Below are 115,343 nucleotides of genomic sequence, written 5' to 3' on the forward strand. Positions count from 1 at the left end.
CCTCTAGCGCCGATGGTACTTGGACCGCAGGGTCCTGGGAGAGTAGGACGCCGCCAAGCGAACTCTTTCATCATACATAGAAAACAGGCTCTGCATGTGGACGTTGTACGATGAATTGCATTTGCCCTGCAAATGCATATTATTCCCTGATAGCTCAGTTGGTAGAGCACTCGACTGTTAATCGAGTTGTCACAGGTTCGAGCCCTGTTCGGGGAGCCATTTGCTCTCATAGCTCAGTAGGTAGAGTGCATCCATGGTAAGGATGAGGTCACCGGTTCGATCCCGGTTGAGAGCTTTGGAAATGGGGCCCGTTGGTCAAGGGGTTAAGACACCTCCCTTTCACGGAGGTAACAGGGGTTCGAATCCCCTACGGGTCATATAGTTGGAGGCTTAGCTCAGCTGGGAGAGCATCTGCCTTACAAGCAGAGGGTCGGGGGTTCGATCCCCTCAGCCTCCACCATATTTTTTATTGGGGATTAGCCAAGCGGTAAGGCAACGGACTTTGACTCCGTCATGCATAGGTTCAAATCCTATATCCCCAGCCATTTTAGTATGAGTCATTAGCTCAGTTGGTAGAGCACCTGACTTTTAATCAGGGTGTCGAAGGTTCGAGCCCTTCATGACTCACCATCATATGCGCGTGTGGCGGAATTGGCAGACGCACTAGACTTAGGATCTAGCGTCTTTGACGTGGGGGTTCAAGTCCCTCCACGCGCATCCCTTATTTGCGGAAGTGGCTCAGCGGTAGAGCATCGCCTTGCCAAGGCGAGGGTCGCGGGTTCGATTCCCGTCTTCCGCTCCAATATTTTGCGCCCTTAGCTCAGCTGGATAGAGCGTTTGACTACGAATCAAAAGGCCGGGAGTTCGAATCTCTCAGGGCGCGCCATTATTTTTTTAGTATCGGGATGTAGCTCAGCTTGGTAGAGCACCTGGTTTGGGACCAGGGGGTCGCATGTTCAAATCGTGTCATCCCGATTTTTGCTTATGCGGGTGTAGTTCAATGGTAGAACTTTAGCCTTCCAAGCTAATAGCGTGGGTTCGATTCCCATCACCCGCTTACAGGATACAATGAAAGAGCCTTTGCAGATGCAGAGGCTCTTTCATTTTTATTAACGTAAGAATTAGCAGTTATTTTATATAATATTTTATGTAAGAAACAGTACAGGTTTGTTTAAAAAAGGAGCCAAGACCTCCCTATTTCAATGTTGAAGGGGTCTTGGCTCTTCTGTTTATCTCTGTGGATGAGCTGCTTCTAAGACATAGCAGCTATTGTATAGTGACGTGAGTACAATTTAACGTTCGTTGTGATCCGTCACTCTTTTACGCATGCCCGCTAATCCAAGCAACCCTAGCAAACCAAGCCAGCCCCAATCCATGCCGTTGTCACGGTTGGTTGTTGTGGCGTTAGCACGAACACTGTTGGTACGATAGTAACCATTGTTGCGGTAGTTTCCATCCATGTTCATATTCATGTTGGAATTAGTGTTTGTGCGATCCATGTAGTTGGTGTCCTGATATGACCGGACACGTGATCCATTAGTGTTGGTATCCATTCCTTTGGACATTTGACCATCAGCAGCAGCAGGGCCGGCCATCGCGGCCACCAGAAGCACGGAAGCAATAATTGTTGTACCTTTTTTCATCATTTGGATTCCTCCTTTTTAGTAAGAGCTACAGATTAATCTGCCCAAAAAGCTAAGAACATTATGTAGAAATGGTCTGTTAAGATATCCCTAAGTTTACAGTAGGTAGGTACATACATAAGAACCTCCCCTAATAAGCAGACTTGTCGTGGGAGGAAATTTATAATTACATCTTTAATTTATTGCGTCACTGTGGTAAAGTATACAAAAGCTTGCTTTGCCGGTCATGTTTCTTTGTATATCATCTGTTCTCAAATAATGAAATTATGCAGTTTAACCTTAATATCAGGTACATGGGATCATATCTAAAAGAACTGTATATTTATGAGTTTTTAAGAATAGGTATGAGACTTTTGATTTATCTAAAGTACGTGAAAAAGGTATCATGCGACAGTATATGACCATTAATTGAAGCAGAACAAGAAAATGAATAAAAAAGCGTGTTTTTGTGCTGTAAATCGGGGATAATCCCCATTTTTTCTAATAGAAAAATAAAGATTTTCGTACCATTTTATTGTATGATGTTATGAAGGTGTCAAATTTACGTGTACGAATGGAACGATCAGATGGGAGGATAAGCATGACTGAAACTATGGTAACCGCCAGCAAAAGCCAATCCAACAACCTGCTTCGGCGAGACGTGCGGTTCCTGGGCAATATACTCGGAGAAGTTCTTGTCCATCAAGGCGGCACGGAGCTTCTAGATATCGTTGAGAAGATTCGGGAAACGAGCAAATCGTTGCGTGCAGAATTTCTGCCAGAACTCTATGCAGAGTTCAAAACGATGATCCAGGAATTAGACTCGGACAATCGTCACCAGGTTATTCGGGCTTTCGCTATTTATTTTCAATTAGTTAATATTGCTGAACAAAACCATCGGATCCGGCGTAAACGGGATTATGAACGTTCTGCTGGGGACGCTGTGCAGCCAGGATCGATTGAGAAAGCAGTACAGGATCTTAAGGAACGTGGACTGTCTCATACAGAGGTGGAAGAGATTCTCGACGATTTGTCGTTGGAACTCGTTATGACAGCTCACCCAACTGAAGCCATGCGCCGGGTTATTCTGGACATCCATAAACGGATATCCGAAGATGTCATGCTACTTGATAATCCTACGCTGACGTTGCGTGAACGTGAACAGTTGCGTGAGAAACTGCTGAATGAGGTTATTACACTTTGGCAGACAGATGAACTCCGCGACCGCAAACCGACTGTACTCGATGAAGTGCGGAACGGGATGTATTACTTTCATGAAACGTTGTTCCATGTACTTCCGGATGTATATCAGGAGCTGGAACGCTGCCTGAACAAATTTTATCCTGACCATGACTGGCATGTGCCGACGTATTTGCGGTTCGGTTCCTGGATCGGTGGAGACCGGGATGGAAATCCTTCGGTAACTTCAGATGTAACATGGCAGACGTTGTTGATGCAACGCAAGCTCGCTTTGCGTGAATACCAACGGATTATGATTGAACTTATGGGCCATCTCAGCTTCAGCACGAACATCATCCACGTATCGGATGAGCTGGTGCAGTCTATTGAGCAGGACCGTAGTTGTGTAACGTTGAAAAAAGTGGATATGTGGCGAAATGAAAAAGAGCCATATCGCATCAAATTGGCCTATATGATTGCTAAGTTGAACAATGTACTGGATGAGAACAAATTAGGTCAGGCTGACCGTTATCATAGTGCTCAGGATTTGATTGATGATCTGATGATTATTGATCGAAGTCTGCGCCATCATTTTGCCGATTACGTAGCGGATACAACTATTCGCAAAATGATTCGTCAAGTCGAGTTGTTTGGTTTCCATACCGCAGCATTGGATGTGCGTCAGCACAGTCAGGAACATGAAAATGCGATGTCGGAGATTTTGGCGAAAATGAACATTGTAGAAGATTATGCGCGTCTAACTGAAGACGGTAAAATCGATCTGCTTGCTCGTTTGCTGGATGATCCGCGTCCTCTTACTTCTCCTTATCACCAATACACGGAGGGAACCAAAGAGTGTCTGGATGTCTTCCGTACCATTAAGCGTGCCCAGAACGAATTTGGGACCGGCTGTATCACAAGTTACCTGATCAGTATGACGCAGGGCGCAAGTGACTTGCTGGAGGTTATGGTATTTGCCAAGGAAGTGGGCTTATTCACCAAAGGTCACAACGGTGACGTTGTATCTACACTTCAAGCGGTACCACTGTTTGAAACGATTGATGATCTACATGCGGCTTCGGACATTATGCAGAAGCTGTTCAACCTTCCTGTATACCGCGCAAGCGTAAAAGGACGGAATGAACTTCATGAAATCATGCTTGGTTATTCAGACAGTAACAAGGATGGCGGCGTGGTTACTGCCAACTGGGAACTGCGTGTAGCGATGAATGCTATTACGGCTGTAGGGAATGAACACGGCGTTAAGCTGAAGTTCTTCCATGGACGTGGTGGGGCTCTTGGACGTGGCGGCATGCCGCTTAACCGCAGTATTCTTGCTCAACCACCGCATACCATTGGTGGGGGCATCAAGATTACGGAGCAGGGAGAGGTTATTTCTTCCCGTTATTCTCTACAGGGGATTGCATACCGCAGTCTGGAGCAGGCAACTTCGGCTCTAATCACAGCAGCACTGAATGGGCTTGAGCCGCAAGAGTCAGCATCCGAACGTCATTGGGACAGCATCATCAAAGAGATTTCGGAAGTATCCCTGACGAAATATCAGGATCTGATTTTCCGTGATCCGGACTTCTTTACCTTCTTCAAGGAATCCACACCGCTTCCAGAGGTGGGTGAACTGAATATTGGTTCACGTCCGTCCAAGCGGAAAGGTAGCGACAAGTTCGAAGATCTGAGAGCAATTCCTTGGGTATTTGCATGGACGCAAAGCCGTTATCTGCTTCCGGCATGGTATGCGGCAGGAACAGGATTGCAAAGTTACTATCAGGATAAAGAGGAAAATCTGGTTGTCCTGAAAGAAATGTATGCAAGCTTCCCATTCTTCCGTACATTAATTGATACGGTACAGATGGCCGTAGCCAAGGCAGATCTGGTGATTGCTAAAGAATATTCAGCCATGACTTCGAACAAAGAAGCCCGTGATCGCATCTACGGTCAGATCGAAGCCGAATTCAAGCTCACAAAAGAGCTGATTCTTAAAATTACCGGAGAAGCTGAAATTCTGGATGATGTACCGGTTATTCAAGAATCCATTCGTCTTCGTAACCCTTATGTAGATCCGTTGTCCTACATGCAGGTTCAACTTCTGAGCGAGCTCAGAGATATGCGTGAACGTGGTGAGGATGATACGGAACTGCTCAGAGAAGTGTTGCTGACAATCAATGGCATTGCTGCAGGACTCCGTAACACAGGTTGATGATTGAACTGCTGCATTTTGAATAATTATATATAACAAAGTACCCATTACTTTGTTGAATAAAAGCTCCATTCTCTGCTCTACGGAGTGAGAGATGAAACGGGACTCCTGCGGGAGTTCCCGTTTTTACTGTTTTTGGCGGATATTTGTCATACAGTCTTGATTTTTGACCAAAGTTGATTTACGATTTGATTGGTGAATTACAAGTGTGGACGGGTATCAGAAGACGGAAGACCCATCAGCATGTCTGGGGGAATAAGGGTGGACAATTTGGAGAACAGGCTTGTGAAACTGGTGCTCAAGGGCGACCAGAGAGCCTTCGCAGAAATCGTTGAACTATATAAGGACAAGCTATTTCATTTGGCATACCGGATGCTGAACAATCGTCATGAAGCTGAAGACGTTGTGCAGGAGACGTTTTTGCGTGTGTTTCGTAATATGGAGAAGTACGATCCGAACCAGAAGTTCTCAACCTGGATCTACCGGATCGCAACGAATCTGTGTATTGACCGACTGCGCAGAAAGAAACCTTCATACTCTTTGGATGCTGAACTGAATGACCAGGAAGGATCTGATGGTTATGCGATGCTCCCGAGTGATGATCGTACACCGGAGAGTGAAGCACTCCTGTCAGAAACGCAGACACTCATTCGTGAGGCCATTGACAGTTTGCCAGCCAAGTATAAGTCCGTTATGATTCTGAGATATTTACAGGACTTGTCGCTACAGGAAATCAGTGACGTGACAGGTATGCCCGTAACAACGATCAAGACACGCGTTCATCGGGGCCGTGATTTTCTACGTAAAAAATTGGAGTATAAGTTATAAATATTAAACGCCTTTAAATATGGGCGAAATTATTTGAAACATATCCGAAACGGATGCGTATGTAATGTATGCAAGTCTTATGCGTGCTTTTTAATGGCACATGGACTAAGTGATTTAAGAAAGGATTGGCTCTCATATGGATTGCAACTCGGCCGTCTCTTTAATGCATGAATGTTTGGATGAGTCGTTGTCCCCGGCCCAGAAGGTTGAATTGAAAAGTCACCTTGTGATCTGTCCGGATTGTCGCATGCGCTTTAAAGAGTTGGAACAGACGGAAATGTTACTCTTTGCCATGAAACACTATTCACCGTCTGCCTCTGATGAGCTGACCAATCGAATTATGAATGCTCTGCCCCAGCCCAAGAGACAGCAAGCATGGCTCAAATGGGTCAAAGGACATCCCGCGCTGACGGCGGCAGCCTTCTTTTTGGTCGTGATGCTCTTTAGCGCCTTGAATTTCTGGAATCAGAATAACGAAATGGTTGTTAAGGGAAATAATCTGGACCAGATCGTGATTCAGGGTAACACGGTTATTGTTCCTGAAGGTAAGTCAATTGCTGGCGATCTTACGATAGAAAATGGAACCGCACAAGTATATGGTGATGTGAACGGCAATCTGACGGTTATCGACGGACAACTGTTTCAGGCTTCAACGGCGCATATTTCAGGTCAGGTGAAAAGTATTGATCAGGCGCTGGACTGGTTCTGGTACAAAATAACCAATATGGTAAATGAAGTGGCTTATCGCTAGAACAGGGTAAAATCTTCAATGGTATATACCAAGCAGGGTACCTCCAGATTGCATGGGGTACTCTTTTTTTATACGCAAACTTTGTAATTCATGGTAAATGTGATGTTTATGTGCAGTTTGAGACTGCCGTAACTTGCAACCTGAACGTTAACGTTATAACCTAGATACTAAAGAGAACATACTACTACATATAGATAAGCATTTTGCACAAATCAAATGATGCAAAAATGCGGAGACAAAGGATTATATAAAATCCTAATGGGTTAATATGAGATCAGGGTTTACTCATCAATGGGGATAGCGGGGGCTGGCTTATGAATTATTTTGCTGACTTAACGTGGACAGAGTCCATTAAGGACGTTATCGATATATTGATCGTTACCTATATTATGTACAAACTGATTTTGCTTGTGCGGGGGACACGTGCGGTTCAGCTCCTAAAAGGGATTCTGTTCCTTGTATTGATCTGGGCATTAAGTACGTGGTTAAACCTGTATACGCTCAAATGGTTAATGAACCAGATGTTTACGTTTGGTGTTGTTGCGGTATTCATTATCTTTCAGCCTGAACTGCGTCGTGGTCTGGAGCAATTGGGACGAGGTAAGCTGTTTGGACGTTCAGCGGCAGCGAGTGATGAAGAATTAACGGTGTTAATTGGTGAGATTATCAAGTCAGTTAATTATTTGTCACGGCGTAAAATTGGCGCTTTGGTCGTATTTGAACGTGAAACGGGTCTGAACGATTACACGGAATCGGGCATTAAGATGCACTCTCTGGTCAGCTCGGAGCTGATGATTAACATCTTTATTCCAAATACACCGCTCCATGATGGAGCCGTTATTATACAGGGAAAACAGATTTCGGCGGCAGCTTGTTATTTGCCATTATCAGAGAATCCTTTTATCAGTAAGGAATTGGGAACACGTCACCGTGCAGCAATCGGGATTACCGAAGTTGCAGATGCGATCTGTCTGGTTGTCTCCGAGGAGACAGGACAAGTGTCACTGGCAATGAATGGACAGGTCGTTCGTGATATTAAGGAAGAATCGCTGATTGCCAAACTGTATGAGGAGTTGCGCCCTACATCCAATCTGAAAAAGAATGGCTGGACAACCTTCTGGAAACGGAAGGGAGGACGTAACAATGGATAAGTGGTTTAACAATAATAACTTTGCCAAAATACTTGCGCTTGCGGTGAGCCTGCTGCTCTGGTTCATGATTCATCTGGATGAAGTACCAACCACCCCTACGATTACAACAGGGACGACCAACAAGGTTGTGGAACGTACGGTGCCTGTTCAACCTTATGGATTAGACAGTAACAGCTATGTGCTTACTTCATTAAGTACGGATGAGGTCCGACTGGAGATCAAAGGACAGCGCTCGATGCTAACATCGATTTTTACAAATGACGATTACAAGGTACTGGTTGATCTGAGTCAGGTGAAAGATGGGTCCAATACACTGCCACTTGTACCTGATTTGCCTTCCGGAGTAGAAGTAGTCAGCATGGAACCTTCCATGGTTACGGTGAATGTAGAAAAATTGGGCACCAAATCCTTCAATGTGAATATTGTACCCGAAGGGCAACCATCGGCCGGATACAGTGCTGGAACGCCCGTAACTGAACCTTCGACGCCGGTTAAGGTAACTCTGCCCGAAGGGCAACTCGAGGCTGTAGCGAAGGTCCAGGGCAGTGTGAGCGTGAAAGATGCCAAGGAAGATGTCATACAGAAAAAAGTGAAACTTCAAGCATACGATGCTGAGGGCAAGGTCCTTGAAAATGCGATTATAACGCCTCAAACAGTTGAAGTACGAGTTCCGGTCAATCAGCCCTATACATCTGTACCCTTAAGAATCAAATATTCGGGACAGCTTCCGGAAGGCCTGGTACTCTCCACGGTAGAGCCAAGCGTGAAAGAAGTCTCGGTTTATGGATCAGAGGATGCGCTTGCGGGTATACAGTCCTACGACCAAGTAACCCTTGATCTTACACAGTTTGATCAGTCGGGTACATCGACAGTTAACGTGGACTTGACGCCGCCTTCCGGTTTTGAGAAAATCGAGCCTAGTTCGATTCAGATCAAGGTAACCATATCACCATTTGACGAGGCAGAGGAGACAACCAAAGTCTTTCCGAACGTCCCCATCACACTTACCGGTGCGGGGAATGGACTGGAAGGGACGCTGGTTACGCCTCGAAGCGGGGGTCTGAACCTCACACTTACAGGCTCAGCAAGTATGCTTGAGGGTCTGAGTAGTGATGATCTCACGTTAACCGGGGATCTTGCTGGACTTGCGGTCGGAACGCATGAGATCAAGCTTGAAGCCGACCTGCCCCGTTATGCCAAACTGGATGAATCATCCACTGCATTGAGTGCGACGGTCAAAATTAGCGAAAAGGCTGAAGAGACTACGACCACTCCTGGCGAAGAACCGACAGACGAGGGAACGGTAGCACCTGACCCAACACCAGCCGAGGTTGAAAATGGGGAAACAGAGCCTGTTCCTGATGAAGAAGAAACGGAATCGAATACGGATACTCAGGATCAGGGCCAACAGGGGAGCACAAGCAGTCGAGGTAATTTAAATAATAATAATAACAGCGGTACTGGCAGTAAAAGTGGCGCTAATCCGTAAACGTTCTAATTTTAAAATTCTCAAAAAATAATAATAGTGCTCGTATATGATGCGAATAGAAGGAGTTAAATCATGGGGAAATATTTTGGTACAGACGGTGTAAGAGGGGTTGCCAATAAAGAGTTAACGGCAGAGCTGGCTTACAGCATTGGACGTTGTGGTGGTTACGTGCTTGCAGGTGGTGTGGAAAGACCAAAAGTGGTTATCGGCATGGATACTCGTATCTCGGGATTGATGTTGGAATCCGCACTGGTTGCAGGTCTGTTGTCCATTGGCGCTGATGTGATCCGTCTGGGCGTGGTATCCACTCCGGGAGTGGCGTATATTGCACGTTTGTTGAAAGCTGACGCCGGCGTGATGATCTCGGCTTCCCACAATCCGGTTGAGGATAACGGAATCAAGTTCTTTGGTGGAGATGGCTTCAAGCTGTCTGATGAAACAGAGAACCGGATTGAAGAACTGATGGATGCGAAGACAGATCAATTGCCACGGCCAGTTGGTGGCGGGCTGGGTACTGTAACGACAGATGAAGAATCCCGTTATCGTTACCTTGATTTCCTGAAAACGACTGTAAATGAATCGTTCTCTGGACTTAAAATTGTTTTGGACTGTGCAAACGGAGCAGCTTATGAACTGGCACCGAAATTGTTCAGTGAACTAGGTGCAGAAGTCATTGCCATTGGCGCTGAGCCTAACGGCCTGAATATTAATGAGCAATGCGGATCAACTCATCCAGAGAACCTGAAACAAGAAGTGCTCAAACATAAAGCGGATCTGGGCCTTGCTTTTGACGGGGATGCAGATCGACTGATTGCTATTGATGAGACAGGCGCTGAGGTGGATGGAGACTTCATTCTGTGTATCTGTGGAGATGCGATGAATCGTGCAGGCAAGTTGAAGGACAGTACCGTTGTATCAACGGTTATGAGTAACATCGGATTCTACAAAGCAACGGAGAAACTTGCACTGAAAACAGCTAAAACGGCAGTAGGTGATCGTTATGTGATGGAGGAAATGCGTCGCGGCGGTTACAACTTGGGTGGAGAACAATCTGGCCATGTTATTTTCCTGGATTACAATACAACTGGAGACGGTATGCTGACTGCGATTCAACTCGTGGATACGCTCAAGGCTTCCGGTAAAAAACTGAGTGAACTAAAAGCGCTCATGACCCAGTACCCACAAGTATTGGTGAATGTGCGTGTTGAAGATAAGAGCAAATACGAGGGTAATGCTGCAATCGAGCAAGCTATCGCTACAGTTGAACAACAACTCGGCGATAATGGACGTGTACTCGTTCGTGCTTCAGGTACTGAATCTCTGATCCGTGTTATGGCGGAAGGACCAGACAAAGACGAACTTGAACATTTTGTGTCTCAAATCGCAGATGTAGTGCAAAAAGAGCTGGTATAGGACTGGAAGATGTAAGAGATACCTTCTGCATACGGTTTTCTTAAGGGGATTGTTGTGTAGAACGAGGCTTAATATAACATGATTTAGGACTTATGCATGGATATTCCTGCTTCCCGGCCTGATGAGACCATAGGTCCGTTTATCCGGTCGGGATTGTAGGTAAATATGCTAAAATTGTCACAGGTACTTTGCTCCATTGCAAAATGGACCTGACGTGCATATAATGAGTGGAGTCGTCATTCAGACACAGAAAGTGAGGAACGTAAGGTTAAAGTTATACAAGCGCCAGAGCTTGGAGTTGCGCGGGATGATGTTGATCAGGATTTCTTCTAGGTTGAAGAACGGCTGATTAAGATCAACGGCAATCAAGCTGACGAGGTGGAGGTGTTCGGATTGTTCGGCGGGGACCTCCCGGTGAAGCACCAGAGCCGTAAACCGGATTGCGGAAAATGGATAGGTGACTGTCCACACAACGCGCCGGTGCAGGTGCAAGAGTTAAACTAAAATTCAAATGAATGTGCGTGAAGAGCGTAAACAGTACGCGGACGGGAAAATGATGTACATTCATGATTGCATTCATAACAGCTTATGATGACAGCGGGGCGACAAGAGGTCGCTCTGATCATTGATAATTGAATAAGTACCAAGTATTCATGAAACGCTAGGCAATCACTCATTTTTCCGATATGCCGCCTCTGCCTGTTTCTCTTCGTGACACAGTATTCATATACAAACGGAGGAAATAAATTATGTGCGGTATTGTTGGATATATTGGTAATAAGAACACTCAATCGGTATTGGTCGAAGGATTGAAGAAACTTGAGTATCGTGGTTATGATTCTGCAGGTATCGCGGTATTCACACCGGAAGGTCTGCAAATCACAAAAGCTCTCGGTCGTCTTGCGAACCTTGAAGCCAAGCTGGATGGTGCACCACTGGTAGGTAATGCCGGAATCGGACATACACGTTGGGCAACTCATGGTAAACCATCGGATGAGAACTCTCATCCACACACGGATGGAAGCCAGAAGTTCTCTGTTGTGCATAATGGTATTATTGAGAACTATCTGGATCTGAAGGACGAATTGATGGCTCAAGGTCACACGTTCACTTCCGAGACAGATACTGAGGTTATCTCTCACCTGATCGCACGTGAATATAATGGTGATATCGTCAAAACAGTACAAAAAGTGATCACGTTGTTGCGTGGCGCATTTGCACTGGGTGTATTGACAGAGCATGAGCCTGAGAAACTCGTAGCTGTGCGTCAAGCAAGCCCATTGATTATTGGTATTGGTGAAGGCGAGAACTTCATTGGTTCCGACATCCCTGCAATTCTGGAACATACACGTAACGTGTACATTCTGAATGATGGTGAAATGGCTGTGTTGACACATGATGCTGTCGAATTGATGACGATTGAAGGCAACTTTATTTCTCGGGAAATGATTCGTGTCGATTGGGATGCTGTAACCGCAGAAAAAGGCGGATTTGAGCACTTCATGCTGAAAGAAATTCATGAGCAACCAAAAGCATATCGTGATACAATGCTGGGTCGCATCGATAATGAAGGCAAAAAAGTTCAACTTCCTGAGTTGAAAATGACTGAAGAACAAATTAAAAATATCCGTAACGTTCAAATCATTGCATGTGGTACAGCGTACCATGCAGGTCTGGTTGGACGTACAGTGATTGAGCAATTGGTACGTATTCCGGTTGAAACAGATGTGGCTTCCGAGTACCGTTACCGTTCCCCAATCGTGCACAAAGATACACTTGTAATCGTAGTGAGCCAATCCGGTGAAACTGCCGATACACTTGCTGCTTTGCGTGAAGCACAATCCAATGGTGCACATGTACTGGCAATCACAAACGTAGTGGGCAGCTCCATTGCACGTGATGCAGATGATGTTATCGCAACATTGGCAGGTCCTGAAATTGCAGTAGCTTCTACCAAAGCGTATACTTCGCAGTTGATTGCTTTCAACTTGCTTGGTCTGTACCTTGCACAAGTTCGTGGTACTCAATCTGCAGAAGAGATTGCACACACGCTGGCAGCGATGCAAGCATTGCCTGAACAAGTGGAATCCATGTTGGAGCAAGCGGAAGCAATCAAAGGATATGCAGAGCAAATCTCCAAACATGAACATCTCTTTTTCATCGGTCGTGGTCTTGACTATGCAGTAGCTCAAGAAGGATCGTTGAAACTGAAAGAAATCTCTTATATTCACTCTGAGGCGTATGCTGCGGGTGAGTTGAAACATGGTACGCTTGCATTGATCGAAGATGGTATCCCTGTTATTGCCCTGGCAACGCAGGAGAACGTACTTGAGAAAACAGTGAGCAACATTAAGGAAGTAAAAGCACGTGGCGCAGATGTATTGGCAATTACGTACGAAGAGCACGTAGCACCATTGCTGAAATCCGTAGACCAAGCGTTTGCGATTCCTAAGACACTACCACTGCTTAGCCCTGCTTTGTCTGTAGTTGCGCTGCAATTGCTGGCATACTATGCTTCCCTTGCACTGGGTCATGATGTGGATAAACCACGTAACCTGGCGAAAAGTGTAACGGTTGAGTAAGGTAAGGGATTCTGTATTAATTACTTTATTGTCTAGTGATAAATAAGTGTAGAACCACTAACAAAAGTATGGAACTACACGAACTATTGCCAAATGACATGGATAACGGGTTGATCAATAGATTCAGTAAACTAATACAGTATGAACAAAATAATGGTCCTGATGACTCTAAGTCATCAGGACTTTTTTGATGTTTCAGGAGGGTGGTTCTGAATATTAGAACCATCTTTTTTGTGTTTGTGCATTGTAAATTGCGGTCATTCATTGAACGAAAATCCACCACTAAAAGATCATCTGAACAATAAAGAAAGATGACTGCACATGACTAAACATGACTGGTACATCTTTCAACAACTCACAAAATGGTATGCCAAGAAGCAACAATTCGCTCGATGAAGGTGCTTATTACGCGAAGCGAAATCATTGTCCGTTCGCGTTTGTAATCTGTATGTAAATGAGTGAAGGATATCGGAAAGCGTATAAGGGAAAACCTCACAAACGGTTTGATGAGGAGGAGCAGAATATAATTACCTAACAGAGGCGCAGAGCAGAAGGCGTGATACAAAACTATGTCGGCTGCCATCCGTGCGGACGCTGCGTCCAGTTTCCAGCCAGGCTTTCAGAAATTGGTCAGGTAATCATGTTAAGTTATTACAAAGTGCAAGGAATCGGAACACCGGCAAAGAATATTTAAAGGTAGTATATACCAAATTTACCTTTAAAATGGATGGATGTCAACACTCGTCGAATTCCTAGATTGATATCAAATCATTCACAATGTTTCTTTTACATTCACTTTTTTAAACGAAAAATGTTAACACATTATGTTTTATGAACCAAATTTAACAATATAATGACTATATTTAACAAAAATATCACTATACATTCTTGTAAATTTTGATATAATTCAACCTAGGTCTTATTCCCTATTATTCTAATAAATGGAATTGTAGGGTTTTTTATACCCATCCAAGTTGTGTGCGAGAGACCAGTATACTGGCTAACCAACAAGCCGGCATGCGGGGACCAACAATTGTGAAAATGACAGCCTAGAATATGTTGCTCCATGACGTCAGAAGGTTCAGAAAGGAAGGTTCAGAAAGATGGGCCAACCTTATCCCAATTCCGATGGAGGATGAAGTGAGTGAGCATTTTTGAAAAGCTGGAATCCAACGTAAGATCTTACTGCAGAAGCTTTCCGGTGGTATTCGACCGGGCCAAGGGAGACCTTTTATATTCTGAGGACGGAAGAGCATATATTGATTTCTTTGCAGGTGCCGGGGCACTGAATTACGGCCATAACAACGATTATATTAAAGACCGGGTTCTCGATTACTTGACCTCCGACCGGATTATGCACGGTCTGGATATGTATACAATGGCCAAGCGTGAATTCATCCAGAGCTTCTCGGAGCGGATCCTGGAGCCGAAGAAGCTGAATTACAAGCTTCAATTCTGCGGCCCAACAGGGACGAATGCGGTGGAAGCGGCCCTGAAGCTCGCACGCAAGGCGAAGAAGAGAAGTGGAATATTCGCATTCATGGGTGGCTTCCACGGCATGTCGCTCGGCAGTCTGTCGGCGACAAGCTCCAAGTCCATGAGAGCAGGGGCGGGGCTTCCTCTGGACGGAGTTACGTTCATGCCGCATCCGAGCGGGGCTTTCGCAGAAATGGATACGCTCGGCTATATCGAGAATATCCTGACTGATTCGCACTCCGGAATCGAGAAGCCGGCCGCAATCCTGCTTGAAACGGTACAAGCCGAAGGCGGAATTCACGTTGTCGACGCGCAGTGGCTACGCGAGCTGCAGCAGCTTTGCCGCAGGCACGATATTCTGCTCATTACAGACGAGATTCAAGTAGGGTGCGGCCGGACAGGCGAATTCTTCTCCTTCGAACGTGCGGGGATCGAGCCGGATCTCATTACCCTATCGAAGTCGATCAGCGGGTACGGCCTGCCAATGTCCCTGCTGCTGCTGAAGCCTGAACTGGATATCTGGACGCCGGGCGAGCACAACGGCACCTTCCGCGGCAACCAGCTGGCTTTTGTGGCCGCAAAGGCTGCTCTCGAGTTCCGGGACAGAACCGAACTGGAAGCTCAGGTGAAGCAGAAGGAAGAGTATGTGCGCTCGTTCCTTGATCAAGAAATCAAGCCTCTGCATCCATCCATCGCCATCCGCGGACTCGGCCTGATCTGGGGCATTGACGTCTCGGGGTTCATGGATGAAGCCGGGGCGAAGCGGGTGACGGATATCAGCTTCGAGAACGGGCTCATCATTGAAAGAGCCGGCAGAGGAGACTGTGTACTGAAGATCATGCCTCCGCTGACCGTCTCGATGGAGCATCTGACCGCCGGCTGCGCCATTATCAAGTCCAGTATGCAGCAGGTGATCTCTCAGGAGACCAAGGATATGTTAGTAACGACCTAAGCTTGGCCAAGCCGATGGGCCGCCCCCGGCAAGAGGCATGAAAGTGCATTCCGGAGGGCGTGCGGACTTGATGTTAAGGTAGCGCTTTCTCCTCATGCTACCTGCGGTAACGTCAATCAGCATGGAATTCTCCGGCAATCCAAGGGCAGTACCGTTCGTGCCATACGGAGCATTCCTTGAGTCTCATGCAGTACCCTCGTTAAATTTAATCGTCAGGAAAAGCTCACTACCCCGCAGTCGAATCTTTACTTATCCACACCAGGGCTGTGGGGGAATAAGCAAATCGTACATAGAGTGTATCAATACCCCTTAAACATAGGCTTCGTCAAAGGCAGCTCAGTTGCCAAATCAGGAGGTACGGTCGACTTCCTGCTGGCCGGCTGGAGAACCCTGCGGCAAGCCTTACATCGACAGGAGGAACATTCCTTGTCGTCTATCCCCAAATCCAATTCCGAATCCCATGTTAAACCAAATCCCGTCTTCGGGTGGCTCGTCCGCAGCAATCTTATTGAAACAGAGGAGACCGAAGTAACCGCATCTCTTGTGTAGAACGATGCTTGTTGTCCTTTACGCATTGGAGCCGAGCGGGACAGCTGGTAGGTAGAGGATTGCCACATGCGATCAACCGGGCAATTGAAGCGGTGACATTGCGCAAGCCATTGATGTTGTTGTCAGATGTTTGAGAAGGAGGGGAGCGTTGCTTCGGCATATGCTCTGCCGTATTGCTTTTACCGATGAAGAGAGGGGAACGATCCAGATGGCTTTTGAAAAAGAAACGTTGTTTTGGAACGAAAAATTCGGTAGTGACGATTATACCTTGACGCGGCTGCCTTACAGCAAAGCTCCAAACTCCCTGGTGCCCAATGTGAAAACCGTTGGCGGTTCGCTTTCGGAGGAAGCGGCGCAGCGCGTCTTTCAAATGAGCAAGGGTGCTCCGCTGGCTGCTTTTATGATTTTGCTCGCCGGTGTTCAGGCACTCTTGCATAAATATACTGGAGCTTCAGACATTCTGGTCGGCATGCCGGTTGTGCCGAAAAAGGGGGAGACGCGTCGATCCGTTAATCATACGGTCATTTTGAAAAACTCCCTTTCGGTGGGAGCAACTTTTAAAACGCTTCTGAGCGAACTGAGGACTTCCTTGCCGGAAGCCATTCAGCATCAACATATTCCGTTCTTGAAAATGACGGAGAAGCTGGATCTGCAATATGCAGAAGGGATACCCTTTGTCCATACGCTAGTATCCCTTAAGGAGCTGCATCTGGACGAAATTGGGCAAAACGTGGTCACGGACTGTTCGTTTGAATTCAGTTTAGCCGGCGGGACGATACAGCTAGCGCTGTCATATAACGAGCACTTATATGACTCCGAGTTCATGACTCGGGTCGTCGGCCATCTGAATCGCCTGCTGTCCGTGGGGCTTCATGAGCTGGAGCTGAACATCGTGCGAGCGGACATGCTGTCGGAGGACGAAAAATTTAAATTACTGCAAAGCTTTAACGATACCGAGAAGGACTATCCTCGTGATCGGACGATTCATCAGCTTGTGGAGGAGCAAGCGAAGCGTGTGCCCGAGGCGACGGCGGTGTTCTTTGAGGGGCAGCGTCTTTCATACGCAGAGTTGAACGAACGGGCGAACCAGCTGGCGCGTACGCTACGATCGGTCGGCGTGCTGCCTAATCAGTTGGTAGGCTTGATGGTCAGGAGATCGCTGGAGACGGTCATTGGCATTCTGGCGGTTCTGAAAGCTGGCGGTGCCTACGTGCCGATCGACCCGGAGTACCCGGAAGAACGTATCCGCTACATTCTGGAGAACTCGAACGCGCAGCTGCTGCTGACTCAAAAAGAGCTCTTACAGCAAGTCCCGTTCGAAGGGACCGTATTGGCGCTAGATGATAAACAAGCCTATAGCGACGATGGCTCGAACCTGGAGGCGGCCAGTGGTCCAAACGATCTTGCTTATGTCATTTATACGTCAGGTACAACGGGGAAACCCAAAGGGGTTATGCTGGAGCATCGTGGTTTGGTCAGCTTGAAGCTGATGTTCGCAGACAGGCTGGGCATCACGGAGCAAGACCGGATCGTTCAATTTGCGAGCTTGTCCTTCGACGCATCCTGCTGGGAAGTGTTCAAAGCACTCTATTTTGGCGCGGCTTTGTACATCCCGACGGCCGAGACAATTCTCGACACTCGTCTGTTCGAGAGTTATATGAACGAGCATGCGATTACGGCGGCGATTCTGCCTCCGACGTATAGCGCTCATTTGAACCCGGATCGTCTTCCCAGCTTAACAAAGCTTGTAACGGGAGGTTCAGCGGTATCGGCCGAATTCGTGCAGCAGTGGAAAGCGAAGGTCCATTATTTCAATGCTTACGGCCCTACCGAAGCTTCGATTGTTACGACGCTTTGGGATGCGGATGAGCAACAGCCGGAACGCAGAGTCATTCCGATTGGGCGCCCGCTGGCTAATCATCAAATTTTTATTTTGGATGCCCACCTGCAACTTGTGCCTCCGGGAGTGGACGGCGAGCTGTGCGTGGCAGGCGTGGGGCTTGCGAGAGGTTACCTGAACCAACCGGAGCTGACGGCAGAGAAGTTTGTGGAACATCCGTTTGTGCCGGGAGAACGCCTTTACCGGACAGGAGATCTCGCCCGCTGGCTGCCGGACGGAAATATGGAGTACTTGGGCCGGATCGACCATCAGGTGAAAATCCGTGGATTCCGAATCGAGGTCGGTGAGATTGAAGAGCAACTTCTGAAGATCGACTCCGTGCAGGAGACGATTGTAATCGCGCGGGAAGGCAAAAGCGGGCAAGAACTGTGCGCTTACCTGGTCGCGAGTCTCCCTCTTACGCTCGGCGAGCTGAGAAGCGCGCTGGCGCAAAAATTGCCGAATTACATGATTCCGGCGCATTTTGTTCAGCTTCCGCGGATGCCGCTCACGCCGAACGACAAAATCGATCGTAAGGCTTTGCCTGCCCCGGAAGGAAACGCACTGACCGGCGGCGCGTACGTAGCTCCCCGCAATGAAACTGAGCGAACGCTTGCTGATGTGTGGCAGGCGGTATTGAACGCCGATCGTGTTGGGGTAACGGATCATTTCTTTGAGTTGGGCGGAGACTCGATCAAGTCCATTCAAGTATCTTCGCGGCTTCATCAAGCCGGGTACAAGCTGGAAATCCGGGATTTGTTCAAATATCCGACGATTTCACAGCTCAGCCTGTATGTGAAACCGATCAGACGTACCATCGATCAAGGCGAAATAACGGGTGAAACGGCGTTGACGCCGATTCAGCATTGGTTTTTCGAGAGTTCATTTGCGGACCCGCATCATTTCAACCAGTCGGTGATGTTTTACCGGAAGGAACGCTTCAACGAAGAGACAGTGTATAAGGTGCTTCAAAAGCTGGTCGATCATCATGACGCCTTGCGCATGGTGTTCTGTAAGACGGAACAAGGGTTTAGTGCGTTAACCCGAGCGATTCAGGATGGTGGGCTGTTCACGCTGGACGTGTTCGACTTTAAGGATGCGGAGAATCCCACGCAGGCTGTGGAAGCGAAGGCAACGGACATTCAAGCAGGCATCGATCTGGAGAACGGGCCCCTCATGAAGGCGGGACTGTTCCAGTGCCAGGATGGAAATCATTTGCTGCTCGCGGTTCATCATGCCGTGGTAGACGGCGTGTCTTGGCGCATTTTGATGGAGGATTTCGCTCTAGGTTACGAGCAGACTGGCAAAAGCGAGGAAATTCGTTTCCCGGCGAAAACAGATGCGTACCGCACTTGGTCCGAGCAGCTGGCTGCTTACGCGCAAAGCCCGGAGATGGCAAAGGAACGGGCCTATTGGCAGGCCGTGGAACAAATGGAGGTTCTGGCCGTGCCAAAGGATATGGAGGCGGACGTTACGACGCAGCAGGACAGCGAATCGCTGTTTGTCCGTTTGACTCCCGATGAAACGGAACTGCTACTGAAGCGGGTTCACCGTGCCTACAACACCGAAATGAATGATATTTTCGTAACGGCGCTCGGAATAGCCTTACGCAAATGGGCGGGGCAGGAACGGTTGCGGATCAATCTTGAAGGACACGGACGTGAATCGATCGGAACGGATATCGACATCACGCGTACAGTTGGCTGGTTTACGACCAAGTTTCCGGTCGTCCTGGAGCCGGAAACCGACCGAAATTTGGCATATCAGATTAAACAGGTCAAGGAAAACTTGCGCCGTATTCCGAACAAGGGGCTAGGGTACGGCATATGTCGCTATCTCTCGAAATCGGAGGATGGCTTAGTTTGGGGCGCAGAGCCGGAAATAAATTTTAACTACCTCGGCCAGTTCGACGATGATGTCAACCAGGACGAGATCGGCATATCTTCTTATTCCAGCGGCAGCCCGGCTAGCGACCGGCAGGCCCGCAGCTTTGTGCTGGATATCAACGGTATGGTGCTGGACGGCGCTTTATCGCTCGATCTCAGCTACAGCCGGAAGCAGTATCGCAAGGAAACGATGGAAGCCCTCGCTCAGCGGCTTGAGCAAAGTCTCCGAGACCTCATTATCCACTGTGCAGGCAAAGAAACCACTGAATTGACGCCGAGCGACGTGCAATTCAAAGGCTTGACCATTGCAGAATTGGAGAAAATCGCCCAGCGCTCGGGCCATCTCGGGGAAATCGAAAATATTTACTCACTTACGCCGATGCAGAAGGGTATGTGGTTCCACAGCGCGCTTGACCGGCAAACGGCAGCTTATTTTGAACAGACGCGGTTTACGATGCGGGGAGCACTCGACGTCCAGCTTTTTGAGAGGAGTTGGATGGAACTTGCGAAACGTCATCTGGTGCTGCGGGCGAATTTTGTGAAAGGACCGGCGGGCGAGCCGCTGCAAATCATATACCGCGACAAGCCAGTCGGTTTTGAATATGAAGAGCTGCTTCATTTGCAGGTGGACGAAAAACAAGCTTACTTGGATAAAAAGGCCGAGGAGGACAAGCTTCGCGGCTTCGATATGGAACATGACGCGCTCGTTCGGTTCACGATCCTGCACACCGAAGAGCAAAGCTATCATGTACTGTGGAGTTTCCAACATATTTTGATGGATGGCTGGTGCCTGGCTCAGCTGACGCAGGAGCTGTTTGAGGCATACTCGGCCTTGGCATCCGGCGAGCAGTCAGCGGGAGATAAAGGATCGGATTATGGCGCCTATATCGAATGGTTGGAGAGACAGGACGATCAGGCGGCATCAGCCTATTGGATGGCATTCCTGGCAGGTTATGAAGGGCAAACTGTAATCCCGGGACAAAAGGAACTGGCACCCAACGGCAGATTTACGGCTGATCACGTCACCGCCGAGCTGGGAAAGGACTTGAGCGAGCGGATGGACCGGGTGGCGAAACAGCGCCTGGTTACGGTCAATACACTGCTGCAAGCTATTTGGGGCGTGATGCTGCAAAAATATAACGGAACAAACGATGCCGTATTCGGCAGCGTCGTAGCCGGAAGACCGGCGGAAATTCCGGGCATTGAGTCCATGATCGGGCTGTTCATCAATACGGTGCCGGTCCGGGTAACGAGCGAAGCGGACACCGTGTTCGCCGACCTGATGGCGAAGCTTCAAGAGCGGGCGCTGGAGTCCGGGCGTTATGATTACTATCCGCTGTATGAAATTCAGGCCCGCAGCGTGCAAAAGCAGAACCTGATCAACCATATCATCGCTTTTGAGAACTATCCGGTGGATGAGCAGATGGAGCAGGCGGGGGACCAGCAGCACGGCGACCTGACGATTGCTGATGTTCAGATGGAGGAGCAGACAAACTATAACTTCAACGTCACCGTGGTGCCGGGAGACGAGATTGAAATTCGGTTCGACTTTAACGCCGAAGTGTTTGATAAAGATAGTATTGAGCGGCTCAAGGGGCATCTCGTTCATTTGCTGGAGCAGGTGGCGGATAACCCGGAAATTACCGTGGGCGAGCTGGAACTTGTGACGGAGGCGGAAAAGGCTGACCTTCTCGGACGTTTTAACGACACCACAACGGAATTTCCGCGCGGGAAAACGCTCATTCAATTGTTCGAAGAGCAGGCGGAGCGCATCCCGAATGCAGCTGCCATCTCCTTGAATGGGCAAGAGCTGACCTACCGCGAGCTGAACGAACGCGTTAACCGCCTTGCTCGTACCTTGCGTAGCCACGGGATATCCAAAGACCGTCTGGTCGCCATTATGGCTGAGCGTTCCATCGAAATGGTGGTGGGAATGCTGGCGGCACACAAAGCCGGTTCGGCTTACGTACCGATTGACCCGGAATATCCCGAGGAGCGTATCCGTTTCTTGATCGAGGATTCGGGTGCGCAGGTCATGCTGACGCAAAGTCGATTGCGCGAGCGCCTGGCGGGTTCTTACTCCGTGATTTTACTGGATGACGAGTCCTTCTATCACGAGGACCGCACAAATCTAAATCCGGGCAACGAAGCGACAGATCTGGCTTGCATCATCTATACGTCAGGCACGACGGGCAAGCCCAAAGGCAACCTTGTTTCGCACCGCAATATCGTGCGGATCGTGCGAAATACGAATTATATCGACATCACTGAGCGGGATCATGTCCTCCAGCTTTCGAGCTATTCGTTCGACGGAGCGATTTTTGATATTTTCGGCGCTTTGACCAACGGGGCACGGCTGGTGCTGGTTCCCCACGAGACTTTGCTGGAGATCGGCCAGCTGGCGGATCACATCCAGCGCGAGCGAATTTCGGTCATGCTGATTACGACAGCTTTCTTCAACGTCCTTGTGGATGTGAACGTCGACTGCCTGCGGGATGTCCGGGCGATTTTGTTCGGAGGAGAGCGCGTGTCGGTCGGCCATGTGCGTAAAGCGCTCGCTCATATCGGACCGGGCAGGCTCAACCACCTGTACGGCCCATCGGAAAGCACGGTTTATACCACGTACCTTCCAGTCGACTTTGTCGATGAGTCCGCGGTTACCGTACCCATCGGACGGCCGATCAGCAATACGACGGTGTATATCGTCGACAGCCAGAATAAACTTCTGCCGATCGGCGTGGCCGGGGAGCTTTGCGTCGGTGGAGAAGGGTTGGTACGGGGCTACAATAACCGACCGGAGCTGACGGCGGATAAATTTGTGGACCATCCGTTTGTGCCAGGAGAGCGCATGTACCGGACAGGGGATTTGGCGAAATGGCTACCGGACGGCACGATTGAATACGTGGGGCGTACGGATGACCAAGTGAAAATCCGCGGCTTCCGTATTGAGTTGGGCGAGATCGAAGCTCAGCTTCAGAAAGTGGAGGGAATTCGGAAAACGACGGTATTCGCACGGGAAAACGCCTCCAGCGAGAAGCAACTTTGCGCCTATTATGAAGCGGACCGCGAGCTTCCGGCGGCCGAGCTGAAGAGCGTTCTTTCCCGGGAACTTCCTGCCTATATGATCCCGGCGTACCTGATCCAGTTGGAACGGCTTCCACTGACAACGAACGGCAAGGTTGACCGCCGCTCCCTCCCGGCACCTGAGGAGAGCTTGCAACCGGGCGAAGGACATACTCTGCCTCGGACTCCGTTGGAAGCCAGCTTGGCTGAAATATGGAAAAGCGTGCTTGGATTGGAGCACATCGGGGTTCATGACAACTTTTTTGACTTGGGTGGCCATTCCTTGCGCGCAACGACACTGGTGAGCAAGGTGCATCAGGAGTTGAACGTCGAACTGCCTCTGCGCGACGTATTCCGCTACTCAACGATCGAAGAGATGGCTCTCGCACTCTCCCGGACTGAAGAGCAGTTGTTCTCGTCGATTCCGCTGGCAGATGAAAGAGCGTATTATCCACTTTCCTCAGCTCAGAAGCGGCTGTTTATCCTGAATCAGCTGGAAGGAGCCGATCAGAGCTACAACATGCCGGGTGTGCTGTTGCTCGAAGGATCGATTGACCATAGCTTGTTGGAGAAAGCTTTCTGCGGACTGATCGAACGTCATGAAACGTTGCGAACCGGATTTGAGATCGTGCAAGGCGAAGCGGTACAGCGTATTTACGAGGGCGTTGATTTTGCCGTCGTGTGTCGACATGCGAACGAGGAAGAAGCGTCTGCAGTCGTGCAGGCATTTATCCGGCCTTTCGACTTGGCGAAGCCACCATTGCTGCGTGCCGAACTCGTAGAGCTGGCAACCGAACGTTATTTACTGATGTTTGACATGCACCATATCATCTCTGACGGGGTTTCGATGGACGTATTCGTTGAGGAACTCGTTCGTTTGTACGGAGGTGAGTCATTAGAGCCTTTGCACATTCAGTACAAGGACTATGCGGTATGGCAGCAATCGTACGAGCAAAAAGTGCAATTGAAACGCGAGGAAGCTTACTGGCTGGACCGTTACCGGGGCGAGTTGCCGGTTCTGGAAATGCCGACGGACTATCCGCGTCCTGCTGTACAGAGCTATGAGGGACATACGCTGACATCCTTCGTGGACGAGGCAACGAACGAAGGCTTGAAACAGCTGGCCGCTCAAAGAGGAACGACGCTATATATGGTGTTGCTTGCCGCATATACCGTGCTTTTGCATAAATACACAGGTCAGGATGATTTGATCGTTGGAACGTCGATTGCAGGCAGAACGCACGGCGACATGCAGCCTTTGATCGGAATGTTCGTCAACACGCTGGCGATCCGCAATTATCCGGCTTCGGAGAAGGCCTTCCTGTCGTATTTGGAAGAAGTGAAAGAAACGACATTAGGCGCTTACGAGCATCAGAATTATCCGTTCGAAGAACTCGTCGATAAAGTGCAGGTTAGCCGGGATTTGAGTCGCAACCCGCTGTTTGACACGATGTTCTCCCTGCAAAACCTGGAGGAGTCAGAGTTTGAGCTGGAAGGCCTAAAATTGTCCCCGTACTCTAGCGAATATGGTATGGCCAAGTTCGACCTGAGTGTGGATGTTACGGAAGAAAATGGCGGACTGGAGTGCAACTTTGAATTTGCAACGGCTCTTTATAAAGAAAGCACGATCCGGCGGCTGTCGATTCATTTTGGACATTTGCTTGCGGCGATCGTAAGCCATCCGAATGCAAAGATCGCTGAGCTGAACATGTTGACGGAAGATGAAAAAGAGAAAATTCTCGGCGCGTTTCACCCGGCGCAATCGGAAGTGGCTCCTGTGGCAGCGTTCCACCGACTGTTCGAGGAACAGGCGGAACGGACACCGGAAGCGGAGGCCATCGTATACGAGAACGATCGGCTGACGTATGCGGAGCTGAACGAGCGGGCCAATCGATTGGCGGCAACGCTGCGCGCAAGTGGAATCGGCCGGGAGGAGATTGTTGGCATTCTCGCCGAGCGTTCGGTGGACCTGCTGGTGGCTGTGCTGGCCGTCTGGAAAGCGGGCGGGGCGTATGTACCGCTCGACCCGGATTATCCGGCAGACCGGGTGCGGTTCATGCTTGAAGACAGCCGAGCGAAGGTACTGCTGACGCAAACGCCGCTGCGAGAGCGTGCTGAAGCCTGGCTCAGCGAAGAGGAACTTGCACTGGTGACGGTGCTGTATCTCGACGACGAAACGTCATACAGCAAAGACCGGGAGAATGCACCGCTTGGCTCCAGCGTGGTTTCCGGTAAAGTCTCCGGCGAGCTGTCGGGTGCTGTGAACGACGGAGATGAGAGCCATTCGAAGGTTGTGGGCATGGACAGCTGCTATGAAGCCTGTCCGGAGGACTTGGCGTATGTGATCTATACGTCGGGAACGACGGGTAAGCCAAAGGGTGTAATGATCGAGCACCGCAGCCTGGTAAACACGGCAGCGGGCTACCGACGGGAATACCGGTTGGATCAGTTCCCGGTAAGGCTGCTGCAGCTCGCCAGCTTTTCGTTTGACGTGTTCGTGGGCGACATTGCGCGGACGTTATACAACGGCGGTACCATGGTCATTGTACCGAAGGACGACCGGGTCGATCCGTCTCGTCTGCACTACTGGATAGAGCGGGAGCAAGTGACGATCTTTGAATCAACACCGGCACTGATCGTGCCGTTCATGGAGCATGTGCATGAGCAGGGGCTAGAGTTAAGTGGTATGGAGCTGTTGATTACAAGCTCAGACAGTTGCAGTGTGGCGGAATACCGAACCTTACAGGAACGGTTTGGTTCGTCGTTCCGCATTATCAACGCCTACGGCGTGACAGAAGCGGCGATCGACTCCAGTTTCTATGACGAGGAGTTGGCGAAGCTGCCGCAAACAGGGCATGTGCCGATTGGCAAAGCGTGGTTAAATGCGAAGTTTTACATCGTGGATGCGCACCTGAACCCGGTGCCGGTCGGGGTGCTGGGGGAGCTGGTCATCGGCGGCGTTGGCGTAGCACGTGGGTACTTGAACCGTCCGGAGCTGACGGAAGAGAAGTTCGTAGATAGTCCGTTTGTCGCGGGCGAGCGGCTGTACCGCACAGGAGACTTGGCGCGGTGGATGGAGGACGGAAACGTGGACTTCATCGGCCGGATCGACAACCAGGCAAAAATCCGGGGTTACCGAATCGAGACGGGTGAGATCGAGTCGCAACTGCTGCGGGTGAAAGGTGTGCGCGAAGCGGTGGTGCTGGTTCGAAGTGATGCGAACGGGCAGAAGGCGCTGTGTGCGTATTATACGCCGGAGACCGGCGGCGCGGAGCTGTTAGTGAACGATCTGCGCAGTGCGCTGGCGCAGGAGCTGCCAGGTTACATGATCCCGTCGTACTTCGTACAGCTGGAGCGTCTGCCTCTGACACCGAACGGGAAAATAGACCGGAAGGCGCTGCCAGCGCCGGAAGGAGAAGCGGGAAGTGGAACGCAGTACGTCGCACCGCGCAATGAGCTGGAAATGAAGCTGGTGGTGATTTGGCAGGAAGTGCTTGGGCTTACGAAGGAGATTGGTGTTCACGACAACTTCTTCGACATCGGTGGCCACTCCTTGCGCGCGACAACTTTGGTCAGCAAGATTCATAAAGACTTGAACGTGGATCTGCCACTGCGCGATGTGTTCCGCCATTCCACGATCGAGAGCATGGCTGCCGCCATTTCTCGGCTGGATCAGCAGACATTCGTTGCCATTCCAGTGGCGGATGGCCGAGAGGTGTACCCGCAATCTTTTGCTCAAAAACGTCTCTTTATCTTGAATCAGCTGGAAGGTGCGGAGCTTAGCTACAACATGCCGGAAGCGATGCTGCTGGAGGGTGCTTTGGACCGGGCAAGGTTCGCAGAAACGTTCCGCAAGCTCGTGGCGCGGCATGAAATGTTGCGCACCGGGTTCGAAATGGTGGATGGCGAAGCATCACAGCGGGTTTACCAGGACGTGAATTTTGCGGTGGAGTTCTATCAAGTGGATGAGCAAGAGGTCGAAGCGGTGGTTCACGGTTTCGTCCGTCCGTTTGACTTGGCTAAGCCACCGCTGTTGAGAGTAGGCCTTGTTGAGCTGGCTCCGGAACGCCATATTCTGATGTACGACATGCATCATATTATTTCTGACGGCGTTTCGATGGAAATCTTTGTTGAAGAATTCGTGCGTTTGTATGGTGGAGAGCAATTGGAGCCGCTACGCATTCAGTACAAAGACTACACCGTTTGGCAGCATTCGCAGGAGCAGCAGGAACGGCTTCAGCATCAGGGGGCGTATTGGCTGGACATGTTCCAGGGCGAGCTTCCGGTGCTGGAAATGCCGACTGACTATCCACGTCCGGCTGTACAGAGCTATGAAGGTCAAACGCTGGAGTTTTTCTTCGACGCTTCAAAAACCGACGGCCTGAAACAGCTGGCTTCGGAAACGGGCACGACATTATTTATGGTTCTGCTTGCGGCGTATAACGTGCTTTTGCACAAATATTCAGGTCAGGAAGACGTGATCGTTGGAACGCCGATTGCCGGAAGGAATCATGGAGATGTGCAGCCGTTGATCGGGATTTTCCTAAACACGTTGGCGATCCGCAGTTATCCGGCTTCGGAGAAAACATTCCTGTCATACCTGAACGAAGTCAAAGAAACAACTCTGCACGCCTTTGAGCATCAAAACTATCCGTTTGAACAATTGGTGGACAAGGTGCAAGTCACCCGTGATTTAAGCCGTAATCCACTCTTCGACACGATGTTTACGATGCAAAATACGGAGAATGAGCAATTTGAGCTGGAAGGGCTTCGCCTGATTCCTTATCCGAGCGTACTGGATACTGCGAAGTTTGATATCAGCTTGGATGTGGGCGAGGAGAACGGCGGGTTGGATTACAGCTTCGAATATGCAACGGCTCTTTATAAAAGGGAGACGATTGAACGGCTGGCAAAACATTACGAGCAGTTGCTCGTGACAATTGTAAACCGTCCAGATGCGAAGATTGCCGAGCTGAACTTGCTGACAGCAGAGGAAAAAGAACAAGTTCTCAGTGCGTTTAATCCAGCGCGGCTAGAACCGGCTCCTGTGGCGGCGTTCCACCGGTTGTTCGAGGAACAGGCGGAACGCACACCGGAAACGGAAGCCGTCGTGTATGAAAATAACCGCCTAACGTATGTGGAGCTGAACGAGCGAGCGAACCGCTTGGCGGCTACGCTGCGCACAAGCGGCATCGGCAGGGAGTCCATCGTTGGCATTCTCGCTGAGCGTTCGGTCGATTTGCTGGTGGCTGTACTAGCCGTATGGAAAACGGGCGGGGCCTATGTACCGCTCGACCCGGATTATCCAGCAGAGCGGGTGCGATTTATGCTCGAAGACAGCGGAGCGAAGGTACTGCTGACACAAACACTGCTGCGAGAGCGTGCCGAAGCCTGGCTCGGCGAAGAGGAAATAGCACTGGAGACGGTGCTGTATCTCGATGACGAAACATCATACAGCGAAGATCGGGTAAATGCCCCGATGGACTTCGGCCAAGGCTCCAGCAGTGCTCCCAATCCAGTCAACGGCAAGCTAACGGGGGCTGTGAACGGTGGTGGAGAGAATCATCCAAATGATGTTGATGTTGTCGGTATGGACAGGTTCCATGAAGCTCTTCCTGAGGATCTAGCGTATGTGATCTACACGTCAGGGACAACAGGCAAGCCGAAGGGCGTGATGATCGAGCATCGCAGTCTGGTGAACACGGCAGCGGGTTACCGACGGGAATACCGATTGGATCAGTTCCCGGTACGGCTGTTACAACTCGCTAGTTTCTCGTTTGACGTGTTCGTGGGTGATATCGCGCGGACGCTGTACAACGGAGGGACCATGGTCATTGTACCGAAGGACGACCGGATCGATCCGTCTCGTCTACACTACTGGATAGAGCGGGAGCATGTGTCAATCTTTGAATCAACACCAGCACTGATCGTGCCGTTCATGGAGCATGTGCATGAGCAGGGGCTGGAGTTAAGCGGTATGGAGCTGTTGATTACAAGCTCGGACAGTTGCAGTGTGGCGGATTACCGAACCTTACAGGAACGGTTTGGCTCGTTGTTCCGCATCATCAACGCCTACGGCGTGACGGAAGCGGCAATTGACTCCAGTTTCTATGACGAGCAGTTGGCGAAGCTGCCGCAGACAGGCCATGTGCCGATTGGCAAAGCGCGGCTGAATGCGAAATTCTACATTGTGGATGCGCACTTGAACCCGGTGCCGGTCGGGGTGCTGGGCGAGCTGGTCATCGGCGGCGTTGGGGTAGCACGTGGGTACTTGAACCGCCCAGAGCTAACGGAAGAGAAGTTTGTAGACAGCCCTTTCACCGCGGGCGAGCGGCTGTACCGCACAGGAGACTTGGCACGGTGGATGGAAGACGGCAACGTGGACTTCATCGGCCGAATCGACAACCAGGCAAAAATCCGGGGTTACCGGATCGAGACGGGTGAGATCGAGTCACAGCTGTTGCGGGTGGAAGGTGTGCGCGAAGCGGTGGTGCTGGTTCGAAGTGACGCGAACGGGCAGAAGGAGTTGTGTGCGTATTACACGCCGGATATCGGTGCGGAACTGTTGGTGAACGATCTGCGCAGTGCGCTGGTGCAGGATCTGCCGGGGTACATGATCCCGTCGTACTTCGTGGAGATGGAACGCCTGCCTCTGACGCCGAACGGGAAAATAGACCGGAAGGCGCTGCCAGCGCCGGAAGGGGAAGCGGGAAGTGGAATGGAGTATGTCGCACCGCGCAATGAGCTGGAAATGAAGCTGGCGGTGATTTGGCAGGAGGTGCTGGGGCTTACGAAGGAGATTGGCGTTTACGACAACTTCTTCGACATCGGCGGCCATTCTCTGCGAGCGACGACGCTGGCAGGCAAGGTATTTAAGGAATTAAACGTCAACCTCCCGCTGCGCGACGTATTCCGTCACTCGACGATTGCGGCGATGGCCGAGGCGATTGCCCGGATGGAACGGCGGGAGCATGAGTCCATTCCTCAAGCGGAGCAGAGAGAGTACTACCCTCTGTCCTCCGCGCAGAAACGGCTGTTCATTCAGCATACGCTGGATGGAGCGGATCAGCTTTACAACATGCCGGAACTGGTGCAGGTTGAAGGCAAGTTTGATTTAGACCGCTTGGAAGCCGCATTGCGGAAACTGATAACAAGGCATGAATCGCTGCGTACCGGTTTTGAAATGGTGAAGGGCGAAGCGGTTCAGCGGATTTACCCGCAGGTCGATTTTGCTATTGAGCATCATCAAGCGGATCCAGAGGATGCAGCTCAAGTCGAGCAGATTGTCCGCAACTTCGTTCGTCCGTTTGATCTCGGCAAGCCGCCGCTGCTGCGCGCCGGAGTCATCGAACTGGAGCCGAACCGGTATATTCTCCTTTTCGATATGCACCATATTGTGTCGGACGGTGTATCGATGGCGATTGTAATGGATGAGTTCTCGAGTTTATACGCCGGGGAAGAACTGCCGCCACTACGCATTCAATATAAGGATTATGCCGTTTGGCAGCAGTCGGAGGTTCACCGAGAGCGGATCGCGCGGCAGGAAGCGTACTGGCTGCAAACCTTCGAAGGCGATCTGCCGACGGGGGATCTGCCGATGGACTACGAACGTTCTACAGTTCGCAACTACGAAGGCGCGCATCTGGATTTCGACGTCGAAGCTTCTCTCTCTGTGCGGCTGCGTGAATTGGCGGCCGAGCGTGAAAGCACGCTGTACATGGTACTGCTTGCGGCATATACTGTGCTGCTGTCCAAGTACAGCGGGCAGGAAGACTTAATTGTGGGCACCCCGGTGGCAGGAAGAACTAACGCTGATTTGGAGCCGGTCATCGGCATGTTCGTTAATACACTGGCGCTCCGCAATCGCCCGTCGGGCAACAAAACGTTCCTGTCCTACCTGGAAGAAGTCAAGGAAACGGCTCTGGGAGCTTTTGAGAATCAGGATTATCCATTCGAAGAGCTCGTGGAGCGTTTGAATGTGAAGCGGGAGCCGGGCCGCTTCCCACTGTTCGATGCCGTTTTCGACTTGCAAAATATCGAAGAACGAGACGCCGAACTTGAAGGGGTCAGCCTGAAGAATTATGAGCTTGACCATTTGGAGGAAGCAAAGTTTGATTTGACGCTGTTTATGTATGAAAACGAAGGGGCGCTGAGCGGGGGCTTTTTCTACGCCACCAAGCTGTTCAAAGAAACGATGATCCGTACATTAACGGAGGATTACCTGCGGGTACTTTCTCAAATTGCGGAAAATCCACAACTTGAGCTAAGTCGGATTGAATGTCATAAACCGGCGGCAGGCGCAAAGAGTGCCGTCGATACGATCGAATTCGCGTTCTAATATTACAAGCGCGCTTCCGCCGTCAAGCGAAAGTGGTGCGCATCCCATGGAAGACGGCGAACAACTTGCAAGTCCGTAAATCAAGCCCGTAAACGCGCAGGCCGAAAGCAAGTTTTTTCGGATCTGCGCCGGGGCATACGGTCACTTCATTTTTAGGGGAGGTACGAATGAAATCTTTATTTGAAAAGGAAGAACGGTACTGGAGCAGCAAGTTTGACGACGATGACAGCCTGAGCTTCCTTCCCTACAGTCAATCCTCCAAATTATCTGCGGGTGGCGAAGCTGCGGCAGAGCCGGGCTTGCTTCACCGTACCCTGCCGAGTGAGCTCTCGGAGAGAATTATTCGCCTCGCCAATGGTTCGGATCTGGCTTTGTACATGATTGTTTTGGCAGGAGTAAAAAGCCTGCTGTTCAAATATACCGGGCAGGATCAAGTACTGGTCGGCATGCCTTCTTATAGCGGGAACCCGGACGTGACTCAGCCGCCGCATGACATCCTGGTGATCAAAACGCCCGTAAGCAACCAGACTACGCTGAAAACGCTGCTCGGGGACATCAAAGCCTCCATCGGCGGGGCGCTGGAGCATCAGCATCTGCCTTTTCGGAAAATGGTGGAGCCGCTCCATCTGGACTATACAGGGGAAGGCGTTCCAGTCGTCAACACTGTTGCATCCTTCGCCCCGATTCATCCTGAACCGCTGGGTAACCGGGTGGCGGCCGATACGGTTTTTCGATTCGACCGCCAAAACGACTCTATCGAGCTGGAAATAAGCTTTGACGGGAATCGATACGAGCGGGCATTTGTGGAACAGGCGGCCGACCACCTTGTTCGGTTTCTGTCCATGCTTGTATTTCAGCCGGATTTGGAGCTTGGACAAGCCGATGTGCTTTCCCCGGACGAGAGGGAGACGTTGCTGAATCGATTTAATGATACCGAAACCGGGTTTGAGCGGGGGAAAACGATTCACGGTTTGTTTGAAGAACAGGTGGAGCTTTACCCGGACAATGTGGCTGTTGTCATGAACGAACGGCAGCTGACCTACCGCGAGCTTAACGAGCGATCCAACCGTCTTGCGCGCAAGCTGAGGGAGGCGGGAGTTGAAGCGGACCAGCTAGTAGCGATTCTGGCCGAACGCTCACTCAATATGGTTGTCGGCATACTGGCGATTCTCAAATCGGGCGGAGCCTACGTGCCTGTCGATCCCGACTACCCGGAGGAGCGCATCCGCTTCATGATCGAGGATTCGGGTGCGCCGTTATTGCTGATTCAAAAGCATTTGCATGAGAAGACCGACTTCGCAGGAACGCGCCTTGAAATAGATGATTTCGTTTGGGGAGGAGACAGTGGGGCGGACTCGGAAGGTGCGCTGGACGCTTCGAATCTGGAGCCAATTTCCGGGTCGGGGAACCTGGCATATGTCATCTACACGTCGGGAACGACCGGCAAACCAAAAGGCACGTTGATCGAGCATAAAAACGTTGTGCGTCTTTTGTTTAACGACAAGAACTTGTTCGACTTCGGGCGGTTCGACACGTGGACGCTGTTCCACTCGTTCTGCTTCGATTTCTCCGTCTGGGAAATGTACGGAGCGCTGCTTTATGGAGGCAAGCTGGTCATCGTACCGCCGCTCACGGCGAAAAATCCGGCCGATTTCCTGGCGCTGCTGGGCCGCGAACAGGTCACGATTTTGAACCAGACGCCAACGTACTTTTATCAGCTGCTGCGTAAGGTCTTGGCGGATCATCCATACGATCTGCGGATTCGCAACGTCATTTTTGGCGGCGAAGCGCTCAGTCCACTTTTACTCAAGGGTTTCAAGACAAAGTACCCGGAGACAAAGCTGATCAATATGTACGGCATTACCGAAACGACGGTTCACGTGACGTATAAGGAAATTACGTGGGTCGAAATGGAGGCGGCGAAGAGCAATATCGGCAAGCCGATCCCAACGCTGAGGGTTTACGTCCTGGATGAAAACCGTCGCCCAGTGCCGATTGGCGTAGCGGGCGAAATGTACGTAGCCGGGGAAGGGCTGGCGAGAGGATACCTGAACCGTCCGGATCTGACGGCGGAGAAGTTCGTTGATTCCCCGTTTGCGGAGGGGGAGAAACTGTACCGCTCAGGCGACTTGGCGGCCTGGTTGCCGGACGGCAACATCGAATACCTGGGCCGAATTGACCATCAGGTCAAAATTCGCGGGTACCGGATCGAGCTGGACGAAATCGAGACGCAGCTTCTGAACGCCCGGGGTGTGGAAGAAGCGGTTGTACTCGCCCGGGACGACGCGAACGGCCATAAGCAACTTGTTGCTTATTACGTCGCGGAAACAAAGCTGGCGGCGAATGAACTCAAGGAGCAGCTCGCCAAGCAGCTTCCGGGGTATATGATTCCTGCGCATCTTGTGCAGCTTTCGCAGATGCCGCTGACCGCGAACGGAAAAATCGACCGCAAAGCGCTGCCAGTGCCGGAGGAAGCTGCGGCCAGAGGAGCGAAATATGTTGCGCCGAGAACGCTGCTCGAGATGAAGATCGTCCGTGTCTGGCAGGATACACTTGGCATTCCACAGGTCGGCGTAAAGGATAATTTTTTTGAGCTGGGCGGCAATTCCTTAAGTCTGATGAGGCTTGTTCAAGCCGTTTACGATGAAACGGGCATCGAGATACCGCTGAATCGCCAATTCCATAGTGTAACCGTTGAAGCCATGGCTTTTGGAGAGGAGGATCTGGGTCTGGATAAAGGGGGAGACTCCTTCATTAAGCTGAATAAAACAGGGGATCTAAACGTGTTCTGCTTCCCTCCAGGCAGCGGCTTCGGCATTGGTTACCGAGAGCTTGCAAGCAGGCTAGACGGCCGATTCGTGCTTTACGGCATTGATTTTATCGACGATGTCATCGATTACGAGGCCATGCTGAACCGTTATGTGGATGAGATTGTTCGCATCCAGCCGGAAGGACCTTACGTGCTACTGGGCTACTGCTTCGGAGGCAACCTGACGTTTGAGGTAGCCAAAACGATGGAAAGAAGAGGGTATTCCGTAACGGACGTGCTCATGGTGGACTCGTGGATTAAGGACACACTCACGCCTTATGAAACGTTTGAGAAAGAGCTTGAAGAAATGCTTGCGGATTTCGACGAAGAAGAGAAGGAATTAATGAGCAATTCGCTCGTGCGGGAGCGTGTTTATCGGAAGATCAAAGCTACTTTGACGTACGAATCGCAGCTTATTAATTCAGGAACGATAACTGCCCGGATTTACGAACTGATTGCGAAGGACAGCGAAGCGTTCCGCCTGGAGCACCAGTTGCCGTCCTGGCAGAGGGCAACGACGCAAGCTTACGCCGATTACCGGCTGGAGGGCGCACACGAGGAGTTACTGGAACTCGCGCGCGTGGACGAAACGGCCGTTGTCATCCGTGACATCTTAGTGCAAATTAAGCGGCAGATCGAAGCGGAGGCCGGGGTCCTGCATGGGAACTGACCGGCAGACGTTTGTTCAAGAACAAGGCACAGCTGCGCCTTCCAAGCGTCGAACTGCATATGCCACCTGGAAAGCGTTCCGCTGGCTGATGTCCTATGTAAGCCGTCACAAAGGATGGATGATCGTCGGTATCCTGTCTGCAATTGCCGCCGCGGTTATTGAGATATGGACGGGACGTTTGGTCGAGCAGCTGACCACACAGGCCGAGAATGGGGCGGGGCCAATCGTTCTGCAAATCGTATACACGGTCTTTGTGGTCATCTTGATCGGTGTGCCAGCGAAGTTTTTCATGAGCTTTGGTGTGGAGCGAAGCAGTGCCTCTGCGGTGCAGGATATCCGCAACCATGTCATGCGTCATATCGGCAAACTTCCGGTCCCCTATTTGGAAAAACAACACTCCGGCGACGTGTTGTCGCGGATCAACAACGATCTGCAGCTCATCCAGCAATTTATGATTCGGGACCTCGCCCAGTGGTTTTATCATCCGTTATTGTTTATCGGCTGTTTCGCTTATTTGATGTATCTCCAATGGGAGCTGATGCTGTACAGCCTGCTGTTATTTCCCATAGCACTGCTGGTTTCCCAATGGATCGGCAAGCAGTTGGAACAGTTGACGGAGGAAGCCCAGGCGAACATGGGCCGAATGAACGTCAACCTCCAGGATACACTTGGAGGGATGCCTATTGTAAAAAGCTACCTATTATCCGGTATGTTATCTCGCTCCTACCAAGTGTTGCTGCAATTGACGGCTCAAAAAAAGCTAGCCGTGAAAAAGCGGGAAGCTTGGGTCAACCCGCTGCTTTCTACGCTGATGATCAGCCCGATCATTTTCGCCGTCAGTTACGGTAGCTATTTGATCTACAACGGGCAGCTAGGCGCGGGAGAACTGATTGCCTTCCTGTACTTGCTTAATCTGTGTCTGGAGCCGCTGGAGCATATTCCCGAGCTCATTACGCGCACGTTCGAAATGAGCGGTGCCCTGAGAAGGGTCTCCGAAATCGTCGAGCAGCCGACCGAAACGGAAAATGGCCGTTTGCTTCCAAAAGCAAACGCCGCCCCCATCCAGTTTCAGAACGTAACCTTCGGGTATGAAGAGAGTTCCCCGATTCTGCGGAATGTTAGCTTCTCGGTGCCGGAAGGCAAGACGATTGCGCTTGTCGGAGCGAGCGGCGGAGGGAAGAGTACGGTGTTTAAGCTGGTATGCGGCTTTTATCCGCTTCCGGAGGATCAGGGCGAGATCCGCGTGTTTGGAAGCCTGATCCACGGTGCAGATCCGGAGCAGCTTCGGTCGCATTTTTCCGTGGTAACCCAAGATTCATATTTGTTTAGCGGTACAATCGCCGAAAATATCGGCTATGGGCGGGAAGAAGCGTCGATGGACGAGATTATCGAAGCCGCCAAAGCCGCTCAGGCTCATTCTTTCATTATGCAGCTTGAGGGTGGCTACCAGACGTATGTCGGAGAGCGCGGCGGCTTTTTGTCCGGTGGGCAACGCCAGCGCATTGCAATGGCCCGGGCTTTTCTGAAAGATGCTCCCGTTCTGCTGCTGGACGAGCCCACATCGGCTCTTGATCCGGAGTCGGAAAGCGCGGTTCAGGAAGCGCTGGGCATATTGATGAAGCAGAGAACGACCATGGTTATTGCCCACCGGCTTTCTACGGTACAAAACGCCGATGAAATCTGGGTTATGGAACAAGGAAATATTGTCGAAAAGGGCACTCATGAACAATTGCTCGAGAGGAAGGGACTGTACGCCCAGTCGTACTACCAGGAATTTACCGAGTCTGCCGAACGCAGGGAGGTGTCGTACACATGAAAAAGGGCGGAAGGCTATCGCAAGTGAAAGAACTCGGCTACTTGCTGACGTTTATGAACCGCAAGCGCAAAACCCAGTACGCGATTGGCCTTGCTGTAACGGCGCTCACCCAGACATTGTTTCTGATCGCCTTCAGCTTGGTCGTACATAACTTGGTTGATTTCGCCGTGTCCAGAGATACGTCCCTGATGGTGGAAGCTTTTATTATTTTGGGCGCGGCCTTGTTCCTGGAAAATATAATTTCTCCCTGGTTCATTTACTTATACCAGCGCAGTGTCGAGCTGACTGTGCTGAATATCCGCAAACGTCTTTATGACAAGCTGTGCCGGGTGCGGCCGAGATTCCTGGAGCAGACGCACCATGGGGACTTGCTGTCGCGGGTGAATAACGACGTAACGACCGTTGAGTTTACTTTCTCGCAGGTTTACTTCGTTTTGCTGCTTCAAGTTGTCTTTTGCATCGGCTCCATTGTCTCCATGGTGGTGATCGATTGGCGGTTTGCTGGCGTATCCTTCGTCATTCTGCTGCTGTCCTCTCTGGTCAGCTTGAAATTTGCACGGGATATCCGCGCTTTGTCCGAACAAGGCTTGCAAACGCTCGGTAAAATGACCGAAAAATTCAAAGATTTTATGGGCGGCATTCAAATTGTGAAGCTGTTCCGCATCCGCACGATTTACGGCCAGTACGAGGCGTTGAACGAACAAATGACGCAAACGCTTCGGCAAACGGCGAAAAAGAACGGTATGCAGGCTGCGGTGAACCATTTTATCAGCTACGTCACGTTCTGCGGCATCATCGTCATCGGCAGTCTTCTTTATGCCTACGGAATGATGGGAATGGGAAGCGTCGCCGCTCTGGCAGTTTTGCAAGTGAATCTGACGCACGCCTTGTTGAACTTGGGGATGGTTCTGTCGATGACCCAAAATTCGCTCGCGGGTGCTCACCGGATTCAAGAGGTACTAGGCGAGGAAGAGGAACCGGAGCGTCTGGGATCTTCTCGTAGCGAGCTTGTATCGGAGGCTGCGGTGGAGTTTCGCGATGTGGAATTTTCCTATCAGGCGGATAAAAAGGTACTTGTGGACATGTCCATGCAAGTGTTTCCTGGTCAGGTTGCTGCGATCGTAGGAGCAAGCGGCAGCGGCAAAAGTACACTGATCAAGCTGTTGCTCGGCTTTTATCCTGTGGATAGCGGAGATATCCTGCTCCAGGGCAAACCGTTCGGCCATTATACGCTGGACGAAATCCGCAGGCAGATTGCATATGTTCCGCAGGAGCCGTTTTTGTTTACCGGCACGATTGAGGAAAACATCCGCTATGGAAACCCGGGTGCAACGGATGAAGAAGTGGTTGAAGCGGCCAAAGCGGCGTACGCTCACCATTTCATTCAGGAACTTCCTGAACAGTATAAAACGCCGGTGGGAGAGAGGGGAGCGTCGTTGTCAGGCGGACAAAGGCAGCGAATTGCGATCGCCCGGGCGATTCTCAAAAATGCTCCGATTCTCCTGCTGGACGAAGCGACTTCTGCATTGGATAACGAATCCCAGCATTGGGTACAGCAAGCTCTGAACGTATTGATGAAGGGACGCACCACCATTTTGATTGCGCATCGTCTCAGCACTGTGGAAAATGCGGATTTGATTACGGTCATGAATCAAGGAACGGTCGTGGAACGGGGCCGCCATCAGGACCTGCTGGCGCTCGGAGGTTATTACGCACGGCTGTACGGATAGACCCGCTTTACGGCGGGCGGTTTCCTTCTGATATTCAGGTATAAAGCCTATCTACAAACAATCTCTAATACGGGAGTGTGTCGATGTGAGAGAGAATACGAACAAGCAATATGGATTAACGCAAGCCCAGCGCCGGATATGGTTCATGGAAATTATGAATCCGGGCACATCCATCACGATGCTTTCCGCGACCTACCAGATTACGGGCGAGATCGACACCAAGCTACTTGAGCAAGCGGCAGCAGAGATTGTCAAAACCTATGACGCTTTCCGAATCCGCATTAGCGGGGATTTGCAAAATCCAACGCAGTGGTTCGAAGAGCCAGAGAATGTCCAAGCCAGGATAAGCCACCTCGAAATAGGCACGACCGAACAATTCTATGCTTGGGTGAAAGAAGTAACCGAAAAACCGGCCAGCGTGTTCGACGAACACCTCTACCAATTTACGATGATCCATTTTGCGAACGGCCAAGTATGGCTTAATTTGACTATAAATCATATCATCGCCGATGGCTTGTCCGTCACTGCTTTGCTGCATGCGGTGATGGAAAAATACCTCGAACTGCGCAAAGGCATCTTCAGCAGTTACCAGGCCCCTTCCTATCTGGATTATATTTCAACTGAGCGTGAGTATGAGCAATCGCAGCGTTATCAAAAAGGCAAGGAATATTGGCTGACCAAGTACAACACTTTGCCTGAAACGAGCGGCATTAAATCGGTTCCGCCATTCTCGATTGGCAGCGAATCGAATAAACGTTCCATCACTTTGGATGCTTCCCGCTACGACCGCATTCTGGCTTTTAGCGAACAATATCAGGTCAGTTTATATACGTTATTTTTGTCCGCCATGTACGTCTTATTGTACAAGCTGACCGACAGCACCGATGTGCCGGTCGGAACGGTTTTTGCCAATCGCACCAGCAAGAAGGAAAAAGAAACGATCGGTATGTTCGTCAGCACCGTGGCTACGCGGATTAGTCTGAATCCAGATGGGTCCGTGCTTTCCTTGATCCAAACGGTTTCCAAGGAAAATACGGCGGATCTGCGGCATCAGAAATATCCTTATAACCAATTGATCCAGGATTTACGCGAACAACACGGCCGCAACGATCTTTCGGAGCTGTTCCGCACGTCTCTGGAATATCTGCCTTTAAAAATAGTGGAGTACGAAGAAATCAAGGTACGTCTGGAGGCTCACTTTGCTAGGCACGAGATGGATGATTTACTGCTGCGCTTCGACCATATGCTGAATGAAGGTCATGTCATTCTCCATGCTTCCTATCGTACCGGCCTGTTCGAGACGACCGAGATTGATCGCATTATGGAACAGTATGTAACCGTTTTGGACCAGTTTCTTGAGACTCCCGAACTGCGGGTACGCGAGATTTCTCTACTGGGCGATGAGGAGAGACGCCGAATTCTGGATGTGTTTAACCCGCCGGTGGCAGCACTGAGCGAGGGAATAGCGTTTCACCGGTATGTCGAAAAGTTTGCACGAGACATTCCGGATCACCCGGCAGTTGTTTACATGGACAAAAAGCTGACCTACGGCGAATTGAACAAACGCGCCGAGCGGCTGGCTTCGCTCCTTCGTGAACAGGGCGTGGGAAGGGAGACAATTACGGGGATCTGGGCGGAGCGCTCGGTGGAACTGCTGGTCGGTGTGCTCGCCGTATGGAAAGCCGGCGGAGCTTATGTACCGCTGGACCCCGATTATCCGGCGGAGCGGATTGAGTACATGCTCAGCGATAGCGAAGCATCGGTGCTGCTTACGCAGCGTCATCTGATGGAGGGGGCCGGAGGTTGGTTGGCCGATGGCCGGCTGAAGCTTCAAGCTGTCTATGCGATGGACGATGAACAGATGTATAACGGGGATACCTCAGCCGTGGAATTTGAATCTGCGGACAGTGCCCCGCAAGACTTGGCTTATGTGATTTACACCTCGGGTACGACGGGACGCCCAAAAGGCGTCATGATCGAGCATGGTAGTCTCATGAATACGGCGGATGCGTACCGCCGTGAGTACCGATTGGATCAGTTCCCGGTGCGCCTGCTGCAACTGGCCAGCTTCTCGTTTGACGTGTTCGTTGGAGACATCGCGCGGACGCTATATAACGGAGGAACGATGGTAATTGTGCCAAAGGATGACCGGATTGATCCGAACCGCTTATACGGCTGGATTCGGCAGCAAAACATTACGGTATTTGAATCGACACCTGCGCTCATCCTACCGTTCATGCAGCATATTTATGAAGAAGGGCTGGACGTCAGCTCCATGCAGTTGCTGATTACCAGCTCGGATGCTTGCAGTGTCACCGATTACCGATTGCTGCAGGAAAGATTCGGCGGACAATTCCGCATCATCAACAGCTATGGCGTTACCGAAGCGGCGATTGACAGCAGCTTTTACGATGAGCCGCTGGACAAGCTCCCATCGTCGGGTCATGTGCCGATCGGCAAAGCTTGGTTGAACGCCCGGTTTTACATTGTCGATGCTGCGTTAAAGCCGGTTCCTGTAGGGGTCCCGGGTGAACTTGTCATCGGCGGCGCCGGGGTAGCGCGCGGGTATTGGAACCGTCCGGATCTGACCGCCGATAAGTTTGCAGACAGCCCGTTTGTGTCTGGCGAACGTCTGTATCGGACAGGAGACCTGGCCCGCTGGCTGGAAGACGGCAACGTTGACTTCATTGGCCGGATCGACTATCAGGTGAAAATTCGCGGGTTCCGGATCGAACTCGGCGAAATCGAAACGGCCCTGTTGCGTCTTCCGGACGTCAAGCAGGCTGTAGTGACCGACCGTACGGATGAGCAGGGGCAAAAGTATCTGTGCGGCTACGTGGCAGGGGATGCTTCCCTGCAGCTGAGTGAACTGCTGTCCCAATTGAAGCAAGAGCTACCGGCACATATGGTTCCGGCCCGGCTGGTGTCTCTTGATCAGCTTCCGCTCACACCGAACGGCAAGATTGACCGTAAAGCGCTGCCTGAACCGACCGGAGAGGTAGAAGCGGGCCGTGAGTATATGGCTCCTCGCACAACACTGGAAACAAGACTTGCTCTTATTTGGCAGCAGGTGCTGGGTATTGCGCGAGTTGGAGTCCATGACGATTTCTTTGACCTGGGTGGTCATTCCTTGCGGGCCTCCGCGCTTGTTTCCAAGATTCGAAAAGAGCTGCAAGTCGAGGTTCCGCTGCGGGACGTTTTCCGCTACACCACGATCGAACAGCTCGCCCAAAGAATCAGCGGTTTAAAGCAGCAGGAGACGTATGAGATTACAAAGGCGGCAGAGGCCGAGTATTATCCGGTTTCATCCGAGCAAAAGCGTCTGTACGTCCTGCGCCAGCTTGACGCGGCCGAGCGTAGCTACAATATGTCGGCGGCGCTTCTTCTCGAAGGCAAGCTGGACCGCACGCGCGTAGAGTACGCGTTCCGTGAGCTGATTCAGCGCCATGAGACACTGCGTACCGGGATCGAGCAGGTTCAAGGCGAGCTTGTGCAGCACATCTATGACGAGGTGGAGTTTGCCGTAGATTATTTCCAGGTGAGCGAGGGAGAAGTGGACCAAGTGGTCGAAGCATACTATCACCCGTTTGATCTGACCAAGCCGCCACTTCTTCGCATTGGTCTGATCGAAGTCGCCAAGGATCGCCACATTCTGCTGTTCGATATGCACCATATCGTTTCGGATGGTATCTCGACAGCATTGCTTTTCGACGAGTTCAGCCGCCTGTATCGGGGTGAGGAGCTGGCTCCGTTGCATATTCAATACAAAGATTATGCCGTTTGGCAGCATTCCGAACCCTACGGGCAGTTGGTCCAGCCGCAGAAGGAGTACTGGCTGGAACAGCTGTCGGGCGAGCTGCCTGTATTAGAACTGCCAACAGACTTCCCGCGGCCTGCGGTGCAAAGTTTTGATGGCCGGACCGTAAAGTTTGATATTGGGAAAGAGCGGACGGAGAAGCTGAAAGAACTGGCCGCACGGACGGGTACGACCCTGTACATGGTGCTGTTGTCTGCTTACTCGATCCTTATGCATAAATATTCGGGTCAGGAAGATCTGATCGTGGGAACGCCGATTGCCGGAAGAACGCAAGAAGAAGTGCAGCCGATCGTAGGGATGTTTATCAACACGCTGGCTATTCGCAGCCATCCGGAGCGTTCCAAGCCGTACCTAAAGTATCTGGAAGAAATGAAGGAAATCACACTCGGGGCGTTTGAACACCAAAATTATTTGTTCGAAGATGTGTTGGAAAGCCTTCACATTTCGCGCGCGACTGGCCGGAATCCGCTCTTTGATACGTTCTTTTCCCTGCAAAATACGGAGAATGAGCAAATTGTCATCGAGGGGCTGGAGCAATCGTTTTATCCGTTGGAAAACCGAACGTCCAAGTTCGAGTTGCTTCTGGACATTTCGGAGCTGGATGGTCAGCTCGAATGCCGGTTGGAGTACGCTACGGCTTTGTATAAGCAGGAGACCGCGGAGCGGTTCGCCAGACATTACGACAAGCTGCTCGAAACTATCGTAACAGCGCCGGAAGGGGATATTGCTTCGCTGGAAATGCTAACGGAGCAGGAAATCCGTGAACTGGTGCGCGGTTTTAATGATTCGGAGGCAGACTACCCGCGTCAGCAGACGATTCATGGCTTGTTCGAAGAGCAGGTGAAGCTTTACCCGGATAACGTGGCCGTCGTCATGAATGAACGGCAGTTGACCTACCACGAACTGAACGAGCGATCCAACCGCCTTGCACGTAAGCTGAGAGAGACAGGAGTCGAAGCGGATCAGTTGGTAACGATTCTGGCCGAACGTTCGCTTGATATGGTCGTCGGCATTCTGGCGATTCTCAAAGCTGGCGGAGCCTACGTGCCTGTCGATCCCGACTACCCCGAGGAACGCATCCGCTTCATGATTGAGGATTCGGGTGCGCCGTTATTGCTGATTCAAAAGCATTTGCATGAGAAGACCAACTTCGCAGGAAAGCGCCTCGAATTGGACGATTTCGTTTGGGGCGACAAAGGGGCGGAATTCGCTGGTGAGCTGGACGCTTCGAATCTGGAGCCGATTTCCGGCCCGGGTAACTTGGCTTATGTCATCTACACATCGGGAACGACCGGCAAACCCAAAGGAACGTTGATTGAGCATAAAAACGTCGTGCGCCTTTTGTTCAACGACAAGAACCTGTTTGACTTTGGGACGTCCGACACATGGACGTTATTCCACTCGTTCTGCTTCGATTTCTCCGTCTGGGAGATGTACGGAGCACTTCTGAATGGAGGAAGGCTGGTTATCGTACCGCCGCTCACGGCGAAAAATCCGGCCGAATTCCTGGCACTGTTGAGCCGCGAACGGGTCACGATTTTGAACCAGACCCCAACATATTTCTATCAACTGCTGCGTGAGGTTTTAGCGGACCATCCGTACGATCTGCGGATTCGCAACGTCATCTTCGGCGGCGAAGCGCTCAGCCCGCTGTTGCTCAAGGGTTTCAAGACAAAGTACCCGGAGACAAAGCTGATCAATATGTACGGTATTACCGAAACGACGGTTCACGTGACGTATAAGGAAATTACATGGATCGAGATGGAGGCGGCGAAGAGTAATATCGGCAAGCCGATCCCGACGCTGAGCGTGTACGTCCTGGATGAAAACCGTCGTCCTGTTCCGATCGGCGTAGCAGGCGAAATGTACGTAGCCGGAGAGGGCCTGGCGAGAGGATACTTGAATCGCCCGGATTTGACGGCGGAAAAGTTCGTTGATTCCCCGTTTGCGGAGGGGGAAAAACTGTATCGCTCAGGCGACTTGGCGGCCTGGCTGCCGGACGGCAACATCGAATACCTCGGCCGGATCGATCATCAGGTCAAAATCCGCGGGTACCGGATCGAGCTGGACGAAATTGAGACGCAGCTTCTGAACGTGGAAGGTGTGGAAGAAGCGGTGGTGCTCGCCCGTCAGGATAACGGGGGCGAGAAGGCGCTGGTTGCCTACTTTGTGGCGGACCGGACGCTGACGGTTAGCGAAATGAGAACCTCGCTGGCCCAGGGAATGCCGGGATACATGATCCCGTCGTACTTCGTGCAGCTGGAACGCATGCCGCTGACGTCCAACGGGAAAGTGGACCGCAAAGCACTGCCGGAGCCGCAAGGCGGCCTGCAAACGGGTGTCGAATACGTAGCCCCTCGTAACCTTACGGAGTCCCAGCTTGTGAAAATCTGGGAGGAAGTGCTGGGTTACTCGGGCATTGGAATCCTGGACAATTTCTTCGAACTCGGAGGACATTCCTTGCGGGCAACAAACCTTGTCAGCAAGATTCGGAAGGAAATGAACGTTGAACTTCCGCTGCGCGATGTGTTCCGCTATATGACGGTAGAATCGATGGCTGGGGCTATTGCCAGCTTGGAAGAATCAGAGCACAGCACGATTCCAGTAGCGGAAGAGAAAGCATACTATCCGGTTTCCTCTGCACAAAAAAGGCTGTACGTCCTGCATCAGCTGGATAGCTTGGAGCTGAATTATAACCTCCCAAGCGCTCTACAATTGGAGGGGGATTTGAACGAGGCCAAAGTAGAAGATGTGCTGACTACTTTGATGGCCCGGCACGATATGCTGCGCACCGGTTTTGAAATCGTGAATGGGGAGCCGGTTCAGCGTATTCATCCGCTCGTCGCTTGCAAGGTCGAGAAGATTCGAGCAAGCGAGGATCAGGTTGCAGCCATTCTTGAAGGCTTCATCCAGCCTTTTGACTTGACCCAGCCGCCTTTGCTGCGCGCCCTGCTGATCGAATTGGAGAAAGAAAAATTCCTGCTTGCGCTGGATATGCATCACATTGCTTCCGATGGTCTTTCCATGGATGTACTGCTGCGTGAATTCGTGCGGCTATACAATGGGGAAGAGCTGCCGGAGCTGCGGATTCAATACAAGGATTACGCCGTTTGGCAGCAATCCGAGGAACAGCGTCAACGCATCAAACGACAGGAGGAATACTGGCGCGGGGTATTCAGCTCCGAGCTTCCGGTTCTTGAGCTGCCTCTTGACTACTCCCGTCCAGCCGTTCAGCAGTTTGACGGTCAAACGCTCACGTTTACGCTAGATGCGGAGAAAGGCGAAGCTCTCAAACAGCTTGCCAGCGATTCGGGGGCAACGTTGTACATGATTCTGCTGGCTGCGTACTCCGTATTGCTTCATAAATACGCGGGACAGGAAGATATCGTAGTCGGCACTCCGATTGCCGCTCGTTCTCACGCCGACTTGCAGCCGATTATCGGCATGTTTGTCAATACGCTGGCCCTTCGCTTGGGTCCGACGGCAGAGCGGACGTTCATGGATTACTTGCAGGAAGTGAAGGAAACGACACTTGGAGCCTACGAGCACCAGGATTATCCGTTTGAGGAGCTGGTAGAAGCTCTTCAGGTGAGCCGGGATTTAAGCCGGAATCCGCTGTTTGACACCATGTTTTCTTTGCAAAAGCACGAAAGCCTGGATTTAATTCTTGAAGGCTTGCAGTGGTCGCTGTTTGACATCGAGGAAAAGACGGCAAAGTTTGATCTTAGCTTGGATATCGTGGAAGAGGGTAACGAGTTGGTTTGCAAGATCGAGTACGCTACCTCGTTGTTTAGACAGGAAACGATGGAACGGCTGGCGGGTCATTACGAGCAGCTTTTGGCGTCGATCCTGGCTCAGCCGGGTGCGCGGATTTCGGATTTGGATATATTGACGGACAGCGAAAAGGATAATTTATTGGTCGGGTTTGACGTGTCGTCTTCGGCTCTTGTGAAGCAACCCGCCGCAGAGGGTACAGGTCTGGAAGCGGATGAGTCATGGAGAGAGAGAACGTTCCACGAGCTGTTCGAGGAGCAGGCGAAACGCGCTCCGGGAGCGCTAGCGGTTGTATACGAAGACAGCAAGCTGACATATGCGGAGCTGAATGCCAAAGCGAATCGTCTGGCGTATGTACTGCGGGCACGTGGGGTGAAACCGGAACAGGTGGTCGGCATTCTGGCCGGCCGTTCAGCCGAGCTGTTGATCGGGGTGCTCGCCGTATGGAAAGCTGGCGGTGCTTATGTACCGCTTGACCCCGACTATCCAGCGGAGCGGATAGAATATATGCTTGCGGATAGCGGGGCGTCGGTGCTGCTTACCCAGACCTGCCTGTTGGAGCAGGCGGAAACTTGGCGCTGCAACGGAGCTTTAACGCTGCAAGCGGTGCTTGCACTTGATGACGCCGCGGCGTACAGCCTCGGAACGGCGGAAACGGCTGTAGGCGTACAAGCTTTGGGCGAAGCGGGCGCGGAGGCGGAGGCTTTGGCGCGAGAGGCGACGGCTGCAGCCGAAACGTCCGTCACGGCAGAAGCTGCGCAGAACGTACAAGCGGCGGATCTCGTATCAAATCCGGCAAATGTGAACAAGCCGGGCGATCTGGCTTATGTCATCTACACCTCCGGTACGACGGGCCGTCCGAAGGGCGTGGCAGTGGAACACGGCAGCTTGGTGAACACGGCGGCGGGCTACCGGCGGGGCTACCGTCTGGATCAGTTCCCGATCCGGCTGCTGCAACTTGCCAGTTTCTCGTTTGACGTGTTCGTTGGTGACATTGCACGGACGCTGTACAACGGTGGAACTATGGTCATTGTGCCGAAGGAAGACCGGATTGATCCAACCCGCCTCTATGGCTGGATTCGCGACTACGCCGTGACAGTGTTCGAATCAACTCCTGCGCTGGTTGTGCCGTTCATGGAGCATGTGTATACCGAGGGTCTGGACCTCAGCTCGATGCAGCTGCTGATCACAAGCTCGGATGCCTGCAGTGTAGCGGATTATCGTACCTTGCAGGAGCGCTTTGGCTCGCAGTTCCGTATTATTAACAGCTACGGCGTAACTGAAGCGGCGATTGACTCCAGCTTCTATGACGAGCCGCTGGAGAAGTTGCCGAAGACGGGCAGCGTGCCAATCGGGAAAGCGTGGCTTAACGCCAGATTCTACATCGTGGATGCAAATCTGAAGCCAGTGCCGATCGGGGTGCTCGGCGAGCTGGTTATCGGCGGAGCGGGAGTGGCGCGCGGTTACTTGAACCGCCCGGGTTTAACGGCGGAGAAATTCGTTGATAGCCCGTTCACCGCTGAGGAGCGGTTGTACCGGACGGGTGATCTGGCACGCTGGATGCCTGACGGCAACGTAGAATTCATCGGCCGAATTGACAATCAGGTGAAAATTCGTGGTTACCGGATTGAGCTTGGTGAGATTGAAGCGGCCATGAAAAATGTTGCCGAGGTGCGGCAAGCGCTAGTCATCGACCGGACGGACGAGCAAGGGCAGAAATATCTGTGCGGATATGTCGTAGTGGATTCCAGCTTCAATCTGGAAGGACTTGTGGCCCATCTGGACGCCGTACTGCCTTCTCATATGGTGCCTTCGCGCATCATGCTTCTCGATCAATTGCCGCTTACACCGAACGGCAAGATTGACCGTAAAGCATTGCCTGTGCCAGAAGGAAGCATTCGTGCCGAGGTTGCATACACGGCGCCGCGTACTCCTGCCGAGCAAGCACTCGCTTTGGTCTGGCAGTCAGTGTTAGGCGTGGATCAGGTGGGCACCATGGATAATTTCTTTGCGCTTGGTGGGGATTCAATTAAAGCTTTACAGGTATCTTCTCGTCTATTGCAGTCGGGGTATAAGCTGGTCATGAAAGATTTATTCCATTACCCGACGATTTCCGCCCTTAGTTTGCGGTTGCAAACAGCGGAGAGAACGGCAAGCCAGGCCGAAGTGACGGGAGAGGTTATCCTGACCCCGATTCAGCGCTGGTTCTTTGAACAAAATCCGGCCGATGTGCATCATAGCAATCAGGCACTCATGCAGTTCTCCAAGCAAGGCTTTGATGAAAAAGCTTTACGCCAAGCGGTGCGTCAGCTTATCGTGCATCACGATGCTCTTCGTACGGTTTATCGTCAAACCGAGAATGGTTATACCGCATGGAACCGCGGCGCTGGGGAGAGCGAAGTGCTGTTCGATCTGGAGGTTGTCGATTTCAAGGGAGCCCGCGACGTGAAAAAAGCGGTAGAGGCTAAGGCAAATGATATTCAAGCGAGCATCGATCTGGAAAACGGTCCGCTGGTGAAGCTTGGTTTGTTCCGCTGCAACGATGGCGACCATCTGCTCATCGCAATCCATCACTTGATCGTAGACGGCGTATCCTGGCGGATTCTGCTTGAGGATTTTGCTGCCGCCTATGAGCAGGCGCTGCAAGGGCAGCCGATCCGTCTGCCGCTCAAAACGGATTCATTCCAAACGTGGGCGAAACAGCTCGCTGATTATGCGAACGGGCCGGCGATGGAAAGCGAGAGAGCGTATTGGCAGTTTATCGAGCAATTGGTCTATGAGCCGCTTCCAAAAGATTTTGATCAAGGCAGATCCAAACTGAAGGACAGCGGGCTCGTAACCGTTCGATGGGCGGCGGACGAAACTGAACAGCTGCTGAAGCGGGCTCATCGTGCTTACCATACGGAAATGAACGATTTGCTGCTTGCTGCGCTGGGCCTCTCAGTACAAGCTTGGAGCGGCCAGAAACGCGTGCTGGTGAATCTCGAAGGCCACGGCCGGGAAGAAGTTTTGCCAGATGTGGACATTACGCGCACGGTAGGTTGGTTTACAAGCCAATTCCCTGTTGTTCTGGAGCCAGGTCACGCTCAGGCACTCGGTCATCAGGTGAAACAGGTGAAAGAAAACTTGCGCCGCATTCCGAACAAAGGAATCGGCTACGGCATCCAGCGTTATTTGTCGGCGCCGTGTGACGGAGAACGCTTCGTTTTGGAGCCGGAGATCAGTTTTAACTATTTGGGTCAGTTCGACCAGGATTACGAAAGCAGTAGCTCCCAGCCTTCTCCGTTCAGCCCGGGCTCCGATTCAAGCCCAAATGCTGTGATGGATTATGTCCTAGATATCAATGGTATGGTGTCGGAAGGCGTGTTGGAACTCACGATCCGTTATGGAGAAACCCAGTATCAACGGGAAACGGTTGAGCGTTTGGGCACCCTGCTTCAATCGAGTTTGCGTGAAGTCATCAGCCATTGCGTATCGAAAGAGCGGCCGGAGCTTACCCCTAGTGATGTACTGCTTCAAGATGTGACGGTGGAGGAACTGGAGCAGCTGTCCGAACATACGGCGGCACTCGGCGAACTGGAGAATGTATACACCCTGACTCCGCTGCAAAAAGGGATGTTGTTCCACAGCTTGCTGGATGCCGATTCGGAAGCTTACTTCGAACAGGTAACCTTCGATCTGTACGGAAGTCTGAATGTGGAAGCCTTCACCCGAGGGTTGGATACGCTGGTGCAGCGGAATGAGGCGCTGCGGACCAACTTTATTACCGGCTGGAGAGACGAGCCGATTCAAGTGGTATTTCGCGAGCGGAAGTGTGAAGTGTATTTTGAAGATATTCGCACGGCAAGAGATGAACACCCTGAGAAGACGATAGCCGATTTTGTCAGCGCGGATAAGGCGAACAAGTTCGATTTGGCCCAAGACTCTCTTATGCGTGTGACCGTTTTGCGCACAGGCGACGAGTCCTACCATGTGATTTGGAGTCATCATCACATTTTGATGGATGGCTGGTGCATGTCCTTCATGATCAAGGAAGTGTTCGACACTTACTTTGCGTTTCAGGAGAAGCGAGCGCCAGAGCTCCCACCGGTTACCTCGTACTCCCGATATATCGAATGGCTGGAAGCTCAAGATGTAGCGAAAGCTTCGGGTTACTGGTCTGAGTATTTGGCGGGTTACGATCAGCAGACCAAGCTGCCGCAGGAGAGAACGCAGCTGAAACAGCATGCTTTTGAAATGGCTGAGATCGATGTGGAACTCAGCAAAGGACTGACTGGGCAGATTGAGCGTGTGGCACGCCAGCAGCAGGTGACACTCAACACATTTATGCAGACTGTATGGGGACTGGTCTTACAGATATACAACAACAGCGAGGATGTTGTATTCGGTTCCGTTGTATCCGGCCGTCCGGCGGAAATTCCGGGCATTGAAAGCATGATTGGCCTGTTTATTAATACGATCCCGGTCCGTATTCAAGGTAAAGCCGAGGAGACGGTAGCCGATATTTTGAGAAAAACCCAGGATCAAGCGCTGGCATCGGGAGCTTACGAAACATTCCCGCTGTTCGAAATTCAGTCGCTGAGCGAGCAAAAGCGTGACTTGATCAACCATATTATGGTCTTTGAAAATTATCCGATGGAAGAACAGATTGAGCAAGTTGTCGGCGGAGGACAAGAAGCGCTGAAAATCGCTAATATCCAATCGCCGGAACAAACGAACTACGACCTGGACATTACCGTCATTCCGGAAGAGCATATTTTGCTGCGGTTTACGTACAATGCACTGACATTCAGAGAGCATGACATCAGGCAGATCCACGGTCATTTTGCCCGTGCATTGGAGCAGGTTGCGGCTAATCCGAATGTTCGTGTACATGAGTTAGAGCTTTTGACGGCGGCGGAAAAAGAAGAAATTGTAGGCGTGTTTAATCCGGTGCAGCCGGAAGTGGCTCCTGTTGGCGCCTTCCATCGCCTGTTCGAGGAACAGGCGGAACACACGCCGGAAGCGGAAGCCGTCGTATACGAGAACGATCGGCTGACGTATGCGGAGCTGAACGAGCGGGCGAACCGCCTGTCGGCAACACTGCGTGCAAGCGGCATCGGTCGGGAGACGATCGTTGGTATTCTCGCCGAGCGTTCGGTCGATTTGCTGGTGGCCGTGATGGCCGTCTGGAAAGCGGGAGGGGCGTATGTACCTCTTGACCCGGATTATCCGGCGGACCGCGTGCGGTTCATGCTGGAAGACAGCGGAGCGAAGGTGCTACTGACACAAACGCTGCTGCGAGAGCGCGCCGAATCCTGGCTCGGCGAAGAGGAATTGGCACTGGAGACGGTGCTGTATCTCGACGACGAAACGTCATACAGCGAAGATCGGGTAAATGCCCCGATGGGCTCCAGCATGGTTTCAGGTCTGGTCTCCGGCGAGCTGACGGGTGCTGTGAACGACCGTAATGAGAGTCACCCAAATGATGTTGATGTTGTCGGTATGGGTAGCTTCCATGAAGCCCGTCCGGAGGATCTGGCGTACGTCATCTACACGTCTGGAACGACGGGCAAGCCAAAAGGCGTGATGATCGAGCACCGCAGCCTGGTGAACACGGCAGCGGGCTACCGACGGGAATACCGGTTGGATCAGTTCCCGGTAAGGCTGTTGCAGCTCGCCAGCTTTTCGTTTGACGTGTTCGTGGGCGACATTGCGCGGACGTTATACAACGGTGGTACCATGGTCATTGTACCGAAGGACGACCGGGTCGATCCGTCTCGTCTGCACTACTGGATAGAGCGGGAGCAAGTGACGATCTTTGAATCAACACCGGCACTGATCGTGCCGTTCATGGAGCATGTGCATGAGCAGGGGCTAGAGTTAAGCGGTATGGAGCTGTTGATTACAAGCTCAGACAGTTGCAGTGTGGCGGAATACCGAACCTTGCAGGAACGGTTTGGTTCGTCGTTCCGCATTATCAACGCCTACGGCGTGACAGAAGCGGCGATCGACTCCAGTTTCTATGACGAGGAGTTGGCGAAGCTGCCGCAAACAGGCCATGTGCCAATTGGCAAAGCGTGGTTAAATGCGAAGTTTTACATCGTGGATGCACATCTGAATCCTGTTCCAGTCGGCGTGCTGGGCGAATTGGTTATCGGCGGAGTGGGTGTGGCACGCGGGTACTTGAACCGTCCAGAGCTGACGGAAGAGAAGTTTGTAGATAGTCCGTTTATCGTAGGTGAGCGGTTGTATCGCACGGGAGACTTGGCACGGTGGATGGAGGACGGAAACGTGGGCTTCATCGGCCGGATCGATAACCAGGCGAAAATCCGGGGTTACCGGATCGAGACGGGCGAAGTCGAAGCAAAGCTGCTGAGTGTAGATGGCGTGAAGGAAACGGTCGTTGTTGTCAGGGAAGATCAAGAGGGGCAGAAAGCGTTGTGCGCTTATTATACATTGGAAAAAGGCTTGACGGCGGCAGATTTGAAACGGGCGATCTCCAGCGAGCTACCGGGATACATGATTCCGTCGTATTTCGTCGAACTGGAGCAATTGCCTCTAACGCCGAATGGGAAAATTGACCGGAAGGCGCTGCCAGCGCCGGAAGGGGGAGCAGGCGGAGGCCGCGAATACGTGGCGCCGCGCACCGAACTGGAGGCAAAACTGGCCGCCATTTGGCAGGAAGTGCTTGTTCGGGAGAAGGCGGTAGGCGTAATGGACAACTTCTTCGACCTCGGAGGACACTCCCTGCGGGCGACAACACTTGTCAGTAAAATGCATAAGGAGCTCGGCGCCCAATTCCCGCTTCGCGACGTATTCCGCTACTCGACAGTTGAGGAAATGGCTGTGGCTATGGAGCAGTTGGAGATCGGCTCGTTTACGGCTATTCCGGCTGCGGAACCTAGCGAGTACTATCCGCTCTCTTCTGCTCAGAAACGTCTCTACATCTTGAACCAGCTGGAAGGAGGCGAGCTGAGCTACAACATACCGGGAGCTATGTTACTCGAAGGGCAGCTCGACCGGCAGCGGTTTGAAGAAGCATTCCGCGGGCTTGTAGCTCGTCATGAAACGCTGCGTACCGGCTTTGAGATGGTTGAGGGCGAAGGGGTTCAGCGGATTTACGAAGAAGTCACCTTCCAGGTGGAATATGTGCAGATCAACGGGGAGCAGGCGGAAGAAACGGTGAGCCAATTCGTTCGTGCGTTTGATCTGGCAAAGCCGCCACTTCTGCGGGTGGGCATTGCCGAACTCGCGCCGGACCGACACATTCTGATGTTTGATACACATCATATCGTATCGGACGGCGTTTCAATGGACGTACTGATCGAAGAGTTTGTGCATTTGTACAGCGGGGAGCCGCTCAAGCCACTCCGCATTCAGTACAAAGATTATGCAGTATGGCAGCAATCGGATAACCAGAAAGCTCAGCTAGCCAAGCAGGAAGCCTACTGGCACGACATGTTCCGCGGAGAACTGCCAGTTCTCGAAATGCCGACGGACTATCCGCGCCCGGCTATGCAGAGCTATGAGGGCCGCACGCTGCAATTGTTTATGAATATTGAGAAAAGCGAAGGTCTGAAACGGCTTGCAGCTGAGAACGGCGCAACGCTTTACATGGTTCTGCTTGCAGCGTATAACGTGCTTCTGCATAAATATTCAGGTCAGGAAGACGTGGTGGTAGGTACGCCGATTGCGGGCAGAAATCACAGCGACGTTCAACCGCTGATCGGGATGTTCGTTAATACATTGGCCATTCGCAGTTACCCGGCTGCCGGTAAGACGTTCCTTGACTACTTGAAGGAAATCAAGGAGACAACGCTGGGTGCTTTTGAACATCAGAATTATCCGTTTGAGGAACTGGTGGATAAGGTAAACGTAGCTCGTGATTTAAGCCGAAATCCGCTGTTTGATACGATGTTTGCTTTGCAGAATACAGAAAATGTCGAAATACAGCTTCCGGGACTGCATCTGTCGACGTATGCCAGCGAAGAAATTGTTTCCAAATTTGATCTCAGCTTGGACGTCACGGAGATTGAGGATGGCTTGGAATATCTTTTTGAATACGCCACGGCTCTATATAAAACGGAAACGGTGGAGAAGTTGGCTGCACACTACTTGCAGTTGCTTGAATCCATTCTCTCCAACCCGTCAGCGACGATTGCCGAGTTGAATATTTTAACGGCGGCGGAAAAAGAAGAAATTGTCGGCGCGTTTAACCCGGGGCAGCCGGAAGTGGCTCCTGCGACCGCGTTCCACCGGCTGTTCGAGGAACAGGCGGAACATACGCCGGAAGCGGAAGCCGTCGTATACGAGAACGATCGATTGACGTATGCGGAGCTGAACGTACGGGCTAACCGCTTGGCGGCTACGCTGCGCGGAAGCGGCATTGGCCGGGAGGAGATTGTTGGCATTCTCGCCGAGCGTTCGGTCGATTTGTTGGTGGCCGTGATGGCCGTCTGGAAAGCGGGAGGGGCGTATGTACCGCTTGATCCGGATTATCCGGCGGACCGCGTGCGGTTTATGCTCGAAGACAGCGCAGCGAAGGTACTGCTGACGCAAACGCAGCTGCGAGAGCGTGCCGAAGCCTGGCTCGGTGAAGAGGAACTGGCACTGGCGAAGGTGCTGTATCTCGACGACGAAACGTCATACAGCGAGGAACGAAGCAATGTGCCAATGGACTTTGGCCAAGGTTCCAACAGTGCTCCCGATCGAGTTAACGGCAAGCTAACGGGGGCTGTGAACGGTGGTGGCGAGATTCATCCAAATGATGTTGTCGGTATGGACAGCTTCCATGAAGCCCGTCCGGAGGATTTGGCGTATGTCATCTACACGTCCGGAACGACGGGCAAGCCCAAGGGTGTGATGATTGAGCACCGCAGCCTGGTAAACACGGCAGCGGGTTACCGACGAGAATATCGGTTGGATCAGTTCCAGGTGCGACTGCTGCAGCTCGCCAGCTTCTCGTTTGACGTGTTCGTGGGCGATATCGCGCGGACATTGTACAACGGAGGCAGCATGGTCATTGTACCGAAAGACGACCGGATCGATCCGTCTCGTCTGCACTACTGGATAGAGCGGGAGCAAGTGACGATCTTTGAATCAACGCCGGCGCTGATCGTACCGTTTATGGAATACGTGCATGAGCAAGGGCTGGAGTTGAGCAGGATGGAGCTGTTGATCACAAGCTCGGACAGCTGCAGTGTGGCAGATTACCGGACCTTGCAGGAACGGTTTGGCTCATCGTTCCGCATTATTAACGCCTACGGTGTGACGGAAGCGGCAATTGACTCCAGTTTCTATGACGAGGAGTTGGCGAAACTGCCGCAGACTGGCCATGTGCCAATTGGCAAAGCGTGGTTGAATGCGAAGTTCTATATCGTGGATGCACATCTGAATCCTGTTCCAGTCGGCGTGCTGGGCGAATTGGTTATCGGCGGAGTCGGTGTGGCGCGCGGGTACTTGAACCGTCCGGCGCTGACGGAAGAGAAGTTTGTAGACAGCCCTTTCACCGCGGGTGAGCGGTTGTATCGCACGGGAGATTTGGCACGGTGGATGGAGGACGGCAACGTGGATTTCATCGGCCGGATCGACAATCAAGCGAAAATCCGGGGCTACCGGATCGAGACGGGTGAGATTGAGTCACAGCTGCTGCGGGTGGTAGGTATACGCGAAGCGGTGGTGCTGGTTCGAAGTGATGCGAACGGGCAAAAGGCGCTGTGCGCGTACTACACAACGGAAAGCGAACTGACGGCGGCCGACCTGAAACGAGCGATCTCCAGCGAGCTGCCGGGTTACATGATCCCATCGTACTTCGTGGAGCTGGAGCATTTACCTCTGACACCAAACGGGAAAATCGACCGGAAAGCGCTGCCGGCGCCGGAAGAGGGAGCAAGTGCAGGGCGCGAATACGTGGGGCCGCGCACGGATCTGGAGACGAAACTGGTATCCATCTGGCAGGACGTGCTTGGGTCAGTTACGATTGGTGTGACAGACAACTTCTTCGACCTCGGGGGTCACTCGCTGCGGGCGACAACGCTGGTCAGTAAGGTGCACAAGGAGCTGCACGTGGACCTGCCACTGCGCGATGTATTCCGGTACTCGACTATTGAAGCGATGGCAGAAGTGATTAGCCGATTGGAGCAGCAGGAATTCTTCTCCATTCCGGTTCTGGATAAAAGGGAGTATTATCCGCTTTCCTCTGTGCAAAAACGGCTGTACATCCAGCAGCAGATGGAAGGTGCCGAGCTTAGCTACAACATGTCCGGCATGACGGTTCTCGTCGGGCGCTTGGAGCGGAATCAATTCGAGGCGGCGCTCCAAGGATTAATCGCTCGTCACGAAGTTTTGCGAACTGGCTTCGAGATGGTCGACGGCGAACCGGTACAACGGGTTTATTCGGATTTGGATTTTTCCGTCGAGTATACAAAAGCGCCGGAAAGTGAAACAAAAAGCATTGCAGATGCCTTTGTACGTGTCTTTGATTTGGAGCGGCCACCGCTGCTGCGTGTGGGCTTAGTTGAATGGGAAGCGGAACGTCATCTGCTTATGCTGGACATTCATCATATCGTCACGGATGGCATGTCGATGGGTATCTTCATCGAAGAGCTGCTGCGCCTGTATAACGGTGAGACGTTGGAACCGCTTCGGATTCAATACAAGGAATTCGCCGCTTGGCAGCAGTCCGAACCTGTAAAAAAACGGCTGAAAAGTCAGGAAGCTTACTGGCTGGACATGCTAGAAGGTGAACTGCCAACGCTTGAGCTGCCTACGGACTTTGTCAGACCCGTCGTTCGCAGCTTTGAGGGAGATGTGCTGCCTTTCAGTATCGACAAGCAGATGACCGACAGCTTGCAGCGTATTGCCGATGAGAACGGTGCTACCCTATATATGGTGTTATCGGCGGCCTATTCTATCCTGCTCAGCAAGTACTCGGGACAAGAAGACTTCATTGTAGGCACACCGGTTTCGGGCCGCACACATGCCGACCTGGAGCCACTCATCGGAATGTTTGTCAACACGTTGGCGATCCGCCATTATCCATCCGGGGAGAAGACGTTCCTCGATTACTTGAACGAAGTCAAAGAAACGATGCTGGGGGCCTACGACCACCAGGATTATCCGTTTGAAGAACTTGTGAAAAAGCTGCAGGTGCCGCGCGATCAAAGCCGCAATCCTGTATTTGATGTCATGTTTGCAGTGGAAACGAAGGAAGATAACGTTCAAAGCTTCGGGGATATCCAGATCGAATCTTATCCAGAAACGCATACGGTTTCCCAATTTGACCTTACCTTGATCATTTCGTTGCTGGATGAGGGTATGAATGGGCAGTTTGAATATGCCACCAAGTTGTTTACGCGCAATCTGATCGACAATTTCGCTCAGGACCTGCTCGTGATCATCACCCAAATTGGCGAACAGCCTTCGGTGCTGCTCAAGGATATTTCCCTGAACGGGCAATCCGAACAGGAGCAAGATGAGCTAGAGGCTATTGATATTATTTTCTAATCCTTTATCCGGCTTGGGTGAAAATGGATCATTTAAGCACGTTATATGCGACATTCGGTATATTGAGGAAGTGGTAATGAAAATTTGTGGTGGTTTCACGACTTTTTTATCACCTGACAAAAGTATTTAAGTTATGTAACAAAGGGTCCTGATGACAGTTGTCATCAGGACCCTTTGTTTATGAACGTATAATTAATGTTTTCCACTGATTTGCTGAAAATCTCCTCCATGTACTCAACATTGTTAGCATCGTAAAATACGGCAATGACAGCGGAAGACGTTAGTGCCTGTGTCTGGTTAAAAGAGCCCAGTGGTGCAAGTTTCCCTTTGCCTTCAGCACTGTCGATAACAAGAAACGCCAAGGTTGCATGTTAATGGCCGAAGGGGCACGTGAAGCTTTCGCCAGTATTTCGGTCATCTCCTCGCGACTGGATTTTCACTTCAGGGTCGTAGACTTTAACGGAATGGCGCTCCAAGACGATGTTATCAAAATCATTTATTTTGTTGAATTGGCCGGATGAACATATGCTGAGAGATCATAATAACTATCGAATATATGCGCAGAGCATTATTCAGCATCTGGAAGTGGTCAAACAATGTTTAGCTGTTGGTTTTACGATCAATGAGATCCAATCTATGATCTCTAAACATGGGTTTTCAAATAATGATCAAGCAAGCATTATCCAAGCGAAAATATCAGAAATTGAAGAAACACAAAATAAATTAGAGAATTCCAGACAAAATCTGTACGAAATTCTTAAATCGGATATCACGTGTGAGGATGGTTTTGGTAAGTATTGAGCTGGAAATCCCTCTTGAGTTTTTCATTCAGTACGTTCTTACATCATATCGATTCAATCGAGTACATATCGTCCTGTATACGCAAATTACCGGGCTGCCCAGTTTCAACTTTTACCTCCGTGGCAAATACACCAGGCATACGCCCGTCTGGGAACCAGGGCATCTGTTTATCAATGACAATAAACATGCCTTCTGCATCACCCGTAGGGGAGAATTGTTTTCCGTCTCCGGCAAAGGGTTCAAGTTGATAATGCCCATTCAATATGTTTGTCGTCTCAGAGACATCATCGACAGGCAGACCGATTTCACTAATACATAACAGATGCTTCGCTTCAAAAGCTTCATCAACTGCATTATCGAGTGAATGGTGAGCGATAAATTCCATCAAGTTGCCGCTTGGATCATAAAAATAGAAGGCTGTTGCATCCCAGTAGGGGAAATAAAATTCATCTTGTCCATCTTTGGAGAGCACTGAAATGTTACGGTCTTGAGCCCACCTTTTCGCATCAGCAAGTTTATTCGTTGGAATCGTAAATGCTACATGATAGTAGGGCTTTTCTTGTTCTGGCGCCTTCTTGAAAGAGAGGACCGAGTTCCCCGCACGGAATGAAACGCATGTTGCATTATCCTCCACAAGATCCATTTCCAGTAGTGTACCGTAAAACTCTTTTATGGCCTCGACCTGATGTGTCAACAAACCAACTTCTCTTATTTTCATTTCAGTATCCTCCTTTTAATCTCACCTTTGATTGAAATACTCGATTGTTTTCTCAATAAATGCCTTGGCCGATTGCGTTAGGTAACGGTCGGACCGATGGATGATCTCAAAGTGCCGGTATGGCGGATCGTCTGTAATTCGGATGCAACGTAGCGTAGGCTCATTCATGGCTTTGATCAGAGGAAAAGGCAGCAGTGTTCCTCCGACATTGGCTTTGACCAGGCTAATGATGGAGGTTGCCGAACTGGTCTCCATGATGGTATTTAGGGTAAATCCATATTTACGGCAATAGCCATCGACCAATTCTCTGCCTGTAAATCCTTCGGGGAACATCACCGTTTGGATATCACGTAGCTCTTGAATTTCAATGGTGCTTCGTTCAGCCCAATCATGATTCTCGGAAACAACGAGTACATATTCTTCACTGCACAAAGGAATGCGCACAAGCCGCCTATCAGGGGCAGACGTGATCTCGATGCCGATGTCGACTTCATTTTCCAACACTTGATTTACGACATAGATCGAAGAGATAACCTTCAATTGCACCTTGGGAAATCGGGCATGAAAATCAACGAGCAGCGGAGTAATACGGTAATCCAAATCGGATGGAAGAACACCAATAACCAATCGTCCCCGCTGATCATTCCGAAATTCAGCCAACGCATCTTGGGTATTCTGTAAATGCCGGATCATCTGTACACAGTGCTCCAGAAACAGAGTGCCTGCCTGGGTCATCACAATTTTTTTGCCGACACGGTCAAACAAAGGAACACCAAGTTCATCCTCCAACCCACGTATCTGTTGACTCAACGTAGGTTGAGATATGCCAAGTTTCTCAGCTGCCCGTGTAAAATGAAGCTCCTCACACACTGTAATAAAGTTTTCCATTTGACGAATCTCCATGAATTCACCTCTAATCATTGGTTTTAGTAATCATTTTAATAGAAATAATAGTATTGTTCAATCATTCTGATGATTCTATACTTAATCGTGCACCACCCGAAGATCTTGTCGTTAACAAATGGGGTCTTTGGTGAAGGCAACGATACTACTACCATGAGGTGATCCATAATGAAATTTTTTTATATTGTATTGGCGCTTATTCTGGCTTCACTGAACTTAAGACCACCGATTACTTCCATTTCTCCTCTGATGAGTACCATACAGAATGATCTGGGTTTGAGTGGCATGACCGCCAGTCTGTTAACTACACTACCCGTATTATGTATGGGCATATTCGCTCCATTCTCTGTAAGACTAAGTAGAAGGTGGGGGAACGAAGGTGCCATTGTGCTGGCTTTAATCTTTATTGGGATAGGTACGGGATTACGATTGTTCGTAGGAGCAACTCCGTTGATGATGTTCACTTCTTTTCTGTCAGGTGTAGGGATTGCATTGGCAGGGCCGCTGTTGTCCAGCTTCATTAAGCAGTATTTCCCTAACCGAGTGGCAGCCATGGTCGGCATCTACTCTACAGCAATGGTGATGGGGGCCAGCATTAGTGTGGGATTATCGGTTCCGCTTCAGCATACGTTGGGGGGATCTTGGAGAGGTTCTTTGGCTACATGGGCATTACTCGCTGCCATTGCATTGCCGATCTGGTTAAAATTAGCTTGGTCTGCGCGTACAGAGCGACAATCCGGACAAACCTCGGCTGTCATTCATGCACCACTTCCGGTGAAGAACAGGCGTGCATGGGTGCTGACACTGTTCTTCGGACTGATGGCCGCGATCTTCTATTCATTAACCGCCTGGCTTGCGCCAGCCATTCAAAGCCATGGATATAGCCAAGAGACTGCTGGCAACATCCAAACGTTATTTACATTGATATCACTGCCCTCAACGTTATTCATTCCCATGCTTGTACACCGATACCAAAGACGTGTCTTCTGGCTTGTTGGATGTGCGATGTTGGAATTAACAGGTGTCCTGATGCTGAATCTCTCTGTCAGTCCGTGGTTCGCAGCGATCCCGCTCGGTATTGGTGCAGGTGGACTGTTCCCGATTGCACTCATGTTGCCAATTGATGAGACAAAAAATGCTCAGGAAGCGAGTAGCTGGTCCGCGATGACTCAATCTGGTGGCTACATTCTTGGAGCACTTGGGCCGCTGGCGATTGGTTGGCTCCGCGATCTAACAGGCAGCTTCGTGCAAGCATTTTATGGCTTGGCTATCATCATCGTGTTGCAGATTATCGTTCAATTGGCTATTGGTAATAAAAAAATGTTAAAAGTTAGCCGGGAGCAGAGCTAAAAGGCATGTGAAGTAAAATGGATATAGAAATATGATCTTTATACATGATCCAACAAGTCCAGATAGTACTGCCTTAATGCTTTCTGTAAGATGACGGGCTCCATAATCTTAATCGATTTACCATAGCCCGCAAGATATCTCACTATGAAATCAAGCTCGTGAGGTTCATACGAACCGACAAGATACATGTGTCCCATCTGCTCGATGATCTGCATAGATGGGAAATGTTCTTGCTGGAATAGCTCCATCCCGGCTTCATCAATCAGGCATTTAAATGGAATTGCTTGTTCCGATGGTTTCCATAAAGATTGGGCATCCTGTGAATAGAGTTCCTTTACATGAGTTAAAGGCTCAATCTCCGTTGTTTCGGCTGAAACGATACGGTCGCAGCGGAATACACGATACGCTTGTTTATGCATATCATAGGCCTGGCAATACCAATAGCCTTTCCTGGCATAGAGCGCGATGGGTTGAATGGTGCGGATATTGGTGTTTGCAGAAGATGACCTTTGATCAGAGGATCTACGCTGATTAGCGTACGTAATCTGGATCACTATATTCTGCACAGCAGCCATCAACAGAAACTCCAAATGTGCACTGTCGCGGATCTGCTCGGTATGTTGGAAGTAAACCCGGTGTTGGATGTTCTCAATATCCTGTCGTTGCTTGTCGGATAACGCGCTCATAAATTTCTCATGAATGGTACGGAAAGAGACTTGAAAAGGTAAGTTGGAGAAGCTGCGGAGAGCCTGCATCGCAAAATAAAGGGCATGAAGCTCCCCCGTATTAAACGAAATGGGAGGCAGCTGCATCTGTTGCAGCAGTCGATATCCGCCATAGCGTCCATATTCGACATAGATGGGCGCACCTAACTCTTCCAATGAAGCGATATCTCTTAAAGCGGTTCGTTTGGAGATCTGGAACTCCTGCATGAGATCTTGCAGAGTGAACTGTTGTTTTTGATTAATAAAGCGCAGCATCTGGTTCATACGTTCTGATTTTTTCATATCAAACCCTCTTAATGGTGCCATGGATTGGCACCTTTCGTTGTTATAGTGATAAGTGTAATCCAATAGGAACAAGGAGGCAATATAATGAATTTTGAAGTGATACCATTTTTGTCGATGAACGGTGATGCGGCAGCAGCCATTGCTTTTTATGAGGAGTTTCTGGGCGCCAAGGTGATATTCAAGAAAAGTTATAAAGAGATGAAGGAGATGAACCCGGGTTTTGAGTACCCTGCCGGTCAAGATGAGTATATTACACATTCGGTGCTGGAGATTGGGGTTAACAAGGTCATGATTGCGGAAGAAGCAATGGACACGGAGAGAGCATGGCAGCTGGGGAACAGCACGTCACTATGTATTCAATCCAAGGATAAAGATACAATCGATCAACTGTATCATTCTCTGATGCAACATGAGGGCGTGAAGGTACTGGTACCTTACGAGCAAAATGAATTCAGCCCAGGTTATGGCATTGTACGGGACCCATTTGGCATTGCGATTCAGTTATGTGTAACTGTGCATGATTTTTAAAATGAGTTCAGGCCACCAGTTAAGCACTCGGTATGTAAACCTGTAACTAACTTAAAAACATCAAAGAAAGAAGAGCCATGGATATCATGCGCTCTTCTTTTTTCGGTTCTATACAAGGTTGTTCGAGCAATCGATGGTTACAGCAGATCTCTTTTCGTGTAAATCATATAGGTATGGATGTCGCTGTGTACAAGCAAGTTCAGTGGATAAAGGAAAGAAGGGATACTATGATTACGAGAGGAATCGACCATATTGGAATAACTGTACCGGATATGGCGCAGGCGACACTATTTCTACAACAGGCGTTTGGAGCTCAACTTGCCTATGACCATATAATGCCGGATGATCCCCCACAGGAAGGACCTGAGGCAGAGCTTAAATTAGGACTGCGTTCAGGAGCAAAGGTTATTCATATTCGAATGTTATCTCTTGGGGAGAGCGCCAGTATAGAGCTATTTCAGTACACGAATACAGCACAATCGGAGCCAGTTAGGGCATCGGATTACGGATTGCAGCATATGGCGTTGTATGTGGACGATATGCAAGAAGCTGCACGACACTTCAAAGAAGCGGGCGGGGTGTTGCTAACAGAGCCTGGGGCGTTGTCCGGTCATATTGAAGGCGGGGAAGGCAGTCAGTTTGTGTATGGAAGAGCACCTTGGGGGATGCTGATCGAGCTGATCTCCTACCCTGCGGGCATCCAGTATCCGAATCATAGTGAAGCGAAGCGCTGGACACCACGAAAAAAATAATAACGATGAGACTGGATAAGAAACAGGACGATGCACGACAAATCGTTCTGTTTTTCTTGTATATAGGGGCTAAGCGGCCACTAAAAAAACAGAAATTATGTTACAAATACGTTACAAATACAGAAGTTTATACCTCTTTGCCCTATGTTACGATACGTACAAGTAGATACAGAGATATTTTACGGATAAGATAAGCTATAACCTCTCTTTTCTGGATGATGAACATGCACCGAAGGTATGTTGACGGATGCCTTTTATCCAGGATATTGAAGAAGCATTGAAACAAAGATTTTCTTGAAAAAATAAATGACAACAGATGATCCAAAATGCTGCAAATCGGGTATCAATAGTAGAGCCATCTAGAACCTGATGGATACATACGTTGTTATGATCGTTTTTGCTAGTTAAATGCTGTCTATTATGGAATGAACTGTGGGGGTTATCAAGTGTCTATATTAGATATGGAAAAGAAAGATGTTGTCACCGATGCAATGGTCATCAAGGCGATGGAGAAAAATCTTGCTATCATTCGATTCAATCTGGATCGCCGGGTAACCTACGTAAATGAAGTCTTTGCCCAAACGATGGGATATACGGTAGATGAGATGTATGGCATGAAGCATCAGCAACTATGCTTTGGTCAATTTGCAAATACCCCGGACTATGATGCTTTTTGGAATAGCATATTTAATGGTGTCAGCTTCCAGGACAAGGTTGAACGCAAGGATGCAAAGGGGAATTCCGTATGGCTTGAGGCGACATATATGCCGGTGTACGATGAGACGAATCAGAAGATACTTGGTGTCTCCAAAATCGCCACCAACATTACCAACCGTCAGAACAACATTTCGGTCGTAGTGAATGAGCTGAAAACGATGTCCCATGAACTGAATGGGCAGGCAGATGTAGGCATTGAACGGAGCCAGGAATTAATGTCAAGTATCTCCTATATCTCTGAGGTGTCGACTTCTAACCGTGCAACGTTGACTCATTTGCAGGAACAAGCCGGATCAATTCAGGGCGTGGTACGAACGATACGCGAGATTTCGTCTCAGACGCAACTGCTCGCGTTGAATGCTGCCATTGAGGCTGCACATGCAGGAGAATTTGGACGAGGATTCGATATCGTGGCCAAGGAAGTTAAGAAACTATCCGCAATGGTGGAGAGTTCGATTAATGAGATTCGTGATAGCGTTACCGGAATAACGAAGGAGATTGGTAATATCACAGGCGGTACCAAAAAGGTAGAAGAATATGTGGAGCAGAGCCAGAAGCAGATTGAGATTGCACTGAATGATTTTACAGCAATTGCTGCATCAGCTCACTTGTTGGATGCCAAAGCGGAGCATGTGACCAGAATCGTATAATATAGAGCAAATAGTGGTTCCTAATAAAGGAACCGCTTTTTTTTTGCTGTTCTGTACACAAAAAAACGGGAATTATTGTGATCAAACGGGGACACAATACTTGGGAATACCTGCAGCTTTGTCATGCAGAGAAATGTTGGGGTGGGAACATGTGGTCAACAATTGTATCCTACGTGCCGGATTGGTCCATATGGATCCAGGCATTCTTGGTCTTCATCATTCCAATTGGTATTACCTTGAGCGCGCGCTGGATCAATGCTGCCATTAAGCGCGGAAGCTTCTCTCGTTCGAAGCAATCGTCCGTATCCTCGAAGGATATCTCGCCAGCAGCTAAAGGGCAGGGTGAAGGGACCGAAACAGGCCAATATGCGAATATTAAATTAACCGGCAAGTACAATACGGATCTGACCAGTGTAAGAGAAAGCTTTGGTCAAAATGCTGACGTGCATATTCGGGAATTTACGATTAGGGGAACGAATACACGGGCAGCCGTTGTATATACCGAAGGTCTGGTAGATCAGGACTTAATTGATGATCACTTGATAACACCGTTGATGTTAGAAGGTGTCCCTTTACTTAAGCAGGAAGGTTTCCTCCATCCGGATAATGCACATTTACTATCGGCCTACCTGCAAGGTCAGCTACTACCTGTCAGTTTGATTGAGGAGACCCAGTCCCTTCAAAAGGTCTCAGTTGGCGTGCTTTTTGGCAAGAATGCACTGTTGGTCGATGGATTGCCGGGAGCTCTATTAATTGGAGCTCATAAGATCAAAACACGTGGTGTAAATGAACCGTTGTCAGAGGGATTGCTCCGTGGACCTCGTATTGGTTTTACAGAGCAATTAAGCGATAATACAGGCATTTTGCGTCGTTATGGAAGTGATCAGAGCCTGTTTATTAAGAAGTATGAAGTGGGTTCACGGATCAAAAAAGATTTGGCGATAGCCTATATTCAGGATATTGCCGATCCCAAACTCGTGGCTGAAGTATGCAAGCGAATTGAAGAGATGGATATGGATTCGATGCTGGAATCAGGTTATGTGGAACAACTCATCGAAGATAATACGCTGAGTCCTTTTCAGCAGGTACTGAATACAGAAAGACCTGACCGGGTAATGGGTGCCCTTCTGGAAGGCCGAGTGGCAATTTTGCTGGATGGAACGCCATTTGTATTAATTGTACCGGTGACCTTTAGCATGTTGCTTCAGTCACCCGAGGACTATTATGAACGCTGGATTCCCGGAACATTTTTGCGAGTGCTGCGTTTTATGGCCGCGATGCTGGCATTGCTTGCTCCTGCGCTCTATATCTCGTTTATCTCCTTCCATCCGGGTCTTATTCCAACGAAGCTGGTACTGACGATTATTGAAACGCGGACGGGCGTGCCGTTTCCTTCGATCATTGAAGTACTGATCATGGAACTTTCGATTGAAATTCTGAGGGAGGCAGGGATACGGCTGCCTAAACCAATTGCGCCAGCGATGGGTATCGTAGGAGGTCTGATTATTGGCCAAGCAGCAGTGCAGGCGGGAATTATAAGCCAATTTCTGGTCATTGTCGTAGCGGTTACGGCCATTTCTTCCTTTACGATTCCAGTCTATAGTGCGGGATTAACACTACGGATTCTCCGATTTGCCGCTATGTTCAGCGCAGCCGTACTCGGATTGTTTGGCGTGGTTATGTTCTTTCTGCTTGTGTGTACGCATCTGGCACGACTCTCAAGCTTTGGCGTACCTTATGTGGCACCAGCGGTTCCTTATCACATCAATGAATGGAAGGACTTCGTTATCCGTGCACCGCTAAATATGATGAGAATGCGTCCCAAAATGACAAATCCGATAGATCAGGACCGAAAAAAATAAGCTAACTCACAGAAGGTCTGGAGGTGAACTAAAGTGAATGGCTCCCAAGGAAAGCTAACCACGACACAGGCCGTTGTAATTATTGTCAATTACATGCTTGGTGCCGGGATATTGACGTTGCCTCGAACAACTAGCAAGGCTGTAGGAACACCAGATGTCTGGATTTCCATTATACTGTCTGGACTGATTATTACAGGTATTGGAATAATTATGGTTACCCTGTGTCGCAGATTTCCGGGGGAAACCGTGTTCCAGTTCACCCGTGAAATTACGGGGAACTGGATTGCTTACATACTGGGATTTGCTATGATTATGTATTTCACGGTCATTGCAGCTTTTGAAGTAAGAGTCATGGCTGATGTGACAGGAATGTATCTACTCGAACGCACCCCTACCTGGGCAATTGTTATGGTCTTCATGTGGATCGGTATATATATGATCTCGGGTGGGCTTGGTGTCATTGTACGCGTGTTCGAGATTATTCTGCCGATTACGATCATTATATTTGTAATTGAAATTTTGCTCAGTAATCAGTTATTCGAGATAGGCAATCTGAGACCCGTTCTCGGTGATGGGGTTATGCCCGTTTTCAAAGGGCTAAAACCATCACTATTGTCTTATACGGGCTATGAGGTGATGTTAGTCATGACTGCCTATATGAAAAATCCGAAGAAAAGCAATAAAGCAATGAGCTGGGGGATATTCATATCCACCATTATCTACTTGATCACGGTTGTCATGGTCATAGGCAGTTTATCCCTTGATGGGATCAAAACGCGAACCTGGCCAACGCTGGATTTGGTAAGAAGCTTTGAGATACAAGGTTTAATATTCGAAAGATTCGAATCCTTATTGCTGGTCATCTGGATTATGCAAATTTTCTCGACTACAGCGATCACACATTACTGCGCGTCGGTGGGTATTCGTGATTTGTTCCGTTCCAAAAAAATCAAAGGTATTATGTACGGTCTGCTTCCGTTCATCTATCTGATAGCAATGATGCCCAAGACCGTGGATGATACCTTCGAACTAGGAGATATGCTGGGTAACGTGTCCGTATGGTTATTTGCCATTTTACCTCTGGTACTACTGTTGTTAAGTCTGATTCGTAAAAAAGGAGGCAAGCATGCATGATTACATTCCGTATGTTGTTACGCTTAGCCACTGTATTATGCATACTCTTAACGATATCCGGATGTTGGAGCAGTCGGGAGATAGAGGATCTAAGTGTATACGTTGGTCTTGGGATCGATATTGGCAAAGAGACGGAATTTGAGAAAAACATCGCTAATCAGGGAGGAGCGTATTCCAAGCAGAACAATGTGACAGCCACGGTACAGATTGCTCCCGGTAACTCCAGCAGTCAGAAGAGCCAACAATCCGGGTCACCTGCTTCTGGTAAAACGTCCTACTCCAATGAACAGCTTACCGGAGATTCCTTGCTGCAAATCTTTCGTCAGTTTGCACTAAGGCGAGATCATCCGCTCATCGGGCATCATCTGAAGGTTATCGTTGTGTCCAAGGATATCGCCAAAAAGTATGGTCTGGACCAGCTGCTGGATTTTGTACTTCGGGATAACGATATTCGTCCTAACTGTCTGGTGCTGATTAGCCATCATCGCGCTGCTGATGTACTGACTTCAGATGATCCTTCCCGGATTCCAGCATTTTATCTTACAGGTATTACAGGTAATTCGTACTTGTCCAATAAAATCCTGGACCCCGTTCTACTCTCCAAACTAGATGCACAAATGCAATCCGGTTCCAGCTTTTTGCTCCAGAATGTACTGAACTTCAATGGAGAGGACAAGTTCTCCGGTGCCAGTATCTTTGATGGGAAAACGACCAAATTCATCGGGGAACTCAGCCAAACGGATCTAGAAGGGCTGTCGTGGATCAGACCTAAAGAAAAAGGAGGCATCTTGAAGACATACAATAAAGCGGGATTCACTGTTGTATATGAAATGAAGAAGAAAAAAACAAAAATAATTCCAAAAGTGGTTGGCGATGATATTTCATTCCATGTGAAGACTGAATCCGAAGGCTGGTTGATGGAGGATTGGCGTGCTCCAGAGGAAGAGGAAAAAGGTGCTTATCTCAGAGAATTGGAAAAAGAATTTGCTGAACTGGCTGAACAACAGATTCGACAGGTGTTATACAAACTGCAGCATACCTATAAAGTAGATGTTGCGGATTTTCGGGATAGCTTGCGTATCAAAGAACCTAAAACATGGAAAAAAGTCAAAGACGATTGGGATAAAATTTTTAGCACCGTGCCGATCACGTATGAGGTAAAGACCACCATCACCAATCCGGGGTCTTCCACGGAATAGCGAGGTGTGCCATTTATTATTTAAATGTTGACACATTCATGATAGATCGCTATATTAGTAAAAAATCATTTTCTTATCCAGAGAGGTGGAGGGACTGGCCCTTAGAAACCTCAGCAACAGATCTGAAGGATACTGTGCTAATTCCAGCGGGTGAAAGCCTGATAGATAGGAGCGTTTGTTTTTATTTGTCAGTAACGGCGCACTCTTTAGGCAGAGTGGGTCTTTTTTGTTTTTTCTGGATGAAGAAGTAGGGGAGCAGCTGGTATGGAAAACAACAACGACAAAGGGCATTTTCAGCGGAAAATGCAAGCACGGCATGTGGTCATGCTCTCTCTCGGAGGAGTCATTGGAACGGGATTATTCCTCAGCTCAGGTTACACCATTCAGCAGGCGGGACCACTGGGAACCATTCTGTCCTATCTAATCGGAGCCATCGTTGTATATCTGGTGATGCTCTGTCTTGGTGAACTGTCTGTTCATATGCCAGAGACGGGAGCATTTCATAGTTATGCAGCCAAATATATCGGACCGGCAACAGGCTACACGGTGGCTTGGTTATACTGGTTAACCTGGACTGTTGCGCTTGGCTCCGAATTCACAGCCGCTGGATTGCTGATGCAGCGCTGGTTCCCATCGGTGAACGTATGGATATGGAGTGCGCTCTTTGCACTGATGATCTTTCTGTTTAATGCATTAACGGTGAAATTATTTGCGGAATCCGAGTTCTGGTTCTCATCTGTAAAAGTAGTGACTATCGTAATCTTCATTATTATCGGTGGCGCAGCCATGTTTGGGTTCATTCCCATGGCGGATTCTGAACCGGCTCCATTTCTATCGAATATTACCGCATCCGGGTGGTTCCCTCATGGGGCTACAGCCATATTGATGACCATGCTTGCTGTAAACTTTGCCTTCTCAGGCACCGAGTTAATCGGCATTGCCGCGGGTGAGACGGAGAACCCGGAAAAGACGATACCGAAAGCTATTCATACAACGCTGTGGCGTTTGGTTATTTTCTTCATCGGAACGATTATTATCTTGTCGGCCTTGTTGCCCATGTCGGATGCCAGTGTACTGGAAAGTCCGTTTGTAGCGGTAATGGAGCGGGTGGGTGTACCCTATGCAGCAGACATTATGAACTTTGTTATTCTGACGGCGATTCTCTCTGCTGCCAATTCGGGCCTATATGCATCTTCACGGATGCTCTGGTCTCTGGCTGACAAAAAAACGATCTCTCCGTGGTTTGCCAAATTGACCAAAAGCGGGGTACCGCTGAATGCACTTCTGATTAGTATGGTGGGTGGTGCGTTGGCCTTGCTGTCCAGCATCATTGCGCCAGGTACCGTGTATATTACACTGGTTTCCATTTCAGGTCTGGCTGTCGTTGCGGTATGGATGAGTATCAGTGTCTCCCAATACATGTTCCGCAGACAATATATCCGGGAAGGACATGCGGTCAAAGATCTGGTCTACCGCACACCACTATATCCGGTGGTACCAATTGTTTCATTTATATTATGCCTGGCTTCATGCATAGGTATTGCCTTTGACCCGACACAGCGAATTGCGCTATATTGTGGGGTTCCGTTTATTGCAGTGTGTTACGCTGCTTATTATCTGACAGAACGTGTGAATAAGAAAAGAGGACAAGTACATGACGCAAGCACAACAGACTAACCCCTTAGAACGGATCCTGCGTGAACATCCGGTCATGATTCTGGATGGAGCGCTGGCAACGGAACTCGAACAGCATGGATGTGATCTCGATGATCCACTATGGTCTGCTCGTGTGTTACTTGAGAATCCGGATGTTATCGTTCAGGTCCATGCAGATTATTTTCGAGCAGGAGCCGACTGTGCGATTACATCCAGTTATCAGGCGACGGTGGATGGTTTCCGCAAGAGAGGGATCGATGAACAGGCAGCACTGGAGCTGATCCGCAAGACGGTGGAACTGGCTGCACAGGCGAGAGATGACGTGTGGGCAGAAGTGCAGAGTAGACTAGTAGGGAGAGAAAGCTCGACAAGTCAGCTTGTAGAAGCTTCTTCGGTACGTGCTGAGACGGTGGAGAATGAGGAGTATATAACAGATCGTACAGGGGATCGCGAAGGAAATTGTCTTCGTCTACGTCCAATTATTGCCGGGTCCGTAGGTCCGTACGGCGCTTATCTGGCGGACGGTTCAGAGTATGTGGGTCATTACGGCGTGTCGGATGAGACGCTTGCCGCATTTCACCGTCCGCGTATGGCGGCGCTGATTGAAGCGGGTGCTGATATTCTGGCGTTTGAGACGATTCCTTCCTTGCAGGAAGCTCAGGTGCTGGTTGAATTACTGAAGGAGTTTCCTCATGCGTATGCCTGGTTATCTTTTTCTTTAAAAGACGGGATAAGCATCAGCGAAGGCACACTGCTTGAGGTATGTGCACAGACGTTTGGCTCCGAGCCGCAGGTTGCGGCGATTGGCCTGAACTGTGCTCCGATGGAAGTGGTGACGGAAGCAGTGGGTATTTTGAGCCGTACCAGCGATAAACCTGTTATTGTGTATCCGAACTCGGGAGAAGTATACGATGCAGCAACGAAGACGTGGAGTGGACAGGGTACATGTGGCAGTATGAGTGATGCTTCGGAACAGTGGGTTGCTGCGGGCGCAAAAATTATTGGTGGCTGCTGCCGAACTACGCCACATCAGATTGGCGAACTTGCGAAGAAGTGGCGGAGTTAAATCATAACGCAATAACAGCACTTCCACCTTTTATAAAGGCATGGAAGGGCTGTTATTGCGTTATAGAATCCTGACTACCTTATTCGATAACCAACATACGTGGCGATGCCCCACGAATAATTCGCGAAGAGAACCATGAACCAAGACCCGCTGCAATGATACTTAGACAGGCGAACAGTATCATTCCACCCCAATTCAGGATCAGCGGAAGCTCGACGATACCATAACCGGAAAGGACCAGTTCGAGCAGAAGAGGAAGTACATATACGCCGACGAGCATACCCAGTATCGCTCCGATGGAGGACAGTACGATCATTCCCATCGTGACCGAGAATCGGATCTGGCGGGATGTCATTCCCAGTGATTTGTATATTCCGTAGTTTCTGCTCTCTTTGCGGATATTGATCCGACAGGTGCTGAAAATAATGATGAACGTCACAGCGATGAACAGCAATCCAATCAGACTCATGGGATAGATCAGGATATTGGCAGCTTCCGCGTATACTGAATCAAGCAATGTCTTCTGGGTGACTACGGATGCAAAATCTTTAAATTGTTCGTTCAATTCCCCGGCAATCAGATCCGCCTGTGTAATATCCTTCACATTGATGAAAATGGCATCGAATTCACCATAAGCCGGGTTCACACTTCTCATGGCATCGATCGTGATTCGGCCTGAAACAGACATGTTGGCGATCGCCTGATAGATTCCTGTGATGAGGAATGTCCTCTTCTCTCCTTCAATATAGATGTCGATGAGATCACCAAGATCCTTATTGGATGTTTGGGCTATACTTACACCAATGGCAATCTCATTCACATGGTGAGGGTTATCGCCTCTCAATGTTGTGAACCCAAGTTCCTGATATTTTCCGTCCAGTACACTCAAGTTGAGACTGATGGATGGGCCTTGCACTCCCTTAGAAGACTCCGGGCTAATGACACCCGTTGTGTTCCCTTGCCAGCCCACATTGCTGATCCTTGAATCCTGTTCTAACACGTGTTTCAGCTCAGCCTGGGGGAAGGTACTTTTGTTCACCACGACTGCTGCGATGTTGGCATTATCATACCCCCAATGGGCTGCGGTCTGATAGATTCCGGTTATGCTGGTCAGCAGAACATACCCTAGAACCAATACAGAGGATGCCATCGTGGTCAGCAGGAGGGTTAGAATAGAACTTTTGGTGTTTTTGAACAAATGTCGAAGTCCAAGGGCCATAGTCACAGGCAGTCGTGTGAACCCGATCCATCGTGCCCAGGGTGAATTCATTTTGCCCGCCATCCGGCTATTATCTGTCTCCGACATACCATAACGAATGGCCTGCACAGGCTGTATGCTGCGTGCTTTTTTGGCATATAACACAACGGACAGAATCACTATAGCAAATAGAAGCACACCAGCCATAATGGCAGCGTCCAATCCTTGGACTGGAATGTTCTGATGGTCCACTCGAAGAGAGGACACGGATATATTAATGATCCACCTGGAGATCCATACGCTAAGTGCAATTCCGGGGATAATGGCAGCAATGGAGAGCATCGCATATTGAATGACATAGGTACCTATTGTTCTCCGGGCAGTTAGCCCGAGTGATTTGAGAATACCTATCGTTCTGTAATTGGCCAGTATGGCATCCGAAATTGTGAACCCGATGGTCATCAAAGCGATGGAGAGCATGACAACGCCCATGAAAATCATAATGAAGCCAATAACCTGGTTAATAATCAGATAAAAAGAGGAGATCGCTTCGAACTCCATTTTGGATTCCAGAAACGGAGTACCTGTCTCGCGATTGTACCGTTCCCAATACAATGAATTCATACTGTAATCGTTGAAATGAATACCGATCATGTAATTCTCGTTGCCAGCGAGTGCCGTGAAATCACGTTGATAATCAGCAGAATTCATCCAGACCCGTGCAGTATTGGAGAAGGGTGCTCCGTACGGTACGTCGATGACAATACCCGACACATTCAATTCGAGTGTGCTTGAGCCGGTTTTGAAGCCAATGGTATCATCTAACGAAATATGATAGGCATTTGCCATGGACGTTGGAATCCAGACGGAGCCCGGTTCGGGAGTCGTGCTGGGTGTTCCACTTGAAAAAATAAGTTCATCCACACCCCATGGCGGCGGAGGTGTATTAAACATGTACAGGTAGATGTTAGGGATGTGAGTTTCATTCAAGATGATGCCTGACAATGAACGATACGATAGTAACGGGGACACCTGAACGTCATCCTGGGAAGCCCACCAATCGTGCACCGTCTCCGGGTCATTCAGCCCTTTCTCAAAAGTCAGAATCTGATGAGACCCATGGGTGCGGATATGCATTTCATGAAACTGATTGCCTGTGTTCGCCAGAATGACAATAGCTGTAGATACAAGAAGTGTCGAGAGTAGCAGGAGCAGCGCAATCAGCGCATTTTGTATTTTGTTCCTACCCAGATACGACAAGCTAAGTTTAAACATGACTGCCATCGTTATTCCTTCCCCGTAACCAAAGCGAAGATAATCGCTTCACGATCTTGAATTTGATGTTCGTCATAGGTATCGAACTCAAGGATTCCGCCAATCTTGCCGTCTTGAATATAGATCAGGCGATCTGCCCGACAGGCAGCCTTAATATCATGCGTAACCATAACTACCGACTGTCCTTTTCGATGGATATCTGTAAGGATATCGAGAACAGCTGTGCCATGTTCCATATTTAAGCTTCCGGTCGGTTCATCCGCAAAAATGATATCCGGCGAGTTGATCAAAGCCCGTGCAATCGCAGCTCGTTGCTGCTGTCCTCCGGAAGTTTGGGAGGGGAGACGGTTACGTTGTCCATCAATATCCATGGCATTCATCAGCTCAGCAACGCGGGATAGGATGTCCTTCTTTTTGTTTCCTGCAATATATCCCGGTAAAGCAATGTTTTCTTTGATGGAAAGGTCCGGGACCAGATTGATGCTCTGATAGATATAACCGATCCGGCGGGTGCGGAAGTTGGACATTTCCCGTTCACTGTAAGCGTCAACCCGCTGGTCACGAAAATAGACCTCACCTGCTGTGATCTGATCCAGTCCGCTTAGCAGGTATAGGAGGGTTGATTTGCCAGAGCCAGAGTTACCCATGATGACCGTGAATTCTCCTTCATAGATGTCGAGATCAACATTACGGATGGCATGATATTGTTCACTTCCGCTGTTGTACGTTTTGCACAGATTCTGTGCACGGATAATCACTTTTTTGGACAAGTCGAATCACTCCCAAGTGCAGTATAGGATTCATTCTAGAGGAGGGATGTTGAGGAAGCCTTATCAAATTATGAATAAAGTATTACAGCTGTGGAGTGTGGGCTCAGCAGATCGGTAGATAGAACCGGAAGGTAGTACCTTGTCCTTCTTTACTAGTAAAGGAAATATGACCTCCATGTGCTTTAATAATGCTTTGGCAGATGGAAAGGCCCAGCCCTGTACCTTCCTGAACATGTTGTTCTGCATGACTCGTATGGCCTCTGAAGTAACGCTGAAAAACAAATGGCATGTCCTGTACACGTATTCCCTGACCCGAATCGGCAATCGTCACTTTCAAGTGCCCGGATTCCAGTTCCAAATCTATACGTATCGTGTCTCCTGGAGCTGTATGCTTGAGGGCATTGGCGGCAAGATTGGAGATCACCTGTTCAATTCGAGTGGGGTCGATAGCGATTAACACATTGGGGATGTAGTTGGGTCCTTTATAGATAAGCCCCTTTGTTAGGACAACATGTTCAATAGGTTTCAACATCGTCTCCAGTATAGGCCCACTGTACATTTCACGGGTTTCCACCGAAATTTGCCCCAATTCCTGAAGTGCATGAACCAGCAGATCCTCCACAAGGCGTGCCGTTTTATCCGTATGGGTCCGCATGACTCCCATATATTCCATCAGCGTCTCCTGATCGTTGCATAGTCCTTCCTCAATAGCTTCTATGTATGCTTTTATCGTGGTAATTGGTGTTTTAATATCATGAGATATATTGGTGATGAGTTCTTTTTGTGCTTGTTCCTGCTGAATACGCTGCTCGCTCATATGTTTAATCTCCGTGCGCATTAGATCAAACATGGCATATACTTCGAGCAATTCATCGTTCCGGTTGTACTGGATTTTTTCTTCATAATTGCCTTTAAGCATGGATTCCGCATGTTGCTTCAATTGATGGATGGGAGAGAGCAGGTGTTTGTCCAGTTTTCGTTTCATCCAGAATAGAAATAAGCTCAGAATCAGTGACAGGAGCATGAGTGCGCTAATCAATATAACCGGAAAAGTCATCGGTTGCTGAATCGTAACCATCGCTTGGGGGATGGAAAAGATGGCATTGCCGATCTGACTTCCCATCGGTCCGTCCATCACGGGAAACGCAATATCAAGCGTATCGTTACCGTCCGCGGCCTGCGTGGCATGATGCAGATCATAATGGAGAGCTGAACGCAGATTAACTTGCGTCCCTTCAGAGGTGGGGTCGGAGGACAGAATGATTTTTCCATCCAAGTTTAGATAGGTAAGTAGAACCCCGGTCTCTCTGGCGGTGGAACGTATGACTTCACGAATATTTTGTTCATTAAGATGCTGATGATTTTGCTCCAAAGCGAGTAAGATCGGATTGACCTTGAGTCGAACCTGATTCAGGGACAGATTGGATTCGCCTGAATTTCGATCTTGTAACAGCATCATCGACAGTGCAAGGATACTTGAAACGATAATAATGAGAAGCCCAAGTGTTGTTAACAACCAGCGTTTGGACCACCTGTTCAATGACATGTGGGTGCCTCCAATCTCACTTATTCGTAATTGAATTTGTAACCGACACCCCATACCGTCTTCAGAACGGTCGGATGCGAGGCATCTGCCTCAATTTTTTCACGCAGTCTACGAATGTATACGGTTACGGTATTTTCATCGCCATAGGTTGCATATCCCCAGATGGCGTCGAGCAACTGGGCTTTGGAGAATACCTGATTCTTGTGGCTTGCCAAGTAATGAAGTAGTTCAAATTCCTTGGCAGACAGAGAAACTTCCGATCCGTTTAATGTAACTTTATAGGCTTTTTTATCAATTACCAGGTTTCCAAGATGCAGTAGATTTGTTCTATCTCCAACGGAAGTCATGCTGTCATAACGCCTGAAGTGGGCATTAATCCGTGCTAACAGTTCGCTCAGCGAGAAGGGCTTGGTCATATAGTCGTCTGCTCCAAAGCCAAGTCCAAGTACCTTGTCGGTATCACTGCCTCTGGCACTTAGAATGAGGATGGGGATATTATTGCGCCTTCGGATCTCTCGACAGACCTCGATCCCGTCCATGTCCGGAAGCATAATATCCAGAATGATGTAGTCTGGTTGAATAATCTCCATAATCTGAAGTCCATCTTGTCCAGTGGCTGCCACGGCGGCTTCATATTGATTTTTGGTTAAATAATCTCGCAGAATGCGCGAAATATCTGATTCATCCTCGATGATGAGGACTTTGCGCTGGTGGGTTAGCATATGTATCGCTCCATTATGATAGATGTGAATTTAATGGGTATGTATGAAGACCATGAACCTCTTAAGGTCATGGGTTTCTGACACTGAACATCATACATGCTCCAGATCATCAATAGGCTCATGCTGTCTGGATTTGAGATACTCCGCCGGAGACACACCGAAGTGCGCCCGGAATACCCGGTGGAAATAGGAGTAGCTCGCAAAACCACAGGATTCCGCAATATGCTCCAGTGTCATTTCGCTGTATTTCATGCGTTCTAACGCTGCATTCAGACGGATCTCAATTGCGTATTGAATCATGGTCTGATTGTAGTGCTCCTTGAATAAACGGACTGCACGCGACAGGCTGAGTCCGGCATAACGTGCCGCTTCCTCAAGCTTGAACGTAACCGTGGCATGCTCCTCAATATAACGTTTTAACTTCAGCGCAGAGGAAACTGCTCGATCGGTCTGAATATTCTCTTTAATTGCCCGGTCAATATATAGACATAATCCGCGCAGTAACGCATCCTTTAGCTCCGCATTTTCCTCAAGAGGTCCCCGACGTTTCTCAAGCAACATATTTCTCCATAGGCTGATGAGCTTATCATCAAGTCCAATCCGGCTCACGGTAGATCGTTGCTGCCTTTTCCACCAGTTATCGATCCAACTGCCCTCGCAGAACAGATAATAATCTCCGCTGGACAAGCGTCCTTCCTTATGTGGTTCATCCACCACGAGATGATAGTCGTCGCCAGGTTTGAGCAGCAGCAGATCCCCGCTAGTCATCCTGAATTCTTCATCCTGTACATACACTTTGCACGAACCTTCTGTCTGTAGACGGAACAGATAGGTTTGCAGCTCGCCCTTCATATTATGAGTGAACGCTTTATAGTGGTATGAGTAGTCACAGATCAGTACAGATGTCTCTAACGTATCCAAAGATAAAATCCCCCAATATGTACATCCTGCATGCAATCAAATGGGTACATTCAATAGATGCAAAATGATGGAAATAAAATTTGACCAGATAGTTCATGTTCTGACTATATTGTATATGTTCATTCTAGCCTGTTTTGCGTTAGGATGATACCAGATAGAGCAATGAAAGCAAATTTGAGAACAGAGGTGTATCCTACATGAAAAAACTTAATATTGGTTTGCAATTGTTTACACTCCGTGATGAAACTGCAGCAGATTTTCGTGGTACGTTGCGTAAGGTAGCGGCCCTTGGATATGAAGGTGTGGAGTTTGCCGGATATGGTGATATTCCAGCTGAGGAAATGAAAGCGCTACTAGATGAACTTGGACTGAAAGGATTCAGCAGCCACGTTTCACTACATGCGATGCGCGAAGACTTGCAAAAACAAATCGATTACCTGAAAACAATTGGTGCACAATATATCATTTGCCCTTACCTGATGCCAGAAGATCGTCCTGAGAATGCAGAAGGTTGGACCAAGCTATTCGCTGAGTTACAACAATATGGGGCTGAAGCAGCGAAACAAGGGTTGATCTTTGGATACCATAACCATGACTTTGAATTCCATGGGCAGGTTGGTGATGCCAATGCCTTTGATGCCATGTTCGCTCAAACATCACCGGAAGCGGTAAAAGTGGAAATGGACGTATGTTGGGTACAATTTGCGGGACAAAATCCGATCGAGTATATTAATAAATATGCGGGTCGCTTGCCGCTGCTTCATCTGAAGGACTTCAGCAAAGACGAACAGGGCCAGATGAAAACACTGGAATTGGGACAAGGTTCGGTTGACCTGCCAGCTGTTATTGAAGGGGCTACGAATGCAGGCGTGGAATGGCTGATCGTGGAACAAGACGTATGTCAGAACCCTCCGCTTGAGAGCGTATCCAACAGCTACAACTGGTTGAAACAGAACTATTTGAGCCAATTTTAATCTAACATTTTGCATAATCCAAAGAGCGAATTGAATCGAATTATGAAAAATGCTGAATTTTATTTGTCAAAGGAGACTTATATACATGAGTAAAATTAAAGTTGCTGTATTCGGCTGTGGAGCCATTGCCGAGCGCAGACATATTCCAGAGTACGCTGCCAATGAGAACGTAGAACTTGTCGCTTTTGCCGATCCGATTGTGGAGCGTGCGGAGAAGATGGCTGAGACTTACGGAGGTAAAGCGTACTCCAGTTACGAAGAATTGCTTGCAAACGAAACGGTGGATGCCGTTAGTGTGTGTACACCAAACTATCTGCATGCGCCAATGGCGATTGCTGCTGCCAATGCAGGCAAGCATGTATTGGTTGAGAAACCAATGGCAGTATCCACTGAAGAAGGCGAGCAAATGATCGAAGCTGCCAAGAAAAATGGCGTGTATCTGATGGTTGGACACAACCAGCGTCTGATGCCTCCACACGTAAAAGCAAAAGAGATTCTCGACTCCGGCAAACTCGGTAAAGTTCTTAATTTCCGTACATCATTTGGTCACCCGGGTCCAGAAGGATGGAGTGTGGACGGAGCGGATAGTTGGTTCTTCCGTAAAGAAGAAGCTATTATGGGCGCCATGGGCGACCTGGGCGTGCACAAATCCGACTTCATCCGTTACTTGCTGAATGATGAAGTATCTGAAGTGGCTGGTTTTATCAGCACACTGCACAAGGAAGGTACTAAAGTTGATGATAACGCAACTTGTTTGCTGCGTATGAAGAGCGGCGCGATCGGAACGCTGGTAGCAAGCTGGACGCAATACAGAGCTGGAGACAACAGTACAGTGTTGTGGTGCGAGAATGGTGTTATGAAGATCGGAACAGTGGAAGGCGATGAAGTGATCGTTGAACTGACCAATGGTACAGTTGAGACGTACAAAGTTGGTGCCATGGCTACCAACGAGAAACAAGTGCCGAGTGGTGTAATTGACGCATTTGTAGAGTCAATTGTAACGCAAACACCTCCAGCGATTTCCGGGGAAGAGGGCTTACGCTCCCTGCAAGTGATTCTGGCAGCATTCGAATCCGAGAAAACAGGTCAGATCGTTAAACTGTAATCCAACCGAATGACAGTGCAATTTCTAACATTCTATGCGTCTTAATCCATGATATAAGGGACTTACCTTCAGAAATGCATTCTGGGGTAAGTCCTTCTATATTTCTCCCCAACCGAGTAGGGGAAAGAGAACAGTAATACGGTAATTGTGCAACAGGGTTACAATATTGGATCGCTTTTACACAACAGAAAAGGCTGATATTCCGGGTTATCGCGGAATACCAGCCCCTTATACTCATTAAAGTTAATGATAGAATAATTAATTTTCTTTAGATGCCAGCAGGTACATCACTGCCCAGATCCAGCCATGCGATTTCAGCAGGAGTCAGCGTGATGCGGGACCCTTCGTCACAGGAGAGCAGTTCCGCCTGATTCTGGGCACCGATCAAGGCACAGGTTGGGAACGCCTGATTCAATACATAAGCGAGTGCGATCTGAATGGGTGACGTTTTCTTCGAATTAGCCAATTGTTCAGCCCGGCGTAACCGTTCCCAGTTGCCATCACTGTAGAATACACGCACCAGATCTTCGTTATCGCGAACTTCAGGTGTGAATCTTCCCGTGAAGAAACCGCGCGCTTGGGAGGACCAGGATAGCAATGGCAGCTTGGTTTGCTCATGCCATGCCAGTGTCTCTGCATCTGCCGACACACAGCCTGCCCAGAAAGGTTCGTTTGCTTTGGCGAGACTGAGGTTCGGACTGCTGAATGTGAAGCCCTTCAAGCCATTTGCCGCAGCGTACGCATTGGCTTCCTCAAGGCGCTGCCAGGTCCAGTTGGAGGCGCCAATTGCGCCGATTTTGCCGGAATCAATATGTTCGTTTAATGCTTCAAGAATAACACTGACAGGCATATTTGGGTCATCCCGGTGCAAGGCATACATCTCTACATGATCTGTCTGAAGACGCTCCAGACTTTCCATCAAGTCACTGCGGATGGCATCAGCGTTCACGCGTGGCCCATTCTGGTCATGATGCGCGCCTTTGGTGAGAATGACGATCTGGTCACGGTTACCGCGTTCTTTCATATAACGACCAAGGACTTCTTCACTCTGTCCACCACAATAAATATGTGCTGTATCTACAGTGTTACCGCCAATCGACAGAAAAGCATCCATGTTCGTAGCTGCTTTATCGTAGGCATTATGCACGAAATAATCGGTTCCTTTAATCAATCGGGAGACACGTTTACCTGCACCAGCAATTTCGATATATTCCATAAGTCAGTTCATCCTCTCAATTATAGTGTAATTCGTGTACGTTCTTCCGCTGAACGAAGGCAAGCTTCCAGCACTTTCATATTAGCTACTGCATCGGAAGGGGCGAAGCGCAGATCCTTGCCCTGAAGTACGGCACGTGCCATGTCATCTCCCTGCAGAGAGTAGTGGTTCACTTGCGGAACTTCAATCTCTTTGCGTTCACCGCCAGCCGTTACATAGAAGTTGGAACTGCGATCCTGACGACCGATAAAGGCCGATGGTACCTCAATGATGCCATCAGAACCTAGAACTTCGAGCGTGTTGCGGAAGGCTGCCCACATGCTGCTGTCAAACGTCACACCAACGTGATTATCGAATTCCAGCAGTCCGGAAGCCATCATATCGACCTGATCATGCTGTGGGGAGAACATGCCAATAACGGTAACTGCGCTTGGTTCTTGGCCTAGCAGCAGGCGAGCAACACTGATGGAATAACATCCGATATCATACAGTGCACCGCCACCCCACTCCTTCCGAAAGCGGACATTGCCGGATGCATTGGAGTTATTAAATGAAAATGTGCTGTGAATACCACGGATCTCACCGATCTCACCACTGGCAATGATATCCCTGATCTGCTCATAACGTGGATGATGGCGGTACATGAATGCTTCCGCGAGATGCACACCTGCATCTGCACAAGCTTGAACCATCTCCTGAGCTTCCTGCTCTGTCAGAGCCAATGGTTTTTCGCACAAAATATGTTTGCCTGCTTCAGCAGCCCGGATCGTCCATTCCCGATGCAGATGATTCGGAAGCGGGATATATACGGCATCAATGGAATCATCAGCGAGCAAAGCTTCATAACTGCCATAAGCCTTGTCGATCCCTAGTTGTTCGGCCGTCTGTTTGGCTTTATCTTCGTCTCGACTGGCAATCGCGGTTACTTCATTCAACTCGGATTGCTGCAACCCAGGAATGACGGATTCCACAGCAATGCTAGCGCTACCAAGAATGCCCCAACGTAATTTTTGAACTGAATTCATGTGTTGTATCCTCCTGTGTATAAATGTATATTGTGATTATAATGAATAGACCAGCGAATTAAAATGATAATATATTGAAGTTAGTTAACACAATATTGTTGATCAAGGAGAACCGGCTATGATGAGACAAATCGTATTGCTTACCCTGCAGGATATTCCATATTTTTGTTATCCCGAGTCCGTTGGACATTATATGGACCACGTCCAGCATTCCGTGTTGCGTGAGGCTGGCGCACTGAACAACTTTAATATTCACTACGTCGCTTCGGGCAAGGGATATGTGGAAGTGGACGGAGTGGTGCATGAGCTTCGCGCAGGTCAGGCGTTTCTCTATTTCCCGCAGCAGCGGCAACATTATTATAGTAGTGAAGATGATCCATGGGATGTACGATGGGTTCATTTTTACGGTGAACGTCTGCATGATTATATGATCGAGCGGGGGTTACACCGCAATCTATTGTGGACACTGCGGCAACGCAGCTCTTGGGAAGAGGCTCATCTGGCCTTGCTCACTGAAGCGGAACAGAACACAATGCTGCGTCCGGCTCAGCTATCCACACTGACCTATGCCGTACTCGCCGAGTTCGTGCAGCATGCAGTACCTTTAAAGAGCACACGTACCACAAGTAAGGCGGAGAGTCGGGTTCTTGCACTTCTTCCACAGATGCAACAAGAGGCCTGTCAACCTTTCCTGTTACAGGACTGGGCGGATCTCGCAGGTGTGAGTTCGTATTACTTTTGCAAAATGTTCAAGAGTGCTGTAGAGATGACACCTATGGAGTTTATCACTCGTTCACGACTACAGATGGCGAAGCAATGGTTACTCGAACGGCCTACGGCCAACATTGGACAAATCGCGGAGGAAGCGGGGTATCCCAATGCCAGTTATTTTAACCGCCAGTTCATGGCTCATGAGGGGATGACACCTACGGATTATCGCGGATTGTATCACAATTAACCCGTATCCTTTCGATGTTGCCAGCGCTTGAAGAGTAGTGGTTTGACAGAGAGCTCAATCAAGTCTATTATGGATAAATTAAATCCGTGTATAATGAGGTGCCCTCATGAAATATTCAAAAGCAACAAATTATGCTTTGCATACCATGCTTCATCTTGTAAGTACTGCCCCCGAACAGCTGGTTAGTGTCCACCAACTTGCAGAATTGCAGAAGGTATCACCAACCTATTTGTCCAAAATATTGACCAAATTGGTTAAGGCGGGCATGATCGAATCCACATCCGGTGCCAATGGTGGTTACCGGCTTAGTCGTAAAAATCCCGATCCTTCTTTCCTGGAGATCATTCATGCGATTGAAGGTCAGGCGTCCCTGTTCGAATGTTCCCAGAATCATAACGCAGGCTGCTTGATCCAGCAGGTGATGGTGCAGGCGGAAGAAGAGATGGAAAGTTTTTTGAACAATAAGAAAATGTCAGAACTCGCTTCCCAGATGAAGAGTTGGAGTGCACAGCAGTAGCTTGGGGATAGAAGTGAGGCTTGAATTGATGGGAATAACTCGTCTGGCACATAGGTATATCCAGATCTTTCCCCAACCTCGCGAGAGGTAAGGAAAGATTTTTTTGTATCATTGTACCTAATAGAAGGCGAATGGTACAATAAGGAAGGTATAGTATGCATACATACATGATCCTAATCTTACATCACATTTTACATCTCTGGAGGGACAACACATGAGCCAATCAACGATCACAGGACTGGAACAATTGCTCGCGCTGGAAAACATTCGGAATACCAAGGCACGTTATTGCCGCTATATTGATACGAAACAGTGGGATACCTTGGGTGATGTGTTTGCTCCGGATGCCGTGGCCGATTTCAGCACAGAAGGCAATCCAATTCCGGTATTAACAGGCCGTGATACGATCGTACAAGTATTCCGTGATCTGGTGGATGTTGCCGTAACCGTGCATCATGTACATAGCGCCGAAGTTGAATTTGTATCCGAGAATGAAGCGAAGGTCATCTCCCCAATGGAAGATTGGGTAACGTTCCCGGAGGGCAATGAGAACAAATCCTTCCACGGATTTGGGCACTACCATGAAACTTTTGTCAAAATCGACGGCCAGTGGTACATCAAACATACAAGTTTGAAACGTCTTCGTTTGGACCTGTTTGAATAGTATACTCAGTTTAGAAGAATAGAGAAGTTGGTCAACCATAAAATAATAGCCCCGAGGAGCGTGATGAACGCATCCTTGGGGCTTTTTTGTGTTAGTGGAAGAGGGCAGCTGACACATGTATCATGCATAGAAAATAGGTAGAAAAAAAGCCAGGTTCAGAACCCGGGGGCCCCTTCCTGACTTCTTTTGGTTAAATATAATGTTAAATCCGGTTACTTGTTTTCGTGACTTTCCGTGACTGCATTCTTAGATACACCTGAGAGAAAATAACCGATGCGACTGCGACCGCAGTCATGCCCCAGAAAATATTGGTGTACGCTGAGGATAGCGGCATGTTTTGCATCGCCGTTAATGCTACGCCAGTAACAGCAACGCTGAAGGCACCACTGAAGAACTGACTAAGTTGGAACAGTCCCATGCCTGCGCCCACCTGATCCATGGTCAGGTTACCAGACAATTCATTGGACACGCTGGTGGTCAGCGATGAGAAACCAACGCTGAGCAGGACATACACAGCCATAATAGCGTAGATGTTATTGTCTGCAAATAAGGCGAACAATCCGGCAGCGGCCAGTAGCAACCATGGTGCAAATTTCAACAGCAACGTATTGCCATGTCGGTCAATCATGCGGCCGATCCGGTTGGACAGCAGCATGGACACAACTGCACCGGGGAAGATGACGAGTCCGGATTGAGCAGGTGTGAGTCCGTATAGATGAGCCAAAATTTGAGGTAACAGGAACAACGTTGAGAAGTTATTAATGTACGATACAATCCCCAGCGAGCTGAGCATCATATATTTTTTGTCTTTGAACAAAGCAGGTTGAACAAACGGATCTGCCGCGCGCCGAATTCGGAGCCAGAACAGAAGCAGTGCCGCAGCACCGATAACAAGCGTGAACCACTGACGGGAAGTCAGGAATAACAGCACACCGGTAGTACCGATGGCAAGAAGCACGGCACCCAGCAGGTCAAATGAACCTTTTTGCGGTGTTTCCCGAGGAAGCAGTTTGAAGAATACAGGAATCAAGAATAACGTTAATCCCGTAACGATAAACAGATCATGCCATCCCAGAAATTGTGTGATACTTCCGCCAATGACGGGACCAAGTCCAAGCCCAAGTGAACTCGCGGACATGATGACAGCCATCGATTTACCCCGGCGATCATGTGGAATGTACCGGGTAATCAGCACAATGGCAAGCCCCGGAACCGATGCAGCACCCGCAGCCTGGATCAGACGTGCAATGAGCAAAATGATGAAATGATTACTGAAGAACCCGAGTACCGATGCAGCACCAAGTAACGTAAGCCCGGTCGTGAATAATGTACGAATAGGTATGAAATCCGATAGACGTGAGAACGTAATCGAGGAAATGGCAAATACGATGGAATACCCTGTAACAATCCATGAGGAAGCGACGGATGTAAGCATAAATTCGGCTGCAATTTTGGGTAGGGCCAGATTAAACATCATTGTATTCATAACAACGAGTACAACGGTGAAGCCAAGCAAGCTTACAATTAATCCTTCCTGTATTCCGGTCCGTTCCCCTGATGATGCGGTTGCGGTGTTGTTCATAAAAACCTCCTAAAGTGATGTGTATTTCGCAACATTTCAGAAACGGTGTGTAACATTTGCAAAATGTAGTATGATGTCAATCCCGTGCCTGACAGCAGGGGTTTCATAACGAAATCATTAAAGTTCGATTGGTGTCGAACATTAGAAATATATCATGGATCTGTGTTAGAATACAATGCATAGTCTGAAAAAAGGAGACTACCGTATGAAAATTTTACATCATCCACAGGTGTCAGATATTGAACTTTCCTCCGTACTGTATGCGCTGAGTGACCCGACTCGCCTTGGGATTGTTGCGGAAGCAGCCAGAAGCGGAGAGCAACCGTGCAGTCATTTTCATGCACCTGTTGTGAAGTCAACGATGTCACACCACATTCGCACTCTGCGGGAAGCCGGAGTTATTCGGGTCAGAGTGCAGGGTACACAGCATTTTCTCACCCTGCGATCCGATGATTTGGAAACGCGCTTTCCAGGACTCCTGCAACCGTTATTGCAGGCCGCAGCTCAGTCGAGCACAGATCTTTCCTAAATGTTGTCCTTTCTTCAGGTCGAAGAGGGGACATTTTTTATTTTCTAATACGGCATGTTCAAAAAGTTAACGATTCAGCACCGAGAAGGTGAACGCAAGATTCGATGTCGAGTTCGCTTCTTGGGCTACTTCGTGATCAATTGGGGACTTTTTGAACAACCTTTAAAACTGATGCGACATTCTGTGTCGTACCATGCCCTATATAATAACGGTGAACACACAAACCATATCGAAAAGAGGTTCACAACCATTGGCAAAAACCAAAAGAGGACGCGTCTTGTGGAGTCTTCCTTCCAGGGGCCGGGGAACATGCCCGGTGTGCAGCAGTACCCGAATTAAATTGTTGTATACGCAAACAAAAACAGACGGTACAAGTCTGAAAGTATGCAAGAAATGCTTCAAAGCCGTGCAATCCAGAGTGGATAAGGCACATGTATAACATAACTGGCCTGTTCTTCGGAACGGGCCATGTCTTTTGATATAATCGAATATATTAGGAATGGATGAGATGGGGGCGGGAAGATGAGTAACATGCATCGGATTCACTGGTTTGACGAACAGATTCGGGGTGGACGTTTTCCGAATAGCAGCTGGCTTGCCCGTGAATTTGAAATCTCCCGTCGTCAGGCTCAGCGTGATATTGAATATATGGCAAACTCCCTGCGCGCCCCCTTGGTATATATGGCGAAATATCGGGGCTATTGTTACGAGGATCAGACCTTTCGATTGCCCCATTTATATATGACAGAAGAAGAGCAACGTGTGCTGAAATATTTGGCACACCGCTATCGACATTACGATTATGATCAATCGGACGCGGTGAAACGTGTAGCGCATTTACTGGAGCGTTTTACGTTGGAGGAACAACAGATGGGGAGTGGTGCGCTTCCGGTGTTTTCGGCGCAACCGAAGCAGCTGCAATTCTTTGAATTGTTGTCCCACGCCATAACTGACTTGCGCAGAGTACATATTCATTACAGGGATCACGATGGAGAACGGCAGTTTTCCTTGTGTCCATTAAAGATGATATCCCAGTTTAACGCCGATTACGTGGTGGGTTATGAAGCAGATCCTGTGCAGCAAGTGGCGATTCGCTTGGAGGGCATAGTTCATGTATCGATCTCGGATGATAGATTTGAGTACAGGTCAGATGCCCTCCTAGGTGGATGGGAAGAACCACTGCCTGTGCGTAAACCGTTTGTAGCTGAGATTCGCTTGAAGGAATTGCAGCAAATGGACCTATGGCAAGGGTATCGTATTCGGGCTAGGCAAGATCTGATTTATTCGATTGAATTTTATGACACGGAGGCTTTCTTACAGCATTTGTTTATTAGCGAATGGGAGGAACTTTTGTCTCCTGGGTGGCTTAGACGCAAGCTTCAGCAAAGCGCAGAAGGGTTGATCCACAGGCTTGGAACATAGAGTGATTCTGTAAACAGGCAACAAACGAGCAGATTAAGAGCAAGCTGCTGTTTCTCGTAAATACATCAGGAAAACCACCATGGAGAGGAGCTTTTCCCTTGGCTGAAGTCGTGTTAGATAACCTCATCATGAAGCGGGAGTCCAAATCGTACGTGGATAGTCTGCATGCGATACTAACCCATACAGGCCAGTTTCAAGGTTCCAAGGTTGTACTTGCCGGATATACGGGCATGGCTTTCAAGCTGGCGGTGCATCGCAGACTACTTTCCATGTCGGTTACAGCGTATGGACAATGGGGGGAAGCACATCGTCCGGGAGTCGATAACCTGGGAATATTTACGGTCTGGGATGGGGGACGTACACGTCATTCCACGTTTGGTTATTACCAGCAGGATGCAGTGAATTGGGTGAGACGGAGTATTGATGAAGGAACTGGTGTGATTTACTGGATTCCTGAGTTCGGTGTTATTCATGGATATGATGACCGGGACCGCATCTTTTATGTGCAGGACGGATGGAGCAAGGAACCGCAGATTTTGTTGTATGACAATTTCGGCTTAAACTTTACCGGATTTTGGTATTGTCAGGTGTTTGGTGATCAGGTCCGCATCCCTGAACAGCAGATGCTGCTGGAATCCCTGAGACTGGCGATTGAGGATTGGGATCTTCCCTATCGTCTGTTACCTGATCAGAATATTGCTTCAGGTAGAAAGGCATATGATGTGTGGGTGCAGGCCCTGCGGAGTGGGGATTTCGATGAATCCGGTGCAGGTTATATCTTGGAATCCTTCTGCCATTCGCGAACCGAAATAAGGATGTATTTGCAGGGTGTTCGAGAGATATGGAACGAACTGGACCATGCTTGTGCATGTTATGAACAGCTTGGGACGTTAATTGACCAAATGAAAGGATATATGGTTCAGCAGGAGAATAGACGTGTCTTGCGACCAGACACCACAGAAGATTTAGCACAGGTACTCGTGAAGGCGAAAGCATTGGAAGAGCAGGCTATTGATTATTTTCGAGTGATATCCAGGAAGTATCCTGACCGTAAAAGGTCCACTATACCACGGTGGGGAGCACATTCCGCACGATAGGATGAGAGAGGAAGGGTGTGAAGGGTGATGGCGACAAAAGTAGTATTGCAGGACTGGATTCGATCCTCGCAAGCTGTGAATTCTGCTGATGAATGTAGATCATGGAGCGGTGTAAGCGCGTATACAGATGCGTTGTTTCGCATTTTATTACATAAACAGTGGACGGTTTTCCCACACCACATGATTGCAGGTATGACAGCAAGTGCATTCCGATTAGTGGTGGATCGGCGTCTGACGTCAGAATCAATTTCGGCTTACAACTGGATGGCAGAGAACTTTGTCGCAGCAGACTTCATTGGTGTGACAACGGGACAACATGGTGGATTTTCATTTGAACCGACTTTTCCGCTCTATCAGAAGCAGGCTCTGCTGGATATTAAAGCTTCCATTGACCGAGGCATAGGTGCAATTCTCTGGCACGATCAATTTGTCATTGTTATTGGCTATGATGATGTGGAACGGGTGCTGTTCATCTGTAAAAGTAATGGGAATGAAGTCATTCGTCTGCCCTATGATTCGTTAGGGAGAAACAGTACACCCTACTGGTATTATCAGGTGCTGGAAGCCTGTGCACCCATAGATCTATGGGAAGTCTGCAAGGAATCGTTAATCCAGGCCGTGTACAAATGGGAAACCCATGACTATATGCTGCCGCCCCAAGATTATGCCTGTGGAGCGGCAGCGTATGACGCTATTGCCGCTGTTTTGCAGTCAGGAACATATGACACAGAACAAGCGGCAGCTGTACTTCGCTATTATGCCAAATCAAGATTGGATATTGCCTCTTATGTTGCAGGACTTAAGCATCTGTCTATTCAAATGGATCAGGTAATAAACGAGTATGAGCTGCTCGCAAACCTGTATACAATGATCGTTGAGGTGATAGATGACTCCATCTCTTGGGATTCGAGAGAACCGGAATGTGTGCAAAGGGTAATTGAGCTTATCCGGAAGGCAGGGGCTACGGAACAACGTGCCATTGATGCCATTAAACGTGCCTTTCCAGAGACGATAGGCAATCGTTTTGACGACGTAGGCTTGAGGTGAATGAAGCATGCAGTTCCTCTGATGTGGCACCCCGGCCCGGAGTCTGCATTTGATGCTTAAAGCGCAGTTTAAATATTTCTCACTTAACGTGGTGGGGTAACCATGCTGACCGCATTCTCAAATTCCGCCTGCCAGTCGCCCTTGATGATGCTGCCGATGTAACCATCGGGTCGAATCAGTACTAGCGTATCATCGCTGATGCCATAGATCTCGGTCAGTTTTTGGGTGGTATCGTTGATAACATTCTGTTCGGCTTCATTGCCGAGACTAACGATGTATCTGTGTAATTTGGCACCGCTGGTTGGCCAGATCAGCTCTGGGAGAATATTAGAGGCATTGGCTCCAAAGGCAAGCAATGTGAATTGCGGTCCACGAAGGATCTCAAATAGTCGTCTTACACCGCCTGGGCCGATGCATGGAGCATCGGGAGCTCGACCTCCGACCTGAAGTGACTTGGTCGTTGATGCATTCTGAGAGCTAAGTGGTCCACCATGATACGATAATAAGAGCTGTCGTTCTTCGTCACCACGTTTGAGACTGGCGAGACGTTTATTATCGAGCTTGGCGTACAACTCGCTGGATTTTCCAAGAACGCGTGCGGCTATGGGTTGACGTTCCGCTTCGTAACTGTCAAGCAGGCGATCAGGTGCGCCGGCAATAACCTGACCTATTTTCCAGCCGAGGTTGTAAGCGTCTTGTACACCGGTATTGAGTCCTTGTGCACCGGCTGGGGTATGGACGTGGGCCGCATCGCCTGCAAGGAAGACACGATCTGACCGATAGTGCTCAGCCAGTCGCACGTTGGGACGGAATACGGAACTCCAGGTAATGTCGTAGAGGCGGAAACCAGTAAGCTTGTGGAACTGAGCGGCCAATACAGCCTCATTCAAGTCTGGATTCTCGTCTGCTCCTAACCTGATCATGACTTGGAACTGTTGGGAGTGTGGCAATGGACATGCTCCGACAAATTTACCTTTTGTGTGTGGCCACATATGCCAACGACTGCGAGACAAGCCATCTATCGTGCCATCAATGATAAGCATACGATCTGATTCGTTGGTCTCTCCGATAAATCGAATACCTGTACCTTTACGAACGGTGCTGGAACCTCCGTCTGCCCCCACCAGATATCTGCTGCGAATCTTTTCCCCTGTAGAGAGCGTCACCGTCACCCCATGGGCATCCTGTTCAAAAGAATCCACCGCGTTGTTAAATTCAATATTTAGCCCCTGACGTTTGAGCAGGCGGTGCAGGATGGCATCCGTGCGGTGTTGAGCCAGCAGAAGAATATTCGGATAGGGCACATCTGGTGTAGGTTTATTTCGCTGCTGCATGCGCCACGGCACAGTGATCGGACCTAGATGGATACCTGCAAGCGGATAAGAACTTCCCTCTGTATGAGCATCACTCAGCACGCCGAAATCTTCCAAGACCTCCTGGGTTCGCGGCTGTAATCCCTTGGCACGAGAACCCTTAAAGGCATGTGGAGCCTTGTCGATCAGCCGGACACGAAGGCCGCGGCGCAAAAGATCTGCTGCTAATGTAGATCCGGTCGGGCCAGCACCTGCAACCAATACGTCGATATCGTAATCTTCCCTTGATGGACTCACACCCGGTTGTTCCTTCTCTTGCGATGGCTTGAATCGTATATCTGTCATTTGTAATGTTCCTCTCTAAATTGGGGCTAAAATAAAGTTCTGTTTTTCTTTAATAAAGGATCATGAAGCGCTCGACTTATTGTTTCTGAGAAACAATAAGTTTCCTTGCAACAATATTAGTTTAAATTCTGTTCTTTTGTCAACATTGTTTCCTTGGAAACTTTAATTGCGGACCTTTCCTTGATATACTGGGATGAAGTTCATTAGTGTTGGGGGAAAAAGGATGATCAAGCCATCAAACAATCACAATAAAGAGCACTTGATCAATGAAGTGCTGGAAGCTGTGAGAGACATACAGATTAAATTCCAAGCGGAAGATGACGAAGAGAAGGAATGGCTGCTTAAGAACAGCCCTAATTCGGAAGTTCAAGAGTTAGTCCAAGAAATGACGGTTACTATGCTGCATGTGCTGGATGCGATCGGAACACTTGAACCTGTAAATGGCATAACCATCTCAAAGCAATTCGGCTTTTCCAAAGGCACAGTTTCCAAAATCACCAAAAAGCTGGTGCAGAAAAATATCATTCTGCCTGAATACCTACCAGATAATAAGAAAGAAGTATTATTTCGCATGACAGAACTGGGTCAAGACATCTATCGTTTGCATCAAGCCATGCATCAACAAATTGATCTTGGCGCAAATCGTTTTTTGCAGCGATATACCGAAGATGAATTGCAGTTCTTAGTGCATGCTCTCCGTGACACCGCGCATACCTCCTGGTTCCATTCGGAAAAAGACAGTCCATCCATGGTTACTAGTGAAGGGGGACCATATCCCGATGAAGCTTCAAACGATAATGATAATGAGAATGCGGAAGCAGTGACCATTAACGAGGAAATGAATGAAATTATGGGGATGCTTCATACGCTGAATTCCCGTGATCTGAAGAAGGCCAAGGCCGTTCTTGAGGACGTTTTCTTTACAAAATATGAGGATTAGCGTAAGTAAGCTGTTGAGTCTGCTCGTATTCATCTCGGCATGTGAAGCTGTTCTGGAAAAGATATAAACGCAAATAAACCGGACAGGCCGCAGCCGATCCGGTTTATTTGCATTGAACATATGTGTACATCAGTTCATATGATCCACGCTAATAATAACTTTTAAAAGAAAAATAACCAAAATTTTAATTTTGGGGTAATCCAAACCCCCTATTGTTCCGAATATTATATTAGATGGTCTTTTTTGGATGATGATATTCAAGGATAACAGGGGGCGGGAGTATGGTACATAATCCGGAAACCATTCAGGAATGTATCGAACATGCACGGCAAAGGCTCTACCAGATTGCTGATCAATATGCGGAACTATGGCATCCGGAGGTTATTCGCCAATCCATGGTGCTGGATGAATTGATTAATGAATATAACAACGCTGTTCGCGGCAGAAAAATTTCAAAACAACTGAAATCATGAGCTATAGAATGCACTTATAGAACGAAAAAGAATCCATAACGGGATTCCGTGTGTTTGCCTTACTCTTTTACCGCCCCGAGCACAATTCCCTTTACGAAGAAACGCTGCAAGAACGGATATACGAGCAGAATCGGCAGAGCGCCAATAAAGATCTGAGCCGCGTTCACCGTACGTTGAGACATGTTCTGGAGCTGCGTCGCATCCACGTTCATGTTGGAGAAATCCTGCTGCACGATTATGGTCTGCATTAACGTGGCGAGTGGATATTTGGAAGCATCATTCATATAGATCAGCCCGTCAAACCAGGAATTCCACTGACCTACCATCGTGAATAAAGAGATCGTCGCAATCGCTGGCATGGATACAGGCAGATAAATTTTGAACAGAGTCGTGATATGATTGGCCCCATCAATAAATGCAGCTTCTTCCAGCTCTTTCGGTACGTTGCGGAAAAAGTTCATCATCAGAATCAGGTTCCAAACAGCGACCGCTCCTGGCAAAATCAGTGCCCACATCGTATTAATCAGTCCAAGCTTCTGAATCAAAATATAGGACGGAATCAATCCCCCGCTGAACAGCATCGTGAAGATGAAAAACCATGCATATAACGAGCGCCCCTTGAAGTGCAGACTTTCCTTGGATAATGGATAAGCTGTTAGGAACACAAGTGTCATACTGAGCAGTGTGCCCAGAACCGTACGCTGGACTGAAATCCAGAGTGCACTGAGAAAGTTACTGTTACCAAATGTTTTGGTGTACGCGTCCACTGTAAAATCAATCGGCCAAAGTGTCACCAGATTGGCAGATGCTGCCGCCTTACCACTGAAGGAAACCGCCAGAATATGGACCAGCGGCAGGATGCACAGGATGGAGACGGCCGCGATGAATATCAGGTTAAAACCATTGAATATACGGTACCCGGTTGTTTTGTGATACACCTTGATTCCTCCTTAATGCATGATGCTAACCCTTTTAGAAAATACGATAATTGGCGATTTTGTACGCCATCCGGTACGCAGAGATGACCAGGAACATCGCGACAAATGATTTGAATAGTCCAACAGCGGTCGCAAAGCTCATTTTGCCATTCAGAATTCCCATCCGGTAGACAAAGGTATCGATAATATCACCTTTCTCATATACCAGCGGATTGTACAGGTTAAAGATCTGGTCAAAGCCTGCATTCAGGATATTGCCCAGCGATAACGTACCTACCACGATAATCATCGGTACAAGCGCAGGCAGGGTAATGTGTAATGTCTGTCTGAGCCGCGTTGCCCCATCTACCTCCGAAGCCTCGTACAATGCCGGGTTAATGCCCGCAAGTGCTGCCAGAAATACAATTGTTCCGAATCCAAATTCCTTCCATACATCACTGACAACCACAGTTACACGGAACCAGTCGCCATCCCCCAAAAAGAAAATCGGTTCAACGCCAGCCGCCGCCAGCACCTGGTTTACCAGTCCACCTTCCGGTGATAACATATCGAGCAGAATGCCGCCCAGGACAACCCAGGACAGGAAATGGGGCAGATACACCAAGGTCTGTGAGAAACGTTTGAACGTAGAGTTCCGAACCTCATTCAGTAAAATGGCGAACACCACAGGCGCGATAAGTCCGGCCACAATTTTCATTGAAGCGATCAGTACGGTGTTCCAGATGACCTGAACGCTGTCGGGATATTCGAACATGAACCGGAAGTTGTCCCAGCCCACCCATTTGGAGCCAGTGAACCCCAGCCACGGTTTAAAATCCTGAAAAGCAATAATAATGCCGCCCATGGGCACATAGGCGAACAGCAATGTGAGCAGTACAGCAGGCAGCAGCATCAGATGCAGCGGCCACGTGCGTTTGAAATTCCAGCGGGTACGTTTGCGTGGATGGGGTGTCATTTTTCGCACCGGCGTATGGGTTGTTAACGGTTGTTCGATAGCCATCAGGGTCCCTCCTTTATCTCGTCCAACCCTGGCAACATAAGGCGAGAAAGCCTCTGCACAGAGTGGAGCAACTGAATTATAGCAACGGAAAAGGGCGGACTATAGAACAACATTTCAATGCGGATGTTGAAATATTAACTTGTTGATGGAAACAGAGAATTACAAGTTGCAGGAAAGCGGGCGAATATAAAATCAACTAGAAATGTAAGGGTTTTCAATATAAAATAGGACTTCGGTATAGAAGGACTTCAAATTCAGGGACAGGGTGAAACGATGAAATTCACAGTATTTGCGAAAACGGTCATTCTCTTAATCTGCCTGCTCGTACCCATTCTGCTGCTCTATACGTACGCGAACCAGGCAAATGTGGATATGGTCGTCGAAGAGAAACAGCAATCGAGTCTGAACCAGTTCAATTATTTCAGTTCACAGGTGGATAAAAATATCGAGCAGCTCTCGCTGTATGGCCTGACGTTGCTGCGAGATCCGAGTATTCTGCATTACCGTTACATGACGGACTCAACCAGCCAATATGAGAAAAACAGCATCTATCTGGATATTCTCGACAAATTATCGTTGTACCAGTCCACCAGCCGTTGGAAGAACGATATTACCATTGTGCTGCCGCAAGCGGAACTTGTGTTGTCCACCATGTCCAGCCGGACGGTCTACGATGAGAAGATGTTGACGTTTCCGCAACCAGGCCAATGGCAGCTGGAGAAAGGGAGTTTCACCTACTTTTTCACAGACAACTACGAGTGGAATGAAAAACCGGTGAACACAGGCGTGCGAACGGTAATGGAGATTAATTTTGACCCGATGAACGTGGTTGCCATGTTGGATGATTTCAAAGTGACACAGGGCGGAGATCCTTTCTTGCTCGTACCAGGTAATGATCCGTTGCTGAACCGTACGGCGGACCCTGAACTGGTCGAAGCGATCATGCGTGATATGCCTTTTAACGGGCCGGAGAGGGAAGGCAATCATCAGCTGGAGGTGGGCGACAAACAGTATATGGTCAGTTACGTGCACTCCAAACAACTGCAAGCAGTATATGTGAACCCGGTGGTGTTGGATGATCTGCTGAACCCGATGGATAAGAGCCGAAATATGTTTATTACCTCCATTTTGTTACTGCTCGTGCTCAGTATCGGGGCCGCACTGCTTTTGTATCGAAAAGTTCAGGTGCCCATCCACCGTTTGATGAGAGGGCTGCAGCAGATTCGTAAAGGGCAGCTGTCCACACGGATTCCAGTCGATCACTCCCGTGACGAATTCGCGTACCTGACCCAGAGCTTCAACCATATGGCGGAGCAGATTCAAGAATTGATCGAGAAAGTATACGAGGAACGTATCCGGTCACGGGAAGCCACACTGAAACATCTGCAGTCACAGATCAATCCGCATTTCCTGTACAACTGCCTGTTTTATATCAAAAATATGACCCAGCTCGGCAACCGGGAAGCGGTGATTGCCATGTCGCTAAGTCTGGGAGACTACTATCGTTACATTACGCGGGGCGAGAATGACATGACGACAGTGGAGGAAGAGATCCGACTGCTGGATCATTATCTGTCCATCCAGCAGATGCGGACCAACCGGCTGACCTACGAGATCGCCGTACCGCAGCAATTGATGCAGCTCCATATTCCGCGACTGCTCATTCAGCCTATTGTAGAAAATGCGGTGATCCACGGCATTGAGCCAATGGAAGGCAGTGGGCATGTTGTCGTAACGGGGATTGCGGTACCCGAACATATTGAGGGTCGCCAATATACCCGATATAGCCTGTTTGTTGACAATGATGGTGTCACGCTGACAGCGGAAGAGATAGCCGAATTGGAACGGGAGATCAATGAACCGATGGGCGAGGAGATTGGAACAGGCACGTGGAATGTGCATCAGCGTCTCGTTACGCGATATGGGCTGTCGTCCGGGCTTCATTTTGGAGCGATTCCCTATGGCGGACTTAGTGTAGAAATTCGATGGTTTGAGGAGGAACAACCGCATGATGAATCTAATGGTCGTGGATGATGAACATTCGGCAGTAGAGTCGATCGCTGTCTCCATACCGTGGAGAGAACACGGGATTGGTCAGGTATTCAAAGCCTATTCTGTCAAAGAGGCATTGGAACATATGGCAGCACACCAGGTCCATATTATTATCACGGATATCCGCATGCCGGGTCTGTCCGGTCTGGATCTGGTCAGTCACATCAGGCAAAAGTGGGGACAGACCAAATGTATTATTTTATCCGGGCATGCTTCCTTCGATTATGCGAAGCAGGCGCTTAAACATGGGACGGTCAGTTATCTGCTCAAACCGGTTCGAGATGAGGAACTGATCGAATCCGTGCAGCAGGCCGCCGTGCAGATTCGCCTGGAGGGTGAGAAACAAATGCTGCATCAGCGGGCCATGTATTCAGTGAGGGAACATCTGCCCGAGAAGCGGGCGGAGCTGATGAAGGATGTATTGTTAGGGCATAAATTTGCGGATGCTGAACTCGAAGGCAAGCTGGAGCAACTGGAGATCGGATTCCGTCCACAGGATAAAATGCAACTGTTGCTCATCCGTTATGATGACCATCAACCTACTCATAAAGCGTTTCGATTGATGAAGTACGCCATCTCGAATGTAGTGGAAGAGATCTACGGCAGTACCTATCACCTCTGCCATACGGATGACGCCTATGATGATCTGGTCTTTATGGCCAGCCCCAAACAAACCCAAGCCGAACCGGAAGTGCTAATGGGACGACTTGGAGAACGGTTGCTTCACAGTGTAAGGCAGTATCTGAACGCGACCATTTCCCTGTCCGTTAGTCGTATGGGACGTTTTCCAGATCAGGTGCCTCAGCTATATCATCAAGCCGTCAGTGCGCTTCGCAAGCAAGCCGATGCAGGCAAAGGACTACATCTGAATGCGGCAGCGGGAACCAATGCGGCCACGTTAAAGTCACTTGCGGCGCTGTATGAACCGCCGGGTCTGACGACGTTACTGGAAGCCGGACGCATGGAGGATGCACACCGTAAGATTGATCAGATCTTTGCCGAACTTTCGAACAGTGTGTTTCCGGAACATGTGTATGTGGCTTTTCATTATTTGGCGGCGGCATTCTCATATATGGCTCACCGGGAAGGAAGACAGTTAGCCGAAGTGCTTGGCGAGCAGTACCAGCAGCTGCTCAAGGATGGTTATGGCATCTCGCTGCGTAGTCTGGAAACGTGGACCAGAAGTGTGATGCAGCAGTGGGAAGAGAGCACAAGCGATGCGGGACAGGATGCCGGATCAACGCTGATTCGGCAGGTGCAGCACTGGATTGATCATCATCTAGGCGAGGATCTATCGTTGCAGGTCATTGCCGGAGAGGTGCATCTGCACCCGGTATATCTGTCGAAAATGTACAAACAATCCACGGGTGAAGGCATTAGTGATTATATTATCCGTTCCAGAATGGAACGTGCAGTTCATTTGCTCAAACATACAGCCATGAAGATCTATGAAGTCGGTCAGGAAGTGGGGTACAATAACACGCCTTATTTCATTCAGGTATTCCGCAAACATTATGGACTGACCCCGCAGGATTTTCGGAACGGTTAACAAATCGATATGAACATTGAAATTGTGATATATGTTTGCCTCCCCGGCTGCACTATCCTTTTCATGTAAGGTGCATTTGGCAACAATCCATTTGGCACAAGAGGGTATCCAAGTTACCTGAGGAGGGGTTAGTTCATGTATAGAAAAATGATGACGACATTGCTCGCAATCACGATGGTTGCCGTAACGGCATGCAGTTCGGGGGCCAAGGAAGAACCGACGAAGGAAGCCGCTGCGCCACTTGCTCTGCAAGACGGGAAGTATGAACCGGCGGTACAGATGAGTTATCTGCGGGCCTGGAATGATGATACGAAATTCAAAAATGGGGAAACAGCACAGAACAATGTGCATACCAAATGGGCCAGGGAACGACTTGGCATTGATCTGACCACACCGTGGGCCGTATCGGTGACCAATGATGCATTTTACACAAAATTGCGCTTATCGCTGTCCGCTAACGAAGAACTGCCGGATATCGTATCCATTCGGGGAGACTACAATCTGGTCCGGGAATTAATTGAGTCCGGCAAATTTGCGAATGCAGGCGAGCTGTTTGACAAGTATGCTTCGGACACATGGAAACAGGCATCTGAATCGGCGCCGGAGGAATGGTATCCATACATGTATGAGGGCGAGCGTTATGGCATTCCAATCTTCGATTATGCGTACAACGGCGATTCGGTCATGTTCATTCGGGAAGACTGGCTGAAGAAGCTGGGACTGGAAGAACCAAAAACCATGGATGAGCTGGTTACGGTCATGGATGCTTTTACAAATCAGGACCCGGATGGGAACGGCAAGAAAGATACGTATGGTCTGACCGTCGGCATGAAGAATGCACTTAATACCTGGATGACGGAATCCGGCTGGATCTTCGGCATGTACAACACGATGCCTGGACAGTGGAATGATGCCGGAGACGGAACACTGCAATATGGTTCCATTCAGCCAGGTGTGAAGGAAGGCCTTGCGACGATGAAGGATTGGTTGTCCAAAGGTTACCTGCCCAAAGAAGCTGGCGTTTATGACGAGATCAAGGCAGCAGAACTGTTTACCGCAGGTAAAGCAGGCATTATTGTGGGACCACACTGGATGCCGAACTGGCCGATTGATGATGTGAAGAAAAATGTGGATGGTGCCACGTACAAAGCCATTGCATTACCTACAGGGCCAACAGGTGAGAGCCACCAACATGGATCTGGTGCAAGTAACGGCGTTGTGCTGATTAACAAAGACATGGCGAACCCAGAGATTTTCTTCACGTATCAAAATTATCTGTTCGACAATTTTGCCAACCCGGAAGTGGGCAGCGAGTTCGAGCATGGATTTGCGCAAGGATATGACTATGACATCGTGGATGGAAAAGTTGTTGGTGAAGCTGAAGTGAAGGACGGCGTATCACCCCTCAAATATACAATTACGTATGATGGTGCCCGAATTCCGAATCTGATGATGGATACACTGGCGGAACTTGCGAAGGGCAAAGAGCCTGAGACTCCTTTTGAGAAAAATACGAAAATTGCCAACAAACCGGAAGTGTTTGTAGCCGCTGAAGTGGTCGTTGCGAATAAAGATAATGCGATCAAGAACAAGTTCACGGGAGCTCCAACCGAGACAATGAAAATGAAGAAGGATGCAATCGACAAGCTGGAGAAGGATACGTTCAGCAAGATCATCTATGGTCAGGTGGGCATTGAGGAATTTGATGCGTTTGTGACGAAGTGGAAATCCATGGGCGGGGATGATATTACCGCCGAAGTGAACGAGTGGTATAAGACAGTCAATTAAACAACAAAAGCAGGGTAGAACGATGAATGCATCGGATCTACCCTGCTTTTTTTTGTGTATCTCAAACATCTATGACTCGCCGCGGACAAACGTCACGTTTTTTCCTAAAATCACATTCTCTACCTTCCATCCGGCATTTAACCAAGATAGTGCCTGTGTATGATTATTGGAATTATTTACCCACCATTGTTCGCGATTATACGCTGTAGGGGGTAACGTAAATCCGAGAATTTCCTCAAGCTCTGCATATGTAAGGGTGATTGCAACCTGATTCAAATAGTTTTCCAAAGGGAAGTATTTGCTGTAGCTCATTTCGTCTGACCTCCTGAAAAGGAATACAATGATTATACAACGTGGGGATGATGATAGCGAGGGCATACCGAGAGCCTACATAGATGTGAAAGGCATCCGTAGATCTCTTTGACTAGGGCGTGTCTTAAATACCACTTATGGGCATCTTTCACCACCTTTTCTCCCCCTGCTGCCTTATTGTTCCCGGTGTACTTGAGAGAGTAAAATAATAGGTAGTATACGAACATCAATACGTATTTATAACAGAGATACCCCGGATTGATCCGGGATTCATAGAGGTTCATGTTTGGTTGATGAACATCATTAGATGCATGGGAAGGCAGGAGATCAGATGAGTACACTTTATGACCAGGCAATGGAAGAGATGATGACGACAATTCATGAATGGTTTGATGAACAGGAAAAGCGGGATGACTTGGAAAATGTTACGAAGCGAACTACGCTGCAAATAGGCATTTTCAATGATATTTTGCTGGATTATAGACCTGGACGGACTACAGTAGACAGTGTGGATCTGGGTTTGGATGATGGTCTGAAATCGAAGCAGGCAGGAGCCTTTACCGATGAACAGGTTCGTAATGAGATTGGACCTAAGCTTGTAGAGGTTGTTCAGGGAAGACTGGACAAGCTGGCAGATTCCCCGTTGATTGACTATCGATTTACCTTCCGTGGTAAATTCCCTACAACAGAAGGAAAGCTGCAACTGACTTTGCTGGAATATATCAATGAAGAGAAAAAGCAGCAGTTGCTTGAGCGTATTCATACATACATTGAGCAGAAGCTGGAGAACGGTGCATATCCAACAAAGCCGTTGGAATCCTTCTTTTTGACGCGTCATCTGCTTGATCCTACACTGTTTCCTGAACTGGATGTGGCATGGACCATCAGGCAGTATGACCGGATTCAAGAGTTGAATCAGGGTCGTCCGGAGGCACTTGCCGAGCATCGTGGTGATATTACTCGTGCGGTGACGGCATGGGCGGAGAATCAGTTTTTGCCACAATATTATGATGTGCAGTCTTCTGAATATCGTACCAATGAATATTCGCTTAAGCCAGGAGCGACGTTGGAATGGGATGTTGAATCACGGACAGACCAATCGTCGGATAAGATGCAGAAGGCGCAAATACCCGGGACTCACCCCATAGATCTGCTGTTATACGCGGCGGTGTTGATTCTACGATTTGAGCCGAATTATAGCAAAGCTCAAGGTCAGACTTTCCTGGAACTCGCGAAGCAACTCGGCAGCAGACGTGCGGGACTGATGATGACAGAAGGTAGCGGAACGTATGCGAAGGACGATATACATGTGAAAACGGAAGAAGTGGAATGCAAAGCAAATGATGTATTCGCTCTGATGACCATTCACATTCGTAAGGAAGAGCCCGGTGCCTATCAGCAGGCACTTACCTTTATCACTCATTTATTGAAACAGGGCTTTCCAAAAAGTTATAAGATCAAGCTCAAATCTGCCGTAAAGCAGTATTTGCCGATCAAAGGGCTCGCGAAGTCGGATACCCACCGATTCTTTGCCAATGCACTGGAGTACCCGGAGCTACGTCCACTCCTGGAAGAGTATGCGCGTGAGGCTATCCAGGAGTTCGAGTTTTATGAGGATACCGAGGGAGAGAAAAGCTGTATGCCAGGCAGTTATGCAACCTTTGGGCTGGGGCTCGTGGATGAGCGGTATTTCCCGCTGATTGAATATTACATGGGCGAAGTGGATGATGAGCATCAGTTAATTCAGGATAAGTTCATTGCGGCATTTGTGGAACAACAGGGTGTAACGGCTCAGTCCATACCTGTGTTAGTCGCCAGCTTGCGTCGTTCGACCGACAGTCTAAAGCTGAAGATTCAGAGTGAGCTGGAGAATGATGAAACACTCGAACTGCTGGTTAGACAGATTCAAGGACTTGAGCATTTTGAAGCGGAACGTGTACTCTACCCGATCTTCGGCAAAATGGAGAAGCTCACAACGCTCGCTCGCAAAGCGGAAGGAAGACGGAAGGAATTATTGCTGAAACTGTTGCAGGCCGCAGGGAAATAAAAATGTAAACAGGGCAAGTCAGATTGTGCTGTGCCAGCCAGTAAAGCATTTTAGAGAAGTGGAAGTGTATAAGTAAAGGTGGGGAGAGTTATGGAAGCATTAAGACGGGACATGTGGCAGGGGTTGAATGCTCAGGACAAAGAGGCCTGGATGCGTAAGCTGGTTCATCAGTTACCAGTTGGTATGCAATATGAGGGACTTGAAACATTTGAGCGATTCGGTCAGCGAATCGAGACAGGTGTGTTTACGAATGAGGAGGAGAGGTTTGTATTTGTACCTGGGGACCGCATAACCCTCGGCTGGGATCGTTGGACATATGGAATGAACGAAGAGACCTCAGCCGACCTGCATGAAACGGTCAGTGAGTATAGTGTGGAGGACGTGGATTCGTTTCTGGCGAGTCAAATGTCACCTGTAAGAACGGTCAACATTGCGCCGATGCTTGTTGAATGTGAACTGATCTCACTTGGCTGGATTGAAGTGTCCGAGGAGGAAGCCTTCGCGCAGGAAGATTCTGATTTTCCGGCAGCACTGGAGCAGTTTAAACAGTCGGAGATCCGTGAATATGAATTGCATCAACAATTCCGTCTGATTCGCCAAAGTGAAGACGAAGTGCGAATCCTGTGGTTCAACGAAGGAATAGAGTTGGAAGACGTTGTGAGGGAAGAAGCTGCGGCGGGTTTTGGTTTGCTGACCGAAGACGAATGGGAGTACATCTATGGCGGCGGTTGTCGCACATTATTTCCCTGGGGAGACAGCTTTGATTATACAATGAGATTGAAGCACTTTGGCAGTCTGGAAGGCGTGGATGAGATTGTGGATGGATCGGCAGAGACGGCCTCTTCACGAGTTGAAGAAAAGGATGATCGTGCTTATGATCTGGAACTGCCGAATTTCTTTGGCATAAAGTTTGCTGGTGATCCCTACAAATATGAGTTTACGCTAGATTCGGCTGGGGATGTGACGCCCAAAGGCGGAGACGGCGGGAGTCTGATATGTGGTGGTACAGGGCCGCTGGTTGGTTTCTTGCCTGCTGCTGCGGTATATTATCGAGACGTTAATGCCAGTGAACTCGACTGGGAGGATTTGATGGATGCGATGTACTATCGCAGGGTTGTTCGTTTAACGGACAGGACATTGTAGTTATGACGAAACGTATCTATCAAGGAAGAGCTATTATGGCGAACAATAAACGTTCAAAACCGTATGAAGTTTCATCTTATGTTATCTATGCAGTAGATGGTATTCGGCTGAGTGCAGGTATACTTGTCCTGTTTTTTCTTAATGTATTTCTGCTTATTCCCGTGTTCAGTGTCCCGTTCCAATCGCTGTATGCGTATATTCTCGTGCCACCGCTAGCCTTTATGAATATATGGGCGATTGCCCTGATTGTTGCCCCACGCAGACTCCAACTGAATTATGTACTGTTCCGAGGCGTATTTGGCATCGTTTGTTCTGTGGGATTTATGGTAACTATACAGAAGTTTGCCTACGGGACACTTGGTCTGTCGACACCTTGGTACGCCATTGGATCATTTGCGGTATATGGTTTTGCCTTATTCCAATACGTGAAGTTTCGTTTGCGTAGGTTGCAGCAGCCCCCTCAGCGTAAAAAAGGGGATAAGAGCACGGGTGTGCCTGTTACCACATTAACCATGATTACGGGCGGAGCATATCTTCTGGCCAATATTTCACTGGCCTTTGTTACACAGCAGACTGTGGTTGTTGTGCTAATGTCTGTATACATTATGCTGGCTCTTGTGGTGTTCCATTTTATCATGGACTTGCATCGGTATTACTGGCTTCGCCAAGTCATGAATAAGGCAGAGGTCTTTGAAGCAGAACTTGAGAATGCGTAACACACATCAAATCAGCCCCAGATCATAAAGTGGGACCGAAATGATGTGTGTTTATATTTCCTATTTCGATCTAAGGATCGTGCATCGTTTATTTCACTTTTTGTACAGATACCGCCATTTGCTCCAGTTGAGTGTGAGTCAATTGGTTATTCGGCGAGCTGATGGTTACATAACGATCGTCCAGCTTGAATGTGAGCATATCCGTTTGATCCGGTGTATACCATTTGGCTGATACGCCATTAGGCAGTTTTACCGTTTTGCCATCATAGCTGAACGAGTAGTCTTTAGGGGATACCGTGACATTCATACGATTGAAAACAAAGTTTACACCATCACCGCCTGCACCTACGCTTTTGAACGTATCTCCAGCAACCATATGTTGAGGGGCATAAGCAGTGGTGAATCCGTCAAACTTCGCAAATGCCTTACGCATGTTATCCAATTGTTGTTTGCTATAGTTCACATCAGCGAATGCAGTGGTCCCTTGATCGTTGCTGCCAGTTGCCTTTTGAACAGAGACAGCGACTTGTTGCAACTGAGTTTGGCTCAGCTTATGATTCGGGGAGCTAAGGGTAACGTAGCGATCATCCAGTTGGAAGGTGAGCATGCCCGTTTGATCGGGTGTGTACCACTTGGCGATAACGCCATTGGACAGTTTAACGTCTTTGCTCGTATAACCGTCCGAATAATCTCTTGGAGATACATCCACTTTCATATGGTTGAAAACAAAGCTGACGCCGTCGCCACCTGCACCTACACTTTTAAACGTGTCACCTGCAATCATCTGCTGAGGAGCATAAGCTGTCTCGAACCCATCGAATTGTGCAAAAGCCTTTTGAATTGCCTCTTTTTGTGCTGCGCTATACGTTACATTCGTCAAGGCCGAAGGATTGCTCGTGGCTTGGCCGATAATGACCTGACCTTTTTTTCCGTCATAGGATACAGGTACATGTAACGCATCGGCAAGCGCACGTACAGGCAGATAAGTAGAGTTGTTATAGGTAATTGGAGCCAGTTTTTTGCCATTGCCATCGGTTGGTGAGTAAGCCGCGCCATCTACATTGAAGCTGATTCCATGGTTAAGGTATGCCGAGATCTTCTCCAGCTGCGTTCCGGCAAATACACCCGTTGCTCCTGTTAATGTCATGCCCAGTACCATCATCGTTGCTACGGATTTCTTCATGTTCTTTTTCATCATATATCTCTCCTTCAAGTTGGGGTTTGGTTTAATTTAATGGGCTCGCTGTCCCTTATGGCTTTATATTAAACCCCGAACATATCCAGAATAATTCTGAATTATCTCCAACTTGTAAACATGTGTGTATATACAGGAGACTAGCATCTGTCTGTTGAATAGATCGCTTAGGATGAGGAAACGAGGTGAAGGCATGACTATTTTTCATTACGTGGCAGTTCATTATGATATAGGGAATATTGTAGAATATAATGCCATAAAACACGGTAATAGTTCTAAAGCGATGTTGATTGAGTCTACACAAGGTAAGTTCGTTTTACGTAAACTGAGGAACGAACAACAGGCTTGGATTGAGTATGAATTGGTTCAGGCATTGGCAAGCGTAAACATTTCACCATCCATGGTACAGACAAAATACAAAATTCCGTATATTACATATAATAATGAGATTTATAATTTGCAGATCTACATACAGGATTTGCTTCCGCGTTCCCAAAGTAACATTGACTTTGTTCGGTTAGGTCAGGTGATCGGTCTTTTTCATCGTACGACGAGTCATCTTAAGGTTGCTGGTATGGAAGATCGTTTCGAGTTATCTCAATTATGGAGTGAGGTTTCCAATGTAGTGTTAGCTTCGTCATCTGAACAAATTCGTACTTTAGCCCAGCTTACAGTGGAGTGTCTGGGATTTCGCAAGACGAACCATTCAGTCATTCATGGGGATCTGGGCATGTGGAATTTGTTGTTTACAAAAGAGTCCATCTACATTATTGATTTTGGTGAAGTAAGAATGGACGATCATCATTTTGATCTGGCAGCTGTACTGACTTCTACAATTCCCTCATTAACACATAGGCAAGAACTTGGAAAGATTATGGCTGACTTTGAAGAGGGTTATGTGCAGGAAAATGCTAATTTTAACAGGAGGCAGCTTTACGAACAGCTACAAGTATGGATGTTACGCGGATTTTTGGCAGTAATCAGGGAGAGGGGAGATGGCCCCTCAACCATTGGATATGTAGAACGAAAACTTAAGCTGCTAGGCATGTTTGAACGTATTCTTTGCCGAATCGAAACATTTTAGTTGAAAAGATAGAGGATTAGTCCGCCAAAACCCAGTACAATTGCACCAACGTATACATAGGAAAGTTTACTGAGGTTTTGCTTTGTGCGACGATCATATTCGGGGTTGCTGGTCTGATTGGCTTTGGAATTTCCGATAATCAGGGTAGCAATACCTCCAAATAAGGCGATACCCACAATTAAAACATAAGGCAACCAGGTCATGAATGAACCTCCTTCGCGAATAAGTTGATATGTCTTTATTGTACTTCAAGATAACCTTTGATGTAAGCTATAGTTGAGAAATAAAGGGAAATGAAGTAACTGTCTTACAGTACGTAGGTAGTCATTGATCAAAAAGATCACTATAATTTTAGTTTTTTTCAATTCAAAAAAACCTTGATACAACAGGCATTCGCAGCTTTCTTCACGGAAGGCTGCGAATTTTTTTTGCCCACAGAGTGATCCAGATTAGAGAACCCTGCGTTACACCCTATGAAGACGACGACGAGGAAAGAAATTATACACAAAACATAATCGAGGAGTGAACACGTAATGAAAATGAAAATGAAGAAGTTTATCGCACCTGTACTTAGCTTAACACTGTTGATGCCGGGAATCGCTGGAGCAGCTTCCGCCCCACAGACACCGATGACAATGATGAAAGCATCCGTAAATACACCTGCGGCTGACTTGAGAGCAAACCTGGACCACCTGCTGTCCGAGCACTTTGCACTCGCAGTAACGGCAATGGCAAAAGCATATGACGGAGCAAAAGATGCAGATGCAGCCTACAAAGCACTCGACCAGAATGCACTGGATATGCAACCAGCGATTGCTTCCCTATATGGTGAGGCAGGTGCCAAAGAATTCGAACGCATCTTCCGCGCTCATAACAAATACACCGATGATCTGGTGAAAGCAACCAAAATGGGCAACCAGGCTGGGATCAAACAAGCACAGGCCAACATCAACGGTTTCGTGGATGAGTTCTCCACGTTCCTGAGCACAGCTACCGAAGGCAAATTGCCAAAAGCAGCAGCCAAACAGGCGCTGAAAGTACATGAAGATCTCGTGCAAAAAGTATTTGATGAGTATGTAGCTGGAGATTACGCTGATGCATACAAGGCTTATCGTGAAGGTTTCAAAGAAATGTTTGACGTAAGTAAGGCGCTTTCCACAGCAATTACTACACAAATGCCTGAGAAATTCAAAAATACCAAAGCGGATACAAAAGCAGCTGATCTGAGATCTGCACTCAACCACTTGGCTTCCGAACACTTTGCGCTTTCGGCTCTGCAAATGCAAGAGGAATTTGATGGACGTACAGCCGCTTCCAACGCACTGATTACAGCTGAAGCTGGAAACACAGCTGACTTCAAAGCAGCGATCGCTTCCGTTTATGGTAACGATGGTGCCAATGCTTTCGAGAAAATTTGGGTAACCAATCACGTTAATGCGCAAAGCGACTATGTAAAAGCTGTTAAAAACAACGATACTGCGGCTCGTGCAGCAGTAGAGAAACGTATTGACGGATTTACAACAGAATTCGCTACATTCCTGGATTCGGCAACAGCTGGAAATCTGCCAAAAGCAGCAGGACAACAAGCACTGACAACACATGAAAATCAAGTGCAAAACGTATTGAATCAATATGCAGCAGGCAATTATGATGCTTCTTATACAACCAATCGTGAAGGCTTCAAAGTGATGTTTGGTGTAGGTCAAGCATTGGGTAATGCCATTGTGACTCAATTTAACGACAAATTCCAAGAGCCAACAACACCAGCACCAGCACCAGTAATGACAACAGTATGGATGCAACTGAACAGCAAAATGCTGAAAATTAACGACAAAACAACCAACATGGACACCACACCAGTGCTTTGGAAAAACACAACCTACATTCCACTGCGTTTCTTGAGTGAAGGTATCGGCGCAACAGTGAAATGGGACAAAAAAGCACAACAAGTGACGGTAATGGCTGGCGATGATACCCTGGAATTCTGGGTGAACAACAACGTTATGGAAGTGAACGGTGTTAAGAAAAACGTGGGTGCAACAGTATTTGTAAACAAAGATGGACGTACGCAAGTACCTCTGCGCTTCATTGCTGAACTTCTGAACTGGGACGTGAAATGGGCTCAAAAAGATGGTTCCATTACACTGACTAAATCGATGTAATTGTAGAATTAAATCAGTTTAAACCAAATGAGCTGCCCCATACGGCAGCTTTTTTTGGTTTCACCCAAAAGTTCAAATATTTGGTATAATCATCGAGTAATGACCTACATAACAGCTTGAATAGCCGATGGAGTCCAGAATGAGGTATGATAATTTGGTATAAGCAAAATGAAGAGGGGGACAGAGGATGAGTACATCATCAAAATCGGAGCGTCCAGCGAGAAATGTGGATACCCGGTTATTTGTTGCTTGGGCCGTTTCCGTTATTGCAACAGGGGGGAGTCTATATTTTAGTGAGATCAAGGGATATCTACCATGTGATCTATGTTGGTACCAGCGTATATTTATGTATCCACTAACGATCTTGCTGGGTATTGCGTACTTTAAGGACGACGTGGGCATCACGAAATATGTACTCCCACTTAGTTTCGTAGGTGGCGGCATTTCGTTATATCATGTAACGATTCAGCGTATCTTTTCGGCTACAGGCAATGCCGTGGCGTGCGGTAAGGTTCCATGTTATACCGACTATTTGAACTGGTTTGGTTTCATCACCATTCCACTACTGGCGCTGATCGCCTTTATTATCATCATCGTAATGCTGTGGGGTATCGGCAAAACATCAAAATCTTCTTTATAAGAAAGGACAGATGGTGATGAGTGGACAAGCTCGTTGGTTCATGCCCTTGATTGTTCTGGTCCTCCTGACAGTAGGATGCTCCTATGAGGAACAGTCACAATCGGGTGAGATGCCAGAGATGATCAAAGTGAAACTTGTCGTTCCAGAGAAGGCTTCTCTTCATAAACCAATACAGTTGCAGGTGAAGCTTACACAGGGAGATGCACCGTTAAGCCATGCCGACAATGTGCAATTTCAGGTCTGGAATGAGCTTGACGATCCGCCTTCTGTATCTCCGGAACAAGGTATGATGACAGCGGACGAACTGGAGAATCAGGGGGCTATTACTGCCAATGAGACAGAGGAAGGGCAATATGAAATCCAGCATACCTTTGAAGAACCAGGCACGTATGTGGTACAGGTCCATGTTACGCACGGAGCTATGCATAGCATGCCGAGAGCGAGAATTATAGCGGAATGAAAGAGCGGGCAGATACCGCGGATTGGTTCAGGGTTAGCAATAGGTTTATAATAATATCTGTATGAAGAATGTTGTAGGAAAAGAGGCTGTTATGGCAACTATTCATGATGTTGCACTCAGGGCAGGAGTTTCTGTAACTACCGTCTCGCGTGTATTAAACAACCGGGGATATATCAGTCAGAAGACTCGGGACAAAGTGTATCAAACCATGGACGAACTGAACTATCGACCCAACGAAATTGCCCGTTCTCTTCTGCGTAAACAATCCAATGTTATAGGCTTGATTATTCCCGATGTATCCCATCCGTTTTTTGGAGAGCTGGCTAACTATGTCGAGTACCATGCATACCAGAATGGATTTAAAATTATGTTATGCAATTCCCACATGGACCCTTCCAAAGAGCGTGAATATGTGGAAATGCTCAAGGGTAATCGCGTGGATGGCATTATTATGGGAAGTCATACACTTGAAGTCGATGAGTATATGAATTTGCATTCCCCAATCGTGACCTTTGATCGTAAGATCGGTGAAGACATCCCTTTTATCTCATCTGATAACTATCAGGGAGGGGTTATGGCTGCTGAATTGCTGCTCTCGAAGAACAGACGGAATCTGGCACATATCTGTGGTAATTTGGAATTGCAAATGCTGTCCAATCGCCGGACGACAGGTTTCGTTGATACATTGCAGGCTCATGGAGTCAAGCCGGTCATGATTCATGAAACCGATCTGAATGTGTTTGATCAGCATCAGTATACGGAATTGGTGGATAAGCTGCTTGCACAACACCCGGAGGTGGATGGGCTCTTTGTAACGAGTGATCTGATGGCGGTGCATGCGCTGAAGCAGATCATGTTAGGTGGGCGCAAGGTACCTGACGATATTGCTATTGTAGGTTATGATGACAGTCGTGCGGCAGCGTATACGGTGCCTGGCATAACAACGATCAGGCAGCCGGTGGAGGCCATGGCTAAGCTGGCGATTGATCTGATTCGGCGCCAGCTCGCGGAAGAGAAGATCGGAATGGAGCATATTTTGCCAGTTACCTTAGTGGAGAGAGAGACGACCTGATACAGGTCGTTTTTTCCTGTTTGTCCTTTTGTCACGAAAAAACAAGGCGCAATAATATTTTTTTTGAATGGTATGTCAAACGATTGACATGTCAAACCTTTGACATTATAATTCGATTTGTAAGCGTTTCCTTTTAAACTATCGATCGGGGGCCATAACAAGATGAAAAGAGAACAGAGATGGATGATGAAATTATCGGTATTGTCTTTGATTATTATGCTTGTATTGTCGGCATGTGGAAGTAAAGCAGCGACGGAGTCCAACTCCTCCTCAGAGGGGAGCAGCAGTGAGAGTGTCAAAATCACCTTGCTCAATTCCAAGTCGGAAATTAACAGTCAGCTGGAGCAAGCGGCTAAAGACTTCCATGCCGAAAATCCAAATGTCACACTTGAAATTGTACCTGTAGGCAGTGGACAGTCTCCGTTTGAAAAAGCGTCTGCTTTGTATGCCTCCGGCAGCCCTACAACGATGATGATGCTGGATACAGGGGATGTCGAGAAATTCAAGGATCGTGTTCTGGATCTCACATCCGAGTCTTGGATGAAGGACGCTGTGGAGAATAGCACAGCGGCTACAACGTTTGATGGCAAAAATTATGCCTTCCCGTTCTCTATTGAAGGATATGGATTCATCTATAACCAGAATGTTTTGGATCAGGCGGTAGGTGGGACATTCGATCCAAAGTCTGTACAGACCACTGCACAGCTTGATGAGCTGTTTCAAAAGATCGCTACTACTGGAAAATCACCTTTGATTGTATCTCCGATGGATTGGTCACTTGGTGCGCATTATTTGGGGCTTGCATATGGTGGGCAGTCGCCGGATCGTGCGAAGGTGGATCAATTCATTACTGATCTGAAGGCAGGTCAAGTGGACCTTGCTTCAAACGCCGTGTTTAATGGCTTGTTAGATACATTTGATCTGATGAAAACCTACAATATTGACAAGGCTTCTCCCCTGTCCGGAACTTATGAGCGTGGACCTGAGGTGCTTGGCAAGGGTGAGGTTGGCATTTGGTTCCAGGGCAACTGGGCATGGCCGCAAATTTCAAGCTTTGATACAGCAGATGGAAAATACGGCTTCCTGCCGGTACCTGTGAGCAATAATGCGGATGATTTCGGTAATACGCAAATCTCTGCTGCCGTATCCAAACGAATATTGCTGGATAAGGAAAAGAGCACACCAGCGCAGCAGGAAGCTGCGAAGAAATTTTTGGAGTGGATTGTTTATAACGAAAAAGGTCAGGATTTCCTGGTGAATCAAGCCAGTATTATTCCGGCATTCAGCAACATTACACTGGAGCCAACCGATCCGCTTGGCAAATCCATTAGTGAATACATCAAGGCAGGCAAAATCGAGGAATCAATGAGTACACTTCCTGCGGATCACTGGTCCAAACTGGGTGCATCTATGCAGAAATACTTGGCTGACGTCATTGACCGTGCCGGACTTGCCAGCGAAATTCAGGCATACTGGAGCAACGTGAAATAAAGGAGTTAATTTTAGCCCTGAGCAGCACATAGAGAGAGACTTGCGGTACGCCGGAGATGATGAATATACAGCTTCCACACGAGGTCTGTTCGACTTGTTTCCGGCATAACCGTTAGGCTAATCATTTGGATAGAGTGGAGGTTGACAATGCTGACCGAAAAAGGATTATGGACACGTCTGCGAACCCGTCTGATCTTTACTGGCCCGACATTATTTGCGTTTGCTACAGTGATGATTATTCCATTTCTGTATGGTATTTATTTGACGTTTACGAACTGGGATGGCATCGCCATCGATCAAAACTTTGTTGGCTGGGATAATTATATTGGTGTGTTCAAGGACACCGTGTTCTGGAAATCATTCGGGATGACGCTGGAGTACGTATTTATTACCGTTGTGCTCACCAATGCAGTTGCTTTCCTGCTCGCTTATGCTGTAACCCGGGGAATGAAGGCGCAGGGCTGGTTTCGGGCCGGATTTTTCCTGCCGAATCTGGTGGGTGGAATCGTGCTTGGTTTCATCTGGCAGTTTATTTTTAATCAGGTACTCGTCTTTGCGGGACAAAAAATGAACCTCACTCTGTTTTCCACCTCATGGCTGGCTGACCCGGACAAAGCGTTCTGGGCACTCATTGTGGTGACCGTTTGGCAGTATGCCGGTTATATGATGGTTATCTACATTGCAGGACTGATGAATGTGCCGAAGGATGTTATGGAAGCAGCCAGCATAGATGGGGCAAGTAATCGCAAAATGCTGGCGCGCATTGTATTGCCGCTGATGGTTCCTTCGTTTATTGTCTGCATCTTTTTGTCACTGCAACGGGGGTTCATGGTGTATGATCTGAACGTCTCCCTGACCAGTGGCGGGCCCTTCAAGAGCACCGAGATGGTATCCATGCATGTCTATGAGCAGGCCTTTCTTGCTCGTGACTACGGATTGGGGCAGGCAGAAGCCTTTGTGCTGTTTATCCTCGTGGCCGCCATTACACTGCTCCAGGTTTATTTCAGCAAAAAACTGGAGGTCGAGGCATGATGGCTGGACAATCGCGCATTTTCAACTGGATAAAGTTTAGTGCATTAATCGTTGTGATGATTTTGTTTGTATTTCCGTTTGTACTTCTCATCGTCAATTCGTTCAAGGCTAACCAGTCAATTACTTCCGATCCGCTGGGGTTACCAAGCTCCTTTCAATTCGATAATTATGTCAATGCGTTTGACAAAATGGGATATGTATCCGCCTTCAGCAATTCGTTGCTCATAACCGTTGCAGGTGTATTACTGATTGCTCTTTTTGCGGCGATGACAGCCCATTACTTTGTTCGCCACAATAGCAAGGTGAATCAGTATCTCTTTTTCCTGATGGTAGCTGCGATGATTATTCCGTTTCAGGCTATTATGATTCCGCTGGTTAAAATATACGGCTCGCTCAGCCTGCTGGATAACAAGTGGTCTCTGATCTACATGTATATTGGCTTTGGCAGTCCGCTCGCCGTATTTATCTATCATGGCTTTATCAAAAGTATTCCCCTGGAGCTTGAAGAAGCGGCTCTAATGGATGGCTGCGGTAGAGTGCAAACCTTTTTTCGAATCGTACTGCCGGTGTTACTGCCAACAACCGTAACGATTAGCGTGCTGAATGTATTGTGGATATGGAATGATTTTCTGCTGCCTTCCCTGGTGTTGACTTCATCCGAGCAACGCACGCTGCCGCTGTCCACGTTTTATTTTTATGGGACATACACTGTCGATTACGGTCCATTGATGGCTGGTCTGGTCTTGACCCTGCTGCCAGTACTGATCGTGTATCTGTTTGCCCAGAAGTACATCATTCAGGGGGTCATGCAAGGGGCTATCAAATAAGTTCAGTTGGGTGATAGAGAGAGAGAGACAGGAGTGAAGGACATATGAACCAGGAACGATACGAGAAACAGGAAATGGACACAAGGCAAGAGACAGACCTTGGACTGACGAGTTCGTCGGCTCACACGAAGGAGAGTTATACACTCGCCCGGGCCAACGCATATATCAAGAAACATCGACATCAGGTTGATCCAACCTATCGAATGGCCTATCATTTGATGCCGGAGGTGGGCTGGATGAATGATCCCAACGGCTTCATATACTTTGGCGGGATGTATCATATGTTCTATCAGCATTATCCCTACGAGCCGGTATGGGGGCCGATGCACTGGGGACATGCGGTGAGCCGTGATTTGGTTACGTGGTCGTATCTG

Annotated in this window: 70 protein-coding genes, 11 tRNA genes, 1 pseudogene and 1 riboswitch (1 of these 83 running past the window's edge); of the genes and pseudogenes, 63 read left to right on the forward strand and 19 right to left on the reverse strand. The window is 48.9% G+C overall.

Translation table 11 applies throughout. The annotated features are described in order from the left end of the window. Positions 1-143 precede the first annotated feature (143 nt). The 11 genes from IFU39_RS25810 (at position 144) to IFU39_RS25860 (ending at position 1,057) form a co-directional block, all read left to right on the forward strand. A tRNA-Asn gene (locus IFU39_RS25810) sits at positions 144-219 on the forward strand. Between the two features lie 3 nt (positions 220-222). Further along, positions 223-295, forward strand: a tRNA-Thr gene (locus IFU39_RS25815). A gap of 10 nt (positions 296-305) precedes the next feature. Continuing rightward, positions 306-377, forward strand: a tRNA-Glu gene (locus tag IFU39_RS25820). 7 nt (positions 378-384) lie between these two features. Continuing rightward, positions 385-460, forward strand: a tRNA-Val gene (locus IFU39_RS25825). Positions 461-470: 10 nt separating this feature from the next. Beyond that, positions 471-545: transfer RNA gene (locus IFU39_RS25830), tRNA-Gln, on the forward strand. A 9-nt stretch (positions 546-554) separates the two neighbouring features. Beyond that, positions 555-630 (forward strand) — tRNA-Lys (locus tag IFU39_RS25835). Between the two features lie 6 nt (positions 631-636). Further along, positions 637-717, forward strand: a tRNA-Leu gene (locus IFU39_RS25840). 10 nt (positions 718-727) lie between these two features. Further along, positions 728-802 (forward strand) — tRNA-Gly (locus tag IFU39_RS25845). Positions 803-809: 7 nt separating this feature from the next. Then, positions 810-886: transfer RNA gene (locus IFU39_RS25850), tRNA-Arg, on the forward strand. Between the two features lie 15 nt (positions 887-901). Then, positions 902-975: transfer RNA gene (locus IFU39_RS25855), tRNA-Pro, on the forward strand. Between the two features lie 11 nt (positions 976-986). Beyond that, a tRNA-Gly gene (locus IFU39_RS25860) sits at positions 987-1,057 on the forward strand. Positions 1,058-1,292: 235 nt separating this feature from the next. On the opposite strand, the gene IFU39_RS25865 is transcribed toward IFU39_RS25860, so the two are convergent. Continuing rightward, positions 1,293-1,646 carry a WGxxGxxG family protein gene (locus tag IFU39_RS25865; RefSeq protein WP_244661126.1) on the reverse strand — a complete coding sequence of 118 codons (354 nt, stop codon included), beginning with the start codon at positions 1,644-1,646 and terminating at the stop codon, positions 1,293-1,295. A gap of 577 nt (positions 1,647-2,223) precedes the next feature. On the opposite strand from IFU39_RS25865, the gene ppc reads away from it, so the two are divergent. The 15 genes from ppc (at position 2,224) to IFU39_RS25930 (ending at position 57,476) form a co-directional block, all read left to right on the forward strand. Continuing rightward, complete coding sequence (gene ppc, locus IFU39_RS25870) at positions 2,224-5,016, forward strand: phosphoenolpyruvate carboxylase (RefSeq protein ID WP_192135684.1); 2,793 nt, start codon at positions 2,224-2,226, stop codon at positions 5,014-5,016. A 261-nt stretch (positions 5,017-5,277) separates the two neighbouring features. Next, positions 5,278-5,844, forward strand: a complete 567-nt coding sequence (gene sigW, locus IFU39_RS25875; protein WP_017692117.1) for an RNA polymerase sigma factor SigW — start codon at positions 5,278-5,280, stop codon at positions 5,842-5,844. 136 nt (positions 5,845-5,980) lie between these two features. After that, the gene (locus IFU39_RS25880; RefSeq protein ID WP_036614042.1) at positions 5,981-6,595 is read left to right on the forward strand and encodes a zf-HC2 domain-containing protein; all 615 of its coding nucleotides are present in this window, start codon (positions 5,981-5,983) and stop codon (positions 6,593-6,595) included. Positions 6,596-6,909: 314 nt separating this feature from the next. After that, entirely contained in the window at positions 6,910-7,746 is an 837-nt protein-coding gene (gene cdaA, locus IFU39_RS25885) for a diadenylate cyclase CdaA (RefSeq protein WP_017692119.1), read from the forward strand. Then, entirely contained in the window at positions 7,739-9,235 is a 1,497-nt protein-coding gene (locus tag IFU39_RS25890) for a CdaR family protein (protein ID WP_192135685.1), read from the forward strand. The genes cdaA and IFU39_RS25890 overlap by 8 nt, the downstream gene beginning before the upstream one ends. Positions 9,236-9,307: 72 nt before the next feature. Then, positions 9,308-10,648 (forward strand): phosphoglucosamine mutase, encoded by a 1,341-nt coding sequence (glmM, locus tag IFU39_RS25895; RefSeq protein WP_192135686.1) that lies wholly within the window; start codon positions 9,308-9,310, stop codon positions 10,646-10,648. A gap of 749 nt (positions 10,649-11,397) precedes the next feature. Beyond that, positions 11,398-13,230 carry a glutamine--fructose-6-phosphate transaminase (isomerizing) gene (gene glmS / locus IFU39_RS25900; RefSeq protein ID WP_076217241.1) on the forward strand — a complete coding sequence of 611 codons (1,833 nt, stop codon included), beginning with the start codon at positions 11,398-11,400 and terminating at the stop codon, positions 13,228-13,230. 1,144 nt (positions 13,231-14,374) lie between these two features. Beyond that, positions 14,375-15,658, forward strand: coding sequence for a diaminobutyrate--2-oxoglutarate transaminase (gene ectB, locus IFU39_RS25905; protein WP_192135687.1), 1,284 nt, complete (start codon positions 14,375-14,377; stop codon positions 15,656-15,658). 426 nt (positions 15,659-16,084) lie between these two features. Beyond that, positions 16,085-16,207, forward strand: a complete 123-nt coding sequence (locus IFU39_RS33315; protein WP_274599298.1) for a hypothetical protein — start codon at positions 16,085-16,087, stop codon at positions 16,205-16,207. A gap of 11 nt (positions 16,208-16,218) precedes the next feature. Continuing rightward, positions 16,219-16,341 (forward strand): hypothetical protein, encoded by a 123-nt coding sequence (locus IFU39_RS33320; protein ID WP_274599299.1) that lies wholly within the window; start codon positions 16,219-16,221, stop codon positions 16,339-16,341. 26 nt (positions 16,342-16,367) lie between these two features. Then, entirely contained in the window at positions 16,368-31,373 is a 15,006-nt protein-coding gene (locus IFU39_RS25910; RefSeq protein ID WP_192135688.1) for a non-ribosomal peptide synthetase, read from the forward strand. A gap of 167 nt (positions 31,374-31,540) precedes the next feature. After that, entirely contained in the window at positions 31,541-34,852 is a 3,312-nt protein-coding gene (locus tag IFU39_RS25915; protein WP_192135689.1) for a non-ribosomal peptide synthetase, read from the forward strand. Then, on the forward strand, positions 34,842-36,668 hold the full coding sequence (locus IFU39_RS25920) for an ABC transporter ATP-binding protein (protein WP_192135691.1): 1,827 nt from the start codon (positions 34,842-34,844) through the stop codon (positions 36,666-36,668). The genes IFU39_RS25915 and IFU39_RS25920 overlap by 11 nt, the downstream gene beginning before the upstream one ends. Continuing rightward, positions 36,665-38,398, forward strand: coding sequence for an ABC transporter ATP-binding protein (locus tag IFU39_RS25925; RefSeq protein ID WP_192135693.1), 1,734 nt, complete (start codon positions 36,665-36,667; stop codon positions 38,396-38,398). The genes IFU39_RS25920 and IFU39_RS25925 overlap by 4 nt, the downstream gene beginning before the upstream one ends. Positions 38,399-38,483: 85 nt before the next feature. Then, positions 38,484-57,476 (forward strand): non-ribosomal peptide synthase/polyketide synthase, encoded by an 18,993-nt coding sequence (locus tag IFU39_RS25930; protein ID WP_192135695.1) that lies wholly within the window; start codon positions 38,484-38,486, stop codon positions 57,474-57,476. A gap of 200 nt (positions 57,477-57,676) precedes the next feature. Here IFU39_RS25930 and IFU39_RS25935 read toward each other — a convergent pair. After that, a pseudogene (locus IFU39_RS25935) lies at positions 57,677-58,003 on the reverse strand (nitroreductase family protein); the annotation flags it as partial. Here IFU39_RS25935 and IFU39_RS25940 point away from each other — a divergent pair. After that, entirely contained in the window at positions 58,002-58,277 is a 276-nt protein-coding gene (locus tag IFU39_RS25940; RefSeq protein ID WP_244661132.1) for a helix-turn-helix domain-containing protein, read from the forward strand. The pseudogene IFU39_RS25935 and the gene IFU39_RS25940 sit on opposite strands and share 2 nt — an antisense overlap. Positions 58,278-58,320: 43 nt before the next feature. On the opposite strand, the gene IFU39_RS25945 is transcribed toward IFU39_RS25940, so the two are convergent. Both IFU39_RS25945 and IFU39_RS25950 read right to left on the reverse strand, forming a co-directional pair. After that, positions 58,321-58,995, reverse strand: coding sequence for a VOC family protein (locus tag IFU39_RS25945; protein WP_192135699.1), 675 nt, complete (start codon positions 58,993-58,995; stop codon positions 58,321-58,323). A gap of 21 nt (positions 58,996-59,016) precedes the next feature. Further along, positions 59,017-59,898, reverse strand: a complete 882-nt coding sequence (locus IFU39_RS25950; RefSeq protein ID WP_149846820.1) for a LysR family transcriptional regulator — start codon at positions 59,896-59,898, stop codon at positions 59,017-59,019. Between the two features lie 168 nt (positions 59,899-60,066). Between IFU39_RS25950 and IFU39_RS25955 the strand changes: the two genes are divergently transcribed. Then, the gene (locus IFU39_RS25955; RefSeq protein ID WP_192135701.1) at positions 60,067-61,248 is read left to right on the forward strand and encodes an MFS transporter; all 1,182 of its coding nucleotides are present in this window, start codon (positions 60,067-60,069) and stop codon (positions 61,246-61,248) included. 38 nt (positions 61,249-61,286) lie between these two features. Here the strand turns inward: IFU39_RS25955 and IFU39_RS25960 are convergent, their stop codons facing one another. After that, positions 61,287-62,255: a helix-turn-helix transcriptional regulator gene (locus IFU39_RS25960; RefSeq protein ID WP_192135703.1), complete on the reverse strand. Its 969-nt coding sequence runs from the start codon at positions 62,253-62,255 to the stop codon at positions 61,287-61,289. An 87-nt stretch (positions 62,256-62,342) separates the two neighbouring features. Here IFU39_RS25960 and IFU39_RS25965 point away from each other — a divergent pair, with 87 nt between their 5' ends. From IFU39_RS25965 to mmuM, 8 genes are all read left to right on the forward strand, one after another. Further along, positions 62,343-62,786, forward strand: coding sequence for a VOC family protein (locus IFU39_RS25965; protein WP_076253518.1), 444 nt, complete (start codon positions 62,343-62,345; stop codon positions 62,784-62,786). A 227-nt stretch (positions 62,787-63,013) separates the two neighbouring features. Next, positions 63,014-63,538, forward strand: a complete 525-nt coding sequence (locus IFU39_RS25970; protein WP_192135705.1) for a VOC family protein — start codon at positions 63,014-63,016, stop codon at positions 63,536-63,538. Between the two features lie 461 nt (positions 63,539-63,999). Next, positions 64,000-64,905 carry a methyl-accepting chemotaxis protein gene (locus IFU39_RS25975; RefSeq protein WP_181155606.1) on the forward strand — a complete coding sequence of 302 codons (906 nt, stop codon included), beginning with the start codon at positions 64,000-64,002 and terminating at the stop codon, positions 64,903-64,905. A gap of 149 nt (positions 64,906-65,054) precedes the next feature. Beyond that, positions 65,055-66,767, forward strand: a complete 1,713-nt coding sequence (locus tag IFU39_RS25980; protein ID WP_192135708.1) for a spore germination protein — start codon at positions 65,055-65,057, stop codon at positions 66,765-66,767. Between the two features lie 33 nt (positions 66,768-66,800). After that, complete coding sequence (locus tag IFU39_RS25985; protein WP_091019132.1) at positions 66,801-67,901, forward strand: GerAB/ArcD/ProY family transporter; 1,101 nt, start codon at positions 66,801-66,803, stop codon at positions 67,899-67,901. Next, the gene (locus IFU39_RS25990; protein WP_091019134.1) at positions 67,898-69,100 is read left to right on the forward strand and encodes a Ger(x)C family spore germination protein; all 1,203 of its coding nucleotides are present in this window, start codon (positions 67,898-67,900) and stop codon (positions 69,098-69,100) included. The genes IFU39_RS25985 and IFU39_RS25990 overlap by 4 nt, the downstream gene beginning before the upstream one ends. A gap of 70 nt (positions 69,101-69,170) precedes the next feature. After that, positions 69,171-69,272, forward strand: a riboswitch (SAM riboswitch). 92 nt (positions 69,273-69,364) lie between these two features. Further along, complete coding sequence (mmuP, locus tag IFU39_RS25995) at positions 69,365-70,777, forward strand: S-methylmethionine permease (protein ID WP_149846818.1); 1,413 nt, start codon at positions 69,365-69,367, stop codon at positions 70,775-70,777. After that, complete coding sequence (mmuM, locus tag IFU39_RS26000) at positions 70,755-71,822, forward strand: homocysteine S-methyltransferase (RefSeq protein ID WP_192135710.1); 1,068 nt, start codon at positions 70,755-70,757, stop codon at positions 71,820-71,822. The genes mmuP and mmuM overlap by 23 nt, the downstream gene beginning before the upstream one ends. A gap of 79 nt (positions 71,823-71,901) precedes the next feature. Here mmuM and IFU39_RS26005 read toward each other — a convergent pair whose 3' ends face one another. From IFU39_RS26005 to IFU39_RS26025, 5 genes are all read right to left on the reverse strand, one after another. Next, a complete protein-coding gene (locus tag IFU39_RS26005; RefSeq protein ID WP_192135713.1) occupies positions 71,902-74,304 on the reverse strand; it encodes an ABC transporter permease in 2,403 nt (800 codons plus the stop codon). Between the two features lie 2 nt (positions 74,305-74,306). Next, positions 74,307-75,065 (reverse strand): ABC transporter ATP-binding protein, encoded by a 759-nt coding sequence (locus IFU39_RS26010; protein WP_192135715.1) that lies wholly within the window; start codon positions 75,063-75,065, stop codon positions 74,307-74,309. A gap of 103 nt (positions 75,066-75,168) precedes the next feature. Continuing rightward, positions 75,169-76,611 (reverse strand): sensor histidine kinase, encoded by a 1,443-nt coding sequence (locus tag IFU39_RS26015; protein ID WP_192135717.1) that lies wholly within the window; start codon positions 76,609-76,611, stop codon positions 75,169-75,171. 20 nt (positions 76,612-76,631) lie between these two features. After that, positions 76,632-77,333: a response regulator transcription factor gene (locus IFU39_RS26020; RefSeq protein WP_192135719.1), complete on the reverse strand. Its 702-nt coding sequence runs from the start codon at positions 77,331-77,333 to the stop codon at positions 76,632-76,634. Positions 77,334-77,423: 90 nt separating this feature from the next. After that, positions 77,424-78,254, reverse strand: a complete 831-nt coding sequence (locus IFU39_RS26025; protein WP_091019151.1) for an AraC family transcriptional regulator — start codon at positions 78,252-78,254, stop codon at positions 77,424-77,426. Between the two features lie 197 nt (positions 78,255-78,451). On the opposite strand from IFU39_RS26025, the gene IFU39_RS26030 reads away from it, so the two are divergent. Continuing rightward, on the forward strand, positions 78,452-79,228 hold the full coding sequence (locus IFU39_RS26030) for a sugar phosphate isomerase/epimerase family protein (protein WP_105601958.1): 777 nt from the start codon (positions 78,452-78,454) through the stop codon (positions 79,226-79,228). An 85-nt stretch (positions 79,229-79,313) separates the two neighbouring features. Further along, positions 79,314-80,333 carry a Gfo/Idh/MocA family protein gene (locus IFU39_RS26035; protein WP_091019154.1) on the forward strand — a complete coding sequence of 340 codons (1,020 nt, stop codon included), beginning with the start codon at positions 79,314-79,316 and terminating at the stop codon, positions 80,331-80,333. Between the two features lie 268 nt (positions 80,334-80,601). On the opposite strand, the gene IFU39_RS26040 is transcribed toward IFU39_RS26035, so the two are convergent. Both IFU39_RS26040 and IFU39_RS26045 read right to left on the reverse strand, forming a co-directional pair. Further along, positions 80,602-81,549 (reverse strand): aldo/keto reductase, encoded by a 948-nt coding sequence (locus IFU39_RS26040; RefSeq protein ID WP_091019156.1) that lies wholly within the window; start codon positions 81,547-81,549, stop codon positions 80,602-80,604. A gap of 20 nt (positions 81,550-81,569) precedes the next feature. Next, the gene (locus IFU39_RS26045) at positions 81,570-82,574 is read right to left on the reverse strand and encodes a Gfo/Idh/MocA family protein (protein ID WP_091019157.1); all 1,005 of its coding nucleotides are present in this window, start codon (positions 82,572-82,574) and stop codon (positions 81,570-81,572) included. Between the two features lie 118 nt (positions 82,575-82,692). Here IFU39_RS26045 and IFU39_RS26050 point away from each other — a divergent pair, with 118 nt between their 5' ends. The 3 genes from IFU39_RS26050 (at position 82,693) to IFU39_RS26060 (ending at position 84,713) form a co-directional block, all read left to right on the forward strand. Continuing rightward, complete coding sequence (locus IFU39_RS26050) at positions 82,693-83,532, forward strand: AraC family transcriptional regulator (RefSeq protein ID WP_105601954.1); 840 nt, start codon at positions 82,693-82,695, stop codon at positions 83,530-83,532. Between the two features lie 106 nt (positions 83,533-83,638). Continuing rightward, positions 83,639-84,049: an RrF2 family transcriptional regulator gene (locus IFU39_RS26055; RefSeq protein WP_091019160.1), complete on the forward strand. Its 411-nt coding sequence runs from the start codon at positions 83,639-83,641 to the stop codon at positions 84,047-84,049. A gap of 214 nt (positions 84,050-84,263) precedes the next feature. Beyond that, positions 84,264-84,713 carry a nuclear transport factor 2 family protein gene (locus IFU39_RS26060; RefSeq protein ID WP_074096526.1) on the forward strand — a complete coding sequence of 150 codons (450 nt, stop codon included), beginning with the start codon at positions 84,264-84,266 and terminating at the stop codon, positions 84,711-84,713. Positions 84,714-84,915: 202 nt separating this feature from the next. Here the strand turns inward: IFU39_RS26060 and IFU39_RS26065 are convergent, their stop codons facing one another. Then, the gene (locus IFU39_RS26065) at positions 84,916-86,295 is read right to left on the reverse strand and encodes an MFS transporter (protein WP_105601953.1); all 1,380 of its coding nucleotides are present in this window, start codon (positions 86,293-86,295) and stop codon (positions 84,916-84,918) included. Positions 86,296-86,500: 205 nt separating this feature from the next. Here IFU39_RS26065 and IFU39_RS26070 point away from each other — a divergent pair, with 205 nt between their 5' ends. The 5 genes from IFU39_RS26070 (at position 86,501) to IFU39_RS26090 (ending at position 90,390) form a co-directional block, all read left to right on the forward strand. Next, entirely contained in the window at positions 86,501-86,824 is a 324-nt protein-coding gene (locus IFU39_RS26070) for an ArsR/SmtB family transcription factor (RefSeq protein ID WP_105601952.1), read from the forward strand. A gap of 250 nt (positions 86,825-87,074) precedes the next feature. Continuing rightward, on the forward strand, positions 87,075-87,263 hold the full coding sequence (locus IFU39_RS26075) for a hypothetical protein (protein WP_074096524.1): 189 nt from the start codon (positions 87,075-87,077) through the stop codon (positions 87,261-87,263). Positions 87,264-87,346: 83 nt separating this feature from the next. Further along, positions 87,347-88,246, forward strand: coding sequence for a helix-turn-helix transcriptional regulator (locus tag IFU39_RS26080; protein WP_105601950.1), 900 nt, complete (start codon positions 87,347-87,349; stop codon positions 88,244-88,246). 98 nt (positions 88,247-88,344) lie between these two features. Then, positions 88,345-89,343 (forward strand): C39 family peptidase, encoded by a 999-nt coding sequence (locus tag IFU39_RS26085; protein ID WP_244661127.1) that lies wholly within the window; start codon positions 88,345-88,347, stop codon positions 89,341-89,343. A 27-nt stretch (positions 89,344-89,370) separates the two neighbouring features. After that, positions 89,371-90,390 carry a hypothetical protein gene (locus IFU39_RS26090; protein ID WP_192135721.1) on the forward strand — a complete coding sequence of 340 codons (1,020 nt, stop codon included), beginning with the start codon at positions 89,371-89,373 and terminating at the stop codon, positions 90,388-90,390. An 83-nt stretch (positions 90,391-90,473) separates the two neighbouring features. On the opposite strand, the gene IFU39_RS26095 is transcribed toward IFU39_RS26090, so the two are convergent. Next, on the reverse strand, positions 90,474-92,048 hold the full coding sequence (locus IFU39_RS26095; RefSeq protein WP_192135723.1) for an FAD-dependent monooxygenase: 1,575 nt from the start codon (positions 92,046-92,048) through the stop codon (positions 90,474-90,476). 223 nt (positions 92,049-92,271) lie between these two features. Here IFU39_RS26095 and IFU39_RS26100 point away from each other — a divergent pair, with 223 nt between their 5' ends. After that, a complete protein-coding gene (locus tag IFU39_RS26100; RefSeq protein WP_192135725.1) occupies positions 92,272-92,988 on the forward strand; it encodes a MarR family transcriptional regulator in 717 nt (238 codons plus the stop codon). A gap of 281 nt (positions 92,989-93,269) precedes the next feature. Then, positions 93,270-93,461, forward strand: a complete 192-nt coding sequence (locus IFU39_RS26105) for an aspartyl-phosphate phosphatase Spo0E family protein (RefSeq protein WP_192135727.1) — start codon at positions 93,270-93,272, stop codon at positions 93,459-93,461. A 59-nt stretch (positions 93,462-93,520) separates the two neighbouring features. On the opposite strand, the gene IFU39_RS26110 is transcribed toward IFU39_RS26105, so the two are convergent. Beyond that, entirely contained in the window at positions 93,521-94,399 is an 879-nt protein-coding gene (locus IFU39_RS26110) for a carbohydrate ABC transporter permease (RefSeq protein WP_017692164.1), read from the reverse strand. Positions 94,400-94,433: 34 nt separating this feature from the next. Further along, the gene (locus IFU39_RS26115) at positions 94,434-95,354 is read right to left on the reverse strand and encodes an ABC transporter permease (RefSeq protein WP_124118238.1); all 921 of its coding nucleotides are present in this window, start codon (positions 95,352-95,354) and stop codon (positions 94,434-94,436) included. A gap of 318 nt (positions 95,355-95,672) precedes the next feature. On the opposite strand from IFU39_RS26115, the gene IFU39_RS26120 reads away from it, so the two are divergent. The 3 genes from IFU39_RS26120 (at position 95,673) to IFU39_RS26130 (ending at position 100,788) form a co-directional block, all read left to right on the forward strand. Further along, entirely contained in the window at positions 95,673-97,433 is a 1,761-nt protein-coding gene (locus IFU39_RS26120; RefSeq protein WP_192135729.1) for a sensor histidine kinase, read from the forward strand. Next, on the forward strand, positions 97,408-99,000 hold the full coding sequence (locus IFU39_RS26125) for a response regulator transcription factor (RefSeq protein ID WP_192135731.1): 1,593 nt from the start codon (positions 97,408-97,410) through the stop codon (positions 98,998-99,000). Before IFU39_RS26120 ends, IFU39_RS26125 begins: the two co-directional genes overlap by 26 nt. 135 nt (positions 99,001-99,135) lie before the next feature. Beyond that, entirely contained in the window at positions 99,136-100,788 is a 1,653-nt protein-coding gene (locus IFU39_RS26130) for an extracellular solute-binding protein (protein ID WP_192135733.1), read from the forward strand. Positions 100,789-100,857: 69 nt separating this feature from the next. Here the strand turns inward: IFU39_RS26130 and IFU39_RS26135 are convergent, their stop codons facing one another. Then, complete coding sequence (locus tag IFU39_RS26135; RefSeq protein WP_091019186.1) at positions 100,858-101,100, reverse strand: DUF7662 domain-containing protein; 243 nt, start codon at positions 101,098-101,100, stop codon at positions 100,858-100,860. A 331-nt stretch (positions 101,101-101,431) separates the two neighbouring features. On the opposite strand from IFU39_RS26135, the gene IFU39_RS26140 reads away from it, so the two are divergent. The 3 genes from IFU39_RS26140 to IFU39_RS26150 all read left to right on the forward strand — a co-directional run bounded on the left by IFU39_RS26140 (position 101,432) and on the right by IFU39_RS26150 (position 105,006). Further along, positions 101,432-103,147 carry a DUF6138 family protein gene (locus tag IFU39_RS26140; protein ID WP_192135735.1) on the forward strand — a complete coding sequence of 572 codons (1,716 nt, stop codon included), beginning with the start codon at positions 101,432-101,434 and terminating at the stop codon, positions 103,145-103,147. A gap of 90 nt (positions 103,148-103,237) precedes the next feature. Continuing rightward, positions 103,238-104,290 (forward strand): hypothetical protein, encoded by a 1,053-nt coding sequence (locus tag IFU39_RS26145; protein WP_192135737.1) that lies wholly within the window; start codon positions 103,238-103,240, stop codon positions 104,288-104,290. Between the two features lie 35 nt (positions 104,291-104,325). Then, entirely contained in the window at positions 104,326-105,006 is a 681-nt protein-coding gene (locus IFU39_RS26150) for a hypothetical protein (RefSeq protein WP_192135739.1), read from the forward strand. An 88-nt stretch (positions 105,007-105,094) separates the two neighbouring features. Here the strand turns inward: IFU39_RS26150 and IFU39_RS26155 are convergent, their stop codons facing one another. After that, entirely contained in the window at positions 105,095-106,201 is a 1,107-nt protein-coding gene (locus IFU39_RS26155) for a stalk domain-containing protein (RefSeq protein WP_192135740.1), read from the reverse strand. 193 nt (positions 106,202-106,394) lie between these two features. Here IFU39_RS26155 and IFU39_RS26160 point away from each other — a divergent pair, with 193 nt between their 5' ends. Beyond that, positions 106,395-107,285, forward strand: a complete 891-nt coding sequence (locus IFU39_RS26160; RefSeq protein WP_192135742.1) for a phosphotransferase — start codon at positions 106,395-106,397, stop codon at positions 107,283-107,285. Here IFU39_RS26160 and IFU39_RS26165 read toward each other — a convergent pair. Next, positions 107,282-107,488: a hypothetical protein gene (locus IFU39_RS26165; protein WP_105601930.1), complete on the reverse strand. Its 207-nt coding sequence runs from the start codon at positions 107,486-107,488 to the stop codon at positions 107,282-107,284. The two genes, IFU39_RS26160 and IFU39_RS26165, sit on opposite strands and share 4 nt — an antisense overlap. Before the next feature lie 336 nt (positions 107,489-107,824). Between IFU39_RS26165 and IFU39_RS26170 the strand changes: the two genes are divergently transcribed. The 8 genes from IFU39_RS26170 to IFU39_RS26205 form a co-directional block, all read left to right on the forward strand. Further along, positions 107,825-109,447: a copper amine oxidase N-terminal domain-containing protein gene (locus IFU39_RS26170; RefSeq protein ID WP_192135827.1), complete on the forward strand. Its 1,623-nt coding sequence runs from the start codon at positions 107,825-107,827 to the stop codon at positions 109,445-109,447. A gap of 187 nt (positions 109,448-109,634) precedes the next feature. Then, positions 109,635-110,087, forward strand: coding sequence for a disulfide oxidoreductase (locus tag IFU39_RS26175; RefSeq protein WP_192135744.1), 453 nt, complete (start codon positions 109,635-109,637; stop codon positions 110,085-110,087). Between the two features lie 16 nt (positions 110,088-110,103). Further along, a complete protein-coding gene (locus IFU39_RS26180) occupies positions 110,104-110,547 on the forward strand; it encodes a FixH family protein (protein WP_188310504.1) in 444 nt (147 codons plus the stop codon). 91 nt (positions 110,548-110,638) lie between these two features. Next, the gene (locus tag IFU39_RS26185) at positions 110,639-111,619 is read left to right on the forward strand and encodes a LacI family DNA-binding transcriptional regulator (RefSeq protein WP_091019198.1); all 981 of its coding nucleotides are present in this window, start codon (positions 110,639-110,641) and stop codon (positions 111,617-111,619) included. Positions 111,620-111,781: 162 nt separating this feature from the next. After that, complete coding sequence (locus IFU39_RS26190; protein ID WP_197997928.1) at positions 111,782-113,110, forward strand: ABC transporter substrate-binding protein; 1,329 nt, start codon at positions 111,782-111,784, stop codon at positions 113,108-113,110. 147 nt (positions 113,111-113,257) lie between these two features. Further along, the gene (locus IFU39_RS26195) at positions 113,258-114,142 is read left to right on the forward strand and encodes a carbohydrate ABC transporter permease (RefSeq protein ID WP_091019202.1); all 885 of its coding nucleotides are present in this window, start codon (positions 113,258-113,260) and stop codon (positions 114,140-114,142) included. Beyond that, complete coding sequence (locus IFU39_RS26200; RefSeq protein ID WP_397376319.1) at positions 114,139-114,969, forward strand: carbohydrate ABC transporter permease; 831 nt, start codon at positions 114,139-114,141, stop codon at positions 114,967-114,969. Before IFU39_RS26195 ends, IFU39_RS26200 begins: the two co-directional genes overlap by 4 nt. A gap of 44 nt (positions 114,970-115,013) precedes the next feature. Beyond that, positions 115,014-115,343 carry the start of a glycoside hydrolase family 32 protein gene (locus tag IFU39_RS26205; protein ID WP_197997929.1) on the forward strand. 1,233 nt of this gene lie beyond the right edge of the window, so the window shows 330 of its 1,563 coding nt (coding positions 1-330); it begins with the start codon at positions 115,014-115,016; its stop codon lies beyond the right edge, outside the window.

Origin of the sequence: Paenibacillus sp. CFBP 13594 (assembly GCF_014842675.1) — a bacterium.
In the GTDB taxonomy this organism is placed as follows: domain Bacteria; phylum Bacillota; class Bacilli; order Paenibacillales; family Paenibacillaceae; genus Paenibacillus; species Paenibacillus amylolyticus_B.

Coding starts and splice junctions, on each gene's coding strand:
- IFU39_RS26005 (WP_192135713.1), bottom strand. CDS start 74,304: ATGGCAGTCATGTTTAAACTTAGCTTGTCGTATCTGGGTAGGAACAAA.
- IFU39_RS25925 (WP_192135693.1), top strand. CDS start 36,665: ATGAAAAAGGGCGGAAGGCTATCGCAAGTGAAAGAACTCGGCTACTTG.
- IFU39_RS25890 (WP_192135685.1), top strand. CDS start 7,739: ATGGATAAGTGGTTTAACAATAATAACTTTGCCAAAATACTTGCGCTT.
- IFU39_RS26140 (WP_192135735.1), top strand. CDS start 101,432: ATGAGTACACTTTATGACCAGGCAATGGAAGAGATGATGACGACAATT.
- IFU39_RS25950 (WP_149846820.1), bottom strand. CDS start 59,898: ATGGAGATTCGTCAAATGGAAAACTTTATTACAGTGTGTGAGGAGCTT.
- IFU39_RS26060 (WP_074096526.1), top strand. CDS start 84,264: ATGAGCCAATCAACGATCACAGGACTGGAACAATTGCTCGCGCTGGAA.
- cdaA (WP_017692119.1), top strand. CDS start 6,910: ATGAATTATTTTGCTGACTTAACGTGGACAGAGTCCATTAAGGACGTT.
- IFU39_RS25970 (WP_192135705.1), top strand. CDS start 63,014: ATGATTACGAGAGGAATCGACCATATTGGAATAACTGTACCGGATATG.
- IFU39_RS26045 (WP_091019157.1), bottom strand. CDS start 82,574: ATGAATTCAGTTCAAAAATTACGTTGGGGCATTCTTGGTAGCGCTAGC.
- IFU39_RS26055 (WP_091019160.1), top strand. CDS start 83,639: ATGAAATATTCAAAAGCAACAAATTATGCTTTGCATACCATGCTTCAT.
- IFU39_RS26115 (WP_124118238.1), bottom strand. CDS start 95,354: ATGACACCCCATCCACGCAAACGTACCCGCTGGAATTTCAAACGCACG.
- IFU39_RS26090 (WP_192135721.1), top strand. CDS start 89,371: ATGGCGACAAAAGTAGTATTGCAGGACTGGATTCGATCCTCGCAAGCT.
- IFU39_RS26150 (WP_192135739.1), top strand. CDS start 104,326: ATGGCGAACAATAAACGTTCAAAACCGTATGAAGTTTCATCTTATGTT.
- IFU39_RS25880 (WP_036614042.1), top strand. CDS start 5,981: ATGGATTGCAACTCGGCCGTCTCTTTAATGCATGAATGTTTGGATGAG.
- IFU39_RS26130 (WP_192135733.1), top strand. CDS start 99,136: ATGTATAGAAAAATGATGACGACATTGCTCGCAATCACGATGGTTGCC.
- ppc (WP_192135684.1), top strand. CDS start 2,224: ATGACTGAAACTATGGTAACCGCCAGCAAAAGCCAATCCAACAACCTG.
- IFU39_RS25940 (WP_244661132.1), top strand. CDS start 58,002: ATGCTGAGAGATCATAATAACTATCGAATATATGCGCAGAGCATTATT.
- IFU39_RS26020 (WP_192135719.1), bottom strand. CDS start 77,333: ATGCTAACCCACCAGCGCAAAGTCCTCATCATCGAGGATGAATCAGAT.
- IFU39_RS26080 (WP_105601950.1), top strand. CDS start 87,347: ATGAGTAACATGCATCGGATTCACTGGTTTGACGAACAGATTCGGGGT.
- IFU39_RS26030 (WP_105601958.1), top strand. CDS start 78,452: ATGAAAAAACTTAATATTGGTTTGCAATTGTTTACACTCCGTGATGAA.
- IFU39_RS26160 (WP_192135742.1), top strand. CDS start 106,395: ATGACTATTTTTCATTACGTGGCAGTTCATTATGATATAGGGAATATT.
- IFU39_RS26070 (WP_105601952.1), top strand. CDS start 86,501: ATGAAAATTTTACATCATCCACAGGTGTCAGATATTGAACTTTCCTCC.
- IFU39_RS26170 (WP_192135827.1), top strand. CDS start 107,825: ATGAAAATGAAGAAGTTTATCGCACCTGTACTTAGCTTAACACTGTTG.
- IFU39_RS25920 (WP_192135691.1), top strand. CDS start 34,842: ATGGGAACTGACCGGCAGACGTTTGTTCAAGAACAAGGCACAGCTGCG.
- IFU39_RS26190 (WP_197997928.1), top strand. CDS start 111,782: ATGAAAAGAGAACAGAGATGGATGATGAAATTATCGGTATTGTCTTTG.
- IFU39_RS25965 (WP_076253518.1), top strand. CDS start 62,343: ATGAATTTTGAAGTGATACCATTTTTGTCGATGAACGGTGATGCGGCA.
- IFU39_RS26165 (WP_105601930.1), bottom strand. CDS start 107,488: ATGACCTGGTTGCCTTATGTTTTAATTGTGGGTATCGCCTTATTTGGA.
- IFU39_RS25975 (WP_181155606.1), top strand. CDS start 64,000: ATGGAAAAGAAAGATGTTGTCACCGATGCAATGGTCATCAAGGCGATG.
- IFU39_RS26035 (WP_091019154.1), top strand. CDS start 79,314: ATGAGTAAAATTAAAGTTGCTGTATTCGGCTGTGGAGCCATTGCCGAG.
- IFU39_RS26050 (WP_105601954.1), top strand. CDS start 82,693: ATGATGAGACAAATCGTATTGCTTACCCTGCAGGATATTCCATATTTT.
- IFU39_RS26105 (WP_192135727.1), top strand. CDS start 93,270: ATGGTACATAATCCGGAAACCATTCAGGAATGTATCGAACATGCACGG.
- IFU39_RS26195 (WP_091019202.1), top strand. CDS start 113,258: ATGCTGACCGAAAAAGGATTATGGACACGTCTGCGAACCCGTCTGATC.
- IFU39_RS25910 (WP_192135688.1), top strand. CDS start 16,368: ATGCTCTGCCGTATTGCTTTTACCGATGAAGAGAGGGGAACGATCCAG.
- mmuM (WP_192135710.1), top strand. CDS start 70,755: ATGACGCAAGCACAACAGACTAACCCCTTAGAACGGATCCTGCGTGAA.
- IFU39_RS25865 (WP_244661126.1), bottom strand. CDS start 1,646: ATGATGAAAAAAGGTACAACAATTATTGCTTCCGTGCTTCTGGTGGCC.
- IFU39_RS26135 (WP_091019186.1), bottom strand. CDS start 101,100: ATGAGCTACAGCAAATACTTCCCTTTGGAAAACTATTTGAATCAGGTT.
- IFU39_RS26180 (WP_188310504.1), top strand. CDS start 110,104: ATGAGTGGACAAGCTCGTTGGTTCATGCCCTTGATTGTTCTGGTCCTC.
- IFU39_RS25980 (WP_192135708.1), top strand. CDS start 65,055: ATGTGGTCAACAATTGTATCCTACGTGCCGGATTGGTCCATATGGATC.
- glmS (WP_076217241.1), top strand. CDS start 11,398: ATGTGCGGTATTGTTGGATATATTGGTAATAAGAACACTCAATCGGTA.
- IFU39_RS26145 (WP_192135737.1), top strand. CDS start 103,238: ATGGAAGCATTAAGACGGGACATGTGGCAGGGGTTGAATGCTCAGGAC.
- IFU39_RS26100 (WP_192135725.1), top strand. CDS start 92,272: ATGATCAAGCCATCAAACAATCACAATAAAGAGCACTTGATCAATGAA.
- IFU39_RS25990 (WP_091019134.1), top strand. CDS start 67,898: ATGATTACATTCCGTATGTTGTTACGCTTAGCCACTGTATTATGCATA.
- mmuP (WP_149846818.1), top strand. CDS start 69,365: ATGGAAAACAACAACGACAAAGGGCATTTTCAGCGGAAAATGCAAGCA.
- IFU39_RS25915 (WP_192135689.1), top strand. CDS start 31,541: ATGAAATCTTTATTTGAAAAGGAAGAACGGTACTGGAGCAGCAAGTTT.
- IFU39_RS25960 (WP_192135703.1), bottom strand. CDS start 62,255: ATGAAAAAATCAGAACGTATGAACCAGATGCTGCGCTTTATTAATCAA.
- IFU39_RS26125 (WP_192135731.1), top strand. CDS start 97,408: ATGATGAATCTAATGGTCGTGGATGATGAACATTCGGCAGTAGAGTCG.
- IFU39_RS26175 (WP_192135744.1), top strand. CDS start 109,635: ATGAGTACATCATCAAAATCGGAGCGTCCAGCGAGAAATGTGGATACC.
- IFU39_RS26065 (WP_105601953.1), bottom strand. CDS start 86,295: ATGAACAACACCGCAACCGCATCATCAGGGGAACGGACCGGAATACAG.
- IFU39_RS25955 (WP_192135701.1), top strand. CDS start 60,067: ATGAAATTTTTTTATATTGTATTGGCGCTTATTCTGGCTTCACTGAAC.
- IFU39_RS26040 (WP_091019156.1), bottom strand. CDS start 81,549: ATGGAATATATCGAAATTGCTGGTGCAGGTAAACGTGTCTCCCGATTG.
- IFU39_RS26155 (WP_192135740.1), bottom strand. CDS start 106,201: ATGAAAAAGAACATGAAGAAATCCGTAGCAACGATGATGGTACTGGGC.
- glmM (WP_192135686.1), top strand. CDS start 9,308: ATGGGGAAATATTTTGGTACAGACGGTGTAAGAGGGGTTGCCAATAAA.
- IFU39_RS26120 (WP_192135729.1), top strand. CDS start 95,673: ATGAAATTCACAGTATTTGCGAAAACGGTCATTCTCTTAATCTGCCTG.
- IFU39_RS26200 (WP_397376319.1), top strand. CDS start 114,139: ATGATGGCTGGACAATCGCGCATTTTCAACTGGATAAAGTTTAGTGCA.
- IFU39_RS26095 (WP_192135723.1), bottom strand. CDS start 92,048: ATGACAGATATACGATTCAAGCCATCGCAAGAGAAGGAACAACCGGGT.
- IFU39_RS25945 (WP_192135699.1), bottom strand. CDS start 58,995: ATGAAAATAAGAGAAGTTGGTTTGTTGACACATCAGGTCGAGGCCATA.
- IFU39_RS26015 (WP_192135717.1), bottom strand. CDS start 76,611: ATGTCATTGAACAGGTGGTCCAAACGCTGGTTGTTAACAACACTTGGG.
- IFU39_RS26185 (WP_091019198.1), top strand. CDS start 110,639: ATGGCAACTATTCATGATGTTGCACTCAGGGCAGGAGTTTCTGTAACT.